General features: G+C 71.7%; 99 protein-coding genes and 2 pseudogenes (2 of these 101 cut by a window edge). 52 read left to right on the top strand and 49 right to left on the bottom strand.

The features are described 5' to 3' along the window. A protein-coding gene (locus AC07DS_RS02430; RefSeq protein WP_479141903.1) for an MFS transporter crosses the window boundary here: on the top strand, positions 1–1,146 show its 3' portion. The gene continues 102 nt to the left of window position 1, outside the view; only the last 1,146 of its 1,248 coding nucleotides appear in the window; the start codon falls outside the window, past its left edge; the stop codon is at positions 1,144–1,146. Here the strand turns inward: AC07DS_RS02430 and AC07DS_RS02425 are convergent. Beyond that, entirely contained in the window at positions 1,082–1,552 is a 471-nt protein-coding gene (locus tag AC07DS_RS02425) for a universal stress protein (protein WP_479141901.1), read from the bottom strand. The two genes, AC07DS_RS02430 and AC07DS_RS02425, sit on opposite strands and share 65 nt — an antisense overlap. 89 nt (positions 1,553–1,641) lie before the next feature. Here AC07DS_RS02425 and lysX point away from each other — a divergent pair, with 89 nt between their 5' ends. Then, positions 1,642–4,920: a bifunctional lysylphosphatidylglycerol synthetase/lysine--tRNA ligase LysX gene (gene lysX / locus AC07DS_RS02420; protein ID WP_479141899.1), complete on the top strand. Its 3,279-nt coding sequence runs from the start codon at positions 1,642–1,644 to the stop codon at positions 4,918–4,920. Here lysX and AC07DS_RS02415 read toward each other — a convergent pair. Further along, complete coding sequence (locus AC07DS_RS02415) at positions 4,865–6,322, bottom strand: MFS transporter (protein ID WP_479141896.1); 1,458 nt, start codon at positions 6,320–6,322, stop codon at positions 4,865–4,867. The two genes, lysX and AC07DS_RS02415, sit on opposite strands and share 56 nt — an antisense overlap. Positions 6,323–6,522: 200 nt before the next feature. On the opposite strand from AC07DS_RS02415, the gene AC07DS_RS02410 reads away from it, so the two are divergent. After that, positions 6,523–7,359, top strand: a complete 837-nt coding sequence (locus tag AC07DS_RS02410) for a polysaccharide deacetylase family protein (RefSeq protein WP_479141894.1) — start codon at positions 6,523–6,525, stop codon at positions 7,357–7,359. Positions 7,360–7,389: 30 nt separating this feature from the next. On the opposite strand, the gene AC07DS_RS02405 is transcribed toward AC07DS_RS02410, so the two are convergent. Further along, complete coding sequence (locus AC07DS_RS02405; protein ID WP_479142144.1) at positions 7,390–8,067, bottom strand: class F sortase; 678 nt, start codon at positions 8,065–8,067, stop codon at positions 7,390–7,392. Positions 8,068–8,715: 648 nt separating this feature from the next. Here AC07DS_RS02405 and AC07DS_RS02400 point away from each other — a divergent pair. Next, a pseudogene (locus AC07DS_RS02400) lies at positions 8,716–9,117 on the top strand (hypothetical protein); the annotation flags it as partial. A gap of 91 nt (positions 9,118–9,208) precedes the next feature. Here AC07DS_RS02400 and AC07DS_RS02395 read toward each other — a convergent pair. Together AC07DS_RS02395 and AC07DS_RS02390 are read right to left on the bottom strand one after the other, a co-directional pair. Further along, positions 9,209–9,973, bottom strand: a complete 765-nt coding sequence (locus AC07DS_RS02395) for a bestrophin-like domain (protein ID WP_479141892.1) — start codon at positions 9,971–9,973, stop codon at positions 9,209–9,211. A 31-nt stretch (positions 9,974–10,004) separates the two neighbouring features. Beyond that, the gene (locus AC07DS_RS02390) at positions 10,005–10,133 is read right to left on the bottom strand and encodes a hypothetical protein (RefSeq protein WP_479141890.1); all 129 of its coding nucleotides are present in this window, start codon (positions 10,131–10,133) and stop codon (positions 10,005–10,007) included. Positions 10,134–10,161: 28 nt separating this feature from the next. Here AC07DS_RS02390 and AC07DS_RS02385 point away from each other — a divergent pair, with 28 nt between their 5' ends. The 4 genes from AC07DS_RS02385 (at position 10,162) to AC07DS_RS02370 (ending at position 15,053) form a co-directional block, all read left to right on the top strand. Beyond that, positions 10,162–10,650 carry a hypothetical protein gene (locus tag AC07DS_RS02385; RefSeq protein WP_479141888.1) on the top strand — a complete coding sequence of 163 codons (489 nt, stop codon included), beginning with the start codon at positions 10,162–10,164 and terminating at the stop codon, positions 10,648–10,650. Between the two features lie 221 nt (positions 10,651–10,871). Further along, on the top strand, positions 10,872–11,843 hold the full coding sequence (locus AC07DS_RS02380; RefSeq protein WP_479141886.1) for an SCO0930 family lipoprotein: 972 nt from the start codon (positions 10,872–10,874) through the stop codon (positions 11,841–11,843). A 256-nt stretch (positions 11,844–12,099) separates the two neighbouring features. Beyond that, positions 12,100–12,912 carry an SAM-dependent methyltransferase gene (locus AC07DS_RS02375; protein WP_479141884.1) on the top strand — a complete coding sequence of 271 codons (813 nt, stop codon included), beginning with the start codon at positions 12,100–12,102 and terminating at the stop codon, positions 12,910–12,912. Further along, positions 12,909–15,053 carry a putative bifunctional diguanylate cyclase/phosphodiesterase gene (locus AC07DS_RS02370; protein WP_479141882.1) on the top strand — a complete coding sequence of 715 codons (2,145 nt, stop codon included), beginning with the start codon at positions 12,909–12,911 and terminating at the stop codon, positions 15,051–15,053. Before AC07DS_RS02375 ends, AC07DS_RS02370 begins: the two co-directional genes overlap by 4 nt. Positions 15,054–15,096: 43 nt before the next feature. Here the strand turns inward: AC07DS_RS02370 and AC07DS_RS02365 are convergent, their stop codons facing one another. Next, entirely contained in the window at positions 15,097–15,990 is an 894-nt protein-coding gene (locus tag AC07DS_RS02365; RefSeq protein WP_479141880.1) for a LysR family transcriptional regulator, read from the bottom strand. A 120-nt stretch (positions 15,991–16,110) separates the two neighbouring features. Between AC07DS_RS02365 and AC07DS_RS02360 the strand changes: the two genes are divergently transcribed. From AC07DS_RS02360 to AC07DS_RS02340, 5 genes are all read left to right on the top strand, one after another. Next, positions 16,111–16,782 (top strand): succinate dehydrogenase, encoded by a 672-nt coding sequence (locus AC07DS_RS02360; RefSeq protein WP_479142142.1) that lies wholly within the window; start codon positions 16,111–16,113, stop codon positions 16,780–16,782. 1 nt (position 16,783) lies between these two features. Beyond that, positions 16,784–18,730 (top strand): fumarate reductase/succinate dehydrogenase flavoprotein subunit, encoded by a 1,947-nt coding sequence (locus tag AC07DS_RS02355; protein WP_479141877.1) that lies wholly within the window; start codon positions 16,784–16,786, stop codon positions 18,728–18,730. Continuing rightward, positions 18,727–19,476 carry a succinate dehydrogenase/fumarate reductase iron-sulfur subunit gene (locus tag AC07DS_RS02350; protein WP_479141875.1) on the top strand — a complete coding sequence of 250 codons (750 nt, stop codon included), beginning with the start codon at positions 18,727–18,729 and terminating at the stop codon, positions 19,474–19,476. The genes AC07DS_RS02355 and AC07DS_RS02350 overlap by 4 nt, the downstream gene beginning before the upstream one ends. 237 nt (positions 19,477–19,713) lie before the next feature. Beyond that, positions 19,714–20,484 (top strand): GNAT family N-acetyltransferase, encoded by a 771-nt coding sequence (locus tag AC07DS_RS02345; protein ID WP_479141873.1) that lies wholly within the window; start codon positions 19,714–19,716, stop codon positions 20,482–20,484. Next, on the top strand, positions 20,484–21,353 hold the full coding sequence (locus tag AC07DS_RS02340) for a lysophospholipid acyltransferase family protein (RefSeq protein ID WP_479141870.1): 870 nt from the start codon (positions 20,484–20,486) through the stop codon (positions 21,351–21,353). The genes AC07DS_RS02345 and AC07DS_RS02340 overlap by 1 nt, the downstream gene beginning before the upstream one ends. Here AC07DS_RS02340 and AC07DS_RS02335 read toward each other — a convergent pair. Beyond that, a complete protein-coding gene (locus AC07DS_RS02335) occupies positions 21,329–23,668 on the bottom strand; it encodes an ATP-binding cassette domain-containing protein (protein WP_479141868.1) in 2,340 nt (779 codons plus the stop codon). The genes AC07DS_RS02340 and AC07DS_RS02335 overlap by 25 nt on opposite strands. A 70-nt stretch (positions 23,669–23,738) precedes the next feature. Then, the gene (locus AC07DS_RS02330) at positions 23,739–23,930 is read right to left on the bottom strand and encodes an antitoxin (protein ID WP_479141866.1); all 192 of its coding nucleotides are present in this window, start codon (positions 23,928–23,930) and stop codon (positions 23,739–23,741) included. A 195-nt stretch (positions 23,931–24,125) separates the two neighbouring features. Here AC07DS_RS02330 and AC07DS_RS02325 point away from each other — a divergent pair, with 195 nt between their 5' ends. Then, positions 24,126–26,603: an ATP-dependent Clp protease ATP-binding subunit gene (locus AC07DS_RS02325; protein ID WP_479141864.1), complete on the top strand. Its 2,478-nt coding sequence runs from the start codon at positions 24,126–24,128 to the stop codon at positions 26,601–26,603. Between the two features lie 5 nt (positions 26,604–26,608). On the opposite strand, the gene AC07DS_RS02320 is transcribed toward AC07DS_RS02325, so the two are convergent. Next, entirely contained in the window at positions 26,609–27,613 is a 1,005-nt protein-coding gene (locus AC07DS_RS02320) for an MsnO8 family LLM class oxidoreductase (protein WP_479141862.1), read from the bottom strand. Positions 27,614–27,728: 115 nt separating this feature from the next. Here AC07DS_RS02320 and AC07DS_RS02315 point away from each other — a divergent pair, with 115 nt between their 5' ends. Next, complete coding sequence (locus AC07DS_RS02315; protein ID WP_479141860.1) at positions 27,729–28,220, top strand: phosphatase domain-containing protein; 492 nt, start codon at positions 27,729–27,731, stop codon at positions 28,218–28,220. Positions 28,221–28,224: 4 nt separating this feature from the next. On the opposite strand, the gene AC07DS_RS02310 is transcribed toward AC07DS_RS02315, so the two are convergent. Next, a complete protein-coding gene (locus tag AC07DS_RS02310; RefSeq protein WP_145877092.1) occupies positions 28,225–28,440 on the bottom strand; it encodes a dodecin in 216 nt (71 codons plus the stop codon). A gap of 215 nt (positions 28,441–28,655) precedes the next feature. Here AC07DS_RS02310 and AC07DS_RS02305 point away from each other — a divergent pair, with 215 nt between their 5' ends. Next, entirely contained in the window at positions 28,656–29,915 is a 1,260-nt protein-coding gene (locus AC07DS_RS02305; protein WP_479141857.1) for an extracellular solute-binding protein, read from the top strand. 1 nt (position 29,916) lies between these two features. On the opposite strand, the gene egtD is transcribed toward AC07DS_RS02305, so the two are convergent. Genes egtD through egtA form a run of 4 tightly spaced genes read right to left on the bottom strand, consistent with a single transcriptional unit; the run spans position 29,917 to position 34,305 of the window. After that, positions 29,917–30,879: an L-histidine N(alpha)-methyltransferase gene (gene egtD / locus AC07DS_RS02300; protein WP_479141855.1), complete on the bottom strand. Its 963-nt coding sequence runs from the start codon at positions 30,877–30,879 to the stop codon at positions 29,917–29,919. Continuing rightward, entirely contained in the window at positions 30,876–31,655 is a 780-nt protein-coding gene (gene egtC / locus AC07DS_RS02295) for an ergothioneine biosynthesis protein EgtC (RefSeq protein WP_479141853.1), read from the bottom strand. The genes egtD and egtC overlap by 4 nt, the downstream gene beginning before the upstream one ends. Beyond that, the gene (gene egtB, locus AC07DS_RS02290; protein WP_479141851.1) at positions 31,655–32,992 is read right to left on the bottom strand and encodes an ergothioneine biosynthesis protein EgtB; all 1,338 of its coding nucleotides are present in this window, start codon (positions 32,990–32,992) and stop codon (positions 31,655–31,657) included. The genes egtC and egtB overlap by 1 nt, the downstream gene beginning before the upstream one ends. Further along, positions 32,989–34,305, bottom strand: coding sequence for an ergothioneine biosynthesis glutamate--cysteine ligase EgtA (gene egtA / locus AC07DS_RS02285; protein WP_479141849.1), 1,317 nt, complete (start codon positions 34,303–34,305; stop codon positions 32,989–32,991). Before egtA ends, egtB begins: the two co-directional genes overlap by 4 nt. Before the next feature lie 275 nt (positions 34,306–34,580). Between egtA and AC07DS_RS02280 the strand changes: the two genes are divergently transcribed. Then, positions 34,581–35,408 (top strand): TIGR02452 family protein, encoded by an 828-nt coding sequence (locus AC07DS_RS02280; protein WP_479141847.1) that lies wholly within the window; start codon positions 34,581–34,583, stop codon positions 35,406–35,408. A gap of 6 nt (positions 35,409–35,414) precedes the next feature. Here the strand turns inward: AC07DS_RS02280 and AC07DS_RS02275 are convergent, their stop codons facing one another. The 7 genes from AC07DS_RS02275 to AC07DS_RS02245 form a co-directional block, all read right to left on the bottom strand. Next, positions 35,415–35,861: a type II toxin-antitoxin system PemK/MazF family toxin gene (locus tag AC07DS_RS02275; protein ID WP_145877079.1), complete on the bottom strand. Its 447-nt coding sequence runs from the start codon at positions 35,859–35,861 to the stop codon at positions 35,415–35,417. A gap of 80 nt (positions 35,862–35,941) precedes the next feature. Further along, the gene (locus AC07DS_RS02270) at positions 35,942–37,183 is read right to left on the bottom strand and encodes a M48 family metalloprotease (protein WP_479141844.1); all 1,242 of its coding nucleotides are present in this window, start codon (positions 37,181–37,183) and stop codon (positions 35,942–35,944) included. Beyond that, positions 37,180–37,668, bottom strand: coding sequence for a hypothetical protein (locus AC07DS_RS02265; protein ID WP_479141842.1), 489 nt, complete (start codon positions 37,666–37,668; stop codon positions 37,180–37,182). The genes AC07DS_RS02270 and AC07DS_RS02265 overlap by 4 nt, the downstream gene beginning before the upstream one ends. A gap of 64 nt (positions 37,669–37,732) precedes the next feature. Continuing rightward, positions 37,733–38,617 (bottom strand): polysaccharide deacetylase family protein, encoded by an 885-nt coding sequence (locus AC07DS_RS02260; protein WP_479141840.1) that lies wholly within the window; start codon positions 38,615–38,617, stop codon positions 37,733–37,735. Positions 38,618–38,831: 214 nt separating this feature from the next. Then, positions 38,832–40,322, bottom strand: coding sequence for a flotillin family protein (locus AC07DS_RS02255; protein ID WP_479141838.1), 1,491 nt, complete (start codon positions 40,320–40,322; stop codon positions 38,832–38,834). A gap of 133 nt (positions 40,323–40,455) precedes the next feature. Continuing rightward, positions 40,456–40,674, bottom strand: a complete 219-nt coding sequence (locus tag AC07DS_RS02250) for a hypothetical protein (protein ID WP_186581386.1) — start codon at positions 40,672–40,674, stop codon at positions 40,456–40,458. A gap of 26 nt (positions 40,675–40,700) precedes the next feature. Next, positions 40,701–42,122 (bottom strand): amidase, encoded by a 1,422-nt coding sequence (locus AC07DS_RS02245; protein ID WP_479141835.1) that lies wholly within the window; start codon positions 42,120–42,122, stop codon positions 40,701–40,703. A 348-nt stretch (positions 42,123–42,470) separates the two neighbouring features. Between AC07DS_RS02245 and AC07DS_RS02240 the strand changes: the two genes are divergently transcribed. Next, positions 42,471–44,549, top strand: coding sequence for a xanthine dehydrogenase family protein molybdopterin-binding subunit (locus AC07DS_RS02240; protein ID WP_479142140.1), 2,079 nt, complete (start codon positions 42,471–42,473; stop codon positions 44,547–44,549). A gap of 26 nt (positions 44,550–44,575) precedes the next feature. Continuing rightward, complete coding sequence (locus tag AC07DS_RS02235) at positions 44,576–45,034, top strand: (2Fe-2S)-binding protein (RefSeq protein WP_479141833.1); 459 nt, start codon at positions 44,576–44,578, stop codon at positions 45,032–45,034. 3 nt (positions 45,035–45,037) lie between these two features. On the opposite strand, the gene AC07DS_RS02230 is transcribed toward AC07DS_RS02235, so the two are convergent. Together AC07DS_RS02230 and AC07DS_RS02225 are read right to left on the bottom strand one after the other, a co-directional pair. Continuing rightward, complete coding sequence (locus tag AC07DS_RS02230) at positions 45,038–46,018, bottom strand: alpha/beta hydrolase (protein WP_479141831.1); 981 nt, start codon at positions 46,016–46,018, stop codon at positions 45,038–45,040. Then, positions 45,958–47,361, bottom strand: coding sequence for an MFS transporter (locus AC07DS_RS02225; RefSeq protein ID WP_479141829.1), 1,404 nt, complete (start codon positions 47,359–47,361; stop codon positions 45,958–45,960). Before AC07DS_RS02225 ends, AC07DS_RS02230 begins: the two co-directional genes overlap by 61 nt. A gap of 56 nt (positions 47,362–47,417) precedes the next feature. Here AC07DS_RS02225 and AC07DS_RS02220 point away from each other — a divergent pair, with 56 nt between their 5' ends. Further along, positions 47,418–48,395 (top strand): ArsR/SmtB family transcription factor, encoded by a 978-nt coding sequence (locus AC07DS_RS02220; protein WP_479141827.1) that lies wholly within the window; start codon positions 47,418–47,420, stop codon positions 48,393–48,395. Between the two features lie 60 nt (positions 48,396–48,455). Here the strand turns inward: AC07DS_RS02220 and AC07DS_RS02215 are convergent, their stop codons facing one another. Next, on the bottom strand, positions 48,456–49,013 hold the full coding sequence (locus AC07DS_RS02215) for an NAD(P)H-dependent oxidoreductase (RefSeq protein WP_336109565.1): 558 nt from the start codon (positions 49,011–49,013) through the stop codon (positions 48,456–48,458). Between the two features lie 102 nt (positions 49,014–49,115). Here AC07DS_RS02215 and AC07DS_RS02210 point away from each other — a divergent pair, with 102 nt between their 5' ends. Continuing rightward, a complete protein-coding gene (locus AC07DS_RS02210; RefSeq protein WP_479141824.1) occupies positions 49,116–49,796 on the top strand; it encodes a TetR/AcrR family transcriptional regulator in 681 nt (226 codons plus the stop codon). 7 nt (positions 49,797–49,803) lie between these two features. Here AC07DS_RS02210 and AC07DS_RS02205 read toward each other — a convergent pair whose 3' ends face one another. Further along, the gene (locus AC07DS_RS02205; RefSeq protein WP_479141822.1) at positions 49,804–50,958 is read right to left on the bottom strand and encodes an FAD-dependent oxidoreductase; all 1,155 of its coding nucleotides are present in this window, start codon (positions 50,956–50,958) and stop codon (positions 49,804–49,806) included. Between the two features lie 43 nt (positions 50,959–51,001). Further along, the gene (locus AC07DS_RS02200) at positions 51,002–51,664 is read right to left on the bottom strand and encodes a TetR/AcrR family transcriptional regulator (RefSeq protein ID WP_479141820.1); all 663 of its coding nucleotides are present in this window, start codon (positions 51,662–51,664) and stop codon (positions 51,002–51,004) included. A 171-nt stretch (positions 51,665–51,835) separates the two neighbouring features. Between AC07DS_RS02200 and AC07DS_RS02195 the strand changes: the two genes are divergently transcribed. After that, positions 51,836–52,882, top strand: coding sequence for a LacI family DNA-binding transcriptional regulator (locus AC07DS_RS02195; RefSeq protein ID WP_479141817.1), 1,047 nt, complete (start codon positions 51,836–51,838; stop codon positions 52,880–52,882). 85 nt (positions 52,883–52,967) lie between these two features. Here AC07DS_RS02195 and trxA read toward each other — a convergent pair whose 3' ends face one another. Next, positions 52,968–53,342, bottom strand: a complete 375-nt coding sequence (trxA, locus tag AC07DS_RS02190) for a thioredoxin (protein WP_145877053.1) — start codon at positions 53,340–53,342, stop codon at positions 52,968–52,970. Positions 53,343–53,539: 197 nt separating this feature from the next. On the opposite strand from trxA, the gene AC07DS_RS02185 reads away from it, so the two are divergent. Next, entirely contained in the window at positions 53,540–54,970 is a 1,431-nt protein-coding gene (locus tag AC07DS_RS02185; protein WP_479141814.1) for a dihydrolipoyl dehydrogenase family protein, read from the top strand. Between the two features lie 8 nt (positions 54,971–54,978). On the opposite strand, the gene AC07DS_RS02180 is transcribed toward AC07DS_RS02185, so the two are convergent. Continuing rightward, positions 54,979–55,623: a peptide deformylase gene (locus AC07DS_RS02180; protein ID WP_145877049.1), complete on the bottom strand. Its 645-nt coding sequence runs from the start codon at positions 55,621–55,623 to the stop codon at positions 54,979–54,981. 133 nt (positions 55,624–55,756) lie between these two features. On the opposite strand from AC07DS_RS02180, the gene AC07DS_RS02175 reads away from it, so the two are divergent. The 3 genes from AC07DS_RS02175 (at position 55,757) to AC07DS_RS02165 (ending at position 58,641) form a co-directional block, all read left to right on the top strand. Then, on the top strand, positions 55,757–57,163 hold the full coding sequence (locus tag AC07DS_RS02175; protein ID WP_479141811.1) for a PepSY-associated TM helix domain-containing protein: 1,407 nt from the start codon (positions 55,757–55,759) through the stop codon (positions 57,161–57,163). A 110-nt stretch (positions 57,164–57,273) separates the two neighbouring features. Then, on the top strand, positions 57,274–57,705 hold the full coding sequence (locus AC07DS_RS02170) for a BlaI/MecI/CopY family transcriptional regulator (protein ID WP_479141809.1): 432 nt from the start codon (positions 57,274–57,276) through the stop codon (positions 57,703–57,705). 6 nt (positions 57,706–57,711) lie between these two features. Beyond that, positions 57,712–58,641, top strand: coding sequence for a M48 family metalloprotease (locus tag AC07DS_RS02165; RefSeq protein WP_479141806.1), 930 nt, complete (start codon positions 57,712–57,714; stop codon positions 58,639–58,641). 98 nt (positions 58,642–58,739) lie between these two features. Here AC07DS_RS02165 and AC07DS_RS02160 read toward each other — a convergent pair whose 3' ends face one another. From AC07DS_RS02160 to iolC, 7 genes are all read right to left on the bottom strand, one after another. Then, the gene (locus tag AC07DS_RS02160; protein ID WP_145877864.1) at positions 58,740–59,087 is read right to left on the bottom strand and encodes a tetratricopeptide repeat protein; all 348 of its coding nucleotides are present in this window, start codon (positions 59,085–59,087) and stop codon (positions 58,740–58,742) included. A 62-nt stretch (positions 59,088–59,149) separates the two neighbouring features. Further along, the gene (locus AC07DS_RS02155; protein ID WP_479141804.1) at positions 59,150–59,623 is read right to left on the bottom strand and encodes a MarR family winged helix-turn-helix transcriptional regulator; all 474 of its coding nucleotides are present in this window, start codon (positions 59,621–59,623) and stop codon (positions 59,150–59,152) included. Between the two features lie 74 nt (positions 59,624–59,697). Beyond that, positions 59,698–61,194, bottom strand: a complete 1,497-nt coding sequence (locus tag AC07DS_RS02150) for a CoA-acylating methylmalonate-semialdehyde dehydrogenase (protein ID WP_479141802.1) — start codon at positions 61,192–61,194, stop codon at positions 59,698–59,700. 13 nt (positions 61,195–61,207) lie between these two features. Continuing rightward, a complete protein-coding gene (gene iolD / locus AC07DS_RS02145) occupies positions 61,208–63,091 on the bottom strand; it encodes a 3D-(3,5/4)-trihydroxycyclohexane-1,2-dione acylhydrolase (decyclizing) (RefSeq protein WP_479141800.1) in 1,884 nt (627 codons plus the stop codon). After that, positions 63,088–63,576, bottom strand: a complete 489-nt coding sequence (locus tag AC07DS_RS02140; protein ID WP_479141798.1) for a 5-deoxy-glucuronate isomerase — start codon at positions 63,574–63,576, stop codon at positions 63,088–63,090. The genes iolD and AC07DS_RS02140 overlap by 4 nt, the downstream gene beginning before the upstream one ends. Then, positions 63,573–64,445 (bottom strand): Cgl0159 family (beta/alpha)8-fold protein, encoded by an 873-nt coding sequence (locus tag AC07DS_RS02135; protein WP_479141796.1) that lies wholly within the window; start codon positions 64,443–64,445, stop codon positions 63,573–63,575. Before AC07DS_RS02135 ends, AC07DS_RS02140 begins: the two co-directional genes overlap by 4 nt. Positions 64,446–64,449: 4 nt before the next feature. Continuing rightward, entirely contained in the window at positions 64,450–65,424 is a 975-nt protein-coding gene (gene iolC / locus AC07DS_RS02130) for a 5-dehydro-2-deoxygluconokinase (RefSeq protein WP_479141794.1), read from the bottom strand. Between the two features lie 272 nt (positions 65,425–65,696). Between iolC and AC07DS_RS02125 the strand changes: the two genes are divergently transcribed. After that, positions 65,697–66,464 (top strand): NADPH-dependent FMN reductase, encoded by a 768-nt coding sequence (locus AC07DS_RS02125; protein ID WP_479141791.1) that lies wholly within the window; start codon positions 65,697–65,699, stop codon positions 66,462–66,464. A gap of 258 nt (positions 66,465–66,722) precedes the next feature. Further along, entirely contained in the window at positions 66,723–66,845 is a 123-nt protein-coding gene (locus tag AC07DS_RS02120; protein WP_479141789.1) for a hypothetical protein, read from the top strand. Between the two features lie 171 nt (positions 66,846–67,016). Here AC07DS_RS02120 and AC07DS_RS02115 read toward each other — a convergent pair whose 3' ends face one another. After that, the gene (locus AC07DS_RS02115; RefSeq protein WP_479141787.1) at positions 67,017–68,597 is read right to left on the bottom strand and encodes an alpha/beta hydrolase; all 1,581 of its coding nucleotides are present in this window, start codon (positions 68,595–68,597) and stop codon (positions 67,017–67,019) included. Between the two features lie 286 nt (positions 68,598–68,883). Here AC07DS_RS02115 and AC07DS_RS02110 point away from each other — a divergent pair. The 5 genes and pseudogenes from AC07DS_RS02110 to AC07DS_RS02090 form a co-directional block, all read left to right on the top strand. Next, a pseudogene (locus AC07DS_RS02110) lies at positions 68,884–69,274 on the top strand (ferredoxin reductase domain-containing protein); the annotation flags it as partial. A gap of 492 nt (positions 69,275–69,766) precedes the next feature. Further along, the gene (locus AC07DS_RS02105; protein ID WP_479141785.1) at positions 69,767–70,747 is read left to right on the top strand and encodes a LysR family transcriptional regulator; all 981 of its coding nucleotides are present in this window, start codon (positions 69,767–69,769) and stop codon (positions 70,745–70,747) included. Between the two features lie 180 nt (positions 70,748–70,927). Then, on the top strand, positions 70,928–72,529 hold the full coding sequence (locus tag AC07DS_RS02100; protein ID WP_479141783.1) for a M4 family metallopeptidase: 1,602 nt from the start codon (positions 70,928–70,930) through the stop codon (positions 72,527–72,529). Positions 72,530–72,789: 260 nt separating this feature from the next. Next, positions 72,790–73,620 carry a TIGR04222 domain-containing membrane protein gene (locus tag AC07DS_RS02095; protein ID WP_479141781.1) on the top strand — a complete coding sequence of 277 codons (831 nt, stop codon included), beginning with the start codon at positions 72,790–72,792 and terminating at the stop codon, positions 73,618–73,620. A gap of 311 nt (positions 73,621–73,931) precedes the next feature. Continuing rightward, on the top strand, positions 73,932–75,227 hold the full coding sequence (locus AC07DS_RS02090; RefSeq protein WP_479141779.1) for a phosphatase PAP2 family protein: 1,296 nt from the start codon (positions 73,932–73,934) through the stop codon (positions 75,225–75,227). A 2-nt stretch (positions 75,228–75,229) separates the two neighbouring features. Here AC07DS_RS02090 and AC07DS_RS02085 read toward each other — a convergent pair whose 3' ends face one another. Next, a complete protein-coding gene (locus AC07DS_RS02085) occupies positions 75,230–75,463 on the bottom strand; it encodes a hypothetical protein (protein ID WP_479141777.1) in 234 nt (77 codons plus the stop codon). Positions 75,464–75,545: 82 nt separating this feature from the next. Here AC07DS_RS02085 and AC07DS_RS02080 point away from each other — a divergent pair, with 82 nt between their 5' ends. The 3 genes from AC07DS_RS02080 (at position 75,546) to AC07DS_RS02070 (ending at position 77,306) form a co-directional block, all read left to right on the top strand. Further along, positions 75,546–75,746: a hypothetical protein gene (locus AC07DS_RS02080; RefSeq protein ID WP_479141775.1), complete on the top strand. Its 201-nt coding sequence runs from the start codon at positions 75,546–75,548 to the stop codon at positions 75,744–75,746. Beyond that, a complete protein-coding gene (narI, locus tag AC07DS_RS02075) occupies positions 75,746–76,444 on the top strand; it encodes a respiratory nitrate reductase subunit gamma (RefSeq protein WP_479141773.1) in 699 nt (232 codons plus the stop codon). Before AC07DS_RS02080 ends, narI begins: the two co-directional genes overlap by 1 nt. A gap of 187 nt (positions 76,445–76,631) precedes the next feature. After that, positions 76,632–77,306 (top strand): hypothetical protein, encoded by a 675-nt coding sequence (locus AC07DS_RS02070; protein WP_479141771.1) that lies wholly within the window; start codon positions 76,632–76,634, stop codon positions 77,304–77,306. A gap of 62 nt (positions 77,307–77,368) precedes the next feature. Here the strand turns inward: AC07DS_RS02070 and AC07DS_RS02065 are convergent, their stop codons facing one another. The 5 genes from AC07DS_RS02065 to AC07DS_RS02045 form a co-directional block, all read right to left on the bottom strand. Continuing rightward, positions 77,369–79,063, bottom strand: a complete 1,695-nt coding sequence (locus tag AC07DS_RS02065) for a DEAD/DEAH box helicase (protein WP_479141769.1) — start codon at positions 79,061–79,063, stop codon at positions 77,369–77,371. Positions 79,064–79,150: 87 nt separating this feature from the next. Next, the gene (locus AC07DS_RS02060; RefSeq protein WP_020943502.1) at positions 79,151–79,354 is read right to left on the bottom strand and encodes a cold-shock protein; all 204 of its coding nucleotides are present in this window, start codon (positions 79,352–79,354) and stop codon (positions 79,151–79,153) included. Between the two features lie 192 nt (positions 79,355–79,546). After that, a complete protein-coding gene (ppk2, locus tag AC07DS_RS02055) occupies positions 79,547–80,350 on the bottom strand; it encodes a polyphosphate kinase 2 (protein ID WP_479141766.1) in 804 nt (267 codons plus the stop codon). Between the two features lie 155 nt (positions 80,351–80,505). Further along, a complete protein-coding gene (locus AC07DS_RS02050) occupies positions 80,506–82,392 on the bottom strand; it encodes an SMI1/KNR4 family protein (protein ID WP_479141764.1) in 1,887 nt (628 codons plus the stop codon). A 59-nt stretch (positions 82,393–82,451) separates the two neighbouring features. Then, a complete protein-coding gene (locus tag AC07DS_RS02045; RefSeq protein WP_479141762.1) occupies positions 82,452–83,057 on the bottom strand; it encodes a hypothetical protein in 606 nt (201 codons plus the stop codon). Between the two features lie 319 nt (positions 83,058–83,376). Between AC07DS_RS02045 and AC07DS_RS02040 the strand changes: the two genes are divergently transcribed. The 14 genes from AC07DS_RS02040 (at position 83,377) to AC07DS_RS01975 (ending at position 103,729) form a co-directional block, all read left to right on the top strand. Further along, positions 83,377–84,597 carry a sensor histidine kinase gene (locus AC07DS_RS02040; RefSeq protein WP_479141760.1) on the top strand — a complete coding sequence of 407 codons (1,221 nt, stop codon included), beginning with the start codon at positions 83,377–83,379 and terminating at the stop codon, positions 84,595–84,597. Then, the gene (locus AC07DS_RS02035; RefSeq protein WP_479141757.1) at positions 84,594–85,289 is read left to right on the top strand and encodes a response regulator; all 696 of its coding nucleotides are present in this window, start codon (positions 84,594–84,596) and stop codon (positions 85,287–85,289) included. The genes AC07DS_RS02040 and AC07DS_RS02035 overlap by 4 nt, the downstream gene beginning before the upstream one ends. A 250-nt stretch (positions 85,290–85,539) precedes the next feature. Continuing rightward, complete coding sequence (locus tag AC07DS_RS02030) at positions 85,540–85,836, top strand: zf-HC2 domain-containing protein (RefSeq protein WP_479141755.1); 297 nt, start codon at positions 85,540–85,542, stop codon at positions 85,834–85,836. 290 nt (positions 85,837–86,126) lie between these two features. Beyond that, positions 86,127–86,900: a polyphosphate--glucose phosphotransferase gene (ppgK, locus tag AC07DS_RS02025; protein ID WP_479141753.1), complete on the top strand. Its 774-nt coding sequence runs from the start codon at positions 86,127–86,129 to the stop codon at positions 86,898–86,900. A 52-nt stretch (positions 86,901–86,952) separates the two neighbouring features. After that, positions 86,953–89,019: a transketolase gene (tkt, locus tag AC07DS_RS02020; protein WP_479141751.1), complete on the top strand. Its 2,067-nt coding sequence runs from the start codon at positions 86,953–86,955 to the stop codon at positions 89,017–89,019. Next, the gene (gene tal / locus AC07DS_RS02015) at positions 89,016–90,089 is read left to right on the top strand and encodes a transaldolase (RefSeq protein WP_479141749.1); all 1,074 of its coding nucleotides are present in this window, start codon (positions 89,016–89,018) and stop codon (positions 90,087–90,089) included. The genes tkt and tal overlap by 4 nt, the downstream gene beginning before the upstream one ends. Before the next feature lie 50 nt (positions 90,090–90,139). Continuing rightward, the gene (pgi, locus tag AC07DS_RS02010; RefSeq protein WP_479141747.1) at positions 90,140–91,768 is read left to right on the top strand and encodes a glucose-6-phosphate isomerase; all 1,629 of its coding nucleotides are present in this window, start codon (positions 90,140–90,142) and stop codon (positions 91,766–91,768) included. Positions 91,769–91,778: 10 nt separating this feature from the next. Further along, a complete protein-coding gene (gnd, locus tag AC07DS_RS02005) occupies positions 91,779–92,810 on the top strand; it encodes a phosphogluconate dehydrogenase (NAD(+)-dependent, decarboxylating) (protein ID WP_403948884.1) in 1,032 nt (343 codons plus the stop codon). Positions 92,811–92,815: 5 nt separating this feature from the next. After that, positions 92,816–93,517, top strand: coding sequence for a 6-phosphogluconolactonase (gene pgl / locus AC07DS_RS02000; RefSeq protein WP_479141744.1), 702 nt, complete (start codon positions 92,816–92,818; stop codon positions 93,515–93,517). 42 nt (positions 93,518–93,559) lie between these two features. Then, positions 93,560–94,969, top strand: coding sequence for a glucose-6-phosphate dehydrogenase (gene zwf, locus AC07DS_RS01995; RefSeq protein ID WP_479141742.1), 1,410 nt, complete (start codon positions 93,560–93,562; stop codon positions 94,967–94,969). 164 nt (positions 94,970–95,133) lie between these two features. After that, positions 95,134–96,660 carry an acyl-CoA carboxylase subunit beta gene (locus AC07DS_RS01990; protein ID WP_479141740.1) on the top strand — a complete coding sequence of 509 codons (1,527 nt, stop codon included), beginning with the start codon at positions 95,134–95,136 and terminating at the stop codon, positions 96,658–96,660. Between the two features lie 61 nt (positions 96,661–96,721). Beyond that, on the top strand, positions 96,722–98,470 hold the full coding sequence (locus AC07DS_RS01985) for a fatty acyl-AMP ligase (RefSeq protein ID WP_479141738.1): 1,749 nt from the start codon (positions 96,722–96,724) through the stop codon (positions 98,468–98,470). Then, positions 98,463–102,728: a beta-ketoacyl synthase N-terminal-like domain-containing protein gene (locus AC07DS_RS01980; RefSeq protein WP_479141736.1), complete on the top strand. Its 4,266-nt coding sequence runs from the start codon at positions 98,463–98,465 to the stop codon at positions 102,726–102,728. The genes AC07DS_RS01985 and AC07DS_RS01980 overlap by 8 nt, the downstream gene beginning before the upstream one ends. Further along, complete coding sequence (locus AC07DS_RS01975; RefSeq protein WP_479141734.1) at positions 102,728–103,729, top strand: alpha/beta hydrolase; 1,002 nt, start codon at positions 102,728–102,730, stop codon at positions 103,727–103,729. The genes AC07DS_RS01980 and AC07DS_RS01975 overlap by 1 nt, the downstream gene beginning before the upstream one ends. Before the next feature lie 32 nt (positions 103,730–103,761). Here the strand turns inward: AC07DS_RS01975 and AC07DS_RS01970 are convergent, their stop codons facing one another. Further along, positions 103,762–104,790: a LysR family transcriptional regulator gene (locus tag AC07DS_RS01970; RefSeq protein WP_479141732.1), complete on the bottom strand. Its 1,029-nt coding sequence runs from the start codon at positions 104,788–104,790 to the stop codon at positions 103,762–103,764. Between the two features lie 105 nt (positions 104,791–104,895). Here AC07DS_RS01970 and AC07DS_RS01965 point away from each other — a divergent pair, with 105 nt between their 5' ends. Both AC07DS_RS01965 and AC07DS_RS01960 read left to right on the top strand, forming a co-directional pair. Next, complete coding sequence (locus tag AC07DS_RS01965; RefSeq protein WP_479141730.1) at positions 104,896–105,771, top strand: EamA family transporter; 876 nt, start codon at positions 104,896–104,898, stop codon at positions 105,769–105,771. A gap of 319 nt (positions 105,772–106,090) precedes the next feature. Further along, complete coding sequence (locus AC07DS_RS01960) at positions 106,091–106,606, top strand: N-acetyltransferase family protein (protein ID WP_479141729.1); 516 nt, start codon at positions 106,091–106,093, stop codon at positions 106,604–106,606. A 17-nt stretch (positions 106,607–106,623) separates the two neighbouring features. On the opposite strand, the gene AC07DS_RS01955 is transcribed toward AC07DS_RS01960, so the two are convergent. The 6 genes from AC07DS_RS01955 to AC07DS_RS01930 form a co-directional block, all read right to left on the bottom strand. After that, positions 106,624–107,868, bottom strand: coding sequence for a PucR family transcriptional regulator (locus AC07DS_RS01955; RefSeq protein ID WP_479141728.1), 1,245 nt, complete (start codon positions 107,866–107,868; stop codon positions 106,624–106,626). Positions 107,869–108,019: 151 nt separating this feature from the next. Next, positions 108,020–109,579 carry a GMC family oxidoreductase gene (locus AC07DS_RS01950; RefSeq protein ID WP_479141727.1) on the bottom strand — a complete coding sequence of 520 codons (1,560 nt, stop codon included), beginning with the start codon at positions 109,577–109,579 and terminating at the stop codon, positions 108,020–108,022. Between the two features lie 34 nt (positions 109,580–109,613). After that, positions 109,614–111,032 carry an aldehyde dehydrogenase family protein gene (locus AC07DS_RS01945; protein ID WP_479141726.1) on the bottom strand — a complete coding sequence of 473 codons (1,419 nt, stop codon included), beginning with the start codon at positions 111,030–111,032 and terminating at the stop codon, positions 109,614–109,616. 225 nt (positions 111,033–111,257) lie between these two features. Further along, positions 111,258–112,244 carry an LGFP repeat-containing protein gene (locus AC07DS_RS01940; RefSeq protein WP_479142138.1) on the bottom strand — a complete coding sequence of 329 codons (987 nt, stop codon included), beginning with the start codon at positions 112,242–112,244 and terminating at the stop codon, positions 111,258–111,260. A 35-nt stretch (positions 112,245–112,279) separates the two neighbouring features. Then, positions 112,280–113,320, bottom strand: a complete 1,041-nt coding sequence (locus AC07DS_RS01935; RefSeq protein WP_479141724.1) for an LGFP repeat-containing protein — start codon at positions 113,318–113,320, stop codon at positions 112,280–112,282. 49 nt (positions 113,321–113,369) lie between these two features. Then, positions 113,370–114,160 carry the 3' portion of a DUF4185 domain-containing protein gene (locus tag AC07DS_RS01930; RefSeq protein ID WP_479141723.1) on the bottom strand. The gene runs 400 nt beyond the window's last position, so only the last 791 of its 1,191 coding nucleotides appear in the window; its start codon lies beyond the right edge, outside the window; its stop codon occupies positions 113,370–113,372.

Below are 114,160 nucleotides of genomic sequence, written 5' to 3'. Positions count from 1 at the left end.
CACGCCGGACCGGCCGAGGTGGCACTGCTCGCCGCGACCGGGCCCGCCGTGGGAGCCGTGGCGGCGGTGCCGCTCGGGCCGTGGGTGGAGTTCCGGCGCAAGCGGCCGGTGATGATGGCGATGGACCTGGCCAGGTCCGCCGCGCTGCTCACCATCCCCGCCGCCTACGCGCTCGGCGGCCTCGGCCTGGGGCAGCTGCTGCTGGTGTCGGTGATCGTCGCGGCGGCCGACATCACCTTCAACGCGGCCTCCGGCGCCTTTCTGAAGTCGCTCGTCCCGGCCGACCGGCTGCTCACGGCGAACTCCCGGTTCGAGTCCACGAACTGGACCGCCCTCGTCCTCGGACCGCCCCTCGGCGGTGCCGCGATCGGCCTGTTCGGCCCGGTCGCGACGGTCGTGGCGAACGCGGTCAGCTTTCTGCTGTCGGCACTGGGCATCCGGGCCGTGGGCGGCGGCGAGCCCCGCCCCGAGCGCACCGGCGTGGAGCGCCTGCGGGCCACCGACCTGCTCGACGGCTGGCGGTACATCCTCACCAGTCCGGCCCTGCGGCCGCTGTTCTTCAACAACCTCGCGGTCAACGCCCTGATCATGGTCGCCGTACCACCGCTGGCCGTCCTCATGCTCGGCCCGCTCGGCTTCGCCCCCTGGCAGTACGGCCTCGCGTTCGCCGTGCCCTGCCTCGGCGGACTCCTCGGCTCCCGGCTGGCCCGCCCGCTGGTCGCCCGCTACGGCCGGCGGCGGGTGCTGCGCACCGCGGGCGCCCTCCGCGCCGTCTGGCCCCTCGGGCTGGCCTTCGTCGGGCCCGGCCTGCCGGGACTGCTCCTGGTGATGGCCGTCGAGTTCGGGGTGATCACCAGCTCGGGCGTCTACAACCCCGTGTACGCCACCCGCCGCCTGGAATGCACCCCGAACGACCGGGTCGCCCGCACCCTGTCCGCCTGGTCCATCACCGGGAAGGCCACCACGGCCGCGCTGACCGCCCTGTGGGGCCTGCTGGCGAGCCTCACCGGCCCGCGCACCGCCATCGCCCTGGCCGGCGTCCTGCTCCTCGCGACCCTGCCGCTGCTCCGGAAGGAGACGACTACGGTACGACCGTCACCGGCCACCGTCCCGCCTTCACCAGCCGGACCGCCACCGAGCCGATGATCCGGTGCCCCGCCTGCTCGGAGGCGCCCACCACGACGGCGTCCGCCTTCAGCTCGTCCGCCGCCTTCACCAGGCCGTTGTAGGGGTCGCCGCGGAAGGTGTGGAACTCCCAGCGCACGTCGAATATCCCCTTGACGCGCTCCGTCGCCTCCCGGATCTGGGCGATCAGGTCCTCGGCGATCTCGTCGGTCGTCTCCGCCACCGGAGCCCCGAGCGCCGCCCCCGCGGCGAGCACCGGCTGCACGTACACCACCGCCAGCAGCGCGTGCTGCCGCCGGGCCAGACCGCCGGCGTAGGCCGCGGCCCGCATCGAGGAGTCGGAGCCGTCCACCCCGACCACGATGACCTTGGGCCCGTCCGTGCCCCGCTCGAACTGGTGCGCGTGCTCTGCGTGCTGCTCCGTCACATTCCGAGGTTATCGGAACCGGTGCTTCCCGCCGACGCCCGGCCCCGCTCGACGGGCGCGCCGCGCCGCCCCTTCCTAGAGTCGGAACCATGACTGCCACCGCCGGGCCGGCCGCACGGAGGGACGCCACGGGCCCGATACGCCCGCCCGCCGCCGGACGCCTCGGCCGGGTGCCCGAGGCCTTCGCCGCCCTCTTCGCCGCCCTCGGCCTGCTGTGCGCCCTGCTCGCGATCTTCGCCCCGCTGCGCCGCCTGCTGCGCCCGGTCGTGCTCACCGTCGACCTGCTCCTGGTCCCCATCAGCGCCAACCTCGCCTACGCCGTCTTCCTGTTCCTGCTGGCCGCCGCCACCGGCGCCCGCAAGAAGGTCGCCTGGTGGCTGGTCGTCGTCTATCTGGGCCTGGTCGTGGCCGGCGACATCCTCGGGGTGGCCCTCGGCCAGTACGTCGAGTCGGTGCCGTCCCTCGTGCTGTGCGGCCTGCTGCTGATCCTGCTGGTGACGGCCCGCAAGGAGTTCTACGCCGCCTCCCGCCGCGGTGCCGTGTGGCGGGCCCTCGGCGTGCTGGTGGCCGGTCTCGCCGTGGCGATCCTGGCCGGCTGGGGCCTGGTCGCGCTGTTCCCGGGCACCCTCCCGCAGAGCCAGCACCTGGCCTGGGCGGCCGACCGGGTGTGCGGCGGACTGGTGTCCAACAGCGCCTTCGACGGCCGCCCGCCCCGCCGGGTCACGTTCCTGCTCGGCCTGTTCGGCGCGCTCGCCCTGCTGAACGCAGCCGCCGCGCTGTTCCGTTCACAGCGCCTGGAAGCGGCCCTGCACGACGACGAGGAGGCCCGCATCCGCGCCCTGCTCGGGGTCTACGGCAACCGGGACTCGCTCGGCTACTTCGCCACCCGGCGCGACAAGGCCGTCGTCTTCTCCTCCAGCGGCAAGGCCGCCGTCACCTACCGCGTCGAGGCCGGTGTCTGCCTTGCCAGCGGCGACCCCGTCGGCGACCCGGAAGCCTGGCCGCACGCCATCGAGGCCTGGCTGGCCGTGGCCCGCCGGCACGCCTGGGCACCCGCCGTGATGGGCGCCTCCGAGGACGGCGCCCGCGCCTACGCCCGGGCCGGACTCGGCGCCCTCCAGCTCGGCGACGAGGCCATCCTGCACGTGCCCGGATTCGATCTGGACGGCCGGGACATGCGTGTCACCCGCCAGGCCGTGCACCGCGTCCGCCGCACCGGCGCCACCTGCCGCATCCGCCGCCACGCCACTCTCAGCGACCAGGAGATGGAGGAGATCGTCGACAAGGCCGACGCCTGGCGGGACACCGAGACCGAACGCGGCTTCTCCATGGCCCTGGACCGGCTGGGCGACCCCGCCGACGGCGACTGCCTCCTCGCCGAGGCCCTCAGTGACGACGGCCGGCTCCTCGCGCTGCTCTCCTTCGTGCCCTGGGGCCGCGACGGCGTCTCCCTCGACCTGATGCGCCGTGACCGGGCCGCCCCCAACGGGGTCATGGAGTTCATGGTCGCCGAAGTGTGCGCGGCCGCCCCGAAACTCGGCGTGCACCGGATCTCGCTGAACTTCGCCGTCTTCCGGTCCGTCTTCGAGGAGGGTGCCCGCATCGGCGCCGGCCCCGTCCTCAGACTCTGGCGCCGGATGCTGCTGTTCTTCTCCCGCTGGTGGCAGCTGGAGGCCCTCTACCGCTCCAACGCCAAGTACCAGCCGGAGTGGTACCCGCGCTTCATCTGCTACGGCGAGACCGCCTCCCTCGCCCGGATCGGCCTCGCCTCCGGCATCGCCGAGGGATTCGTCTCCGTACCGTCCCTGCGCAAACTCTGGGGAAAGGGGCACCCGAAGGCGGGACAGCGGCCCGCCACCACCGAGGGCCTGCCGTCCCTGACGGTGCTCGGCCTCGAAGGAGGGGACGAGGCCGGGCCCGCCGCCCCGGACGCGGGCCTGCCCGACCAGGTCCGCGTCCGGCACCGCACGCTCGACCGCCTGCGCGCCGCCGGGACCGACCCGTACCCGGTCGGCGTGCCCGCCCCCACCCACGCCCTGGCCGACGTCCCGCAGGGCCAGGACGTCACCGTGGCAGGCCGTGTCATGCTGGTCCGCGACTTCGGCGGCATCGTCTTCGTCGTCCTGCGCGACTGGTCGGGGGACCACCAGCTCGCCCTCACCCGCGACCGTTGCGCCGCCGCCCTGGACCGCTTCCGGTCCGACACCGACATCGGCGACCACATCACCGCCACCGGCCGCGCGGGCCGCAGCGACAAGGGCGAGCCCACCGTCTTCGTCACCTCCTGGCAGCTGACCGGCAAGTGCCTGCGCCCGCTGCCCGACAAGCGCCGCGGGCTCGCCGCCCCCGAGGCCAAGGTCCGCCGCCGCTACCTCGACCTGGTCACCAGCCCCGACGCCCGCCAGGTGATCCGCGCCCGCTCCACCGCCCTACAGGCCCTGCGCCAGGGCCTGCTGGACCGCGGGTTCATCGAGGTCGAGACCCCGATGCTGCAGCAGATCCACGGCGGCGCCAACGCCCGTCCCTTCACCACCCACATCAACGCCTACGACCTCGACCTCTACCTGCGCATCGCCCCCGAGCTGTATCTGAAGCGGCTGTGCGTCGGCGGACTGGAGAAGGTCTTCGAGCTGGGCCGCACCTTCCGCAACGAGGGCGTCTCCTACAAGCACAACCCCGAGTTCACGATGCTGGAGGCCTACCAGGCGCACGCCGACTACGACGTGATGCTCGACCTGACCCGCGAGCTGATCCAGGGTGCCGCCACCGCCGCCCTCGGCTCCCCCGTCGCCCGCAAGGACGGCCGGGAGTACGACATCTCGGGACCGTGGCCGGTGAAGACCGTGTACGGGGCGCTGTCCGAGGTGCTGGACGAGGAGATCGGCCCCGGCACCGAACTGCTCAGACTGCACCGGCTGTGCGACCGGACCGGTGTGCCGTACACCGCCGACGACGGGCCCGGTGACGTGGTCCTGGAGATGTACGAGCGGCTGATCGAGGAACGCACCCAGCTGCCGACCTTCTACAAGGACTTCCCGACCGAGGTCTCCCCGCTCACCCGGCAGCACCGCGCCGACCCGCGGCTCGCCGAACGCTGGGACCTCGTCGCCTTCGGTACCGAACTCGGCACCGCCTACTCCGAGCTGACCGACCCCGTCGAACAGCGCCGCCGGCTCACCGCACAGTCCCTGCTGGCCGCGGGCGGGGACCCCGAGGCGATGGAACTGGACGAGGACTTCCTCGACGCCCTCGACTACGCGATGCCGCCGACCGGCGGGCTGGGCATCGGCGTCGACCGGATCGTCATGTTCCTCACGGGCCTGACGATCCGGGAGACCCTGCCGTTCCCGCTGGTGCGCCGTCGCTAGCGTCCGGATCGGGAGCGGCGGTCCGCAGGCCCTGCCAGGGCAGGGTCAGCAGCGCGACCACCGCGGCGGTGAGGGCCAGCGCGACGCCGAGTTCGAAGCACTCGGGAACACGGTCCGCCAGGGCGGCGCTGTATTCCTTGGCACTGTGGAACGTCATGGAGCGCAGGTCCATCAGGACGACCGTGACGACCCCGCTGAACAGCGATGCCCCCAGCCCGGCGCCCAACTGCCGGGAGGAGTTCAGCCCCCGGGGCAGCGCCCCGCTCCCGGACCGGGCGAAGCTCACCGGCAGAGCGAGCACACCGCAGCCGTAGGCGATGAGCAGCAGCGGCGGCAGGACGTCGGCGACCTGGTAACCGGCGCCCTCCCGGCTCAGCAGGACGAACCCGGCCGCCGTCACAGCACAGGCCACGGCCACCGTGACGGCGAGGCCGGCGCGTGCCGCGAACACGGGCAGGGTCAGCCAGCCCAGCACCAGCCCTACGACGGCGGGCAACAGGGCCCAGCCCACCGACTCGGGGGAGAGCCCGCCCACCGTCTGCAGGGCGATCGTGAGGACCAGCCCGGCACCGGTCAGACAGGCGGCCAGCAGCGCCACCACGGTGTACGCGCCGAGTGCGGCCCGCTCCCGGTACAGCCGGGTGAGCAGGGACGGGTCCTGCCCGCGCCGGCCGAGCCAGCTCAGCGACGACGGCGTCAGTGCACCGGCCGCCGCGAGGGCGATGATCGTGGTCGGGGACACGCTGTGGTCCCCGAGCCAGCCGGCGAACCAGGCGAGGAAGCCCAGCGGGACGACGGCCGCCGCGGCGCGGCCCACCCGGGACCGGGCCTCCGGGCCGGGTGCGGACTCGGTGAGCGCCACCGGGACCAGCACCAGGAGCAGTACGCCCACGACGGCCTGGGCCCAGAAGACCCCGGCACCCGACTCCATCGTCTCCAGCAGCACGGTGGACGGCAGCACCACCACCGGTGCGGCAGCCGCGACGACCACGAAGTGCACGCTCAGCGCCCGGTCACGGCCCCGGCCCTGCGGATGCGTGGACTCGATCAGCGCCACCGCACCGGCCGTGATCGCCGCCGCGGCCACCCCCTGTACCGCCCGTGAGGTCAGCAGCACCCCGGCGTCCTGTGTCACCCCGGACGCCGCGGCGGCGGCACTCGACAGCACAAGTCCGCCCATCAGCACCCGCCGCTGCCCGAACGCCTCGCCGAGAGCCAACGCGAGCACCGGCAGCGCGGCGAAACACACGCTGTACACGGTGATCAGCCACGTCAGCCCGTCGACGGACAGGTGCGACCGGGCCGAAATCCACGGCAGTGCGATCGCGAAGGCCGTCGTGTCGAAGACGACCAGTACCTGGGCGGCGCCCAGCAGCACCACCGCCAGCCGCCTGCGGGCCATTCCACTCGTTCCCCCGTGCACGACCAACCCGGTTCGACCTCCCTCTGCAACACCGTTCACTTCCCGACGGACTGAGCGATTATCAGAAACCCGGTCGGCGGTTCACAAGTCCGGCCGATGCTGCGCCGACCGGGTGGATTCCCGCCGCCGCAACGGTGTCGCTGTGGTGCGCCGGAGGCCTGCGGGGCGAGTGATGAGTCATGCAGAAGGATCAGTTGTTCACTCGGCGCCGGATGCTTCTCGCCTCGGCCGTCGCTCTGGGAGCCGCGGGCACCGCCGGAATCGTCATGGCGGAGGGCGACGACGAGGTGGCCCGCATCGCCGCACCGGTCGCCGGCGCACCGGCTCTCCAGGCGCTCAAACCCTCCGCCTTCCGTCTCCAGCCGCTCACCGGATACGGCCCGCCGCGCGCCGCGCCGCGCAAGCTCAAGGAACGCCACGAGCCCATCCTGCAGATCTCCGGACGCAGCCGGCACATGATGCTGACCTTCGACGACGGACCCGACCCCCGCTACACCCCGCACATTCTCGACACCCTCGCCAAGTACGACGTGCGGGCCATGTTCTTCGTGTGCGGGGAGATGGCCGTCGACAACAAGGAACTGCTGGCCCGGATGGCCGAGGAGGGGCATGTCGTCGGCAACCACACCTACACGCACCCGCTGCTGACCACCCTCAGCCGCCGGGAGATCCGCTCTGAGATGGAGCGGACCACCGACGTCATCGAGGACGCCTACGGGGAGCGGCCCCAGTGGTTCCGCGCACCCTACGGAGCCTGGAACCGCGCGGCCTTCCAACTGGGCGCCGACATGGGCATGGAGCCGATGGCCTGGACCGTCGACACCACCGACTGGGAGACGCCCGGCACGGGCACCATCGTCGGCCGGGTGGAGAGCGGCGCCGCTCCCGGCGTCGTGGTGCTCTCCCACGACGCCGGGGGCGACCGGTCGCAGAGCGTCCACGCGATCCGCGAGTACCTGCCCTATCTGCTGGACTCCGGCTACCACCTCACCGTGCCGCCCCGCCGCCCTTCGTGACCGGGCACTCGCCCGCCCGGCCACCACGGCTCACTCGACCGAGGCCAGGCGGGCGAACACGACGACGTTCCCGTCGTAGCCGTTCTGCTTCGAGAAGCCGCCGCCGCAGGTGATCACCCGCAGTTCCGCCGTGCCCTTGGAGCCGTACACCCGGTCGCTCGGGAAGCTGTTCTTCGCGAACACCTCGACTCCGTAGACGTCGAACACCGCGGTCCTCCCGTCCTTGCGCACGACGTCGACCCGGCTTCCCTTCTGCAGGGCTCCGAGGCCGTAGAACACGGCGGGGCCCTGCTTGTTGTCGACGTGCCCGACGACGACCGAGGTGCCCTTCTCGCCGGGCGAGACCGAACCGGTGAACCAGCCCGCCAGGTTGGGGTCCTCCGGCGGCGGAGCGCCGACCCAGCCCTGGGCGTCCAGGCCGACGGGCGTGACGGGCGCGTCGATCCGGATCGAGGGGATCCGGATCCGGTCGGCGGCGGCGAACGGCAGGGCGGCGGGGCCGCTCGCGAACGGGCTCGGGGCGGTACCGCCCTCGGCCGTCGCAGCCGCCGCCGACGCCGGTTGCGGTGGCCCGACGTCGAATTCTCCGGAACCATTCCGAATGAGCGCCAGGCCGGACAGCAGGACGAGCGCGATCACGCCCCAGGGGGCGCGCTTCCGCCGCAGCTCCTCCTCCTCGGCCAGCTCGGCCAGCACGGACGCAGACATTCGCATGGGAAAAAGCTAAGTCCCGTACGAGCGGGCGATGACGGGGCAGCGGGCGAACGGGTGGTCCGTCACCCTGTTGGTCCGCCATACGAGTTGCAGCCGAAAGGATTTTTCTGACGGTCTGTGACCTGCGGCAATATCCGATTGTGTGGTTATCCCGTGGCGTGTCCGCTCACCAGGACGGACCATTCTCGACGTGCGGGCGTGTTCCGGGCGTCGGAGGGTTCTGCCGGGAGGTGCCTTCTCGCCGATAGTCCGGGTACGGGACCCGGAGTGCCTCCCGCGGAGGTTCACATGCGAAACCAACGTGCCCTGGCGGCCGCGTGCGCAGCGATCGCCGTACTGGGGCCGGCCGCCCCCGTGGCCGTAGCGGACGGCATGGGCGGCGGAGGCGGCTCGAACACCGTCATCACCATCCCGGGCAACGGCAACATCGGGAACGGCTTCGGCAACGGGTTCGGGAACAACAACGGCAACTTCTGCCAGGGGAACAACAACGGACGGGGCGACAACTCCGGTCGGGGTGGCAACGGCCGGTGCGACAACTTCGACAGGGGCAACAACGGACGGGGCGGGAACAACGGAAGAGGTGACGACTTCGGCGGCCGCGGTGACGACTTCGGCCATGGGGACAACCACGGGGGCCGGGGCGACGGCAACCCCCGCAACATCCTCGCCACGCCCAGCATGATCGCCGCGGGCGGCCGGATCGCCGTCACCGTGGACGGCTGCCGCGGCGGTACGGCGTCCTCGGACGCCTTCCGCACGACCCAGCTGACAGCGATCAGTGACGACACCTCGCGCGGCATCGCCACCGTCGACCGCAACGCCCGTCCCGGCCGCTACGACATCACGGTGAACTGCAACGGCCGCACCCTGACCCGCCCCAACGCCTTCACCGTGCTCGGCGCCGTCCAGGGCGGACTCGGCGGCAGCGTCACCAGCGGTGCCACGCCGGCCGACATGGCCATCGGCGGCGGTCTGGTGGCCTCGGCGGTACTCGGAGGCGGCATGTCCTTGATGCGCCGCCGCCCGGAGAGGTGGGTCTGACCGGGGCCCCGGACCCCGTTCCGCGGAGCGCGCGCAAGACACGCCTTCGTCCCGGCTCCCTCAGGGGACCGGGGCGAAGGCCTGTCCGTGGTCAACCCCTGACGTGCGGGAACAGGTTCAGGAACGGCTCGGCGCTCGCCGCGATGCCCCGGCTGTAGGGCGCGTCGAAGTCCCAGATGAGGAAGAGCATGAAGGCGATGGTCGCGGAGAAGACCCCGGCCAGGATCAACTCGCGCCGGCTGCGCCGGATCTGCAGCGCGAAGACCATGCAGACGGTGACGACCGCCCCGGTGATCAGCCCGAACCACACCACGCCCGGCATCGTCGCCCCGGTCGAGTCGGCGCGCGCGTTGCGCGCCTGGTCCGCGGCGGCCATCTGGTCCAGCAGCGGCTGGTAGGCCTGCGCCTCGAAGTCGTTCTTCGGCTGATAGTCCGTCACGTCGTGGCGGAGCGTCGCCAGCAGCTCCGTACCGTGCCCGGTGACGCGACCGTGGTCGGTCATCGACTTCCACTCGGTGGTCACCACGTACTGGACATAGGTGTCCGCATCGCCGCGGATGCGGTCACGGACGTCCGGCGGATAGACCCGCACCCGCTCCGAGATCTCGTGCAGCGCCTGGGCCTCGGCCTGCACATGGTCCTCGGCGGCGCTGCGTGCCTCCCACACGCCCGCGATGGCGAGACCGAGGACGATGGCGTACACGACGCCGATCCACATCGTCATGTACTCGATGACGTCGGGGGTCTCGCTGGGGTCCTCGTCGTCGGGAGCCCTCTTGTGCCGTACGAGCGTGATGACGACCACCACGGCACAGGCCCCCAGCATCGCGAGGACGAGAACAAGCCAATCCGACAACAGGTGCCTCCAGAAGTGAGCGGCCGGCGCGTCAGCGCGGGCGCAACGCCGCCACGGCGACGATCGCGGGAACGGTGATGAGCAGGACGTAGGTGACCGGCGACGTGTGGTCGGGCGCCTGGTGGCTGGTCGACCGGGGGTGGTACGCCGGGTAGCTCACCGGGGTCACGGAGGGCCGCGGACGGGCCTTGGGCGACAGCTTGGGCCGCGGCTTCGGGTCGGGCCGGGGCGTCGGGGGCGGGGTCGGCGTCGGCCGGGGTGCGGGTGGCGCCGGGGCGGGGGGCTTCGGCCTCGGTTTCGGCGGGGCTTTCGGAGTGGGCGCAGGCCGGGGCGTGGGCTTCGGCGACGGGGTCGGCTTCGGCGTGGGCGTCGGCGTGGGGGTGGGCGTCGGTGTGGGCGGGCACGGCGGCGGCGTGGGCTTCGGGCACGGCGGCGGCGTCGGCCAGTGGTCGCCGCCGCCCGCCACGGCCACGGCCACCGTGCCGTCCGGGCCCGTCGAGGCGGACGCGCAGGCGTCGGCCGACGCGGTCCCGACCGGGCAGCCCACCAGGGTCCAGGTCAGTGCCAGAAGGGCCAACACCCGGGTGGCGGGCGCACATCGGGTCACTTCGGGTCCATGCACGACGGAGATCATGGGGCGCGGAGCGCCGTCGTACTCCGGAGTGCGTCCGGATTGATCCGAAGGGGTGACAAATGGCGATCAATGGTTTGAAGATCCGAAGCTGACCAACTGGCCGATATGTGCGCCTGCGCGACTCCCCGCGAACGGTGCTCGTCACAGGATCCCGAAAGAATTTCGCGTCCCCGTTGAACACTCCGACCCCTTCGCCGCGTACCCATGGCCGTGCGGCGGCGCAGCAGGGCGCTGCAATATCCAGGCGAATTTTGGGAGTTGGCGATGAAGACCTCCTGGCGGACCGCCTCACTGGTGGCCACGGCCGCTTCGGTGCTGGCGCTGACGACGGCGTGCGGTCAGGACAACAGCACCACGCCGGCATCGGCGGCCCAGAATGTCGGGGCCACGGCCGCGGCGGGTGACTACGGCAACCCGGGAGGCGGAGCCGCCACCGGCACCGGTGCCGGCAACGGGTACGGCGCCGACGGCAACCAGAGCTCCAGCTCCCCGAGCCCGGCGGCGCCCGCGGGCAAGCTGAGCGTGGTCGGCAACCCCGAACTGGGCAATGTGCTGACCGACGGCTCCGGCCTGACCCTCTACCGGTTCGACAAGGACACCGCCAATCCGCCCAAGTCGAACTGTGACGGCGACTGCGCCACCACCTGGCCGCCGGTGCCCGCCGACGACGCCACCGCCGGTCAGGGCATCGACAAGGCGCTGCTCGGCGAGGTCACCCGCGCCGACGGCACCAAGCAGCTGACCATCGGCGGCTGGCCCGCCTACCGCTACGCCAAGGACGTCAACTCCGGTGACGTCAACGGCCAGGGCGTGGGCGGCAAGTGGTTCGCGCTCGCGCCCAACGGCAAGAAGGCCTCGCTGGCCTCCCTGCCCGGTCTGTCCGTCCGCAAGGACCCCAAGCTGGGCGACGTCATCGTGGACAAGAACGGCATGACGGTCTACCGCTTCCTGAAGGACAAGGCGTGGCCGAAGGTCATCTCGAACTGCACCGGCGCCTGCCTGGAGAAGTGGCCCGCGGTCGCCCCGGTCAAGCCCGAGGACACCAAGGGCGTCCAGAAGAAGGGCCTGATGGGCTTCACCCGCCCCGACGGTGAGAAGCAGATGACCGTCAACTGCTGGCCCATCTACACCTTCTCCGGTGACAAGGCTCCCGGTGACACCAACGGTCAGGGTGTGGGCGGCACTTGGTACGCCGTCTCGCCCGACGGCAAGCCGATCGGCGCGCCGGGCAAGTAGAGATCACCTCCCCAGGGTCGATCGCCCCGCCCCCGGCGCCCGATCGAAGGTCCGCCCCCTCCGCACCGCACGGAGGGGGCGGACCGCTGTTTTCGTGGGGCCGTGACACGGCGGGGCCGGCTGCGCACTTGCCGCAGGCAGTGACCGGGAACGGACGGTCAATTTCCGGTTCGGGTCGCTCCTTTGGCGGGCGATCAGTAGCCTCAGCTCGAACACCGGATCGCCTCGACCTGTCGCCTACGCCTTGGAGAGATACATGGAGCGTCCCGCCTGGGCCCCACGGAGCATCGACATCTCGGTGCCGAGCGTTTCGCGTATCTACGACTTCTACCTGGGCGGTTCGCACAACTTCGAGGTCGACCGCGAGGCGGCCCGCAAGGCGATGGAGTTCATGCCGGGCCTGCCGAAGATCATGCAGGCCAACCGGGCCTTCATGCGCCGGGCCGTGCGTTTCGCGGCCGACGAGGGCATCACCCAGTTCCTCGACATCGGCTCCGGTATCCCCACCTTCGGCAACGTCCACGAGGTGGCTCAGGCGGCCGCACCGGGCGCCCGTGTCGTCTACGTGGACCACGATCCGGTGGCGGTGGCGCACAGCCAGGCGGTGCTGGCGGGCAACGCCGACGCCGACGTGATCGCCGCCGACCTGCGCAAGCCCCAGGAGATCCTCTCCAGCCCCCAACTGGAGAGCCTGATCGACCTGAATCGGCCAGTAGCCCTCCTTCTCGTTGCCATACTGCACTTCGTGGAAGACGTGGACGACCCGTACGGTGCCGTGGCCGAGCTGCGCGAGGCGCTCGCGCCCGGCAGCCTGCTGATCCTCACCCATGCCTCGTACGAGGGAATCCCGTTGCCCGCGGAGCGGGCCGAGGGTGCGGTGGACGTGTACAAGGACATTCGCAACCCGCTGATCATGCGCTCGCGCGAGGAGATCGCGCGGTTCTTCGAGGGGTACGACATGGTGGAACCCGGACTGGTGCCGATGCCGCACTGGCGCTCGGAGTCGGCACCGGAGGACGAGGATCCGTACGCCTTCTCCGGATTCGCCGGCGTGGGGCGCACGGCGTGAGCGGGGAACCGGACGGGCCGGAGGACAGACTGCGCCGGCTGACGACGATCTGGAGCCGGGCGGTCTTCCCGGTCACCTCGACGTCGCTGACCCGCGCGGAGTTCGCGGAACAACTCCTTCCGCTCGCACGCCGGTTGAGCGGCCTGCTGCGGGCCCGCAGCTTCGACTCGGAGGAGGCCAAGGCGGTCGGCGCCGCGCTGGTCGAGGCGCACTGCACCGACCCCGAGACGCTCACCCGCACCCTGGACTGCGTCGACGCCTACCTGGTCCTCTACTGCGGCGAGGACGGCCCCCAGGACGAACTGCGCATGCGCTCCTCGCGGTTGCAGCACGCGATGGCGGCCGGGTACGCGCAGGCCCTGCGCGAGCGCACCCTCGCCGAGCAGGAGGCCATCGCCCAGGCCGCGTTGCAGGCCCAGGGCATCGTGGCCCAGGCGCTGCACGCCAGCGAGGCCCGCTTCCGGGCGGTCTTCGAGGGCGCGGCCATAGGTATCGGCATCGCCGACCTGGAGGGCAACGTGCTCCAGGTCAACGAGGCGCTGCTGCGCATGTTCGGCGGCTCCGGGACGAACGTGCGGGGCCGCAACGTCATGGAGTGGACGCACCCCGAGGACGCGCCCCAGACCTGGAAGCTGTACGACGAACTCGTCCGCGGCGAGCGCGAGCACTACCACGTCGAGAAGGCGTTCAACCGCCCCGACGGCACGGTCCTGTGGACCAACCTCACGGTCTCCCTGCTGCGCGACGCCGACGGCGACCCGCAGTACCAGCTGGCCCTCATGGAGGACACCACCGAGCGCCGCCTGCTCAACCTCCGGCTGCGCTACGAGGCCACGCACGACGCGCTCACCGGACTGCCCAACCGCACCCTGTTCTTCGAGCGCCTGGAGAAGGCGCTGGGCGCCGGCGAGGGCCAGCGCTTCGGCCTGTGCTACCTCGACCTGGACGGCTTCAAGACCGTCAACGACAGCCTCGGCCACGCGGCCGGCGACCGGCTGCTGGTGGAGGTCGCCGATCGGCTGCAGTCCTGCGCGACCGCGCCCGGCGAGATGGTCGCCCGGCTCGGCGGCGACGAGTTCGTGGCGCTGACCACCGGCCCCGGCACCGAGCGGGGGGTCGACGAACTCGCCGAGCGCATCATGAACGCGCTCGTCACACCCATCAGCATCGACGGCCGTGACCTGCTGGTACGCGGCAGCCTCGGCATCGTGGAGGGCCCGGCGGGCGAGCGCACCGCGGCGGAGATCCTGCGCAGCGCGGACATCACCATGTACCGGGCGAAGTCGGCGGGCGGCAACCGCTCCGAGCTGGCCGACCCCGAGGCGGACGCCCGGGCGATCACCCGTCACGGCCTGACCACGGCTCTGCCCACGGCACTGGAACGCGGCGAGTTCTTCATCGAGTACCAGCCCCTGGTCCACCTCGGCGACGGCAGCGTCCGCGGCGCCGAGGCGCTGGTCCGCTGGCTGCACCCGCAGCACGGCGTCCTCGGCCCCGACCGCTTCATCCCGCTCGCCGAGCACACGGGCCTGATCGTGCCGCTCGGCCGCTGGGTCCTGGAGGAGTCCATCCGGCAGGCCCGCGAATGGCGCGAACGATACGGCGATCAGACGGCCGCCGGGCCTCTGCGCATCAACGTCAACCTCTCTCCGTGCCAGCTGAGCCATCCCGGCCTGGTCCAGGACACGGTGGAGATCCTCGAGCGCGCGGGCGTCGCCCCGGACGCCCTCTGCCTGGAGGTCACCGAGTCGGCTCTGATCGGCGCCGACGACGACCTCCTCAAACCTCTGCGCAGACTCGCCGAGATGGGCGTCGACATCGCCCTCGACGACTTCGGCACCGGTTACTCCAACCTCGCCAACCTGCGCCGCCTCCCGGTGAGCATCCTCAAACTGGACCGCTCCTTCACCCAGGGCATGCAGCAGTTCCCGGCCGACCCCGTCGACCTCAAGATCGTCGAGGGCATCGTCTCCCTGGCCCACAGCCTCGACCTGGCGGTCACGGTGGAGGGCGTGGAGACAGGCGCACAGGCCGAACAACTCCGCATACTGGGCTGCGACACGGCCCAGGGCTGGTACTACGCGAGGCCGGGCCCACCGGAGAGGCTGCACGACCTGGCGTTGGTGGACGCGACGGGCTGAGCCGGTGGTGGGGGGGCGCACCCCCCACAAGCCGAACCGACAGTCACCGCTCGAGCAACATCCGCTGCAACTCCCGAGCGGCCCGGGGCGGAGCCACATCGCTGCGGTGGGCCAGCGCAATGGTCCGATGCAATCCCGGCCGGGCCAGCGGAGTCACCCGCAGCCCACGCCCGGTCCGCGCCGCGACCATGCGCGGAACGACCGCGACACCCAGCCCGGACCGCACGAACCCCAGCACCGCGTCCATCTCGCCCCCCTCCACGGCGAAATCCGGTTCGAACCCTTCGGCCCGGCACGCCGCGACGGTCAGCTCCCTGAGGTCGTAGCCGTGCCGGAACATCACCAGACGCTCGCTCTCCAGGTCGGCGATGCGCACGACCCGGCCGCCCTCACCGGAGGTGCCCGGCGCCCGCACCTCCGGTGAGGACACCACCACCAGGTCCTCCCGCAGCAGCTCCACCGTGGTCAGCGCGGGCGCGGGCGTCGGCAGCGGCAGGACGACCAGGGCGAGGTCGAGGGCGCCGCGGGCCAGCTCCCGCACCAGGTCGTGCGAGCCGCCCTCCTCGATCAGCAGCTGGATGCCGGGGTAGCGGTCGTGGAAGGCGCGCAGGACGTCCGGCAGCAGGCCGGTGCACAGGCTCGGCGTCGCACCGAGGCGCACCCGGCCCCGCCGCAGCTGCACCAGCTCCTGCACCTCGTACCGTGCCGTGTCCGCGTCCGCGAGGATCCGCCGGGCCAGCGGCAGCAGCGCCTCGCCCGCGTCGGTGAGCGTGATGTTGCCCCGGGCCCGCAGGAACAGGTCCGCGCCCAGCTCCCGCTCCAGTGCCTTGATCTGCTGCGACAGGGACGGCTGGGCGACATGGACCAGCTCGGCGGCCCGGGTGAAGTGCCGGGTCTCGGCCACGGCCACGAAGTACTGAAGCTGCTGGAACTGCACGGTTACAGGATAGTCCTTGTCTATGGAAACAAGCTGGACCATGTCTTGGACCGATCAGGTCCCTCGCCCCTAGCGTGCTGTTCCATGGCTCTGGCAACGCGGACGGACCGACGGCCGTCCATGGCACGCACCGTGTGGGACAGCACCGTCGGCAAGAAGACGGTGATGGCCGTCAGCGGTGTGATCATGCTGCTGTACCTGGTCGCGCACATGATCGGGAACCTGAAAATCTACTTCGGGGCGGGCGAGTTCAACCACTACGCCCACTGGCTGCGCACCGTCGGCGAACCGTTCATGCACTACGAGTGGACGCTCTGGCTCATCCGGATCGTCCTCGTCGTCGCCGTGGTCGCCCACGCCACGTCCGCCTACCAGCTCAGCCGCCGTGACATCAGGGCACGGCCCAGCAAGTACGTGCACAGAAAGCCGCGGGCCGGCTACGCCACGCGGACCATGCGCTGGGGCGGGATCATCCTCGGCCTGTTCATCGTCTGGCACCTCCTGGACCTGACCACCGGCACCGTGCACTCCGGCGGCTTCCAGGAGGGCCACCCGTACCAGAACGTGGTGGACACCTTCTCCACCTGGTACGGCAACGTCATCTACATCGTCGCGATGCTCGCGCTCGGCCTGCACATCCGGCACGGCTTCTGGAGCGCCGCCCAGACCCTCGGCGTCGGCAGCCGGGCCCGCGACCGCGCCCTGAAGACCGTCGCCGACGTCCTCGCGCTGCTGCTCACGGCCGGCTTCATCGCCGTACCCGTGGGCGTCATGACCGGAGTGGTGAGCTGACATGACCTACACCGAATACGCCACCGGTGAGCCCGTGGCGGACGACAAGGCCCCCTCCGGCCCGATCCGTGAGCGCTGGGACAAGCGCCGCTTCGAGGCCAAGCTGGTCAACCCCGCCAACCGCCGCAAGCACACCGTCATCGTGGTCGGCACCGGCCTGGCCGGCGGCTCGGCGGGCGCCACCCTCGCCGAACAGGGCTACCACGTCGTCCAGTTCTGCTACCAGGACTCGCCGCGCCGCGCCCACTCGATCGCCGCGCAGGGCGGCATCAACGCGGCGAAGAACTACCGCAACGACGGAGACTCGATCCACCGGCTGTTCTACGACACCGTCAAGGGCGGCGACTTCCGGGCCCGGGAGTCCAACGTGCACCGGCTCGCGCAGATCTCCGTGGAGATCATCGACCAGTGCGTGGCGCAGGGCGTGCCCTTCGCCCGCGAGTACGGCGGCCTGCTCGACACCCGCTCCTTCGGCGGCGTCCAGGTGTCCCGTACGTTCTACGCCCGCGGCCAGACGGGTCAGCAGCTCCTGCTGGGCGCCTACCAGGCGCTGTCCCGGCAGATCGCCGCGGGGAACGTGGAGATGCACCCGCGCACCGAGATGCTGGACCTGATCGTCGTGGACGGGCGGGCGCGCGGCATCGTGGCGCGGGACCTCGTCACCGGGAAGATCGACACGTACTTCGCCGACGCCGTCGTACTCGCGAGCGGCGGCTACGGCAACGTCTTCTACCTGTCGACGAACGCCATGAACTCCAACGCGACCGCGGTCTGGCGGGCGCACCGGCGCGGCGCCTACTTCGCCAACCCCTGCTTCACACAGATCCACCCCACCTGCATCCCGCGCACCGGCGACCAACAGTCCAAGCTCACCCTGATGAGCGAGTCGCTGCGCAACGACGGCCGGATCTGGGTGCCCAGGGCCAAGGGCGACGACCGGCCGGCGAACCGGATCCCCGAGGACGAGCGCGACTACTACCTGGAGCGCATCTACCCCTCCTTCGGCAACCTGGTCCCGCGCGACATCGCCTCCCGCGCCGCGAAGAACGTCTGCGACGAGGGCAGGGGAGTCGGCCCCGGCGGCCAGGGCGTCTACCTCGACTTCGCGGACGCGATCAAGCGGATGGGCCGCGAGGCGGTCGAGGCGAAGTACGGCAACCTCTTCGACATGTACCAGCGGATCACCGACGAGGATCCGTACGAGGTGCCGATGCGGATCTACCCCGCCGTGCACTACACGATGGGCGGCCTGTGGGTCGACTACGACCTGCAGACGACCGTCCCCGGCCTGTTCGCGATCGGCGAGGCCAACTTCTCCGACCACGGCGCGAACCGCCTCGGCGCCTCCGCCCTGATGCAGGGTCTCGCCGACGGCTACTTCGTCCTGCCGTCGACGATCAACGACTACCTCGCCCGCAACCCGCACCAGGAGGCGGTGACGGCCGAACACCCGGTCGTCCAGGAGGTGCTGGCCGAGACCGAGGACCGGATCGACCTGCTCCTGTCCGTCGACGGCGACCGCACCCCCGACTCCTTCCACCGCGAGGTCGGCGAACTCATGTGGGAGTTCTGCGGCATGGCCCGCACGGACGCGGGCCTGCGCAAGGCTTTGGAGCGGATCCCGCAGATCCGTGCCGAGTTCTGGCGGCGCATCAAGGTCCCGGGCACCGGCGAGGAGTTCAACCAGTCGCTGGAGAAGGCCAACCGCATCGTCGACTACCTGGAGCTCGCCGAACTGATGTGCCTCGACGCGCTGCACCGCGGCGAGTCCTGCGGCGGCCACTTCCGCGAGGAGTCGCAGACACCGGACGGCGAGGCCGCGCGCCGGGACGAGGAGTTCTCGTACGCGGCCGCCTGGGAGTTCACCGGCACCGGCGAGGCGCCCACCCTGCACAAGGAAGACCTGGTCTTCGAGTACGTCCACCCCACCCAGCGGAGCTACGCATGAAGCTCACCCTGCGCGTCTGGCGGCAGAAGAACGCCGACGCCGAAGGCACCATGTCCACGTACGAGGTGGACGGCATCTCCTCCGACATGTCCTTCCTGGAGATGCTCGACACCCTCAACGAGGAACTCATCCTCAAGGGCGAGGACCCGGTCGCCTTCGACCACGACTGCCGCGAGGGCATCTGCGGCGCCTGCTCGCTCGTCATCAACGGCGACGCGCACGGCCCCGAGCGCACCACCACCTGCCAGCTGCACATGCGGTCCTTCGAGGACGGCGACACGATCGACATCGAGCCGTGGCGCGCCTCGGCCTTCCCGGTGATCAAGGACCTGGTCGTGGACCGGTCGGCGTTCGACCGGATCATCCAGGCCGGCGGCTACGTCACCGCCCCCACCGGCTCCGCGCCCGAGGCCCACGCCACCCCGGTACCCAAGGCGGACGCCGACTTCGCGTTCGAGCACGCCGAGTGCATCGGCTGCGGAGCGTGCGTGGCGGCCTGCCCGAACGGTGCGGCAATGCTGTTCACCTCCGCAAAGGTCAACCACCTCAACGTGCTGCCCCAGGGGGCGCCCGAGCGGGAGACGCGGGTGCTGGACATGGTTGCGCAGATGGACGCGGAGGGGTTCGGCGGCTGCACGCTGACGGGTGAGTGTGCGACCGCCTGTCCCAAGGGGATTCCGCTGGTGTCCATCACGAGCATGAACAAGGAGTGGCTGCGGGCCACCCGCAAGGTGGCCAAGCGCTAGCCACCGGAGAAGACGTTCGCCGACCAGCAGGCGGACGGGCGGGGTCGGGAGAGGTGCTCCTTCCGGCCCCGTCTGGTTTTCCGCCGGCACCGTCGCCCACGCCGTTCAACAAGCCCACACCCGCTCTCCGGCCGGCTGTCACGTGTACGCCAACCGGCGTCGGAAGAACAGGACCGGCAGCGCGGACCGCCGCTCTGCCGCTCCCGCCGACCCCGGCCCGTGACCATGGAGAGAGCCATGACCGGCGTCACCACGCTCGACCGTCCTCCGCAGCCCGCGGCACCCACCCGCTACACCGTCACCCTCGCCCGTGACGAGGCCGACGTCCGTGCCGCGCAGCGGCTGCGGCACGACGTCTTCGCCGGAGAGATGGGCGCCCTGCTGGCCACCTCGCAGCCGGGCCTCGACGTCGACCCGTTCGACGCGTACTGCGACCACCTGCTCGTGCGCGACACCGTGACCGGGCAGGTCGTCGGCACCTACCGGCTGCTGCCGCCGGAGCGTGCCGCGGTCGCCGGCCGGCTCTACTCGGAGGGCGAGTTCGACCTCGCCCCGCTCGACGGGATCCGGCCCGGCCTGGTAGAGGTCGGCCGCTCCTGCGTGCACCCCGACCACCGCGACGGCACCGTCATCGGCCTGATCTGGGCCGGGATAGCCCGGTACATGGTCGACCGGGGCCACGAGTGGCTGGCGGGCTGCTGCTCCGTGCCGCTCGCCGACGGCGGCGTGCTGGCCACCGCCACCTGGGACCGGGTGCGCGCCAAGCACCTGGCGCCCGAGGAGTTCCGGGTACGGCCGCTGCTGCCGTGGGTCCCGGGCGCCGAGGTTCCGGCCGACCGCATGGAACTGCCGGCCCTGCTGCGCGGCTACGTCCGCCTCGGTGCCTGGGTGTGCGGGGAGCCCGCGCACGACCCGGACTTCGGGGTCGCCGACCTGTACGTGCTGCTGTCGATGCGCCGGGTCAACCCGCGCTATCTGAAGCACTTCCTCTCCCTCGTGCCGGCCTGATGAGCGTCTGGCTGCCCAGCGCGCCCTGCACCCCGGGCGCCTGCGTGGAGCCGGCCGCACCCGCCGCGGCCGTACCCCGTGCCGTGCTGCGGCTCGTCGCGGTCACGGTCCTGGTGCTGGCCGGGATCGTGCTGGCCCTGCTCGGCTGGGCGTTCCCCCGCCTGCGGCGGAGGATCCCCGCCGAGTGGGTCAGGTGGTGGTGCCGGTCGATCGTGCGGGCCATCGGGGTCCGGGTCCGCTTCACCGGCACCACCGCACCGGCCGGCGGTCTGCTGCTCGTCGCCAACCACGTCTCGTGGCTGGACATCCCGCTGCTGGCCGCCGTACGCCCGGCCCGGATGCTCGCCAAGACCGAGATCCGCGGCTGGCCCGTGGCGGGGGCGCTGGCCGCGCACGGTGGGGCGGTCTTCATCGAACGCGACCGGCTGCGCGCGCTGCCCGACACGGTCGCCCGGATCGCGCACGCCATGCGGGAGGGCGCGGCCGTGGTCGCCTTCCCCGAGGGCAGCACCTGGTGCGGGCGGGCGCACGGCCGCTTCCACCGGGCCGTCTTCCAGGCCGCGCTGGACGCGGGCGTGCCCGTGCAGCCGGTCCGGCTGCGCTACCGCCAGGACGGGGAAGGGGCCGCGAGCACCGCGGCCGCGTTCGTCGGCGAGGACACCCTGCTGGCCTCCCTGTGGCGGGTGGCCCGCGCGCGGGGCCTGGTGGCCGAGGTGGACGTCCGGCCGGTGATACCGCCCGGTGCCCAGCCCGACCGCCGGTCCCTCGCGCGTGCCGCCCAGCCGGTCGCCTCCGAGGCCGCCTGGACCCATGTGGTCCTGCTGGAGCCGCAGGCCGCGCCGCGTCAGGGCATGACCCGGGCCAGATAGGGCGCCGTGGCGCTGCCCGCCGCCCGCGCCACCCGCTGCGGCGGCCCGGCCGCCACGACGTGGCCGCCCCGGTCGCCGCCGCCCGGCCCGAGGTCGATCACCCAGTCCGCCTCGGCGACCACGGTCATGTCGTGCTCGACCACGACCACCGTGTGCCCGGTGTCCACCAGCCCGTGCAGCCGGTCCATCAGCACCTCGACGTCGGCCGGGTGCAGACCGGTCGTCGGCTCGTCCAGCAGGTAGAGGGTGTGGGCGCGGCGGCCGCGCTGCAGCTCGCTCGCCAGCTTGATCCGCTGGGCCTCCCCGCCCGACAGCTCGGTGGCGGGCTGGCCCAGACGCAGATAGCCGAGGCCCACGTCGAGCAGCGTGCCCAGGCTGCGGGCCGCACCCGGGGTGTCCGCGAAGAACCCGGCCGCGTCCTCGACGGTGAGGTCCAGGACCTCGGCGATGTTCCGTCCCCGGTACGTCACCCGCAGGGTCTCGGGGTTGTAGCGGGCACCCGCGCAGTCCGGGCAGGGCGCGTACGTGCTCGGCAGGAACAGCAGCTCGACGCTGACGAACCCCTCGCCCTGACAGGTCTCGCAGCGCCCTCCGGCCACGTTGAAGGAGAACCGCCCGACGCCGTAGCCGCGCTCTTGCGCCGCGTCGGTGGCGGCGAACACCTTCCGTACGACGTCGAACAGGCCGGTGTAGGTGGCCAGGTTGGAGCGCGGAGTGCGCCCGATCGGCCGCTGGTCCACCCGGACCAGACGGCCGACCCCGGCCAGGTCCTCCGTCAGCTCGCCGATGAGCGTGGACTTCCCCGAGCCGGACACACCGGTCACGGCGGTGAACGCGCCCAGCGGGAACTCGGCCGTCACCCCGCGCAGATTGTGCCGGGTCACGGGACCCACCTTCAGCCAGCCGTGCGGCTCGCGGACCTCACGCGCCGGGCCCGGGGCCTCGTCGAACAGGTAGCGGGCCGTGGCCGACTCCTCGACCGAGGCCAGCTCGGCCACCGGGCCGCTGTACAGCACCCGTCCGCCGTGCTCGCCCGCGCCGGGACCCACGTCCACCAGCCAGTCCGCGCCGCGCACCACCTCCAGGTGGTGTTCGACCACGAACACCGAGTTGCCGGCCGTCTTGAGCCGGTCCAGCACCGCGAGCAGGGCCTCGGTGTCCGCCGGGTGCAGTCCCGCCGAGGGCTCGTCCAGCACGTAGACCACGCCGAACAGCCCGGAGCGCAACTGGGTGGCGAGCCGCAGCCGTTGCAGTTCTCCCGCGGACAGGGTGGGGGTGGCCCGGTCCAGGCTGAGATAGCCGAGGCCCAGTTCGGCCACCGGCACGATCCGGGACTTCAGGTCGTCGGTGAGGACCCGGGCCGTCTCGGTTCCCCCGTCGAGCAGTCCGGCCAGGTCGGTCAGGGGCAGCGCGGCCAGTTCGGCGATGGTCCGGCCGCCGAAGGTGACCGCCAGAGCCTCGGGCCGCAGCCTGCTGCCCCCGCACACCGGGCACGGCGCGCCGGTCAGGAAGCGCTCCGCCTTCGCCCGCAGGGTCGGTGACCTGGTGTCGGAGAACGTCTTCATGACGTACCGTCGCGCGCTCATGTACGTGCCCTGGTACGGCCGTTGGATCCGGTCGGCGTCCCGCACCGGGTGGACCGTGACGACGGGCTGCTCGTCGGTGAAGAGGATCCACTCCCGCTGCTCGGCCGGGAGTTCGCGCCAGGGCCGGTCCACGTCGTACCCGAGCGTGTCGAGGATGTCGCGCAGGTTCTTGCCCTGCCAGGCTCCGGGCCACGCGGCGATCGCGCCCTCGCGGATCGACAGCGAGGGGTCGGGGACCAGCAACTCCTCGGTGGTGCGGTGCACCCGGCCGAGGCCGTGGCACTCCGGGCAGGCGCCGGCCGCCGTGTTCGGGGAGAACGCGTCCGAGTCGAGCCGCTCGGCGCCGGGCGGGTAGTCACCGGCGCGCGAGAACAGCATGCGCAGGGAGTTGGAGAGGTTGGTGACCGTGCCCACGGAGGAGCGGGAGGTGGGTGCCGAGCGGCGCTGCTGGAGGGAGACGGCCGGCGGCAGCCCGGTGATCTCGCCGACCCTGGGCGCCCCGACCTGGTGGATCAGCCGACGCGCGTACGGCGCGACCGACTCGAAGTAGCGTCGCTGTGCCTCGGCGTACACGGTGCCGAACGCCAGTGACGACTTCCCCGAGCCGGACACGCCGGTGAACACGGCCAGTACGTCCCGCGGGATGTCCACGTCGACACCCTTGAGGTTGTGCTCGCGGGCACCGCGGACACGGACGTAGGGGTCGTACGGATCATGGGGGCTCTGCATCGGGGGGACACTCCGTACGGGCCTGCCGGGGCGGGGACAAACCCCGCGATTCTAGCCCGACGGGTCCCGGCTACGGGTGCGGAGGGGTGTCCCGCTCCTGGCTTCCCAGCTCGTCCTTCAGCTTCTGCTGGGCCGTGTCGACCTGGGGCTGGTACTTGCCCTGGGTCTTCTCGTCGACGTAGTCGCCGCCCTTGTCGATGCCCTTGTTCGCCACGTCCTCGTGGCCCTTGAGCATGCCCTTGATCTTGTCCAGCATGGACATGGCATCCCTCCTGAGGGATAGACGCTCCGTCTTCCAGGGTCTCCGGCCGGGGCGTGGCCCGCATCTCGGCGGGCGGGGGCGCGCGGGGCGAGAGCGCGGCGCATGGGCCCGCCGTGGAGGCGCGAGTGCACGGGTGACCCTTATGTGCGAGTTTGGGGGATACGGACGCCTGCCGCCGCAGAAAGGCCTGCCCTCATGAGCACTCCCGGTTTCGGATTCGGACGCAGCCCGTTCGAGGAGTTCGACGAGCTGATGTCCCGGTTCTTCGGCAGCGGCGGCCCGGCCGCGTCCGCCCGCCGGCCGCAGCGCGTCGACATCGGAAGTCTGCTGTCCGAACGTGCCCGGGACCTGGTGGCCGAGGCCAGGGACATCGCCGCGATCGAGGGCAGCGAGGAACTCGACGCCCGGCATCTGCTGGCCGCCGCCACCCGGGGCGAGTCCACCCGGCGCCTGCTCACCGAGGCCGGCGCCGACCCCGACCGCATCCGCGAGCAGCTCGGCACCGGCGCGAACGGAGGCGAGAAGACGGAGCCGAACACCCTCACCCCGTCCGCCAAGCGCGCCCTGCTCGACGCCTACCAGATCTCCCGCGCCGAGGGCGACTCCTACATCGGCCCCGGTCACATCCTGCGCGCGCTCGCCGCGAACCCGGAGTCGGCGGCCGGGCAGGCGCTCGGCGAGGGCGGCTGGGAGCCGGCCAGGCTGCCCTCCGAGGGCTCCGCCGAGCGGAAGAAGCCCAGCAGCACGCCGACCGTCGACGAGTACGGCCGCGACCTCACCGAGGACGCCCGTCAGGGCCGCCTCGACCCGGTGATCGGGCGTGACGAGGAGGTCGAACAGACCATCGAGGTCCTCTCCCGGCGCAGCAAGAACAACCCCGTCCTGATCGGTGACCCCGGCGTCGGCAAGACGGCCGTGGTCGAGGGTATTGCCCAGCGCATCGTCGCCGGGGACGTGCCGAAGACCCTCGAGGGCAAGCGGCTGGTCTCGCTGGACCTGGCCGGGATGGTGGCCGGCACCAAGTACCGGGGCGAGTTCGAGGAGCGGCTGAAGAAGCTGCTGGAGGAAGTCCGCGAGCACGCCGACGAACTGGTGCTGTTCCTCGACGAGCTGCACACCGTCGTCGGTGCCGGAGGCGGCGGCGAGGGCGCCATGGACGCGGGCAACATGCTCAAACCCGCCCTGGCCCGAGGCGAGTTGCACCTGATCGGCGCGACGACCGTGGACGAGTACCGCAGGCACATCGAGAAGGACGCCGCCCTGGAGCGCCGCTTCGCACCCATCCTGGTCGGCGAGCCCAGCGTGGACGACACCATCGAGATCCTGCGCGGCCTGCGCGACCGGTACGAGGCCCACCACCAGGTCCGCATCACCGACGAGGCGGTCGTCGCCGCGGCCGAGCTGTCCGACCGCTACATCACCTCCCGCTTCCTGCCCGACAAGGCCATCGACCTGATGGACCAGGCCGCCGCCCGGGTCCGGCTGCGCGCCCGGACCCCGCCGGCCGACACCCGCGACGTCGAGGACCGCATCGCCGCCCTGAACCGGGAGAAGGACCAGGCGGTCGCCGACGAGGAGTACGAGCGCGCCAAGGACCTGCGTGACCGGATCAAGGAGGCCGAGGCCGAGCTGGCCGCCGCCGGCAAGGCTGAGGAACAGGTCCCGAAGGTCACCGCCGAGGACATCGCCCAGGTCGTCTCCCGCACCACCGGCATCCCCGTCTCCCAGCTCACCGAGGAGGAGCGGGAACGGCTGATGAAGCTGGAGGAGCACCTGCACGAGCGGGTCGTCGGCCAGGACGAGGCGATCACGGCCGTCGCCCGCGCGGTGCGCCGCGCCCGCGCCGGCATGAGCGACCCCGATCGGCCCATCGGCAGTTTCCTGTTCCTCGGCCCGACCGGAGTCGGCAAGACCGAGCTGGCCCGCGCCCTGGCCACCGCCCTCTTCGGCGACGAGAGCCGCATGATCCGGCTCGACATGAGCGAGTTCCAGGAGCGGCACACGGTCTCCCGCCTGGTCGGGGCGCCTCCCGGATACGTCGGCCACGAGGAGGCCGGCCAGCTCACCGAGGCGGTGCGCAGGCAGCCGTACACCGTGCTGCTGCTGGACGAGGTGGAGAAGGCGCACCCGGACGTCTTCAACACCCTGCTGCAGCTCCTGGACGACGGCCGGCTCACCGACTCCCAGGGCCGCACGGTCGACTTCAAGCACACCGTGGTCATCATGACGTCGAACATCGGTGCCGACCGCATCCTGGCCGCCGGCACCGAGGACTACGCCAAGGTCCGCGACGCCGTCATGCCCGCCCTCCAGCAGCACTTCCGGCCCGAGTTCCTCAACCGCATCGACGAGATCATCGTCTTCCGCGGCCTGGACCGCACCCAGCTGCGCCAGATCGTCGACCTGCTGCTGGAGCACACCCGGCGCCGCCTGCACGCCCAGGACGTTGCGATGGAGGTCACCGACACGGCCGCCGAACTCCTCTCGAACATCGGCTACCAGCCCGACTTCGGCGCCCGCCCGCTGCGCCGCACCATCCAGCGCGAGGTGGACGACCGCCTGGCCGACATGCTGCTGTCCGGGCAACTCGTAGCGGGCGACCGTGCCGTGGTGGACGCGGCGGACGGCGCCATCGTGATGCGCGCGGACCGGCCGGCCGACGTGCAGGGCTGAGCCGCTCAGCCGCGGGGTGCGAAGAGGGCGGCCAGGCGGCGGTAGGAGTCCAGCAGCGCCGTACGGTCGTACGAGCTGGTCGTGACCAGGACCTCGTCCGCGCCCGTCTCCTTCAGCACCGTCTCCAGCTCGTGCCCGACCTGGTCCCCGGTGCCGGCGAGGTGACCGGCCAGACCGGCCTCGTAGAAGTCCCGCTCCTTCGCGGTCATCGCCCGGGCCTCGATCTCCTCGGCCGGGGCCAGGGGCGGGAAGGTGCCGTGGGTCCGGGCGTGCGCCATGGCCCAGGCCTCCGGGACGAGCAGCCGCCGCGCGGCCTCCGGGGTGCCGGCCACCGCGATCGTGCCGGAGATCATCACGTACGGCTCGGACGCCCACGGGGAGGGGCGGAACTCGGAGCGGTACTGGTCGATGCCGCGCAGCATCTTCTCGCGGCCCCGCAGGTCGCCGATGACCATCGGCAGGCCGGCGCGGGCCGCGATCCGCGCGCCCTCGCCCATGGCCAGCACGAACGGCGGCACCCGCAGGCCCTCCGCCGGGCGGGCGTGCACCCCGGTCGGCGAGGTGCCCTCGAACCAGCCGAGCAGTTCGCCCAGTTGCGCCGCGAAGTCCTCGGCGTCGTCCTTGTCCCGCCCGAGTGCCTTGCGGACACCGTCCGTGAAGCCCACGGAACGGCCGAGCCCCATGTCGATCCGGCCCGGGAAGAGCGACTCCAGCACGCCGAACTGCTCGGCCACGACCAGGGGCCGGTGGTTGGGCAGCATCACCCCGCCGGTGCCGACCCGGACCGTGCGGGTCGCCGCGGCCACGGCGGCGGCGAGCACCGTCGGCGCCGACCCGGCGACCCCGGGCACACCGTGGTGCTCCGACACCCAGAACCGGTGGTAGCCGAGCGCCTCCGCCTCCCGCGCCAGCGCGAGCGTGTCCCGCAGCGCCTCGCCGGGCGGCCTGCCCGCACGGGTGCGGGAACGGTCGAGGACGGAGAAGCGGGTCGCGGCGGTCATGGAACTCATACGAGGTTCAACACCCCAGAGCCCGCAGGATTCCTCGTACGGCTTCTGATGCGGCTCCGGTGCGAGCGGCGGCCCGGCCCCGGGGAGCTGACGCAGGGGTGGCTAGGGTGGCCCCGTGACAGACAGCAGTGCGCGTCCGGTTGCCGTGTTCGACCTCGACAACACCCTTGCCGACACCGCCCATCGGCAGCACTTCCTGGAGGGCCGGCCGCGGAACTGGGCCGGGTTCTTCGCGGCCGCGCCCCAGGATCCGCCGCTCGCCGAGGGCGTGACGCTCGTCCTGGAACAGGCCCGCGAGTGCGAGATCGTGTACCTCACCGGGCGGCCCGAACGATGCCGGCGCGACACGCTCGACTGGCTCGCCGGCCAGGGGCTGCCCGAGGGGCGCCTCCACATGCGGAGCAACGCCGACCGCAGGCCCGCCCGGTTCACCAAGCTGGAGATCCTGCGCCGGCTCGCCCGTGACCGCGAGATCCGGTTCCTGGCCGATGACGACGAGCTCGTGTGCGACGACGCCGAGCGCGCCGGATTCGCCGTCGTACGGGCCCGCTGGGCTGCGAAGTCCGCCGCGCTCGAGGACGCACAGGAGCGTGAGGGCCGGACCTGAGGGCCTACTCCCCGTCCTCGATGCGGAAGCCCACCTTCAGACCGACCTGCCAGTGCGCGATCTGCCCGTCCTCGATCTGCCCCCTGACCTGTGTCACCTCGAACCAGTCCAGGTTGCGCACGGTCTGGGACGCCCGGGCGATGCCGTTGCGGATCGCCTTGTCGACGCCGTCGGGGGAGGTGCCGACGATCTCCGAGACCCGGTAGGTGTGGTTGGTCATGTGGTGCTCCTCGCTGTGCCGCCGTGACGGGTGTGTCACGCGTCACTCCACGGTGCCGTATGCGGAGTCGGAGCGCGAGGCGTCGCGGCCGTACCCCCGGGTAGGTCTTGACCTCAGCATTGGTCCATACCAAAATTCAGACACCCGTGCGAGCCATGGCTCGTCCCCCCACGCCGGGCCCCTTCCCCTGTCCGTCAGACAGAACAGGACCCCTCGTGAGACGTCGTCGTCTGCTCGCCCTCCTCTGCGTCACCGGCTCCCTCGCCAGTGGCTGTGGCCTCCTCCCGGGCGGCCAGGACCGGCACACCGTCACCGTGTGGCTGATGAAGGACAGCGCCTCGAAGGAGTTCCTGCGGCGCTTCACCGAGGAGTTCGAACGCACCCACACGGACCTGCGGCTCGACATCCGCATCCAGGAGTGGACCGGCATCGTCGAGAAGGTCCGGAAGGCGCTCAGGAGCGACGCGAAGGACGGCCCCGACGTCATCGAGGTGGGCAACACCCAGGTCCCGCTGTACATCGACGACGGCCGGCTCGCCGACCTGACGCTGGAGTCCATGCGCGACTGGGGCAAGGAGCGCTGGCTGCCGGGCCTCGCCGAACCGGGCAAGGACGGCAACAAGCAGTACGGCGTGCCCTGGTACGCGGCCAACCGGGTCGTCGTCTACCGCAAGGACCTCTTCGCGCAGGCCGGCATCACTGCCCCGCCGAAGACCCGTGACGAGTGGCTCACCGACACACAGAAGCTCGACTCGGGTGGCAACCAGGGCATCTACCTGGCCGGACAGGACTGGTACACCCTGTCCGGCTTCATCTGGGACGAGGGGGGCGAGCTGGCCGAGCAGAAGGACTACGAGTGGCGGGGCGCCCTGGACACCCCGGCAGCCCTGCGCGGGATGGACTTCTACCGGCGGCTCCAGGCGCTCGGCGAGGGCCCGGTGGACGCGGACGAGGAACACCCGCCCCAGGCAGGGGTGTTCGCCGGCGGCAAGGTCGCGCAGATCATCGCCGTGCCGGGGCTCGCCCAGTCCATCGTGCAGCAGAATCCCGGACTCAAGGACAAGCTCGGCTTCTTCCCGGTGCCCGGCAGGACCGCCGCCCGGCCCGGCACGGTCTTCACCGGCGGCTCCGACCTCGTCGTCCCGCGAAACACCGACGACCAGTTCGCGGCGACCGCCGTCGTCGGGGCACTCACCGGTGCCAAGTGGGACACCGAACTCGCCCGCACCATGAACTACGTGCCCAACAAGACCACCCTGGCGGGTGCCGTCGCGGGTGAGGAGGGGGTCGCCGCCATGGCGGCGGGTGCCGCACACGGCCGGGCAACCCCCGCCAGCCCGCAGTGGGCCGCGGTCGAGGCGGACAACCCGATCAAGGGCTACATGACCGAGGTGCTCGGCGGGGCCGACCCGGCGGCCGAGGCACGCCGGGCCGACCGGAAGATCACCGAGGCCCTCGCTCCGAACCTGGGCTGACCTACCGCGCCACGCTGAGCGACAGCGCGAAGCGGCTCTCGGTGTCCGTCCACCAGTGGGTCAACTCCAGGCCCACCGCATCGAGTTCAGCGCTCACCCCGTCCTTGCGGAACTTCGCCGACACCTCGGTGCGCAGCTCCTCGCCCGCCGCGAAGTCCACGGCGAGGTCCAGCGCGGGCACCTTCACGGTCTGCGCGGTGCGCGAGCGCAGCCGCATCTCGATCCACTCCTGCTCGGTGTCCCACAGCGCCAGATGGTCGAAGGCGTCCGGGTCGAAGTCGGCGCCCAGCTCCCGGTTCATGACGGCCAGGACGTTCTTGTTGAACGCGGCCGTCACCCCGGCCGCGTCGTCGTACGCCCGGACCAGCACCTGTTCGTCCTTGACCAGGTCCGTGCCGAGCAGCAGTGCGTCGCCCGGTGCGAGCAGGGCGCGCACCGAGGCCAGGAACTTCGCCCGCTCGGCGGGCAGCAGGTTGCCGATCGTGCCGCCGAGGAACGCCACCAGCCGGGGTCCGGGAGTCTCGGGCAGCGCCAGCGGGGCGGTGAAGTCGGCGATCAGCGCGTGCACGTCGAGTCCGGGACGCTCCTCGATGAGCGCCTGCCCGGCCTGGGTGAGGGCGCTCTCGCTGACGTCGACGGGTACGTACGCCGCCAGTGAGGTGAGCGCGTCGAGCAGATGACGGGTCTTCTCCGAGGAGCCGGAGCCCAGTTCGACCAGGGTGCGCGCGCCGCTCGCGGCGGCTATCTCGCCGGACCGGGCGACGAGGATCTCGCGCTCGGCCCGGGTCGGGTAGTACTCGAGCAGTTCCGTGATCTGTTCGAACAGCTCGCTGCCCCGGGCGTCGTAGAACCACTTGGGCGGCAGCGTCTTGGGGTTGACCGTCAGGCCGGCGAGGACGTCCGCGCGCAGCGCGGCGTCCGTCGCGTCCTCGGGGAGGGTGCGGGTCACGTGCAGGGGACTCACGTACAGGGCTCCTTCGGTGGTACTGACGCCGGATCCTCGAGCGGGGCGAGCAGCACGCCGGTGCGGTTCGCCGTGAGCACGGTGTGGTCGGGGACCTCCTGCCAGAGCGGGTCGTCGTCATACGGTTCGGAGGCGACGACCGTGCCGGTGCCGGGCTCCGTGCGGTACCAGAGGCTGTCGCCCCAGGTGGTGGCGGTGATGGTGGTGCCGTCGGTGAGCAGCAGGTTCAGCCGGGAGGCGGGGGCCGCCTCGGCCAGCTCACGAACCGCCCCGCCGAGGGCGCCGGCGGGGTCGTCACCGAGCCGCAGCCGGTGCAGCACCAGCGCCCAGACGAACGCCGAGTCGGTGCGCGCCTCCAGCGACAGCAGCTCGACCGGCGGCAGGGCGGACACCAGCGGTGCCGCCGAGTCCGGCCAGCCGGCGATCGCGCCGTTGTGGCTGAACAGCCACCGGCCGGCGGCGAAGGGCGCCGCCGCTGCCTCGCCGTCCGCGCCCGCCCGGGTCGCGTCGCGTACGGCGGCCAGCACGGCCCCGGCGCGCACGACCCGGGCCAGGTCGGTGAAGGACGCATCTGCCCAGATCGGCCCGAACCGCCGGTAGCGGGCCGGAACCGGATCACCCGGGGCGTACCAACCCACCCCGAAACCATCGGCGTTGACCGTCCCGTACCGCTGCCGCCGGGGTGCCCACGACTGCCGGAACAGGCTGTGCGCGGGCTCCACGAGAAGGCGGCCGAGCGGCTCTTCGGGCCCCAGGTAGGCCAGATGACGGCACATCAGACGGCCTCCGAGCGGGCGGTGCGGAACCCGGAGAAGATCTGCCGCCGGATCGGGTAGTCCCAGTTGCGGAACGTGCCACGGCAGGCCACCCGGTCCACGGCGAACGAGCCGCCGCGCAGCACCTTGTGGTCGGAGCCGAAGAACACCTCCGAGTACTCCTTGTACGGGAACGCCCGGAAGCCCGGGTACGGCAGGAAGTCGCTCGCCGTCCACTCCCACACGTCCCCGATCAGCTGCCGGACGCCAAGCGGGGACTCACCGGCCGGGTAGCTGCCGGCGGGAGCGGGCCTGAGGTGCCGCTGGCCCAGGTTGGCGTGCTCGGGCGCTGGGTCGGCATCGCCCCACGGGTAGCGGGTGGAGCGGCCGGTGGCCGGGTCGTACCGGGCTGCCTTCTCCCACTCCGCCTCGGTGGGCAGCCGGCGGCCGGCCCAGCGGGCGTAGGCGTCCGCCTCGTACCAGCACACGTGCAGTACCGGTTCGTCCGGCGGCACGACCTCGGTGACCCCGAAGTGGCGTCTGAGCCACTGGCCGCCGTCGCGGCGCCAGAACAGCGGGGCGGTGAGGGAGTGCTGCCGGACGTGCGCCCAGCCCTCGGGCGTCCACCAGCGCTCGGTGTCGTAGCCGCCGTCCTCGATGAACGCCCGGTACGCCGCGTTCGTCACCGGGGTCGTGTCGATCCAGTACGGCGCCAGGTCCACCGGGTGCGCCGGGCGTTCGTTGTCCAGCGCCCACGGCTCGGTGGAGGTGCCCATGGTGAACGGACCGCCGGGGACGAGGACTTCGGCCGGGCCGGTGAACAGCGGAGCCGGCTCGGGGTCGGGGGCGGTCAGGGCCTGCGGGCCCCTGCGGAGCTGATGGGTGATCAGCATCGTCTCGTCGTGCTGCTGTTCGTGCTGCGCGATCATCCCGAAGGCGAACCCGGCCTCGGTCAGCCGGCTGCCGTGGAAGTCCGCGGCGCCCAGCAGGTCCAGGACCCGGCCGCGCACCTCGGCCGCGTAGCCGCGGGCCTCGGCGGGCGGCAGCAGCGGCAGCGAGGGCCGCTCGGAGCGCGGGTGTTCGAACGCGTCGTACAGGCCGTCGATCTCGGGCCGCATCGCCTCCCGGCCGCCGACCGCCCGCAGCAGCCACAGCTCCTCCTGGTTGCCGATGTGGGCGAGGTCCCACACCAGCGGCGACATCAGCGGGGAGTGCTGCGCGGTGAGGTCGGGGTCCTCGACACAGCTGGTCAGCAGCGTCGTGCGGGCGCGGGCGGTGGTGAGCGAGGCGAGCGCACGCTCGCGCAGCGCCTCGCTGTCGTGCTCGGTGTCCGTGACCTCGGTCTCCGGGGCGGTCATGTGCGGATGTCCTTCCTCCCGTGGGCACGACGGTCCGTGTCGCGCAGACGGTCCAGCAGGTCGTCGGCCGGGCAGCGGCCCCGGACGACGTAGCGGTGGAGATGGGCCGCCACGGCGTCCATGACCGCGGGTGTGGCACCGAGCCGGGGCAGGGCCTCCAGCGCCGCTGCGAAACAGGTGACGGCGGCCTCGCGCAGCTCGGGGTCGGCGAGCCCGTACCGGGCCGCGTCGGTCCACAGCGGATTGTGCGGGGCGGGCAGGTTCAGCGTCCGCTCCGCCAGGGGTTTCACCGCCCGGTGCGCGGACTCGGTGGCTTCCGGGTCGTCGAACAGCGCCGCCGCCACCGCGAGCGGCACGATCCAGCCGTCCTCGCCGGGCTGCGCGTCGATCATGCGCAGCTCCAGGTGGCCGCGTGGCCGGACCGGCGGGAACAGGGTGGTGAGGTGGTAGTCGAGATCCGTCCGGGTGGGCGGCCGGGGTGTCCCCGAGCGGGTCCACTCGCGGAAGGTCAGGCCCTCGGGCAACTCCCACGGACCGCCGTCGTTGCGGACGCACATCACCGGGGCGTCCAGCACATGCCGGGTCCAGGCGTCCCGCGGCTCGCCGTCCGGCGGGGGGCCGCCCGCCCGGCCTGCGACGCCGATCTCCATCCACAGCAGCTGCCGGGTGGACCGCCAGCCCGTGGGCTGCCGGCCGATCAGCGGGGAATTCGCGAACGCTGCCACCAGTACCGCGCCCAGCAGGTGCGCCAGCTGCCAGCGCCGCTCGTGTCCGAGCGGCCCGGGCTCCTCGTAGCCGGCGTCCACGCACACCTGGACGGAGGCCGAGGTGCACATCATGTGCCGGCCGGCCGTGCCGGTGCGGTCGAGGCAGGCCTCCATGGCGTCATAGCGCGGTTCGTGCAGGAAGCGACGGGGTGGATGCCAGGGGTCGTGGCCGACGCCGACGAGTCCCAGGCCGTCCTCGGCGAGGACCGTGCGGACCGTGTCCAGGTCGGCCGAGACGGTGTCTATGCACTCCATCAAGGAGGTGGCGGGCGGGGAGCTCAGCTCCAGTTGGCCGCCGGGTTCGATCGTCAGCGGCGACTTCAGCGGCACGGTCCGCAGGGTGGCGTAGGCCGCTTCGAGTCGTTCGGGTGTCACCGGGAGCTGCGGCTGCCGCAGCTCGTGGACGAGCCATTCCACTTCGACGCCGAGCGTGCGGGGCGGGCCCGTCTTGAAACAGATGCCTCGGACGAGGGCTTCGACCTCGGCTTCGGTGAGGGCTGTGCGGTGCTCCGTACAGTCGCCACCATCGGTCATTGAGTCGGACATGTCGGGATCCTCCTGAGATTCCACCATGCCACCGGCCCGGTGTTCGGTGAGCCGGACATGCACTCGTCCCACCCAAGACCCTCGCAACGATTCGCACAAGGGTGCCCATCGGGACGTCCGGGATCGGTAATCTCCCTTTTCTTGGGCGTTTCCAGGCCGTTCCGGGACCCGGAAATTCCGTTGCACCGCATCACCAGCATCACCCAGGATGCCTGTATGAGCACGACGGGGGAGGCTGCGCGGGCCGCGGTCATGGCGCCCACGGGGGTGGCGCCGTGAGCGCGCGCCTGCGCGGCATCGCCACGGAGACCGAGCAGATCGTGGCGTCAGGGGGATACCGCCTGCCGGACGGCCGGGAGGTCTCCACAGCGGCGGCGACCGAGGCCGCCCGGGCGGGTACGCGGATGTACGGCCCCGGGCCGGTGCCGGTGTCCGTGACGGCGGATGCGAAGACGTTGTTCCAGGTCACGGGCGAGAGCAGTCTGGAAGCCGCCCGTCGGCTCGCGGGCGCCCCGGTCGCGGTGCTGAACTTCGCCTCGGCCCGCAACCCCGGCGGCGGCTATCTGAACGGCGCCCAGGCCCAGGAAGAGGCCCTGTGCCGCGCCTCCGCGCTGTACACCTGCCTGCTGGAGGCCCGGGAGTACTACGACCACCACCGCGCCCACCGCGATCCGCTCTACACGGACCGGGTGATCCACACCCCGGCCGTCCCGGTGTTCCGCGACGACCGGGGCCGCCTGCTGCCGGAGCCCTGGCTGGCGGGCTTCCTGACCGCCGCCGCCCCCAACGCGGGCGTACTGCGGCGCACGGCACCGGAGCGCGCCGGTGAACTGCCGGCCGCCCTGGCCCGGCGGGCCGAGCGGGTCCTGGAGACCGCGGCCGCGCACGGATACCGGCGGCTGGTGCTGGGCGCCTGGGGGTGCGGTGTCTTCCAGAACGATCCGGCACAGGTCGCGGGCGCCTTCCGTGCACTGCTCGGGCCCGGCGGTCGGTTCGCTCAGGCGTTCGAGCACGTGGTGTTCGGCGTCCTGGACCGTACGCCGGGAGCGACGGTCCGGGAGGCCTTCGTACGGGCGTTTCCGCAGGACCTGCCGCAGCCCTAGAGGGTGTCAGGTCCAGCCGTACCGCTCGTGGAGCCGCTGGCGGACGAGGTTGAACCGCATCCGGTCGATCGCGCACGCCTCCCGCCGCATGCCCTTCTCGTGCAGCCTCAGCACCCGGTCCACGTCCACCCACGAGTCGCGGCCCGACCGGTCCCAGGGCCCGCTGCCGATGGCCACCCACTCCCGGTCGCCGTCGTGCCGCTTGCTGGACAGCTGGACGGCGAGGAAGGTGCCCGCCGCCTCCCGGGCCACGACCAGCACCGGGCGGTCCTTGCCCCGGCCGTCGTTCTCCTCGAACGGCACCCAGGTCCACACGATCTCGCCCGGGTCGGGGTCGCCGTCGTGGGCGGGGGAGTACTCGGTGCGCACCCTGCCGACCTCGCGCGGGTCGGCCTCGGTGGTGGCGGAGGGGCCGTGGCGGCCGGGGATGTCTTCGTCGGTAAAGGCAGTCACGGGGGCACCTTAGGGCGTGCGCCCAGCAGTTGGGCAACCGCCCTCCGGTTGTGGCCCGCGACCGCCACGGGCCGGAGCTCTCAGGCCGGCGGCGCGGCCGGCGCGGGCCCCGGGTCCCCGGTCTCCTTCGGGATGGTCCGCCAGGTCCGGGCCGTCGGCACACCGCGCCGGTGCATACTCAGCAGGGCCGGGCGGGCGCGCGCCCACAGTTCGCGGATGACCTGCCCCTGGATGTCGGCCAGTTCGAGCGCCATCCGCACCCTGCCGGCATCGGCCATCTGCGGCAGGACCGCGCTCAGGCGCTGCTTGCGCAGGTCGGACGGCGGGTGGGAGCCCAGTTGGCGGGCGTTCTCGTCGCCCGTCTGCAGCAGGGCGACGGCGCGGTCCATCACGTCCAGGGCGTCGAAGAACAGACTGACGCCCACGAACCCCACCCACAGGTCGCGGTTGTCGTACTCGATCCCGGCGTTGAGGGACAGGACCATGCCGATCAGGTCGGCGTCGAACTCCTGCCTCCACGAGTACGCCAGCACCTCCGCCTCCTCGACCGGCAGCACACCCCTGCGCCGGACCGCGGAGTTCAGGTGGCCGCTGAGGATGTGGGCGTACTCGTGGCCCATCACGAAGTACTCGAGGGCGTCACGCAGCATCCCGGCGAGGTTGAACGGGCCCGGCGGCAGCAGGTGGTGGCCGGCGTCACCCACCCGGCCCGAGACGGCGTAGGCCACGACGATGTCCGTGAAGCGCTCGGCGACCTCGGGCACGGTCTCGATCCGCTCGACCGCGGCGGCCAGGTTCCACTGGACGTCGATCAGGCCCTCGGCGGCGGCCGGTCCGTAGGGGAACGCCCAGGCGACCGCCTTGCTGAGTTTGGAGGAGAAGAGCGGCATCTGGTCCTCGACGAGCACCAGATGGGCACCGTGGCGGCCCGGCACCCGCATGCTCACCGCGTTGAGCTGCCCGGTGCGCAGATGGCCGATGAGCGGGCGCATCGCCGTGAGGTCCAGGCCGTCGCCCTGGATCCGGGCCTTGGCCGTCCGCTCGATGTGGTCCTGCATCCCCGCGTACATCTCGGTCAGGACGTCGTCCTGGCTGCGCAGGTTGCGGGCTGCCTCCTGCTCCACCTGCGCCCGTACCCGAGGGTCCTTGCCCTGCTCGGCGTTGAAGCTGTCGCGCAGGAGCCGTTCGGTCAGATCCCGCACGGCGGCCCCGGTCACCGGCGACCGGTCGGACCCGCCCTGCCCGGCCTGCGCCTGTGCCCTGAGCAGGTCGAGGAAGTCCTGCGCCTCCTGCTGGCGCTCCCGGCCCGTTTCCCCGCTCATGCGTCACCGCCCTGCGTCGCCCGCACGGCCGCGGGCCGGACCTCCACGTCCGCGCCGAACCTCGCCGTGACGGTTGCCGTGACCTGCTCGGTGCCGCTCCCGCCGGCGGAGAGGAGGTTCGGCAGCGCGGAGATCACCTTGCCGAACATGCCGTCCGGCTCCTTGACCTCCACGGTCACCGTGCCGTCGGCCGCGAGGACCACCACCGTTCCGTAGACCACGTCCGGGGTGCGGTAGATCGCCCGTGGCGCGCCCGGTCTGAGGTCGATCACCTGGCCGCCCCTGCGCTGTTCCAGGGCGTGCTGCAGGGCGCCGACGGCGGTCGCCGCGCCCATCAGGACCAGGGTGACGGTGGTGACGGGTTCGATGCCTCGCCGTGGCACCTGCTGCAGCTCGACGCCGTGGGCGGCCGCCAGCTCATGTACGGCGGGCAGTTCCACCGGGTCGAGAACGACGAGGGCCTGCGTCCGAGCTGGCTCCGGCACCTGAACTCCCCTTTGTCCGACGGTCCTTCACGTCAGAAGCATGTCATCCCGGTGGGGCGGCCGGTCAGTGCAGTCCGTCCGAGAGGCGGACGAAGTGGTGGCCCGCCGCGAGGAGACGGGGGACGGCCGCGGTGATGCCCCGGGCGGTGCCGCCCTCGGGGTGGTTCATGTGGCAGATGACGATCGAACCGGCCTGGGCGGAGGAGACGGTGGCGCGGACCTGTTCGGGCGTGAAGGTCGCGCCGCCGTCCCCGTTCACGGAGAAACTGACGAAGCGCTCGCCGAGGTCGCCGACGATCCGTGCCGCGACGTCGTCGCAGTAGGCCGTGCCGGAGCGGAAGAAGCGAGGAGGGGTGCCCAGCAGGTGGGTGAGCTTGGCGCGGTTGCCGGCGATCTCGTCGTACACCTCGCCGGCGCCGCGGGTGCCGGGGATGCCGTAGGCGGAGCGTCCGGTGACGGACAGCGGGCGGTGCCGGGTGCCGTGGTTGGCGATCTCGAACAGCCGCTCGGCGGCCAGCCTGCGGAAGACGGCCGGGTTGGCGTCGATCCAGCGTGAGTTGATGAAGAGGGTCGCCGGTATCTCCCGCCTGCGGAGGAAGTCGATCAGCGCCCGGTCGTAGCCACTGCCGCCCGGGCCGCCGCAGGCGTCGAAGGTCAGCGCGATCGCGCGCTTCGTGGCCGGCAGCGCGTGCGTCACCCCGGGCGCGTCGAACCCCCAGGTGTGCGGCACGGAGCGCCCGTAGCGGGCGACGATCTCGGCGCGGGTGACCTCGGGCGCGGTGGCGGGTGCCGTGGCCGAGGGGGCGACGGTGGCGGGGGCTCCGGTGGCGGTCGCCGAGGGTGTGGGCGACGCCGGCACGCGGATGTTCGTCGAGCTCTTCGGGCCCGCGCAACCGGCGAGCACGCCGCCCGCCAAGCCGGTCAGCACAGCACGGCGACTGGCAGCCATCCACGCCCCCACCTGGTCGAAGTTCCTCAAGCCGGGGCTTGCGACACCCGTCACGCAAACCGTACGGGGTGGCGATGCCGCAACCGGAAAGGGGGCGGTAAGGGTTCGGTTGGGGTTGCCCCGGGCGTCGTCCGCCGCTCTCGCGGTGCCCGGGGACGGCCCGCCGGGGCCCCCGGAAAGCCGAGGACCCCGGAAGGGACGGACGGGTCGGTTTTCAGTCCTCGTCCTGCTCCACCGGCACCTTCTGCACCGGCGGTGCCGTGTGCCCGTCGAGGGACGGCACGGTGCCGTTCTGCGCCTGCCCGTTCTGGTTCATCGAGGAGAGGAGCTGACGGGCGAGCCCGAGGCCCGTGCCGCCCATCGTGAGCGCCTTGGCGAACATCTCGGCCATGCCGTCGGCACCGTTGAGCAGCACCATGTTGTCCACGTTGCCGAAGGCCGACGCGCCGGCCCGGACGATCTCCGGCCAGTTCTCGGCGAGCTGCTGGGCGACGACCGCCTCCTGGTTCTCGGCGAGGGCGGCGGCCCGGGCCTTGATGGTCTCCGCCTCCGCGAGACCCTTGGCCCGGGTCGCCTCGGCGTCGGCCAGACCCCTGGCCTGCGCGGCCGCGGCCTCCGCCTCACCGGTGGCCCGGGTCGCCGCGGCCGTGGCCGTACCCCGGGTCTGGGTGGCCTCCGCCTCGGCGCCCGCGGCCGCCTTGACCCGGGTCGCCTCGGCCGCGGCCGCCAGTTCCGTCTCCTTCGCCTTGGCCTGCGCCGCCGAGATCCGCGCGTCACGTTCGGCCTCGGCCAGCGTGCGCTTCTCGTAGGCCTTGGCGTCGGCCGGCTTTCGGACGTCCGCCTGGAGCTGCTGCTCCCGCCGGTGCGCCTCCAGCTCGGCGACCCGCGTCTCCTGGACCACGACCTCCTGCCGGGCACCCGCATCGGCGAGCGGACCGGCCTGGCGGGCGCGTGCCGCCGCCTTGTCGCGCTCGGCCTGGTAGCCGGCCTGCAGGATCTCGCTGTCCCGGGTGGCCTCCGCCATCCGGGCGAACGACTGCTGCTCGGCCTCGGTGGCGAGACGGTTCGCCTCCGCCTGCGCGATGCGCGCGTCCCGCTGGACGGCTGCGGCGTGCGGGGAAGCCAGGTTCTGGATGTACCCCGTCGGGTCCTCGATCTCGTGGATCTGCAGGGAGTCGACGATCAGGCCGAGCTTCTCCATCTCCGTACCGCAGGCGGCCCGGGTCTGCCCGGTCAGCTTCTCCCGGTCGCGGATCATGTCCTCGACCGTCAACCCGCCCACGATGGAACGGAGATGACCGGCGAAGACGTTGTGCACCCGCTCCGACATCATCCGCTGCTGGTCGAGGAAACGGCGGGCCGCGTTGGCGATCGACACGAAGTCGTCGCCCACCTTGAAGATGACCACGCCCCGGACCTTCAGCGGAATGCCCTGGTGCGTCACGCAGTCCACGTGCAGCTCGGTCTCGTTCAGGTCCAGGGAGAGCTTGCGCACCGCCTGCACCCCGGGCAGCACCAGCGTGCCGCGCCCGGTGACGATGCGGAAGCCCATGCCCTCCTCGAGGCCCTCGGTGCGGTGCTTGGACCCGGAGATGATGAGCGCCTCGTTCGGTTCGGCGACCCGCCACATCATCTTGAACAGACCGATCAGAACGAGGACGGCAACGACGACCGCCCCCGCAACGACGCCGACAACCATCGGCATTCGCCCCCTTTGCATGGTGCCCTTTCGGCACCGAACGAAGGGAGTGTGCGCCTGCGTGGACACGCCGAGAAGACGCTGACGAATCCTTGTTGCAATCTTGACGCACACCCCCCTCACCTGGGGCTGAGCGCGCTCAACTGTCGTACGCGGCAGTGACGTAGACCGTCCTCGGCGGCAGGTGCTCCACCACCATCACCACCGTGCCGCGCTCGATCCGGCCGGTGCCGTCGGCCGCGTAGGCGAGGAAGTGCTCCGCGCCGCCGCGCACCCGGACGATCACCTCGCCGACCAGCCCCGGCCCGATCGTCCCCGTCACCCGTCCAACGAGCCCGACCATCGACGCATCGTCCATGTTCACAGGGTACGGGCGGAGCGCGGTCACGCCGCCGTGCCGGCGGCGTCCTTCTTCTGCGGCGGCCAGCGTTCGTGCCAGCGCAGCTCCGCCTCCAGCTGGGCGGCCAGGGAGACCAGCAGGAGTTCGCTGTTGGCCGGGCCGAGCAGCTGGGCGCCCACGGGCAGCGCGCCGACGAAGCCGGCGGGCACGTTCACACCGGGCCAGCCGAGCACGTTCCAGGGCCAGGCGTAGGGGCAGGCGGCGATCATCGCGCGGTCCGTGGCGAGCCCGCCGAGCCGGTACAGGGCGCCGATCGCGGGCGGGGGAGCGGCCGTCGTCGGGGCGAGGACGACGTCGTACGACCCGAAGAACGCGCCGATCCGCCGGTGCAGGACCGCCTCGGCGCGGCGGGCCGCCCGCAGCGGGGCCCCGCCGAGCAGCCGGCCCAGCCGGGCCGCGTCCCGGGTGCGCGGGTCGAGCAGGGCGGGGTCGGGAGTCTCGCGGACGTGGTCGGCGATGCCGGCGGTGGCGCGGGGCACGAAGGTCAGCCCGATCTGGCCGTAGGGCGGGTCGGCCTCCTCGACCGTGTGTCCCGACGCGCTCAGTTTCTCTGCGAGTTCGAGGATCCGGGCCCGGACCTCCGGGCGCAGCCGCGCGGGCACCGCCGTGAACGGCGGCTTCAGCGCCAGGGCGATGCGCAGACGGCCCGGGTCGCGGCCGACCGCGTCCGACACCGTGAGCGCGGGCGGCCGGTGCGGGTCCCGGTCGTGGTTGCCGCTCGCCGCGTCGAGCAGCAGGGCCGCGTCGGCGACCGTACGGGCCAGGGTGCCGTTGACGGTGATGCCGTGGAAGGCCTCGCCGCGCGGCCAGGTCGAGATGCGCCCGCGCTGCGGCTTGATACCGATCAGATGGGTCCAGGAGGCCGGGATCCGCACCGAACCGGCACCGTCCGAGCCGAGCGCGGCCGGGACCAGCCCGGCGGCGACCGCGGCCGCCGAACCGCCCGACGAGCCGCCCGGGGTGTGCCAGGTGTGCCAGGGATTGCGGGTCTCCCCGAACGCCGGGCCCTCCGTGAACGGCCACTGTCCCAGCTCGCAGGTGTTCGTCTTGCCGACGATCACCGCACCGGCCGCCCGCAGCCGGCGTACCGCCTCCCCGTCCCGCGCGACCGGCGGGAAGTCGCCGGGGCAGCCGAACGCGGTCGGCTCGCCTGCCACGTCCGTGTCGTCCTTCACCGCGACCGGGACCCCGAGCAGCGGTCGCCGCACTCCGGCGGCCAACTCCCGGTCGGCCGCGTCCGCTTCGGCGAGCGCGGCCTCGGTGCGCACGATCCGAAAGGCGTTCAGGGTCGGCTGGGTGGCCTCGATCCGGGCCAGGGCCCGCTCCACCAGCGTGCGGGAGCTCACCTCCCCGGCGGCGAGCGCACGGGCGGACTCCGCAAGGCCTGCGGCACGGTCGGGCGTCATTGTGGGAGCACCTCCGGGAGCCTCCTGACACGATGTCTACTGAACGGTAACCGCAGAGTGGCCGGTGCCGTACAGGTTTCGCACAGGTGACATCGAGTCAAGTTCCCCGAACCGGTGTGAACCTGCCCGCGTTCGGTCTCCGGGCGACCTGCCGAGAGGCGGCGGACCGGATCGGGATCCGTCAGGCAACCGGCGCGGGGCCAGGGCCCTCCTACCTCTCGAGTGAGCCGACCCGAGGACAGGTGCCGCCCCGCGTGCCGCGTCCCGACCGCCCCACGTGCCGACAGGAGCCCTCGTTTGGACCGCACCGAGCCCCTGCCCTCCGCAGGCCCGTCCCGCCGCGGATTCATGGTGTACACGGTTGCCGCGGCCACTCTCACGGTCGCCGCCCCGCTCGCCTGCACCCCTTCGCGAGCGGAGGGCGCCGAGTCCGGCCGGGCCGGCTCCGGCTCCCACGTCCTGGTGACCGGTACCGACGAGGAGATGCTGGTCCTGGAGGTCACGGAGACCAACCACGTCGTCGTACGGCTGCCCCGCGCCGAGGTCGGACAGGGCATCACCACCGCGGTCGCCATGATGATCGCCGAGGAGCTGGACGCCCGCCTCACCGATGTGCGCATCCCGCTCGCCGACGCCCGCACCAAGGGCAACCAGTACACCGGCGGTTCCAGTTCGGTGAGTTCGCTGTACGGCCCGGCCCGGCAGCTCGCCGCCACCGCCCGGGCGAAGCTGGTGACCGCAGCCGCCCGGCGCTGGCACCTGCCCGCCCGGACCCTGCGCACCCGCGACACCATGGTCGTCGCCCCGGACGGGCGCACGGCCACCTTCGGCTCGCTGACCGCGAGCGCGGCCCGTATCCACCACCCCGCCGTCCCGGACAAGCCCAAACCCGCGTCCCGGCACCGGGTGATCGGACGGCCGACGACCAGGATCGACGCGCGGGACATCGTCACCGGCCGGGCGAAGTACGCCGGGGACGTGGCGGTGGCCGGGGCGAAGCCCACGGTGGTGGCCCGGCCGCCGACGATCCGGGGCAAGCTCCTCTCGGTCGACGACCGGGCCGCCCGCGCCCTGCCGGGCGTCCATGCGGTCGTCCGGCTGCCCGGCGGTGTCGCCGTCGTCGCGGACACCTTCCACCACGCCTTCGCCGCCCGGGACGCCCTTCGCCTCACCTGGGCGCCCGGCCCGCTGCACGCCCTGTCGGACGCGCAGATACGCTCCCGGCTCAAGGCCGCCGTGCCCCGGCTCGGCACCCCGCCGCACGGATCGACCCCCGTGGAGGCCGAGTTCGCGTTCGCCTTCGTCGGCCACGCCCCGATGGAGGTGCTCACGGCGGTGGCGGACGTCCGCGCCGACCGCGCGGAGCTGTGGTTCTCCTGCCAGACACCCATGGACGCGCGGGACGCGATAGCCCAGGCGGTCGGTCTGCGCCCGTCGAAGGTCAAGGTCCATGTGGTGCGCGCCGGTGGCTCGTTCGGCCGCCGGCTGAACTACGACGCGGCGATCGAGGCGGCGCTGGTCTCCAAGGCGGCCCGCCGCCCGGTGAAGCTGATGTGGAGCCGTGGCGACGACATCAAGCACGGCCGTATGCGCCCGGCCAGCCGGCACCGGATCCGGGCCAGTGTGGCCGGCGGCCGGGTGGTGGCCTTCGAACAGGTGATGGCGTCGGTGTCGGAGTCGTACGACGACGCCGGCCTGTCCGCGCAGGGGGGTGTGCGGGCCGCGTCCGGCCCCCTGCCCAGCCGGACGGGTCTGTACAACTTCGGCCGGGTGTCCGGTGATTCGGGCGGCATCGAGCTGGCCGTGCCGCTCGGCGCCTGGCGGTCGGTGGACTCCGGGACCGTCCGGACCGCCGAGGAGATCGTCGTGGACGAGATCGCCCGCAAACTCGGCGTGGATCCCGTGGCCTTCCGCCGGACCACCTTGCGGAACAAGGCGGTCAGGGCCGTCCTCGACAAGGCGGCGGCCGCCGGCCACTGGGGCCGCGCCATGCCCGCGGGATGCGCGCAGGGCATGGCCGTGCACGAGGAGTACGGCTCCTGCGTGGCCTGCCTCGCCGAGATCGACGCGACCGACCCGAAGAACCCTCGCGTGACCAAGGTGGTGATGGCGGCCGACGTGGGCACCGCGGTCAACCCACGTGGCCTGGAAGCCCAGTTGATGGGCACCGCGATCGACGGCATCTCCGTGGTCCTGCAGGCGGGCCTGCACATCGACCGGGGCGCCGTACGAGAGGGCAGCTTCGCCGACTTCCGCTACGCCCGCCAGCGCCACGCCCCGCTCGTCTTCGAGGCCCACGTCCTGCCCTCGACCGGGGAGCCGGGCGGCGCCGGCGAACTCGGGGTCCCCGCGGCGTCCGGCGCGGTCGCCAACGCCTACGCCCGTGCGACCGGCACCGCACCGCGCAGCTTCCCGCTCACCTTCTGACCGCCGACACACCCTCCGAGGCACCCATGCGTTCGTACTCCTTCACCCTCAACGGCAGACAGGTGACCGTTCAGGCCCCCGCCGACATGCCCCTGCTGTGGGTCCTGCGCGACCTGCTCGGCGTCACCGGCCCCAAGTACGGCTGCGGAGTGGGCGTCTGCCGCGCCTGCACCAGCCACCTCGACGGCGCCGAGATCCAGCCCTGCGTGGTGCCGGTCGCCGACTGCGCGAACCGCACCGTGACCACCATCGAGGGCCTGGCCGACGGCGACAGGCTGCACCCGGTCCAACAGGCCTGGATGGACTGCGACGTGGCCCAGTGCGGCTTCTGCCAGCCGGGCCAGATCATGGCCGCCACCGCCCTGCTGAAGCGGACGCCCCACCCCACGGACGCCGACATCGACGCCATCGAGAACATCTGCCGCTGCGGCACGTACGCCCGCATCCGGGAGGCGATCAAGAAGGCGGCGGAGAGCGGCGGCTGACCCTCAGTCGGCCAACAGGCGGCGCAGCCAGTCCAGTCGGGCCGCCCGGGCCGCCCGGGACACGGCCGCCTGCGGGGCGAGGCCGTCGAAGCCGTGGCAGCCGCCCGGCCAGACGTGGAGTTCGGCCGTGCCGCCGGACTGCCAGATGCGGGAGGCGTAGTCGACGACCTCGTCCCGGAAGGTCTCCGCGGAGCCGACGTCGAGGAAGGCCGGTGGCAGGCCGGACAGGTCGGTCGCGCGGGCGGGGGCGGCGTGGGGCGGGACGCCGGGGCCGCCCCGGCGCTCGCCCAGCAGCGCGGTCCAGCCGGTCTCGTTGGCAGTGCGGTCCCAGAGACCGAGGCCCGCCATCTGGTGGCTGGAGACGGTCTCGTTGCGGTCGTCGAGCATCGGGCCCATCAGCAACTGGCCGATGACCGGCGGGCCCTGGCGGTCGCGCAGCAGGAGGGCGAGTGCGGCGGTCAGGCCACCGCCGGCGCTCGCGCCCGCGATGACGATCCGGTCCGGGTCGCCCCCGATCTCCCCGGCGTGGCCGGCCGTCCACAGCAGGCCCGCGTGGACGTCCTCGATCGGCGCCGGGTGCGGGTGCTCGGGCGCGAGGCGGTACTCGACCGACACGACGACCGCGCCGAGCTCGCGCGCCCAGGCCAGCGGGCCGTCCACGCCGGCCCGGTTGTCGCCGACGACCATGCCGCCGCCGTGCACGTGGTAGATCACCGGCAGCGGGGTTGCCGGATCGGCGGACGTGGGGCGGCAGATGAGCAGGGGGACCGCCGGTGCCCCCTCCGGGCCGGGCACCGTGCGGTCCTCCGCCTCGAAGGCCCCGCCCAGCGTGAGGTCGAGCTGTGCCGACAACTCGATGCCCGCGCTCTGCCGGACGGCGGGGATCTCCTCCATGGTGAGCCCGGGCGAGATCTGATCCTTGATCAGCTCCAGCGCGGCGGCGAGTTCCGGGTCGAACGGGGGCGGGGGCGGGACCTGGGGCATGGCTTCTCCTCACCTGACTCATACGGCTCGGGCCACCCGTGGCGCGACTCGTCCGCCCGGCGGTGGCTCCTGCGGTCATGATCCGCGTACCCCGAGGAGCCCGGAGGCCGCCGTCCGGCGGAACCTGTCCGCCGGACGGCGGGTGCCCGGAACCGGCCCAGGTGCCGTAGCAGCCCCAGCGCGGTGAGCAGGGCGACCAGGGCGCACACCCCGGCCCAGCCGAACCGGGCGTAGGCTCGCGTGCCCAGCCACGACCCCAGGCTGCCACCCAGGTAGGCGCACGTCATGTACGCGGTGTTGAGGCGGCTGCGGACCTCCCCGGCGAGGGCGTAGATCCGGACCTGGTTGGCGACCATCCCGGACTGCATGCCGACGTCCAGCAGGAGCGTGCCCGCCACCAGGGCGACCAGGCCGGAGGTGCCGCCGAGCGAGCCCAGGGCCAGCACTCCCGCCGAGCAGGCGACGATCACGAAGCACACCAGGTTCACCCCGTCGGGTCCCCGCCGGTCCACCAGGCGTCCCGCGAACGGCGTGACGACCATGGTCGCCGCGTTGACCAGCGCCAGCAGCCCGACCGCTGCCGTGCCCAGGCCGTACACCGGGCCCGTGAGGAGCAGCGCGACACCGGTCCAGGCGGCGGAGAATCCGGCGAACACCGTCGCCTGGTAGAAGGAGGAGCGGCGCAGGGCCGGTTCCGTGCGCAGCAGGCGCAGCGGCTCGGCGAGCAGCCGGGGATACCGCTGCCGGGAGGGCGGGGCGGAGTCGGGGAGTGCGCGGGCGAGGAGCAGGGCGACCACGAGGGTGAGCAGGGCCGCGAGCACGTACGGCACACGCCAGCCCAGCCGCTCGGCCAGGGCTCCGCCTGCCGTGCGGGAGAGCAGCATGCCCGCGATCGAGCCGCTCAGCAGCGTGCCGCCGACCACGCCCCGGCGTTCCCCGGGCACCATCCCGGCCGCCAGCGCCCCGGCGAGCGGGGCGATCACCGTCGTCGCCCCGACCAGCACGCTCGCCGCGAGCAGCGGCGCCGGCGCGGGCGCCCCGGCCGCGGCGCACAGGCCGAGGCCGGTCAGGGTGAGCAGGGTGACCAGCAGCGGGCGGGGCGGAAGCCGGTCGCCGAGCGGGACGAGCAGGAAGATGCCGGCCGCGTAGCCGAACTGGGTCGCGGTGACCACGCCGGCCGCGGTGCCGGGTGAGACACCGAGGCCCGCCGCCATGAGCGGGGCGATCGCCTGCGGGAAGTAGACGTTGCCGACCCCGACGCCGCAGGCGACGGCCAGCAGCGCAATGACCCGGGAGGAGCGGGGAACGGGCGCGGTACGCTGCGGTGCGTTGTGATCCGACATGTGCCGAAGTCCACGGCATGCACGGGCGGTTGCCAAAGGATGTAGGCCGGGGCTACATGATCAGCTTCCTGCTCGGTGTCGACGACCTCGTCGACACCCGGTTCGCGATCTCCCCGCTGTCCGAGGTGATGGGCAGCCTGCGCGCGCTGCGCGCCCCCGCCCTCTACCCGCTCCACGTGCGATGGCGCACGTCGGTCCTGCGCACGCTCGACCCGGCCGACCAGCGGCTGCTGTCCGCCCTGGTGGGCGACACCCTGGCGCTGCCCGACTTCCTGACACCGAGGCCCACGTCGTTCGCGCCCACGATCGAGGACGAGCTGGCCGTCGTACGGGCCACACCCGTGGAGGTCGTACGACGCGACCTGCACGCCGCCCACGCACCGAGGCTCCTCCCCGACGCGCTGCGGCAGGCCGCGGCCCCCGGCGACCCGGACGTTCTCGAACTGGTCGACGGGATCTGCTCGTCGCTGCGGCGCTACTGGGAGTCGGCGCTGCTGCCGCACTGGCCGCGGATACGGCTCGTACTGGAGGCGGACATCACCCACCGGGCCCGGCAGCTGGCCACGGGCGGTGCACGGCTGCTCTTCGCCGAGCTGCATCCGAACCTGCGCTGGCAGGACGGCGTCCTGACCATCGACCAGATGATCGGTCATCACCAGGTGGACGGATCGGGGCGCGGTCTGCGGCTGGTCCCGTCGCTGTTCGCGCACAAGCCGGCACCGCCGATCAGCGCCGAGGAGCCCCCGATGCTGGACTATCCGGGCCGGGGCGCCGCCACCCTGTGGGAGCCGGAGCCCGCCGCCGACGCCACGGCGCTCGGCTCGCTGCTCGGCGCACCCAGGACCACCCTGCTGCGCCTGCTCGCGGAACCCCTCCCGACCGTGGAGCTCGCCCGCCGCCTCGGCGTGACGCCGAGCGCCGTCTCCCAGCACCTGCGGGTGCTGCACGCCACGGGCCTGGTCACCCGCGCCCGGGACGGCCGCCGGGTGCTGTACCGGCGCAGCCCGCTGGGGGAGCGGCTCGCGTCGGCCTGACTCCGGTGGCGCGCGAAAAGGGCCGGAGCACGGCTCCGGCCCCTCGCTGGTGCCTGCGGGTCAGGCAGCCACGCCCACGTTGCCGTGCAGGCGGGCGACGACCTCGGTCAGCTGGGCGGCGACCTCGGCGTCGTCGACCGGGTGGGTCTCGGCGAAGCGGGTCACGGAGCCCGGGATGGAGAGCTTGATGTCCTCGATCACCTTGCCGCCGGCGATGCCCACGGCCTTGCGGGCCTCGTCCTGCGCCCACACGCCGCCGTACTGGCCGAAGGCGGTGCCGATGACGGCGACGGGCTTGCCGCCGAAGGCGCCGGCGCCGTAGGGGCGGGACAGCCAGTCGATGGCGTTCTTCAGGACGGCCGGGATGGTGCCGTTGTACTCGGGGGAGAAGAGCAGGAAGGCGTCGGCGGCCCGGGCGGCCTCGCGCAGCTTGGCGGCGGCGGCCGGGACGCTGCCCTCGACGTCGATGTCCTCGTTGTAGAAGGGGATCTCGGCCAGGCCCTCGAACAGGTCGACCTCGGCACCCTCCGGAGCGAGCTTGACGGCCGCCTCGGCGAGCTGGCGGTTGTGCGAACCGGCGCGAAGGCTGCCGACGAGCGCGAGGATACGAACAGACATGGCGGTTCTCCAAGGGGGGTGAAACATAGCTGTCACGATCCGGACCGGGGTCCGCTTAAGTTTCTATCAGGCTAACCGGACCGCGGTCCAGTTTCATTCCCGATGCTTTACGCTGGCTTCATGTCCAGCGCCCTGCCGCCCTACTCGAAGTCCCAGGAGCCCCTCGGAACCCCTCAGCTGCTGGAGGTCGAGCCGGCCCCCGAGGAGCCGTGCCTGCGTGCCGACGCGGCTCGCAACCGCGCCCGGCTGCTGGAGGCCGCCGCCAGCCTGATCGCGGAGCACGGAGTGGCCGGTGTGACGATGGAGGCGGTGGCCGCCGCGGCCCAGGTGGGCAAGGGGACGGTCTTCCGCCGCTTCGGCGACCGCAACGGGCTGCTGATGGCGCTGCTCGACCACTCGGCGCGGCAGCTGCAGGCCGACTTCCTCGGCGGGCCGGCGCCGCTGGGCCCCGGCGCGCCGCCCCTGGAACGGCTGCGGGCCTTCGGCGTCGCCGTGCTCTACCGGTCGGCCGAGCAGCTGGACCTGCAGCTGGCCGCCCAGCCGGAACCGGACCGCCGGTTCTCGCACCCCTCGTTCCAGGCCCTGCGCACGCACATCGCGATGCTGCTGAGGCAGATCGTGCCCACCGCCGACTGCGAACTCCTCTCCCAGACGCTGATGGCCCATCTCGACCCCGCGCTGATCCACCATCTGACCCGGCAGTGCGGGATGCCGATGCGGCGCCTGGAGTCCGGCTGGCACGACCTCGTGGCGCGGGTGACGTGCACGGAGCGCTCCGGCTGAGCCGTGCTCAGCCGAGGTCGGCGGTGAACATGTCGAGCAGCCCCTGCGGCGCGTCGGCGCGGAACAGCATCGCGGCGCTGCGTGCGGACTCCGACGCGGAGAACTCGGCGCGCGGGAACATCCTCTCCTCGTAGGCGGCCAGCGCCGCCTCGGTGTCGCCGGGGTGCGCGGCGAGCGCGAGGCCCAGTTCGGCGCCGTCGAGCAGCGCGAGGTTGGCGCCCTCGCCCGCGAACGGCGACATCAGGTGCGCGGCGTCGCCGAGCAGGGTGACCCCGGGGACCCGGTCCCAGCGGTGACCGACGGGCAGGGCGTGGATCCGCCGCGGCGCCAGCGCACCGTCCGCGTCCCCGACCAGCGCCTTCAGGCTGTCGTCCCAGCCGTCGAACTCCTTGAGCACCGCCGCCTTGGCCGCCTCGTCGTCGGTGAAGTCGATGCCGTCCGGCCAGTCCTCCGGCGCCTCGACGGCGGCGTAGACGTGCAGGCTGCCGTCGGACTCGCGGTGCGCGAGGAAGCCCCGGCCCGCGCCGAGCGCGAACAGCATGCCGCCGCCGACCACCCGGGCGCTTCGGGGGTGGCGCGCATCCGCCTCCAGCAGGTCCGCCTCGACGAACGACACACCGGTGTAGGCGGGCTGCGCGGACGAGAGCAGCGGGCGGATGCGGGACCAGGCGCCGTCCGCGCCGACCAGCAGGTCCGTGGTGAAGGCGCTGCCGTCCGCGAGCGTCACCTCGTGCCGGCCGGCGCCGAGCGGGCGTGCGCCGGTCACCTTCACGCCCCAGCGGACCGTGCCCTCCGGCAGGGAGCGCAGCAGCAGGTCGCGCAGGTCGCCGCGGTCGATCTCGGGGCGCCCGCGAGTGCCGTCGTCGGGCTCCTCCAGGCGGACGGTCCCGTCCTGGTCGAGCACCCGCATGGCCTCGCCGCCGACGTGGACGCGGGCCAGGAACTCCTCGTGCAGCCGGGCCGCGCGCAGCGCCTCCTGGCCGGAGTCGTCGTGGATGTCGAGCATGCCGCCCTGCGTCCGCGCGGCCGGCGAGGGGTCCAGGTCGAACGCGGCGGCCTCGATGCCGTGCACGTGCAGCACCCGGGCGAGCGCGAGCCCGCCGAGTCCGGCGCCGACTATGGCGACGGGGTGGTGGGGGAGGAGGTGGGCAGGGGTGGTCATGGTGGCCTCCTGGCAGGTGAGGGGATCACGGGAGGTGAGGGGATCAGCCGCATACGGCGGTGCGTTCGATGCCGTTGACCAGCGCCTGGAGGGCCCAGGACAGCCGGGCCTCCGGGGCGCCTGACAGCAGGGCGTCGCCGGTCGCGGCGATGTGCGGGTGGGTGTCCGGCGACGCCCCGCGCAAGGCGCTGTCCAGCGCCTGCCAGTCGCCCGGGGACTCCTCACCGGCGTGCTCGGCGGCGGTCGCGGTGGCGTGCTGCAGCAGCAGGTCGACGCCCCAGGCCGCCCGGTCGCGCGGCACCCCGCCCTCGTCGAGCAGGGCGAGCAGCGTCTCGATCAGATTCAGGTAGTGCGGGCCGCTCGGCCGGGCGGTCAGAGCCGACCGGGCGAGGCTCGGATGCTCCAGCAGCATCCGCGTGCAGGCGGTGAGCACGCCTTCCAGCCGCTCGCGCCAGGTGCCCTCTTCCGGAGCGGGCCCGACCGTGCCGAGCAGCTCGTCCAGGACGGCCGCGTGCAGCTCGTCGGTGTTGCGGACGTAGACGTACAGCGAGGCGGGGCCGGTGTCGAGCTCCTGCGCCAGCCGCCGCATGGTCACCTTCCGCAGCCCTTCGGCGCGCAGGACGGCCACCGCCGCGGCGACGATGCCCTCCCGGGTGAGGGCGGGCTTGGCGGGACGCTCGCGACGGGAGCGGGAGGAAGGTGTCATGCGCCCACGGTAACGAACATGTTCGTCACGAACAAGTTCGTAGCGAACGTGTTCGTAGTCTGCGTGGTGAGCGTGTTCATGGCCGGTCGACCTGCGATTGCTCGACGGGGCTTTCGTTCAGCGGTGAACCACCTTCCCCCGCCCGCCCCCGCCCGCCGCTCCTCTGCCAAGATGCGGTCTGTCATGGTGCAGATACCGAACACGTCCCCGTCCGCTGCGCCCGCACCGCACTCCGTCCCCACGAGTGCCGATGTGGCCCGGCTGGCCGGCGTCTCGCGCGCGACCGTCTCCTACGTCCTCAACAACACCAGCGCCGTACGGATCAGCGAGCCGACGCGCCGCCGCGTCCGCGAGGCCGCGCGGGAGCTGGGGTACGTGCCCCACGCCGCCGCCCGCAGCCTGCGCGCCGGACACAGCCGTATGGTCCTGATGCCCGCCCCGGCGATCCCGGTGGGCCCCCTCTACAGCCGCTTCCTCAATGATCTCCAGTCGGCCCTCGGCCGCCTCGACTACACGGTCGTGCAGTACGGCACGGTCGGCCTCCAGGGCGACGAAGCCGCCCGCGCCTGGGCCGAGTTGCGTCCCGTCGCCGTTCTGGTGCCGGGCGCGGGGCTCGGTCCGCAGGGTGTCGAGGTGCTCAAGAGGTCCGGCGCCCGTGCCGTGGTGACCCTCGGCCCCGAACGTGTCGAGGGCGCGCACGCCCTGCTCATGGACCACGATGCCGTCGGCCACTGCGCCGGCACGCATCTGTACGCCCGCGGCCGGCGCCGTATCGGTGTGATCGTCCCCGAGGAGCCGGGCCTGGAGTCCTTCTCCCGGCCCCGGCTCGCCGGTGTGCACCAGGCCCTGTACGGCACGGATGCGACCGTGACCGCGCTGCCGCTCGCCTACACGGAACAGGCCGCCGCCGAACTCGCCGCGCGCTGGCCCGAGTTGGGGCTGGACGCGGTGTTCGCCTACAACGACGAGTACGCCATGCTCCTGATGTGCGCCCTGCAGGACCGGGGCGTGCGCATCCCCGAGGACATCGCTGTCGTCGGCGCCGACGACCTGATGCTCGGCCGGCTGCTGCGGCCCCGGCTCAGCACCGTCCGCATCGAGCTGCCCTCCGGCCGTGAACTCGCGGAACTGGTCGACCGCGCGGTGCGCGACCCCGGCGGCGAGCCCGAGGTGCGCAGGGTGCTGGGTGCCTCGCTCGTCCAGCGCGCGTCCAGCTGAGCCGGACACCGGCTGCGGTCGGGGTCTCGGAGAGGCGTGACCGCGATGCCTGCTCGCGGTCAACGGCAGAGCGACCGCCGGGGCGTCACTCGCCCTGCGCCTGCTGGGCGGCGATGGTCTTGCGGACCTCGTCCATGTCCACCTTCCGGGCCTGTCCGATGACGTCCGTGAGGGCGGCCTCGGGCAGGGCGCCCGGCTGGGCGAAGATCGCGACCTGGTCCCGGACGATCATCAGCGTCGGGATCGACTGGATGCCGAAGGCCTGGGCGAGCTCGGGCTGGGCCTCGGTGTCGACCTTGCCGAACACCAGGTCGGGGTTGTCCTCGGCGGCCTTCTCGTAGACGGGCGCGAACTGACGGCACGGCCCGCACCAGGAGGCCCAGAAGTCGATGAGGACGAACTCGTTCTCGGTGACGGTCTGGTCGAAGTTCTCCTTGGTCAGCTCCACAGTGCTGCTCATGGCGTGATTCCCTCTTCCTGGTGTGGGGGCTTGTGCCGACGGCGGAAACACGGCGATGGGGTTGCCTATTCCATGCCTGTTCCGCGCAAGTTCCATGCCTGGTACGTGCGTGCACGGCTGTGTCCCGTGCGTGCACTGCCGTCTCCCGTGCGCCTACCCGTGTGGCCCCCGAGCCGACCACGCACCAGACTGACCCCATGACGGAAACGGAATCCATCGCGTACGACGTCGTGGTGCTCGGGGCCGGGCCCGTGGGGGAGAACGTCGCCGACCGCACCCGTGCGGCCGGCCTCACCACCGCGGTCGTGGAGAGCGAGCTGGTCGGCGGCGAGTGCTCGTACTGGGCCTGCATGCCCAGCAAGGCGCTGCTCAGGCCGGTCATCGCCCAGGCGGACGCCCGCCGCCTGCCCGGCCTGGCCGAGGCGGTCCAGGGTCCCCTCGGCACACCCGCAGTCCTGGCCCGTCGGGACGAGTACACCTCGCACTGGAAGGACGACGGTCAGGTCCGCTGGCTGGACGGCATCGGCGCCGACCTGTACCGCGGCCAGGGCCGCCTCGCCGGCCCCCGCACGGTCACCGTGACCGGACCCGACGGCACCGTCACGACCCTCACCGCACGGCACGCCGTGGCCGTCAGCACCGGCACCCGTGCCCAGTTGCCCGACCTGCCGGGACTGGCCGAGGTCAAGCCCTGGACCAGCCGCGAGGCCACCAGCGCCGAGGCCGCCCCCGGCCGGCTGATCGTGGTCGGCGGCGGTGTCGTCGCCACCGAGATGGCCACCGCCTGGCAGGCGCTCGGCTCACAGGTCACGCTCCTGGTCCGCGGCAAGGGCCTGCTCAACCGGATGGAGCCGTTCGCCGGGGAACTGGTCGCCGAGGCCCTCGCCGAGGCCGGCGTCGACGTCCGCACCGGCACCTCGGTCGAGTCCGTCGCCCGCGAGAACGGCACCGTCGTGGCCGTCACCCACGCGGGCGACCGCCTCGAGGCCGACGAGATCCTCTTCGCCACCGGCCGGGTCCCGCACACCGACGACATCGGCCTCGACACCGTCGGCCTGCAGCCGGGCTCCTGGCTGGACGTCGACGACAGCCTTCGCGTCGACGGCACCGACTGGCTGTACGCGGTCGGCGACGTCAACCACCGTGCCCTGCTCACCCACCAGGGCAAGTACCAGGCCCGCATCGCGGGTGCCGCCATCGCCGCCCGGGCCGCGGGCCACGCCCTGCTGGACGAGCCCTGGGGCGCGCACGCCGCGACCGCCGACCACTACGCCGTGCCCCAGGTCGTCTTCACCGAACCGGAGGCCGCCGCCGTCGGCCTCTCCCTCGCCGAGGCGGAACAGGCCGGCCACCGCGTCCGCGCCGTCGACGTCGAGTTCTCCTCCGTCGCCGGGGCCGGCCTGTACGCCGACGGCTACAAGGGCCGCGCCCGCATGGTGGTCGACCTGGAGGAGGAGATCCTGCGCGGTGTCACCTTCGTCGGCCCCGGCGTCGGCGAACTGATCCACTCGGCGACCGTCGCGGTGGCGGGCCGGGTCCCGGTCGGCCGGCTGTGGCACGCGGTGGCGTCGTATCCGACGCTGAGCGAGGTGTGGCTGCGGCTGCTGGAGGCCTACCGGGACAACTGACGGCCGGCTCAGGGCAGTTCGAAGCCCAGCGCCTCGGCCGCCGGATGCGGGGTCGGCTGTCCCCAGCGGGCAGCCACCGCCTCGTTCGTGGACAGGGAACGCAGTTCGGCACGGTCGAGATAGAGCAGGCCGTCGAGGTGGTCCGTCTCGTGCTGGACGATACGCGCGGGCCAGCCCGTGAACACCTCGTCCAGTTCGCGGCCGTGCTCGTCCTGGCCCCGCAGCCGCACCTCGGCGTGCCGGGCCACCACGGCCTGCCAGCCCGGCACGCTCAGACAGCCTTCGAAGAACGCGGCACGGGCGGTGCCGGCCGGCTCGTACGACGGGTTGACCAGGACCCGGAACGGCTGCGGCACCCGGCCCCGGGCCAGCGCCACCTCCTCCGGCACCGGTGCGGGGTCCTCGATCACCGCGATCCGCAGCGGTACGCCGACCTGCGGCGCGGCCAGGCCCACGCCCGGGGCCGCGTGCATGGTGACGCGCAGGGCCTCCACGAAGCGGTCCAGCAGAGCGGGACCGAGCTGACCGTCGTACGGTTCGGTGCCCTGGCGCAGGACCGGCAGTCCGGCCGCGACGATGGGCAAGGGGCCGCCGGCCGCGAGGAGTTCCTCGACCCGCTCGGCGAGAAGGGCGCGATCACTGGGAGGTGCCATCGCGTCAGGATGCCATGCCCACCTGCCGCACCCTGTGGCACAGGTCACCAACACTCCGGGGAACTCGGGCCCTTCGCGATCCGACTACTGGACCGCCCCGCTTCCGACCCGAGTCCCCCGGAGAAGCCAGCCGATGTCCACCGCCGCCTCGCCCGCCACCGACGAGACACCCAGACCGCCCGCCCCGGCCCCCTCCCCGGGTCACTGGGCCCCGCTGCGCCCCCTCGTACTGCGCCTGCACTTCTACGCCGGCCTGCTCGTCGCCCCGTTCCTGCTGGTCGCCGCCGTCACCGGCCTGCTCTACGCGGGCTCGTTCCAGGCCGAGAAGTTCGTGTACGACCATGAACTGACCGTTCCCGCCGGAGACCGCGAACTCCCCCTCTCCGCCCAGGTCGCCGCCGCCCGCAAGGCCCACCCCGAGGGCACCGTCTCGGCGGTACGACCGGCGCCCGAGCCCGGCACGACCACCCGGGTGCTGCTCTCCGGCGTCAAGGGCGTCGACCCCGACCACACCCTCGCCGTGTTCGTGGACCCCGCCACCGGGAAGGTCCGCGGTGCTCTCGAACAGTACGGCTCGACCGGCGCGCTGCCGCTGCGCACCTGGATCGACGAACTCCACCGCGACCTGCACCTCGGCGACACCGGCCGGCTCTACAGCGAGCTCGCGGCCAGCTGGCTGTGGCTGATCGCGGGCGGCGGCCTGGTGCTCTGGTTCTCCCGGCGCCGCGCCCTGCGCAAGGTGCGCGGGACCAGCGGACGGCGCCGCACCCTCGGCCTGCACGGCACGGTCGGCGTGTGGACCGCCGCCGGGTTCCTGTTCCTGTCGGCCACCGGCCTGACCTGGTCGACATACGCCGGCGCCCACATCGACGAACTGCGCACCTCGCTCGGCCAGGCCACCCCGTCCGTCTCCGCGGCCGGCGGAGAACACGCGGGCCACGGTACGGCGGCCGGCACCGGCGCGGACGCCGGGCACGGGGTCGGCCTCGACAAGGTGCTCGCGGCGGCCCGGGCCGAGGGGCTCGGCGACCCCGTGGAGATCGTGCCGCCCGCCGACGCGAGCAGCGCCTACGTCGTCAGGCAGGTCCAGCGCAGCTGGCCGGAGAAGCAGGACTCCGTCGCCGTCGACCCGGCGACCGGCAAGGTGACCGACGAACTGCGGTTCGCCGACTACCCGGTGCTCGCCAAGCTCACCCGCTGGGGCATCGACCTGCACACCGGCGTCCTCTTCGGCATCGCCAACCAGATCGCCCTCGCCCTGCTCGCGCTCGCCCTGATCCTGCTCATCGTGTGGGGCTACCGCATGTGGTGGCAGCGCGGCCGCGGTTCCGCCTTCGGCCGGCCCGTCCCGCGCGGCGCCTGGGCACAGGTGCCGCCGTACCTCCTCGTACCGGCCCTCGCCGTGATCGCCGTACTCGGCTACTTCGTGCCGCTGCTCGGCATTCCGCTGGCCGGATTCATCGCCGTCGACATCGTCCTCGGCGAGATCGCGCACCGCCGCGGTCGCCGCACGTACGGGGGCACGGCCGGCGTGAAGTAGCGTGGTCCGACACGCCGATGCCGGTGCGGGGACCGAGCACCTTCGGGCTCTCGGCACCGACTCCGGTGCCCCGGAGGCGAACCGGGCGACGAAACAGGGGAGTGCGGGACATGGTGCGGGACGGCGGCCGGGTCCGGCGGCGCGGCCAGGGCGAACTGGAGGGCCAGGTCCTCGGCGCGCTGCGCGAGGCGGACGGGCCGGTCGGCGCCGCATGGGTGCAGGAGCGCCTCGGCGGCGACCTCGCCTACACCACCGTCGTCACCATCCTCACCCGGCTGCTCGCCAAGGACGTCGTCGCCCGCGAACGGCAGGGCCGCTCCTTCCTGTGGACGCCCACCGCCGACGTGGCCCGGCTCGCCGCGCTGCGCATGCGTCGTCTGCTGGACGGCGAACAGGACCGCGAGGCGGTCCTGGCGAGCTTCGTCACCGTCCTGCCGCCCGGCGACGAACAGGTGCTGCGGGCGCTGCTGGAGTCCGCCGAGCCGGGCCCGGTGAACAACGGGAACACCCCGCGCACCGGCGACGGCGGTACGGAAGACTGACCGCCCATGGGGGTCTTCGTCTTCCTGCCGCTGGTGCTGCCGCTGTCCGCCTGGCCGGTCGCCCGGCTCGCCGAGGTGCACCTGCACCCGCGCACCGCCACCCGGCTGCTCACCACGGTCGCCGTGGTGATGGCCGTGTGCAGCACGCTCTGTCTGGCCCTGCTGATGGTCGTGGGCACCGCCCAACTGCCCGGCAACCCCCTCCCGGACGGCTGGTCCGACCCCGAGGTACGGGCCGCCGTCCCGCACGACGGGGTCGCGGGCCGCGCCGCCATCCCCGCCCTCGCGGTGGTCGCCACCGCCTGCGCCCGCACCCTGTGGCGCCATCACCGGGTCACCCGCCGGGCCCACCGCGCCCTGGCCGCCCTGCCCGGAACGACGGTGGCCGTCCTGCCCGACGGCGCGCCGTACGCCTACGCCCTGCCCGGCGGCCGGGGACGAGTCGTCGTCACCACCGCGCTGCTGGACGGGCTCGCCCCCGCTGAACGGCGCGCCCTGTTCGCCCACGAACGCGCCCACCTCGCCGCCCGCCACCACCGCCATCTGCTCGCCGCCCGGCTGGCCGCCCGGGCCAACCCCTTTCTGCGCCCGCTGCGCACCGCCGTCGTCTACACGGCCGAGCGCTGGGCGGACGAGGAGGCGGCCCGCGCGGTCGGCGACCGGCGTACGGTCGCCCGGGCGATCGGCAGGGCGGCGCTGCTGTCCCACGGCACCCCGGCGCCCACCCTCGCCGCGCTCGCCGCGACCGGTCCCGTGCCGCGCCGGGTGGCCGCCCTGCTGGCCCCCGCCCCCGTGGCCCGCTGCTGGCCCTCGGCGTTCACCTCGGTCGGCCTGGCCGCCTGGGGCGCCGCCGCAGGCACCCTGGTGTCGGCGATGTCCTCGGCGGACTCGGCCGTCACCCTGTTCCTGATCCTGCACGCGGCGGCTCCGCTGTGACCTCGCGAGAGCACCGGTGACGTGCAGGGCAGGGCGGCCGGCCCGAGACGTGCGAAGGGCCCGGTTCCCTCGGGGAACCGGGCCCTTCGCACGTCGTGTCACTCCTGCGGGAAGTCTCCCGCGAGCGCCGAGGCGATCCGCAGGTGCTGGTCCGCCTCGTCGTGCCGGGCCTGCCGCTGGAGCGTGCGGCCCAGCATCAGCCGGGCGTAGTGCTCCACCGGGTCGCGCTCCACGATGAGCCGCAACTCGGCCTCCGCCCGACGCAGTTGGGCCGAGTGGTAGTAGGCGCGGGCCAGCAGCAGCCGGGGGCCGGTCTGCTCCGGCACCTCCTCGACCAGGCCGGCCAGCACCCGTGCGGCGCCCGCGTAGTCCTGGGCGGCGAAGAACTGCTGCGCGCGCTCCCAGCGCTCGGCGGGGGTGCCGTGGTCGTAGTACGTGGTCTCCACTTGCGTCTCCACTCGTGACCTCCTTCGACGGCCACAACGGAACCCATTAGTTCAATATTCCACTACTGTGGAGTGATGGCAGCCGGGTCCAGCGGGACGTCCAGCAGGGAGGTCAGGTCGCGGGCCAGTTCCCGGGTCCGGGCGCTGTCCGGACCGCCGAGCGGCTGCAGCAGCTGGGTCAGCAGGCCGTGGACGACATCGATCGCCCGCCTGGTGGTCTCCAGCCCCTGCTCGGTGAGCGCGAGCTGCACCGCCCGCGGGTCGCGCGGGTCCTTGGCGCGCTCCAGCAGCCCGGCCGACTCCAGGCTGCGGGCCAGCTTGGAGACGTACAGTGCCTCCAGGCCGGTGTGGTCGGCGAGTCGTCGCTGGCTGGGCCGCTCGCCGGAGCGCCGCATGCCGTACAGCGACGCCACCAGCGAGTACTGGGCGTGGGTGAGGCCCAGCGGGGCCACCGCCCGGTCGACGGCGACCCGCCACTTCATCGACAGCCGCCACACCAGGAAACCGGGGGTGGCCCCTTCGGATGTCTCGCTCATGGCGGATACTGTACATGGCTACTATGGCGGTCCCGTGTCCGCGCGGTCCTTCCAGGAGCGGCTGATGCGGGGACTCAGCCGGCGGTGGGGAAGGTGAAGCCGGCGGTGATGTGCTGTGCCGCCTGGGGCCAGCGGGTGGTGACGACCTTGGGGCGGGTGTAGAAGCGGATGCCTTCCGGGCCGTGTACGGGTGAGTCGCCGATGAGGGAGTCCTTCCAGCCGCCGAAGGAGTAGTAGGACATCGGGACCGGGACGGGGACGTTGATGCCGATCATGCCGATCCTGACGGCGCGCTGGAATCGGCGGGCGGCCTCGCCGGAGGCCGTGAAGAGGGCGGTGCCGTTGCCGTAGGGGTTGGCGTTGATCAGCGCGATGGCCTCGTCCAGCGTGTCGACGCGGACGACGGCGAGGACGGGGCCGAAGAGTTCTTCCCGGTAGGCGTCCATCTCCGCGGTGACGTGGTCGAGGAGGGAGGGGCCCGTGAAGAAGCCCTCCTCGTACCCGTCGATCTTCAGACCGCGGCCGTCGACGACGACCGTTGCGCCCTGTGCGGCAGCGATGCCGACGGCGTTCTCGACGCGTTCCTGGGCGGCCCTGGTGACCAGCGGGCCCATGTCGGTGCCGGGCGCGTCGCCGGGGCCGACCTTGACCTCGCGGGCCTTGCGTTCCAGTGCCGCCACCAGTCCGTCGGCGGCGTCACCCACGGCCACCGCCACGGAGACCGCCATGCAGCGCTCGCCGGCCGAACCGTAGGCGCCCGCGGTGATGTGGTTCGCGGCGAACTCCAGGTCGGCGTCGGGGAGGACCACGGCGTGGTTCTTGGCGCCGCCGAGGGCCTGGACGCGCTTGCCCGCCGAAGTCCCCTTCTCATGGACGTACTTGGCGATCGGTGTGGAACCGACGAAGGAGACCGCTTCGATGCCGGCGTGGGTGAGGATCGCGTCCACGGCTTCCTTGCCGCCGTGGACGACGTTGAAGACGCCGTCCGGCAGCCCGGCCCTCGTGTACAGGCTGGCGACGAAGTTGGCGGCGGAGGGGTCGCGTTCGCTGGGCTTGAGGACGAAGGTGTTGCCCGTCGCGATCGCGATGGGGTGCATCCACAGCGGCACCATGGCGGGGAAGTTGAAGGGCGTGATGCCCGCGACGACGCCGAGGGGCCGGCGGAAACTGTGCACGTCCACGCCGCGCGACACCTGGTCCGAGAAGGATCCCTTGAGGATGTCGCCGAGGCCGCAGGCGAACTCGACGACCTCGCGGCCGCGGATGATTTCGCCGCGTGCGTCGTCGACGGTCTTGCCGTGTTCGGCGGAGATGATTCTGGCCAGTTCTTCCTCGTGTTCGACGAGGAGCCGGCGGAAGCCGAACATCACCTGGGTGCGCTGGGTCAGCGAGGATTCCGACCAGCTCTCGAAGGCGGCGGTGGCGGCCTGGACGGCGGTGTCCACGTCGGGTGCGCCCCCGAGCACCACCCGGGCCTGTTCCTGCCCGGTGGCGGGGTTGAAGACCGGCTGCGCGGCGATGGCGGAGCCCTGGGTGGGGGAGCCGTTGATCCAGTGGGGAACGGTGTTCACGGGAGCGGGTTCCTTACAGGTGGTGGCGCTGGGTCCGCTTGTGGACGGCGTACGTCTCGTAGGCGGCGCGGGTGGAGTCGAGGGCGGAGACTTCGCTGACGGGGACGTCCCACCAGCCGTGCGCGGGCGGGTTGGGTCCATGAAGGTCGGTCTCGACGTGGACGACGGTGGTGCGGTCGGCGGCCTTGGCCTTCTCCATCGCCGAGCGGAACTCCTCGACGCTGGTGGCGTGCAGGACGTCCGCACCCAGGCTGGAGGCGTTGGCGGCGAGGTCGACGGGCAGGACGCCGCCGTCGAGGAGGCCCGAGTCGTCGTTGCGGTAGCGGTATCCGGTGCCGAATCGCTGGGAACCGAGTGATTCGGAGAGGGCGCCGATGGAGGCGAAGCCGTGATTCTGGACGAGGACGATGATGACCTTGAGCCCTTCGGAGACCATGGTGACGATCTCCTGGGCCATCATGAGGTAGGAGCCGTCGCCGACCAGGACGACCACCTCGCGGGAGGGGTCGGCCATCTTGGCGCCGACACCGGCGGCCACCTCGTAGCCCATGCAGGAGTAGGCGTATTCGACGTGGTAGGCCTTCGGGTCGCGGGCCCGCCACAGTTGTTGCAGATCGCCGGGCATGGAGCCGGCCGCGTTGACGACCACGTCGCGGTCGCCCAGGACGTCGTTGAGCGCGCCCAGGATCTGGGTCTGAGCGGGCAGTTCACCGGTGTTGCGGTCCGGAGCGAAGCACTCTTCCTCGATCTCCCTCGTGCGGCGGACGAGCCGGCGGGTGTGAGCCCGGTAGTCCGCGGACACCTCCCAGTCCGCCAGCGCTCCCGCGAGTGCCTGGATACCGAGGCGGGCATCGGCGACCAGCGGTTCGGCGGAGTGCTTGACGGCGTCGAGGCGGGCGACGTTGAGGTTGACGAAGGTGACGTCGGGGTCGGCGAAGACGGTGTGGCTGGCGGTGGTGAAGTCGCTGTAGCGGGTGCCGATGCCGAGGACGACGTCGGCCTCACGGGCCAGCTCGTTGGCCGCGTAGGAGCCGGTGGAACCGATGCCTCCGACGGCGCAGGGGTGATCCCAGGGCACGGCGCCCTTGCCGGCGTGCGTGTCGGCGACCGGAATGCCCGTTGCCTCGGCGAACGCCCGCAGTTCGGTCTCGGCACCGGAGTACACGGCGCCGCCGCCCACGACGATGAGCGGCTTCTCGGCGTTGCGCAGCAGCCGCGCGGCCCGCTCGACGGCGCTGGGTTCCGGCACCGGGCGGCCTGCGTGCCAGACCCGGCGCCGGAAGAAGGAGAGCGGCCAGTCGTGGGCCTCGGCCTGCACGTCCTGCGGCAGTGCCAACGTCACCGCGCCGGTCTCGACCGGGTCGGTGAGGACGCGCATCGCGGCCAGCGCGGCCGGGACGAGCTGCTCGGGCCGGGAGATGCGGTCGAAGTACTTGGACACGGCACGGAAGGCGTCGTTGACGGTGACGTCCCCGCCGCGGGTGTCCTCCAGTTGCTGCAGGACCGGTTCGGCGGCGCGGGTGGCGAACATGTCGGACGGCAGCAGCAGCACCGGAATGCGGTTGGTCGTCGCCAGGGCCGCACCGGTGATCATGTTCGTGGAACCGGGGCCGGTGGAGGCGGTGCAGGCGAAGGTCGCCAGCCGGTCGCGCATCTTGGCGTACGCCACCGAGGCGTGCACCATGCCCTGCTCGTTGCGCGCCAGGTAGTAGGGAAGGTCCGCTTCCTGCGTGACGGCCGCCTGAAGAAGCGCCTGCCCGATCCCGGCGACGTTGCCGTGCCCGAAGATCCCCCACACACCGGGGATCAGCCGCTGCTCCTGCCCGTCCCGCTCGCTGTACTGGTTGGCCAGGAAACGGACGAGAGCCTGGGCCGTGGTCAGTCGTACGGTGTTCATTCGTTCTCTCCGAAGGGCAGCCGGTCGTCGGTGTCCTGGGAGTCCCAGGTCGAACGCACCCAGCCGCGGGCGGGGTCGTCGCAGGTCGGCCAGGCGCGGTCCTGGCCGGGGCCGGCCATGACGTCGAGGTGGTGGAGGTCGTGGCCGGGTGCGGCGGTCGAGGGGCCGTGCCGGCCGTGCGGGATCAGCACGGCGTCCCCGGAACGCACCTCGGCGAGCATGTCGATCGGGCGTTCCCGGGTGCCGTGGACGCGCTGGTGGCCGAAGCCGTTCTCGCCCGGTACGGGCCGAGGGCACGAGCCCGTCAGCGGCAGCACCAGGAACTCCGGGTCGCCGGTGGACAGGGTGTGCGCCTCGCCCGGCCTCGGCGTGCGGATCCTGAGGCCGGAGTGTCCCCAGCCCACCGACTCGGGCGTGACCAGGAGGTCGTAGGGTCCGTCGGCCGAAGTTCCCTTCGGCAGGCGGTACTTGCTCGTGGCCGTCACAGCAGGCTCACCGCCCGGTCGACGGCACCGGCGACATCGCCGTCCGAGGGGTAGAGCAGGGAGCGGCCGACGACCAGGCCCTGCGCGGTGGGGAGCTTGAGGGCCCGCCCCCAGGAGGCGAAGGCCGCGGCGGGGTCGGTGACCTCGCCGCCGAGGAGCAGCGTGGGCAGCGTGGAGGAGGCGAGTACGCGCTCCATGTCGTCGACGACGGGCAGCTTCAGCCAGGTGTAGGCGGTACGCCGGCCAAGCCCCGACGCGATCGTGATCGACTTGATGACGGCGTCCGGGGAGAGGTCGTTGCGGATCTCCCCGCCCTGCCAGGACGAGACGAACGGCTCGACCATGGCGATGAGTTGCTGGTCGTTCAGCTCGTTCATGGCGCGGGCGGTGTCCATCAGGGCGGACGGAGTGGCCGGATCGTCCAGGGCGATGCGCGTGAGCATCTTGCCGCCGTCGAAGCCCATGGCGGCGATGGTCTCGGCGTCGTAGCCGGTGAACCGGTCGTCGATCTCGAACACCGACCCCGCAAGGCCGGCCCGGTTCATCGAGCCGAACACGCTCTTGCCGTCGAGGACGCCGAGGAGCAGCAGGTCCTCCAGGATGTCGGCAGTGCCCAGCACCCCCGTCACGCCTGGGCGCTCCAGGGCGGCGCACAGCCGTTCCAGCAGCTCGAAGCGGTCCGCCATGGCGGTGGGGTCACCGCCCACGCCGTTGGCGCCGCGCGCCGGATGGTCCGCGGCGATGATCATCGCCTTGCCGTGCTCACCCAGCGGCGAGGTCGCCCGGACGCGGCGAACGGCCGCTGCCGCTATGGCACCGGGATCGCCGACCCGGGCGGACACGATCCGGCTCACGTCGTGGGACGACACGTGCTCACGCCTTTCGTTCGGTGGAGGTGGGGACGAGGGATGCCTCGCGGAGCCTGGCGTCGACCTCGGCCTCGGTCGGCATGGCGTCGGAGCAGGACAGCCGGCCCGCGACGACGGCGCCGGCGGCATTGGCGAAGGAGACCGTGCGCCGGGTGTCCCAGCCGGACAGCAGTCCGTGACACAGCGCGCCGCCGAACGCGTCACCCGCGCCCAGGCCGTTCACCACGTCCACCGGCACCGGCGCGATCTCGACCGCCGTGCCGTCCCGGTCCATCGCGAGGACACCCTTCGGGCCCTGCTTGACCACGGCCAGCTCCACGCCTGCCGAGAGCAGTGCCTTCGCGGCCGCGTACGGCTCGCGCTCGCCGGTCGCCACCTCGCACTCGTCGAGATTGCCGACGGCGACGGTGGTGTGCCGCAGGGCCTCCGCGTAGTGCGAACGGGCCTCGGCCGGGTCCTTCCAGAACATCGGCCGCCAGTCGAGGTCGAAGACCGTCGTCCCGGCCTCGGCCCGATGCGCGAGCGCGGCCAGGGTGGCCGAACGACTCGGCTCCTCGCTCAGGCCCGTCCCGGTGATCCAGAAGATCCCCGCGCCCCGCACCGCCTCCAGATCCAGCTCACCCGGCCGAATGTCCAGGTCGGGCGCCTTGGGCAGCCGATAGAAGTACAGCGGAAAGTCGTCCGGGGGGAAGATCTCGCAGAACGTCACCGGCGTCGGTGCGACCTCCGACGTACCGACGAACCGGCCGTCCACGCCGTACCCCTCCAGCGCCGACCGCACGAACGCACCGAACGGATCCCGCCCCGTCTTCGTGATCACAGCCGAGCTGCGCCCGTACCGCGCGGCGGCCACGGCCACGTTCGTCGGGCTGCCGCCCAGGTACTTCCCGAACGACGTGACCTCCGCCAACCCCACACCTGTCTGGAGCGGATACACATCCACTCCCACGCGGCCCATGGTCAGCACTTCGAATGACATCAGGCTGGTTTCCCTTCGCTCCGACCGTCCCGGAGGCGGTGGGGGCGGACGAGTGCTTGAAGCGCTTTGAACGCACGCTCTGAGGCCAGTACGATGCCGCCCCTCAAATGTCATGTCAATAGGATGTTGCTACGTGACCCTGTGTGAGACGGGTTGCGGAGCGTCGGCGCCCGAAGCGCGACCGTAAGGAGACCCGAAGCGTTCCCGAAGGCATATGCCGCACAGTGGTCGAGGTGCTTGAGGAACGGACGACCGGGGCTGGAGGAGCGGGCATGGGCGGCGACGACCGGCTGCGGCCGGTGATCCTCGTCGGGGCGGCCAGAGAGGGCCGCTTCGGCCTGGCGGCCGCCGAATGGCTCGCGACCCGCGCCCGGCTGCGCAGCGACTTCGAGGTCGACGTCATCGACCTGGCCACGGCCTGGCTGCCGGATCTGATGACCGCCGACCCCGCGGTGCCACGGCCGTCGGCCGTCCGGGACCTGTCTCCGCGGCTCGCCGCCGCCGACGCGTTCGCCGTGGTGACGCGCTGTGCGGGGCCCCGTTCCCCGGGCGCCCGGCACTGGTCGTCCGGCTCGATCTCGCCGAACGGCAGTCCGATCCCCTCGCACCAGGTGACCGCCTCGACCGCGGTGGCGCATCCGGCACCGGGCCGGACATCTCCAGGGCGGAGGCGAGGGAGGGCCGGCCGTCGGCGAGCCTGCCCATCAGGATCCAGTACCAGGCCGGCGCGTTGCCCAGACGCGGCGTCAGCTCGGGCGATCCGGCGTCGGCGGACTCCCGCACGGCGTGCCGCAAGTCGGCGGTCTCCGCCGATGGAGCCTGGGAGCACGGCCGCACCGACTCCAGCAGCGGGTAGCGGGCGCCGACGGGTCCGTCGCTGCGGATCACCAGCGACCGGTCGACGAGCCGCGACAGGATGCCGACGACGTCACCCGTGGCCACCTTGCTGCCGGCACACGGTCGCCCCCGACTTCGGGAAAGCATCGAAATGGCGGGCCGCACCTTTGCGGCGGCCCCCCAGGAAGGCCTCAGCCGGGTGACGCCGCCGTGGACGGCTCCGGGACCCGGCGGGCGGGCAGGGCGACCGCCCGCGCACCAGATCCTGCTGCGCGACCACCGCGAGGCGGTCCTGGCCCGCCTGGCCGACGCCCTGCCCGCCGTGCTCCACGCGGCCGGACACCCCGACGGGCGGCAGATGACGGCCGCCCTCGTCGACTGGGCGCGCACCCGGCTCGCCATGGTCTGCACCGGCCCGCGCCCCGGCACACGGGCTGCCCAGCCTCCATCTGCAACCGACCGTGGCGACACTGCTGTTGGAGTGCGCCTCCCGTGCCCTGCCCGACGTGGCGTCCCGCGACCTCGCTCTGGAGGTGGTCGGCCGTGCCCTGCGCACCGGTTCGCCCGCGGGCCGGGCGGCCTGAACTCAGTACGGCCACCGGCAGCCGGGCCGTACGGCACACCCACCACCGGCTGCGCGCCGGGCCCTGCTGCACGCGGATCCCGGCGCCGGGCCGGCAGTCACAGTGCGCCACTCGGGCCGGTGTCCACCAGGCGCCGTACGGCGCCTGGTGGACACGCCTCGGCGAGGTGCGTCAGAAACGGGGTCCCTGCGGTGTGCTCCGCGGCATCGGGACGATGCGCCGGTTCACGCCGGGGCTCTTGCGGCCGGACGGCTTGCAGCTGACGTCCTGCGCCGGCAGCTTTCCGTTGCTCAGGTAGGCGTTGACGGTGCGCTCGGCACAGGAGCCCGGGTCGCTTCCGTAGACACCGTGGCCCTCGCCGCCCCTGACGTACACCATGCGCGAGCCCTTGAGTGCGCGGTGCATGCCGAGACCGCTGACCAGAGGCGTCTGGGAGTCCCACTGGTTCTGCACGGTGAGTATGCCGACACTGTTGTCCACCGCCGTGACGGGCTCGACCGGCTTGTCCCAGAACGCGCAGGGCGTGATGTTGGAGCCGAAGTCGCCGTAGAGCGGGTACTTGGCCTTGTCCTGGACCGCGTCGTGCCGGTACTGCTCGGGGTCGCGCGGCCAGGCCGAGGTGTCGCCGCAGACCACGGTCCAGAAGGCGGCGGCGCCGTTGTCGGCCGGCGGCTGCGCGGCGGCGGCCGCGGACCGGCGCGGTACCCGCTGCTCGTCCGGCGCGGGGGAGTGGTGGGAGACCGCGTGGCCGCCGGCGGCCCTCTTGAGGTCGACGACCGCCTCGGCCGCGTACTTGGGGGTGAAGAACGCGGAGCGCAGAGTGGACCGGATGTCGTCCCCGGTGACCTTCTCGCCACCGTTGTCGATGGGCGTGCGGTCGGCCCGGGCGACCAGGTCCCAGAAGCTCTTCTTCACCTTGGCCGGGGTGTCGCCGAGCCGGTAGGTGCGGTTGCGCTGCGCGGTCCACTTCGTCCAGCGGGTGAACGCCGGCTCGGTGCCCTCCGCCCAGACCTGGATCATGCCGCGCCAGACCCGTGCGGGGTCGACCGCGCTGTCCAGCACGAAGCGATCGGTCCGCTCGGGGAACATCTGCGCGTAGACGGCGCCCAGGTACGTGCCGTAGGAGTAGCCGAGGTAGGAGACCTTCTTCTCGCCCAGAACGCCTCGGATGACGTCCATGTCGCGGGCGGTGTTGCGGGTGGTGATGTACGGAAGCCGGTCGCCGTTCCTGGCGCGGCACTTGTCGGCGACGGACCGGGCCCACTTGACGTCATTGCCGAACGTCTCCGGATGGTACGGGTGTTCCGTGTTCTGCTCCTTGTTCGTGAGGCCGCAGGTGACCGGGCTGCTGTGACCCACGCCGCGCGGGTCGAACCCGATGAGGTCGTACTGCTCGCGGACCTTCCTCGGCATCACGTCCTTCATCATGACCGGCATGTCCAGACCCTCGCCGCCCGGTCCACCGGGGTTGAGGAGGAGCGCGCCGTGCCGCTTGCCCGGGACGCTTGTCTTCAGGCGTGAGACGGCCAGCTTGATCGTCTCGCCGCCGGGGCGGCTGTAGTCCAGCGGGACCTTGATCGTCGCGCACTGGTACGCGGCAGGAAACGACGTGTCGCATCTGTGCCACGCGGGCCGCTGGCTCTCGAATCTCTTCAGCGGTTCCGCCGCGGATGCCTGAGCCGGGGCGAGGGCGGGGACCAGCGTTGCCGTGACCCCCACGGCGAGCAAGGGCGCAATGCGTCCTATCCGCACGATGGTCGTTCCTTTCCGTCAACTTCCGGGAAGGTACGACCATTTCGTATCCACGGAGACCGCGAATCCATCTGCGGGGCGGTCTTGCTACGACTCGCGGAGTACACGGAACAAGACGTGCGGAGGAGAACCCGAACGGGCTGATCACCGTCCGCCCTGCGCGGGGTCGGCCGTGCTGCTGCACCCTCGTCGACGACACCGGTGCGTGCCGCCGCACCGCCGCACCGCCGCGTCATCGGGCCGCTCTCCGGTCACGACGGGGCCGGTGGACCCTCACCGCCCGGCCGCCTCCGCCGGCATCGGCTGCACGCCGATGGCCGCCATGCTCGGACACCTCGTGGCCACCGGTTCGTCCCGGCCGGTCCGCGCCCTGCACGCGGACCGCGCCGGTCGACCACGCCCTGCGGGCGCGGACGCGACCCCTGGTGGAGCAACTGCCCGACGCCAGTGCCGAGTTCTGGTACAAAGAGGACGCGGCCGAGGAACCGGGGTCCCGCACGGGCCTGATGGACCTCGACGGCCTGGGGCTGCCCGTCGACGCCGACGTCCACCTGTGCGGCCCGCTGCCCTTCAGGCGTGCCGTCCGCGCCCAGCTGCTGCGGGCCGGCATTCCGGCCCGCAGCATCCGCTACGAGGTCTTCGGCCCGGACCTGTGGCCGGCCCACGCCGAGGACTGAGACCGTCGCCCCTCGATGCCACCGGACGGGGCGGGCAGCAGGGTCAGCAGCATGATGGTGGGTTCGGTGACGCGGACGGTGTGCGGCGGCCGGGCGGGCAGGTGAACTCAGCTGAAGTTCCCCGCGCCGAGAGGCCGTTCGGCCATGTCCGGAGCCGTCATCAGGGGCCGATGGGCTGTGATCGGAGGGCCGCTCGGCCCAGGCGTCGCCGGCTGCGGCACCGTGCTGCTGTCCTGTGACCGGCCAGGAGCGGCCACGGACCATCGGGTCCCGCCGCCCGCGGCCACGTCTCCTCCCGGTGAATCATGTCGACATATGCGGACCGGCACGGTGAATGCCGGTGCAGCGCCGTGACGTTCGCACGGATGTTTTACCAACCCATGGTTGCCGCCCTCGCCGGCCCGTCGGACTCTTGGTCACCATGCCGTCGGGCAGCTGGTTCTGCTGGTCACGGGGGGTGCATGGGTCCCCCGCGCTGAGCGGGGAATGTTCATGCACCTCGAGTTCCGGCACCTCCGTATCCTGCTCACCGTCGCCGAGGCCGGCAGCATTCGCAGGGCCGCCGCACGGCTGCAGCTCTCCCAGCCGGCCACGAGTGCTCAGCTGAAACGGATCGAACAGGAGCTGGGCGGCCCGCTCTTCATCCGCAGCGCCGACGGCGTGAAGCCGACCGAGAACGGACAGTACGTCCTGCGCTGTGCCCGGGACCTCGTCGTCGGTTTCGACCGGCTGCGCGAGTACGCGCGATCGGCGGCCGAGGCGGACCGAAAGGCCGCCGCGCCGCTGAGGGCCGGCGGAACCGCCGGCCCCCTGGTGTCCCTGCTGGTCTCCGCCCTCTTCGAACTCGTACCGGAACGCCGGCTCACCATAGATGCCCGCCGCTCCGTGCACACCCTGGTGAAGTCGCTGAGCCAGTCGAAATGCGACATCGCGGTGTTCGGCGAGTTCCCGGGCTTCCCCCTGCCGGTCGGCGAGTCGGTGGCGACGCGCACACTGCTGCGCGAGCCGGTCTTCGTCCTGCTCGCCGAGGACCACCCGCTGGCACGCCAGGAGAGGGTGAGTCTCCATGAGCTGGCGGGCGAGGAATGGGTCATGCCGGAGGCCGACGAGAGCGGCGTGCACGCGTACCTTCATCTCACCTGCCGGTCGGCGGGGTTCACGCCGCGCATCGCCCATGTGACGCCGGATCTCTCCGTGGCGCAGATCCTGGTCGCCGGCCGCCGTGCCGTCTGCGGGGTGTGGCCGACCGCCGACGTCCCCGCCCAGGGCACCGTGCAACGGCCGCTCGTGGACGTCCCGTTCCACCGTCGGCTGCTGCTGGCCTGGAACACGGAGTCGGTTCCGCCGGAACTCACCGACGCGGCCGGCGAGCGTGTTCTGGCCGCCTATCTGTCGCTGGTGCGGCAGCGGCCGCAGTACCTGGCCTGGTGGCAGGACGGGGGCGAGGAGTTCGCCCTCGGCGAGGGCACCTGACCGGCCGGGCCACGATTGCCCGTGCCCTATAGCTCCGGGGCTATATCCCAGATGAAGTCACGTCAGGAACATGTCACCTGGTGAACACTTCGCGTCAACGTCCGAGGACGTCGTCACCCCACGACGAACCCACTTCCGAGGACGTCGTCACCCCACGACGAGCGAAGGAATCACCCCGTCATGCCCCGTCCTCTGCTTGCCCTTTCCGCGATGGTCGCAGCCGGCGTCATCACCACCGGCGCGACGGCCGTACCTGCGTACTCGCAGACCGACGCCGTGCGGGGCGGAACATCCGTCCGCGACACGGCGATATCCCAGGCCAAGGCGAACGTGACCCGGCACGCCGACACCTTCGGTTTCGGCGCGGGCCAGAGACTCCACGTCAAGGACGTCGTGATCGACGCCGACGGCACCCAGCACGTCCGCTTCGAACGGACCTACCACGGCCTCCCCGTCGTCGGCGGCGACTTCGTCGTCCACCAGAAGGCCGACGGCTCGCTCAAGGGGGCCAGCCGCGCCAAGGCCCACAAGGTGGCGCTCAAGTCCCTCACTCCCGCTGTCGACGCCAGGGGCACCGCGGCCCGCGCCCTGAAGCGTTCGCACGGGCTGGTGCGCAACGCCAGGACGACGCCGGAGCTGATCGTGTGGGCCGCCGACGGCACCCCCCGCCTGGCCTGGCGCACCACCGTGCAGGGCCTGGGCGACAAGGGCCAGCCGCACGGCGAGGTCTTCGTCACCGACGCCGCCACCGGCGCGGCGATCGAGAACTACGACGTCGAGCACGAGGCCACCGGCACCGGCCACTCCGAGTACACCGGCGACGTCGGCATCGACACCACCCAGCAGGCCGACGGCACCTTCGCCCTCATCGACCCGGTGCGCGGCCACATCACCAAGGACGCGCACAACATCTCGTCCTCGTCCCTGAAGAGCACCTCCGGCACCCTGTTCACCGACGCCGACAACATCTGGGGCGACGGCAGGAAGTTCTCCACCGACCGTGCCACCGCCGCCGTCGACGCGCACGTCAACACCGCGGAGACCTTCGACTACTACAAGGCGACCTTCGGCCGCAACGGCATCAAGAACGACGGCCGCGGCGCCACCGTCTTCGTCCACGTCGGCACCAACTGGGACAACGCCCAGTGGTCGGACACCTGCTTCTGCATGATGACCGGCGACGGCGACGGCACCACCGACCCCGAGCAGGTCGACCTCGACACCATGGGCCACGAGATGACCCACGGCGTCACCTCGGCCACCGCCAACCTGCGCTACAGCGGTGAGTCCGGCGGCCTGAACGAGGCCACCAGCGACATCCTCGGCACCATGGTCGAGTGGTACGCCAACAACCCGGTCGACACCCCCGACTACCTCTTCAGCGACCAGTCCACCCCGCCGTGGCTGCGCCGCTTCGACAAGCCGTCCCTGGACGGCCGCTCCGCCGACTACTGGTCGAAGTCGGTCGGCCGGCTCGACGTGCACAACTCCTCGGGCGTCGGCAACCACTGGTTCTACCTCGCCAGTGAGGGCAGCGGCACCAAGACGATCAACGGCATCACCTACAACAGCCCGACGTACAACGGCTCCACCGTCACCGGCATCGGCAACAAGAAGGCCTCCGCCATCTGGTACCGGGCGCTGACCGTCTACATGACCTCCACCACGGACTACAAGGGCGCCCGCACCGCGACCCTGAACGCGGCGAAGGACCTCTACGGCGCCACCAGCCCCGAGTACGCCACCGTGGCCGCCGCCTGGAGCGCGGTCAACGTCGGCTGACACTGAAGCACACCACCCGATCCGCGGGAGCCGGCCCGGACGACGAGGACCTGGTGCATGCCGACCGGGCATGCACGGTCGTCCGGGCTCGCGGAGCGCCCGCGTCACCGGCGCTCGGGGCCGAGGGGATGAGGAGTCCTGCAAGGTTCGGGAGCCCGCGGCCGGGATGAGGAGTGCGGCGCGCGGGCAGGTAAGGAGCACGCCCGTCCGGGCAGGCGCCGGAGCCTGGCCGGGGGCCGGCGACGCGTGCTGGAGGCCCCGTGTGGTGGATCGTCCCGCTGACTGCCGCGTACGCGCTCGTCGCCGCCTTCTCCGTACGCTTCCGCCGCAGGTACCGACGCATCGTGAACGCGCCGGTCACACCCCGCCCGCCCGATGAGGAACCGACCCTCTACGAGGTGGCATACCTCGGCTTCCGGCACAGGCAGGTCGCACGGACGGCGCTGGCCGCCATGGCGCTGTCCGGCCGTCTGGAGGCGAAGGACGAGGTCCTCACCATCACCGACCCCGTCCCGCGCGACGACATCGAGGCCGAGGCCATCAAAGTGATGGGCCTCGCGCCGCGCCGTGAGTCCTGGAAGCGGATGCACCGGTTCGACAGAAGCGCCGCCATCAACGCCGTCGGCGACCGCCTGGCCGCCCAAGGTCTGATCGGCAGCCCCACCCTGCACGGCGCGGCCGAGCGGGCCCGCGGTCACCTCGTCGGCATCCTGAACCTCGCCTGGATCCTCGGCGCAGTCGCCACCGGCCTCGCCGTACCGGAACCCGGCAACTGTCTGATCCCGATCGGGGCCACTGTGCTGCTCCTGGTGGTCGGTATGTGGCTGCTGAACCCGGAGCCGTACCGCTCCAGCTCGCTGACCGACGAGGGACTGGCCGCCCTGAAGGACCACGAAGCCCGCCACCCCTCCTGGGCTCCCCGCTCCCACGACGACCTGTCCGACGAGGATGCCGCCCTGCTCGGAGTCGTCGCCCGCCGCGGCTCCTTCCGGGACAGGCTCGTTCCCCTGGGCAGAGCCGTCGAGGGGCCCGTGTCCCACCGCATGACCGAGGACATCAGGGAGGCCCCGGGCCTCGGCGGCGGCATCTGACCTCGGCGTGCGATCCCGGCCCGACCCCGCGCCCCGGAAGTGCCGCCCCGCCCTCGGCCTTCGGACCACCTGTGAAACCGCTCACGCCCCCACGCCCGTCGGCCGTCGGCCGTCGGGGGCAACGTTTCGGCTGACCTTCGCTCTGCCCGGGACCGCCGCAGCCGCGGGCACCGCTCCGATGGCATGATCGGCTCTCGACCTCTATTACCAACATCTAACAATCGGCCGAACAATTGATACCTAGATCCTCGCGGGTCTCCTCGCGAATAGACGGCAGAACCCTGTTCGCCGCGTGGCGTCAACCGCGGGCGATGCTGTGGGCCGCGGCGGGTGTGGCGGCCCTCGGACTCCTGGTCGCACTGGAGATCGCCGCGCGCCACTACGGCCTGCCGGGGCCGATCACCAACCAGGTCAAAGGGGTCGTGACAGCCCCCAAGTCGGGGCCGCTGTACGCCGGTCTCGTGTTGATGATGGTGGTGCTCACCTGGCGGCAGCGGTTCATCGCGGCCGGTGCCGCGATCGGCATCGACGTCGTCTTCGTACTGGTGCGGTGGGCGGTCGGCGCCAGGACGCCCGATGGCCAGTCGTTCGGCAGTGGCGCGTTGTGGGTGATGTTGGGCTGCGCGGTCATCGCAGTCACCCGCCGCACCGGCCGGGAACGTGTCCTGCTGCTGCAGGGTGTCGGGCTGGGCCTGCTGCTGGTGGCCGCCCGCAAGACCGGCGACACCTGGCTGCTCATCACGGCGAAGACCCGCCCCCTGGTGCTCGACCCGTACGTGGCGACCGCCGACCACGCGCTGGGCAACCCGTCATGGCTGGTGGGCCGGATGGTCAAGGCCACCGACCCGATCGGCACCCATCTCCTCGACTGGGTCTACGCCCAGCTCGCGGTGGCCGCGGTCGTCGTCGCGCTGTACCAGCTGCGCAACGTGGCGGCCGAGCGCCGCTTTCCGCGTCACCATCTGTTGCGCACCTTTCTGGTGATCGGCCTCCTCGGCCCGGCCGTCTACATGCTCTTTCCCGTGGTCGGACCGGTCTTCGCCTACGGCCCGGGCGCCTCCGGCACCGGCGGCGTGCAGTGGGCGGTGGCCAACCTGTGGCCGAATACGCCGCCGGCGATCGGTACCCCGCACCCGGTGCCGTACGACTCGATCACCCCTCGCAACTGCATGCCCAGCCTGCACACGGCGTGGGCCACCGCGATCTTCATCCATTCCCGCAAGGGCCCAAGGGTGCTGCGCTTCGCCGGTGCGTTCTGGCTCATTGCCACGCTCACCGCGACGCTGGGCTTCGGCTACCACTACGGCGCCGACCTCATCGCCGGTGTGGTGTTCACGCTCACGATCGAGGCGGCTCTGCGCATGCTCGACCAGGGCTGGGACCGGTCGGGAATCCGGCTGGTCGTGTATGGCACGACCGTCTTCGTCGTGCTCCTGCTGTCCTATCGGTACCTGCCGGCGGACATGGCCGAGCACCCGTACCTGTCCGGACCGCTTCTCGTTCTGGCGATGGGCTCGGTGATCTACGGCTACGTACGAACCACCAGAGCGTGGGAACCGAAGGCCGCGCCGGTGCCGCAACCGGAACCACAACCCGAACTGGTCTGAATCTATGGCGCGGGGTTGATCGGATCGTCGACCACGCCGCCCAGGCGCCCGGCTTCGCCGACCGGGTCCACTCCGAGGTCCAGTTCGGCGGCGGCTGCGGTCAGCGCCCTGAGCGCGGGTACGAGACCGGCGCGCTCCTGCGCGGGCAGGCGTTCGACCAGTGAGCGGATTTCGGTTCGACGGTGACCGAGGACGCTCTCGACCAGTTCCTGGCCCGCGTCGGTGAGGCGCAGCACGACCTCGCGGCGGTTGTCCGGGTTGGTGCGGCGGTCGATGAGGTCCAGAGTCTCGAGCCGGTGCCCGGACGCCGGTCGTGCGATGCTCCGCGAGCACCGCGGCGCCCTCGACCTTCTGGCCCGGGGCCTGACCGCCCACGACAGCCCCTACGCCGACGTGATCGACGCCGTCCGGGCCACCCTGCCCGCCGCACCGCAGGTCACCGTTCCCCCGCAAGAGAGCTCCGGCCCGGTTCCGTACCCGCTGGGGCACACGTCGGCCGACGAAGGAGTCCGCCGCTGATGACGCACCTGCAGATCGCGCTGTGGGGCGTACTGCCCTACCTCGCCCTGGCCACCCTGGTCACCGGAACCGCCTGGCGCTACCGCTACGACCGCTTCGGCTTCACCACCCGCTCCAGCCAGCTGCACGAGTCCCGGCTGCTGAGCATCGGCGGCCCGCTCTTCCACTACGCGCTGTTCCTCGTCATCGGCGGCCACGTCATGGGCCTGCTCGTCCCCGAGGCACTCACCCGGCTCCTCGGGATCGGCGAGGAGCAGTACCACGACGTGGCCCTGACCATGGGCGGCACGGCAGGCGTCGCCGCCGTCACCGGCCTCGGCGTGCTGCTGTACCGCCGACTGCGCGTGCCCGCCGTGCGCCGTGCGACCAGCCGCAGCGACCGCGTGACCCACCCGCTCCTGGCCCTCGTCCTGCTCGCCGGGCTCACCGCCACCGTCTCGTCCGCGACCAATCCCTACGACTACCGGCTCGGGGTCGCCGTCTGGTTCCGCAGCCTGTTCGCCCTCGACCCCGACGTCACCGCGATGGCGCACGCACCGCTCGTCTACCAGGTGCACGCGCTGCTCGCCCTGGCCCTCTTCGCCCTGTGGCCGTTCGGTCGCCTCGTCCACGCCTTCGCGCTGCCCCTCGGCTATGCGGCCCGGCCTTACGTCGTCTACCGCTCCCGCTCCCGCGGCCGTGCCACTGCCCGCCGCTGACCGCGGCTCCCGGCAGCTTCCGGGTCGGCCCTCCGATCGCGACGACGAATTTTCCGATCGGGCAACTGGTGCTGTAGACAAGTCAGTTGTCGCGTCCTTCTGGATCGCGGCAGGCGGTGATCGCGGCAACTTCAGTCGCTCTGCGTGCGATTGCCGACCCCCCTCATGCACGAAGAAAGGCACATGTATGGCGAACAACCGCAGGACGCGCCGCGGCGGACACATGCTGGCGCTCTCGGCGGCTGCCCTGGGCATGGTCGCGGCGATGGCCGCCCCGGCCTCGGCCGACGACCAGCCCACCCGGGCACAGCTCATAGCCGACTGCGGCTCGGGGGAGGGGAAGTGCACCTTCAACGAACCGCAGTTGGGCGACGCGTATCTCGGAGACTTCCACCGGGTCTCCGACTCGCTCTACAACTGCAGCACCTCGGCCGCCACCCAGTCGATGACGTGGTCCGACACGGTCGGTTCCACGGACTCGGCGGGCGTGTCCGTGACCGCGGGCGGCAAGATAGCGGGAATCATCGACCTCAGCGTGACGGCGACCTACAGCCACACCTGGTCGAGCACGCACTCGGAGAGCAGCTCCGTCAACATGACGGTGAAGCCGGGTGAAGTCGGCTGGATCTCCCGCGCACAGGTGATGCAGACCGTCTCCGGCACATGGCAGACCCACTACGACGACCGGAAGTGGGGCCACTACTTCTGGTTCGTCCCCGACGTCGTCACCGGGCCCGCCCCGAACGGAACGGACGGCCAGAGCAACGCGGTGGTCGTCAAGTCCCGGAAGATGACCGCGAAGGAGAAGCAGTCCTGCTCCAGCCGCTCCGGTAAGGCCAGGACGTTCGTCGTCCAGGGCTGATCCACCGGTCGTGCACGTGGCTGCCTCGCGGTCCGCGGACTCGCGAGGCAGCTCACGAACACTTACGAGAAGTCGTCACCCGAGCCGACGTTGCCCGACGCGGCACGGGTGGCAGAGGTGCGGCGGCCGCCTCGGCGGTCCGAGCTGCGGCCTCCGGTCCCTGCCGTGCCGCCCGTGGCTCCGCCGCCCGTCGCACGCCGGCCGGATCCGCGGGCGGCCTTGCCGGAGGCGGCACCGGTCGCCGCACCGGCCGCGGACCGGCGGTCGGAGCCGCGACCGCCCGCGCCGGCGGCACCGCCCGATCCCGCCCGGCGCTCGGCGCCCCGGCCCCCGGCCCCGGTGGCAGCACCCGTCGCGGCCTTGGCCCCGCCGCCGCTTCGGCGTCGGCGGCCGGATCGCGCGCCCGGCTTGGCGTCGGCCCCGCGGTCCGGGCGGGACGCCGCCGGTGTCGCCGGCTGGGGGACCTCGATGGTGACGGCCACGCCGGACGGCTCACGGGCGCCGGTGATGGTCGCCAGCTCCGTGTCGCTCGACGTGATGCGGGCCGTCCGGGGACGGATGCCCGCGTCCGACATGAGCCGGGTGACGTCCCGCTTCTGGTCGGGCAGCACCAGCGTGACCACGCTTCCGGAACCGCCCGCGCGGGCCGTGCGGCCGCCCCGGTGGAGGTAGTCCTTGTGGTCGGTCGGGGGATCGACGTTCACGACGAGATCGAGGTCGTCGACGTGTATGCCCCGGGCCGCGACGTTCGTCGCCACCAGGGCGGTGACCTGGCCGTTCTTGAACTGTTCCAGGGTGCGGTTGCGCTGCGGCTGGGAGCGGCCGCCGTGCAGTGCCGCCGCGCGGACACCGACGGCCAGCAGCCGCTTGGCGAGCCGGTCGGCGGACCTCTTGGTGTCGAGGAAGAGGATGACCCGGCCGTCACGGGCCGCGATGCGCGTGGTGACGGCCTTCTTGTCGGTCTCGTCCTGGACGTGGAGCACGTGGTGCTCCATGGTCGTCACCGCTCCCGCGGACGGGTCCACGGAATGCACCACGGGGTCGGTCAGGAACCGCTGCACCAGGCGGTCGATGTTGCGGTCCAGGGTGGCCGAGAACAGCATGCGCTGTCCGTCGGGCCGCACCTGCTGGATCAGCTTGGTGATCTGCGGCAGGAAGCCCATGTCGGTCATCTGGTCGGCTTCGTCCAGCACCGTGATGCGTACGTGGCCGAGCACACAGTCCCCGCGTTCCACGAGGTCGTTGAGCCTGCCCGGCGTCGCCACGAGCACCTCGGCACCGCGCCGGAGCGCCCCGGCCTGCTTGGTGATGGACAGCCCGCCGACCACGGTGGCCAGCCGCAGGTTCACCGCCGTCGCATAGGGCGTCAGCGCGTCCGCCACCTGCTGGGCGAGTTCACGGGTGGGTACCAGCACGAGGGCGAGAGGTGCCTTGGGCTCCGCGCGCAGTCCGGCCGTGCGGGCCAGCAGGGCCAGGCCGAACGCGAGGGTCTTGCCGGAGCCGGTGCGTCCCCGCCCCAGCAGGTCACGGCCGGCGAGCGAGTTGGGCAGCGTGGCGGCCTGGATGGGGAAAGGGGCGGTCACGCCCTGCGCGGTGAGGGTCTTCAGCAGCGCCGCGGGCATGTCCAGACCGGCGAAGTCCTCGACTGCGGGAAGCGCGGGTGTGGTGCTTTCCGGCAGCCGGAATTCCTTCGGCGACGACGCGGACGGCCGGGGCGACGAGTCGCGTCGGTTCGGCTTCTGGGACCTGCGGGACATGCGGTTATCTGCCTTCCTGGAAACAGCACAAACCGCGGTCCGCACCATGACGGTGCGGACCGCGGTGAGCGGATACGCGTCCGGCGATCAGGCGGGGACGATGTTCTCCGCCTGCGGGCCCTTCTGGCCCTGCGTGACGTCGAACGAGACCCGCTGGCCCTCCTGGAGCTCACGGAAACCCTGGGTCGCGATGTTCGAGTAGTGGGCGAAGACGTCCGGACCGCCGCCGTCCTGGGCGATGAAGCCGAAACCCTTTTCAGAGTTGAACCACTTCACGGTTCCCTGTGCCATGACCTTCTCCTTCAATAGGCAGAGGCCCCATCCGGAGATGCCGGAAAACAAATTAGCGCCTGAACAGAAACATTCCCGTCAGGCGCACATAGGTTCATGGGTACCACAACTGCAACTCGGAAACCGTAGCACAGCTCGGCGGCCCGTGTTGCCTCACCGAAGCGCGCCGGCGCAGGCCGTGCGAGCGGCCGCTCAGAGGCTTGCCGCGTGGTCGGGGACGTAGGTCTGCAGATCGCGCGGCGGTCGCTCGTAGCCGGTGGACGGCGGCCGGTCCGGGAGCTCCAGTACCGGTGGCGGGACCTCGTGGTACGGCAGGGAGTCCAGCAGATGGGCGATCATGTTCAGCCGCGCCCGCCGCTTGTCGTCGCTCTCCACGACGTGCCACGGCGCCTCGCGGATGTCGGTGTGCACCAGCATCTCGTCCTTGGCCCGCGAGTACGCCTCCCAGCGGGAGATCGATTCCAGGTCCATCGGCGACAGCTTCCAGCGCCGCAGAGGATCGTCCAGCCGGCGCCGGAAACGCTCCTGCTGCTCGGTGTCGCTCACCGAGAACCAGTACTTGCGGAGCAGGATCCCGTCCTCCACCAGCATCCGCTCGAAGATCGGGCACTGGCGCAGGAAGAGCTGGTGCTCCTCCTTGGTGCAGAAACCCATCACGTGCTCGACCCCGGCCCGGTTGTACCAGCTGCGGTCGAACAGCACGATCTCCCCGGCTGCGGGAAGGTGCTCTACGTACCGCTGGAAGTACCACTGGGTGCGCTGGCGCTCGGTCGGCTTGGGCAGAGCCGCGATCCGCGCCACCCGCGGATTGAGGTACTCGGTGACCCGTTTGATGGTGCTGCCCTTGCCCGCCGCGTCCCGCCCCTCGAAGACCACGACCAGGCGGGCGCCCTCCGTCCGCACCCACTCCTGGAGCTTGACCAGCTCCGTCTGCAGGCGCAGCAGTTCCTTCTCGTACATCGCGCGCGGCAGCTTCGCCGCTTTCTTACCGGCCATGCCGCCTGCGTACCCCTCGGCGCGGCGGAACTCAACACCATGACCGTACGTGTCGGCACCGACGCCCTCGCCCACCGGCAGCACGCCCCCGCGCCACAGGGCCCTCGAGAGGCGGCCGGCTCGCCTTCCACGGGCGGGGGCGGGCCCGCCCCCGTTCAGTGCCGGTGCCGCACGACGCTGGCGTAGGCGAACCCCTCGCCCGCGCGTGGTGCACGGGTCCAGGACCGTGTGGTGAGGGTGCGGAGTCTGCCTCGGGTCAGCGCGAAGCGGGGGAGCGAGAGTCCGAGCTCGGTGTGCAGGGCCTCCAACAGGCTGAGCTCGCTGTCCGGTTCAGGCTTTCCCGGGCGGAACAGCCGTGCGGGGTCGAGAGCCTCGGGTATCGCGCCGGAGCGCCGGATCTCCGTACCCCGCACGGTGAACGCGTAGAGCTCCGTGCCCTGTTCGGCCACCGACAGGTGGAACGCTGCCGGGTGACCCCCCGGGGACCAGAGCCCGGGGTCGCGCCACACCACCACCGCGCGGCCGGACGGGGAGGCGGCCGGAGCGGGAGACAGGAACAGCTTGCCCAGGCGGCGGTGGGAGTGGCCGTCGAAGGCGTAGGCCCACCCTTCGGCGGTCCGGCCGACGGCCACCACGGCACGGTCCTCCCACAGTTCCACGCCCTCCCGCTCATGGGGCTGGGGTGCCTGCCAGGACGCCGTGCGCGGATCCGTGGGCGCGCTCAGTTCGGCACCTTCCTCGCCGATCAGGGCGGGCAGGCGGCCGGGATCGATCCCCTCGACCCAGACACAGCGGTAGCCGTCGAGGGGCTGCCGGTTCGCGGCGGGTTCCGCCAGCCAGGTGAGGCCCGGCGGGTCGAGATCGGGCACCGGCTCGGGAGCGGGTCCCCTCTCCCCGGCCCGCGGTGTCGCGAGGATCTCCCGCCCGCGTTCCGGGGTGATCAGCGGACCCAGGACCGGATCGGCGAGCAGGCCGATCGGGGCGATCAGCAGGGGACCGGGCGCCTCCCACAGCGGGAGCGCGTCCCGCAGCACCCGCCACGCGGCGTCGGTCGGCCCCCAGCGGGCCGACTCCCGGGCCGCGGCGACGGCCCGGCCCCACGGACCGGGAGGCGCGTAGCTGTGGGTGCCGTCCCGCATACCGCCCAGTACGGACTCGGCGTCCTCGCGCGCGACCCCGCGGGCGGCCATCATCCCGAGCCAGTGGTCGTCCCCGCCCAGCCGCCATTCGCCGCTCGCCGGCGCCATGGCCTGCACGGGCAGGAGCTCGGGCAGGTAGAGCGGATCGGCCGCCAGGTTGCCGTAGTCCCGGGAGGTGTACGGAGCCGGCAGATGCCGGAGCTGGTTCAGCAGGACGGCACTCCGCGGCCGCCCGAAGGACAGCGCCTCCTCGAACAGGGCCAGGGCCTCCTCGTACCGTCCGCGCAGGGCCAGCAGGCGGGCCTCCTCCACATGGGCGTCCTGGGCACGCGTGGTCGCGTTCACGAAGCCGGGCACCTGCGCCCGATCGGAGTGGAAGCCGCGGTACCTGGCCTCCATGTACGCGCGGAACGAGGGATAGCGGTCCGGAAAATCACCGCTCCAGCCCTTGTAGACGTAGAGCGCCCATTCGCCGTCCTGGTCGCTGTCGCCCGGGTCGAGCAGGGCGGACGACATGTCGGAGTCCGTCTCCAGCCGCAGCGCCCGTTGCCACATGCCGGCCAGCAGGACGTCCTCGTCGCGCGGGTGGTCGCCCAGGTTCTGCTCGTACAGCGGGGTCATGTCGTAGGGGTCCCGGAACCAGTCGATGTCCGCGGCGCCGCCGAGCTGATAGACCCCGGCCGTCTCGTCCACGTGCCACCCGTCGCTCACGGCCAGGAACTCCCGGTACGAGGGCGGCAGCCGCCGCCCCAGCCGCTCCTCGGCCGCGGCGATCGCCGCCTCGTCCGCCCCGGGCCTGCCCAGGGGGGCGGGGGTCTGCCCGTCGTCCGCGTCCGCGCGCGGGACCCACTCCGCCTGCCAACGTCCGAGGAACTCATGCCAGTTGAAAGACTCGCCACTCATGGTCGGATGGTGTCAGCCGGCACTGACAACGGCGCCCCTGCTCTTCCCCGGTCCGCCTGTCAGGGCCGCAGGCCCGCCCGCCTGAGGGCGACCTCGGACAAGTCGGAGATGGCCTGCCGGTCCCCGCGGCGCCAGGCGTCGGCGAGGCCGCCCGGTGGGGTGGGGACCGCGGCGAGGTGGCTCTGCGGTCCGGTGAGGGCGCGCAGGGCGAGCAGGTCGGCGCCTCCGGGGCTGTCGAGGAGGCGCCGGGTGGCGGCGCTGCGCCGGATCCAGAGCAGGCGCGGGGGAAGCCACAGCACCAGTACGAAGGCCACAGGCAGGACGATGAGCGCGAGTGCGGTCAGGTCGGCCACCTGGCCCACGACGTGCTGCAGTGACTGTCCGGCGTCGGAGAGACCGGTGCCGGCGCCGGCCGCGGACTGGAGAGGCTTCTTCAGGGCGCCCCCGACGAACGGCACTCTCGAAGCCGCTTCGGCGGCGTCGTCGAGGCCGGTGGCGAGGCTGTGACCTGCCCTCTGCGCCTCCAGCCCCGGCTCGGCCAGCCGGCTGATCGCGTCGTGGACGGTCAGGGCGAATTTCACCGCTGCCGCGATCAGAGCCACGGCGATCAGGTCCGCGAGCACCTGTCGGCTCAGACGTGCCGGGGTCTGGGCGTAAAGGCGCATGGGCGTGCTCCTGCTCCGGCGACAGCATCGGAGACGGCCGGCTCCAGCCAGGTCGGACCTTACGTCGTGGCGCGGGGCTCGGCCGGTCGCTCGACGGTACGCGGGACCCGGCTCTCCCGCTGGACTCCACCGGCGCACGTCCTCGATAAGGTGCCGGGTTGGCGTAGTGGCGCGCGCGGTGCGGGACCGTACGACGGCTCGTCACTCGAAGAGATCAGTTCCCTCGAGGGGTCGACTGGGCTGCTGGGGCCCGGGATTCAGGGTGCGGACCTCGTCCGCCGGCTCGGCGTCGCGCGAGCGGCATCCCTACGGTGATGCCATGGCAGTGATCAGCAGCCGCGCTCGTGGACCCCGGAGTGTGACCCGTGACGTGCTGGCGGCGTCGGGGCTGTTCGTGCTGTCCGTCATGGCCGCCTCGATCAACCCGCACGAGCACCGCTTCGCACTGCGGTGGCCCGCTGTCATGCTGGCCGCTGTCGGCTGCTTCGCGCTGCTGTGGCGCCGCCGCTACCCCTTCGCCGTGGTGGCCTGTGCGGTCGGATGCGGGGCGGCGTTCCAGTTGCTCGGGTTCCGGGAGAGCCCACTGGTGACGAGCCCGGTCATCGTGTCCGTGTACTCGGTGGCCGCGTCGACGGACCGCCGCACGGCCCTGAGCGTGGCATCGGCTTCGGCCGCCGTACTGGTCGGCGCCGCTGTCGTGCACTCGCCACGTTCCTGGCTGCAACCGGACAACGCCGCGATGCTGGCCTGGACGGCCCTGCCGGCGGCGATCGGGGACGGAGTGCGCTCGCGTCGCGCCTATGTCACGGCCGTGGAGGAGCGGGCGGAGCACGCGGAGCGGACCCGTGAGCAGGAGGCGCGGCAGCGGGTGGCGGCCGAGCGCGTCCGGATCGCCCGTGAGCTGCACGACGTCGTCGCCCATCACATCGCGTTGATCAACGCCCAGGCCGGTGTGGCGGCCCATGTGGGGAAGCATCGGCCCGAGCAGGTCCTCGCCGCGCTCAAGGACATCCGGGAGACCAGCCGGTCGGCGCTGGACGAGCTGCGTGTCACGGTGGGCCTGCTGCGGCAGTCCGACGACTGCGACGTACCGCGCGACCCCGTCCCGGGCCTGGCCCGGATACCAGCCCTGCTCGCCTCACTCGAACGCGTCGGCCTGGATGTCCTCTGCACCCGCCAGGGGACGCCCCGGCCGCTGACTCCAGCGGTCGACCTGGCCGCCTACCGCATCGTCCAGGAGGCGCTGACCAATGTGCGCAAGCACGGCAGTGCGGACAAGGCCCGGCTGTGCCTGAGCTACACCCCTCGGTGGCTGACCATCACCATCGAGGACGACGGTCGCGCGTTCCCGCAGGGACCGCGGCAGGGTACCGGCCATGGGCTGATCGGCATGCGGGAGCGGGCGGCCAGCGTGGACGGGACACTCAGCGCAGAAGCGCGGCCCGAGGGCGGATTCACCGTGATCGCCGAACTGCCCCTGCGCTCTGCCGCGGCGACGGACGGCGTGGCATCACCTGCACTACCGGAAGGCCGGACATGACGATCCGCGTTCTGCTCGCCGACGACCAGGCGTTGCTGCGGGGCACCTTCAAGATCCTTTTTGACTCCACGGAGGACATGGAGGTAGTGGGCGAGGCGTCCGACGGCCACGAAGCCGTGGAGCTGGCGCACGCGCAGCGCCCCGACGTGGTCCTGATGGACATCAGGATGCCCGGCATGGACGGCCTGGACGCCACACGGGCCATCAGCGAGGCCGAAGACCTCGCTGCCGTGAAGGTGCTCATCCTGACCACCTTCGAGAACGACGAGTACGTGGCAGAGGCCCTGCGGGGCGGGGCGAGCGGCTTTCTGGGCAAGGGGGCGCGGCCGGACGAGCTCCTCGACGCCGTCCGTACGGTGGCCGCCGGTGAGTCGCTGCTGTCACCGGCGGCCACGCGTGCTCTGATCACACGCTTCCTGGCGCAGCCCGAGCCCTGCGCGGGCGTGCCGCACGAGCAGTTGGCCTGCCTCACCCCGCGGGAACGGGACGTGACAGGGCTCGTCGCGCTCGGATTGTCGAACGACGAGATTTCCGAACACCTGTTCGTCAGCCCGTTGACCGTCAAAACGCACGTCAACCGCGCCATGAGCAAGCTCGCCGTTCGCGACCGGGCCCAGCTCGTCGTCATCGCCTATCAGTGCGGCCTGGTCAACGCGACCACGGATCGCAGCCCGTCGTCCCTCTCTGTGTGAGTCTCTCTCTGTGCGACAAGGGCCTGGTCAAGCGCCCCCTTCCGGCCGTGCGGAGCAGCCCTGCCCGCCGGGTACTGCGGCGGCCGTACCCGGAAATCACTGCGGGGGGACGACGCGCCCGGGGGCGGTCTTCGGTCATCGTGGATCTGCGCCACAAGGGCTGAATCCATGCTTCGCGCGGCCCCCTGAACTGTCTGGACCTTGTGGAATGCCTCGGCGGCCGGGCGTGGCAGTACGGAGAGGATCCGACATGGCCACCGCCAGTTACACCGACGAGTGCCGCACATTCCGTGACGCGCTGGCCGAGCACGCGCTCGAACTCCTTCCCTCCGAGCGGGCCGCCGCGGTCATCGAGCACCTGGGCATCTGCACCGCCTGCAGGGACGAGTACCACTGTCACGCCGCAGTCGCCGCGCACCTGTCCTCGCTGCGCGAGGCCCTGGCCCCTCGGTTGTGCCCGGAGCGCCGCTCGCACCCGCCCAGTGCCGTCCGCCCCACCCCCCTCACCCTGTCCCAGTGGGTCGACCGCATGGCGTACGTCAGGTGACCCCGAGAACCGGCACACTCCTGCTCCGTCACCGAGTGACCCGCGCAACCCACTGCGCGGGTCACTCGGACGCGGTGTGCACGCGCGTCGAATGCACCCGGAATTCGCGCCCTTGAGGGCATGCAATTCATGGATATACCCCTCAAGCTTAGATATAACCGGATATTGGCGATGTAGCGAATATGGTGGATATGTGATATTCTTAAGAATTGTGTCGGATAATCCTTGCGGGGTTTGACGTCCAAAATTCGCGCAACACATTTTGGGCCGGCCCCTGAGGGGAGCGGGCAGTGGCGCAGGAAAGTCTGGACAGGACGGCCCAGGTGCTGGGGGTCGACATCGGCGGAACCGGTATCAAGGGAGCGCCGGTCGACCTCGAGCTCGGCAGCCTCATCGGTGAGCGGGTCCGGATACCGACCCCGCATCCGGCGACCCCGGAGGCAGTCGCGGACGTGGTCGTGCAGGTGATCTCCCAGATCGGCGTACCAGGACCGGTCGGACTGACGCTCCCGGCGGTCATCCGGGGCGGCAAGGTCCAGACGACGGCCAATATCGATCCGGCCTGGATGGAGACGGACGCGGCCCAGCTCTTCGCACGAGCGACCGGCCGCGACGTGCGGGTGGTGAACGACGCCGACGCGGCCGGGATCGCCGAGATGCGTTTCGGCGCCGGCAAGGGACGCAAGGGCGTCGTCGTGATGGTGACGCTCGGCACCGGTATCGGCAGCGCCGTCTTCTCCGACGGATGCCTCGTGCCCAACAGCGAGTTGGGACACCTGCCGCTGCACCACGGGGATGCCGAGGACTGGGCCGCGGAGTCGGTGCGCGAGCAGGACGACCTGTCCTGGAAGAAATGGGCGCACCGCCTGGAGACGTATCTCGATCTCGTCCAGCGGCTGCTGTGGCCCGACCTGATCGTCATCGGCGGCGGCGTCAGCAAGAAGGCCGACAAGTTCCTGCCGCACATCCGGCTCAGGACCGAGATCGTGCCGGCGCAGCTGTTGAACGATGCGGGCATTGTCGGCGCGGCGCTCTTCGCCCCGGCCGGGAAAGCTCGACCCTAGTCTGCCGCGCTCGGGTGCGAGCGCAGGGGAAGCACCTTCAGGGAGGCTCGCATTGAGCGGCAACGACCTGGAAACCCTCTCCGTCAACACGATCCGCACACTGTGCATGGACGCCATCCAGGCGGCCGACTCCGGCCATCCGGGGACACCGATGGGCATCGCCCCGGTCGCGTACACGCTCTGGCAACGCTTTCTGCGCTTCGACCCGGCCAACCCGATCTGGCCCAACCGCGACCGCTTCGTGCTGTCGGAAGGACACGCCTCCGCGCTGCTCTGGTCGCTGCTCCACCTCACCGGCGTGCAGGCCGTCGACCCCGACTACGAGGTCCTCGGCCGGCCCGCCGTGAGTCTCGACGACCTCAGGACGTTCCGCCAGCTCGGCTCGCACTGCCCCGGCCACCCGGAGTACCGGTGGACCAGCGGCGTGGAGACCACGACCGGCCCGCTCGGCCAGGGTGTCGCGACCTCGGTCGGGATGGCGATCGCCGGGCAGTGGCTCGCCGCCCGGTACAACCGCGACGACTTCACCGTCTTCGACTTCGACGTGTACGCGATGGGAGGTGACGGCTGCATGATGGAGGGGGTCTCCTCGGAGGCTGCCTCGCTCGCGGCCCACCAGCGGCTGTCGAACCTCTGCTGGATCTACGACTCCAACCGGGTGACGATCGAGGGCCACACCGACATCGCGTTCACCGAGGATGTGGCGGCCCGGTTCATCGGCTACGGCTGGAACGTCACCACCGTGGCCGACGCCAACGACCTGGAGGCCGTGGCCCGCGCGCTGCACACCTTCAAGTCCGAGCACGAGCGCCCGACGCTCATCGTGGTGCACAGTCACATCGGCTACGGGTCACCGGTCGAGGACACCCCGAAGGCGCACGGCGCGCCGTTCGGCGTGGAGGGCGTCAAGTCGACCAAGCGATTCCTCGGGATGCCGGAGGACAAGGACTTCTTCGTTCCCGACGGTGTCTACGAGCACTTCGCCGCAGGGATCGGCGCGCGCGGTCGCGAAGCCCGGACGAGCTGGGAGGCTCGGATCGAGGCCTACCGAACCAGCCATCCCGAGCTCGCCGACGAGCTGGACCGTATCCAGCGGCGTGAACTGCCGGAGGGCTGGGAGTCGGCGCTGCCGACCTTCCCGGCCGACCCGAAGGGAATCGCCGGCCGTGACTCCAGCGGCCAGGTGCTCAACGCGCTTGCCCAAGCCGTGCCGTGGGTGCTCGGCGGGTCGGCGGACCTGTCGCCGTCGACCAAGACCGACCTCAAGTTCCCCGGCGCCGGCGACTTCCAGGCCGATGACCGCTCGGGGCGCAACCTCCACTACGGGATCCGCGAGCACGCCGCCACCGCGATCACGAACGGGATGGCGCTGACCAAGCTGCGCTCGTACTGGTCGGGGTTCCTGATCTTCTCGGACTACGCACGCGGCGCGATCAGGCTTTCGGCGCTGATGGAGATCCCGGTCGTGCACATCTTCACCCACGACTCGATCGGGGTCGGCGAGGACGGTCCCACCCATCAGCCGGTCGAGCAACTCGCGTCGCTGCGCGCGATGCCGGGGCTGCTGGTGTTCCGCCCGGCCGACGCGAACGAGGTCGTCGAGACCTGGCGGGTCGTCGCCGCGCTGAAGCACGAGCCGGCGGTGCTGGTCCTTTCCCGTCAGGCACTGCCGACCCTCGACCGCTCCGAGACGGGGGCCGCATCCGGCGTGGCCAGGGGGGCCTATGTTCTGGTCGACGCGGGGGACGGCAAGCCCGACGTCGTCCTGCTGGCCACCGGGTCGGAGGTGCAACTCGCGCTCGCGGCCCGTGACGAACTCGCCGCCGAAGGCCTGTCGGCTCGTGTGGTCAGCATGCCCTGCTGGGAACTGTTCGACCGCCAGCCCAAGGAGTACCGCGACTCGGTCATCCCGCCCGGGGTCAGGGCCCGGGTCGCTGTCGAGCAGGCGGCGACGCTCGGCTGGGACCGTTACGTCGGCGACGGCGGCGCGGTCGTCGGCATGCACACCTTCGGGGCATCGGCGCCGCTCAAGATGCTGCTGACCAAATTCGGCTTCACTCCCGAGAAGGTCACCCAAGTCGCCCGCGAGTGCGTGGCCGCCGGCAGGGAGCAGGCATGAACGTGACCCAGGCGCTCCATGAGCAGGGCCAGAGCATCTGGCTGGACAACATCACCCGTTCGATGCTCGATACGGGCCAGATCCAGCACTACATCGACCAGTACTCGGTGACAGGGCTCACCTCCAACCCCTCGATCTTCGACAAGGCGATCGGCTCCGGCGACTACGACGACGCGATCCGCACGAAGGCGGCGGGCGGGCTCAGGGGCGAGGAGCTGTTCTTCGAACTGGCCATCGAGGACCTGCAGCGGGCCGCCGACCTGTTCCTGCCCATCCACGAACGCACCGACGGCGTCGACGGCTGGGTCTCGCTGGAGGTCTCGCCACTGCTCGCCTACGACACGCAGCGAACCGTGGCGGCTGCCAAGGCGCTGCACGCCAGGGCCGACCGGCGCAACCTCTTCATCAAGATCCCCGGGACGCCCGAGGGGCTGCCGGCGATCGAGGAAGCCATCGCCTCGGGCGTTCCGGTCAACGTGACGCTGCTGTTCTCGGCAGACCACTACCGGGCCGCGGCCGATGCCTACCTGCGTGGCGTCGAGCGCCGGGTGCAGGCCGGCCACGACCCCGCTGTCGGCTCGGTCGCGTCGGTGTTCATGTCACGCTGGGACGTGGCGGTCAAGGACACCGCACCGGCCGGCCTCACCGACTCCCTCGCCCTCGCCGTCGGCCTCGACGTGTACCGCACGTACCGCGAAGTGATGAGCTCGCAGCACTTCCAGCGGCTGGAGAATGCCGGCGCGCGCATGCAGCGGCTGCTCTGGGCCAGCACGAGGACGAAGGACCCGGCCGCCTCCGACACGCTGTACGTCCACGGTCTGGCCGCGCCGTTCACGGTCAACACGATGCCCGACGACACCCTGAAAGCCTTCTTCGACCATGGCGAGATCGGAGAGACGCTGCCGTCGGACGGGGGCGAATCCGAGGAAATGCTGGCCCGCTTCGCGGACGCGGGCGTCGACGTCAAGGCGCTTGCCGCCCAGTTGCAGAGCGAAGGCGCCAAGTCCTTTGTCGCGGCCTGGAACGACCTCATGGAGCGAATCGACGTGCAGAGCAAGGCCGTGGCCTGACGTCGGCGCTGAGCGGCCGGACGGAACCCATCAGATCAGAGGAGCGAGCCATGCCATCGACAGTGCTGCGCCAGCGTTCTGCGTGGAAGGCGCTCGCGGACCATTACTCCGAGATCGCCGGGCGCCACCTGCGCGAGCTGTTCGCCGCCGATCCGGGACGCGGCGAGCGGATGACGGCCGAGGCCACCGGCCTGTACCTGGACTATTCGAAGAACCGGATCACCGACGACACCTTGCGGCTGCTGCTCCGACTCGCCGAGGAATCGGGACTGCGCGAGCACATCGACCAGATGTTCGCCGGCGATCGGATCAACGTCTCGGAGCACCGGCCGGTGCTGCACGTGGCGCTGCGGATGCCGAAGGAGTCCTCGCTCGTCGTCGGCGGAGTGGATGTCGTCGCGCAGGTGCACGAGGTGCTCGACCGGATGGAGGCGTTCGCGGACCAGATCCGCTCGGGCGCCTGGAGAGGCGCCACCGGCAAGCCGATCCGCAACATCGTCAACGTCGGCATCGGCGGCTCCGACCTTGGGCCCGTCATGGCCTACGAGGCGCTGCGCCATTACAGCCGGCGCGATCTCACGTTCAGGTTCGTGTCCAACGTCGATTCGACGGACATCGTCGAGGCGACCCGTGATCTGGCCGCCGAAGAGACGCTGTTCATCATTTCCTCGAAGACGTTCGGGACGCTGGAGACGATGACCAATGCCCGCTCCGCGCGTGACTGGGTCCTGGCGCAGCTCGGCGACGAGGCGGCGGTCGCCCGGCACTTCGTGGCGGTGTCCACGAACGCGCAACGGGTCACCGAGTTCGGCATCGACACCGCGAACATGTTCGGCTTCTGGGACTGGGTCGGCGGGCGCTACTCGATGGACTCCGCGATCGGTCTCTCGACGATGCTCGCTGTCGGTCCCGACAAATACCGTGATCTCCTCGCCGGATTCCACGCGATGGACACGCACTTCCGCACCGCGCCGTTCGAACAGAACCTGCCGGTCCTGATGGGACTGCTCACCGTCTGGTACAGCGACTTCTTCGGCGCCCAGAGCATCGGCGTGATGCCCTACGACCAGTACCTGAAGCGCTTCCCGGCCTACCTGCAGCAGCTCACCATGGAGTCCAACGGCAAGCACGTGACGCTTGAGGGCGTGCCGGTGGACTACCAGACCGGCGCGGTGTACTGGGGGGAGCCTGGGACCAATGGGCAGCACAGCTTCTACCAGCTGATCCACCAGGGCACCAAGCTGATCCCGGTGGACCTGATCGGCTTCGGCAAGTCGCTCAACCCGCTCGGCAGCCACCACGACATCCTCACGTCGAACGTCTTCGCCCAGGCGCAGGCGCTCGGCTTCGGCAAGACCGAGGACGAGGTGCGCGCCGAGGGGACGGCGGAGGATGTGGCGCCGCACCGGGTGATGGAGGGCAACCGCCCGACGAACGTGCTGCTGGCCGAGGTGCTCACCCCGTACCGGCTCGGCACGCTGGTCGCGCTCTACGAGCACAGCGTGTTCACCCAGGGGACGATCTGGGGGATCGACTCCTTCGACCAGTGGGGCGTCGAGCTCGGCAAGGTGCTTGCTGTCGCGATCATCCCGGAACTCGAGAGCGCGACCGAGCCTGAGCTCGGCCACGACTCGTCCACGAACGCGCTGATCCGGCACTACCGCACGCTCAAGGACTAGGAGGCACCACATGGCGACAGACAAGCCCATGCAGCTCGGGATGATCGGGCTCGGCCGGATGGGGGCGAACCTGGTGCGCCGGCTGATGCGAGACGGCCACCATTGCGTCGTGTCCGACGTCAACGCGGACGCAGTCGCCGAACTGGTCGGCGAGGGTGCGACGGGCGCAGACTCACTCCAGGATCTGGTGGCGAAACTGGACAAGCCACGGGCTGTGTGGCTCATGCTTCCGGCCGCGATCGTCGACTCCATCCTCGACCAGCTCGGGCCGTTGCTGGAGCCCGGCGACATCCTCATCGACGGCGGCAATTCCTACTACCGCGACGACATCACGCGCGCCAGGCGCCTTGCCGACAAATCGCTGCATTACGTCGACTGCGGGACCAGTGGTGGGGTCTGGGGACTGGAGCGCGGCTACTGCCTGATGATCGGCGGCGAGGACGAGGTCGTGGCCCATCTCGACCCGATCTTCAAGACGATCGCTCCCGGCGAGGGCAGCGCCGAGCCGACGCCGAGCCGGTCCCGGACCGACGGCACCGCCCCGCTCGGGTACCTGCACTGCGGGCCGAACGGTGCCGGGCACTTCGTGAAGATGGTCCACAACGGGGTCGAGTACGGGATGATGGCCGCGATCGCCGAGGGCCTCGCCATCATCAGGCGCGCGAACGCAGGCCAGAGCCGGCAGGAGGTCGACGCGGAGACGACACCTCTGCGCGATCCGTGGGCCTACCAGTACGACATCGACGTCGGTGAGGTGGCCGAGGTCTGGCGGCGCGGCTCGGTCGTCGGCTCATGGCTGGTCGACCTGATCGCCGACGCCTTCGCCAGGTCGCCCTCCCTCGACGACTTCGCCGGGCGGGTCTCCGACTCCGGGGAAGGCCGCTGGACCGTCCTCGCCGCGGTGGACGAAGGCGTCCCGGTACCGGTCATCACCACCTCGCTCTACGAGCGCTTCGAGTCCAGGCAGGCCGGGGAGTTCACCGACAAGATCCTCTCGGCGATGCGCTCCGAGTTCGGCGGGCACGCCGAAAAGAAGGGCTGACCGCCGTGCATCACGAACTCGAGGTCGTCGCCGACCCCGACACGGTCGCCGGCACCGCGGCGGCCTTCGTGGCGCGGCTGGCCCGGGCCCGCGTACAAGCCCACGGCCGATTCACGTTCGCCGTCAGCGGGGGACACACACCCTGGGCGATGTTCGCGCGGCTCGCACATGAGGACGTCCCCTGGGAGCACGTGGCGGTGTTCCAGGTCGACGAGCGGGTCGCGCCCGACGGCGACCCGGACCGTAACCTCACCCACCTGCGGGAGAGCCTCGGTGCGGCTCCCGCCGAGGTCATCGCGATGCCCGTGAACGACACCGACCTCGACGCGGCGGCCGCCGCCTACGGGCGGTCACTGCCCGAGCGATTCGACCTCGTTCACCTGGGTCTCGGCCCGGACGGGCACACCGCCTCCCTGGTGCCACGGGACCCGGTGCTCGAAGTCTCGGACCGGGAGGTGGCCCTGACGGCGACCTACATGGGCCACCGGCGCATGACTCTCACCTATCCTGCGCTGACTCGCGCCCAGCAGGTGCTCTGGCTCGTCACCGGAGCGGACAAGCGCGAACCGCTCTCGAGGCTCGTTGCGGGAGACCGGTCGATTCCCGCCGGCCGGGTCGAGGCGGCGGCGTCTCTCGTCCTCGCGGACGAGGCGGCGGCCGGCCGGGGTCCTGCTCGCGTCGGCGCCCTGCCGCCGGCAGGACCTTGATGCCCGACCCTCTAGCCCTGCCGGCTCCGTAAGGAGGATGAGGTGGCTTCGAACTCGTCGAACATTCCCGCAGACGTGCTGGTCGTTTTCGGGATCAGTGGCGACCTCGCTCGCAAGATGACGTTCCGCTCGCTCTATCGGCTTGAGCGGCGCAAGCTGCTGACCTGCCCGATCGTCGGAGTGGCGCGCGACGGCTGGTCGGACGACGCGCTGCGTGACCACGCCTGCACGGCGATCAAGGCAGCGGGCGAGCCGCTGGACGAAAGCGTCCTGGCCCGGTTCGCGGCCCGACTCAGCTATGTGCAGGGCGACTACGCCGACCCGGAGACGTTCCATCGCCTCGCCCGGGCGGTCGACGGCAAACGGCACCCGGTCTTCTATCTGGAGATCCCGCCGTCGCTGTTCGCCCGGGTGGCTGAAGGCCTGGCAGGCGTCGGGCTGACCAAGGGCGCCCGGGTTGTCGTGGAGAAACCATTCGGGCATGACCTCGCGTCGGCTCGCGCGCTCAACGCCGAGCTGCGTCAGCTCCTCGATGAGGATCAGCTGCTGAGGATCGACCACTTCCTCGGCAAGGAGCCGGCGATGGACATTCAGTTCCTGCGGTTCGCCAACTCCGTGTTCGAGCCGGTGTGGAACCGCGATCACATCTCCTGTGTGCAGATCACCATGGCCGAGGACTTCGGGGTCGAGGACCGTGGCCATTTCTACGACCCGGTCGGCGCGCTCCGCGACGTCGTGCAGAACCATCTGCTGCAGCTGCTCGCCCTGGTGGCGTCCGAGCCGCCGTCAGCCGCCGACGCGGACGCGCTCCGGGACCGCCGCGTCGATGTGTTCCGGGCGATCCCCGACGCCGACCCGGCCCACTACGTCCGTGGACAGTACGAGGGGTACCTGCAGGTACCCGGCGTGCAGCCGCACTCGCGCACCGAGACCTTTGTTGGGTTGCGGCTGGAGGTCGAGAACTGGCGCTGGTCCGGGGTGCCGTTCTTCATCCGCGCCGGCAAGTCGCTCCCCGAGCGAGTGACCGAGATCCGGATCGTGTTCAAGCGCCCGCCGCGGCTTGCGTTCGCGGAGCGGTTCGCGCCCGAGCCCGGCCAGTGGATCCTGCGGATCGATCCGAGCCCTGGCGTGAACTTCCGCATCCAGGCCAAGCAGCCGGGCAAGCAGGACACACAGCTGGTGGACCTTGACCTCCTCTTCGAGGCCGCGCTCGGTGAGGCGCCCGAGCCGTACGAACGCCTGCTCAGTGATGCGATGCAAGGCAACGCGAGCCTGTTCACCCGGGAGGACTCGGTGGAGGAGACGTGGCGAATCGTCCAGCCACTGCTGGAGGCGCCCGGCGACCCCGAGCCGTACCGGCAGGGGACCTGGGGACCGGCCGGAGCCGGCAAGCTCGTCTCCGGATATTCGCGATGGCACGAACCATGGCTGCCGCCGAGGTCTCCCGGCTGACGCAGCCGAGCCCCCGGATCCGGTGAACCGCCGGTTGTGTCCCTGGAGATGGCGGGCCAACCACCGCACCGCCTGATTTATTGCGTCGATGACAATGAGGCCGTCGAGCCTTGTCAGATCGGTAACTAGGCCTGCTACCAGGTTCCCTTGATAGTGGGCCGACCATGACACCTCATCACACCTTCTCGACGGTTCTCGGGGGCACCGCGTCCGCTCAGACGGAGACAACCCCACCGACTCGCGCCCGGGAGCGGCTCGCGCTGTTGCTCGACCCGGGCTCGTTCACCGAGCTGGATGCCCTGGTGCGGCACCGCTGCACCGATTTCGGCACGGCTGCTCGGCGACCGGAAGGCGATGGCGTGGTCACCGGATACGGCACGGTGGACGGACGACCGGTCGCTGTCTTCGCCCAGGACGCCACCGTCTTCGGCGGGAGCATGGGCGAAGCGTTCGGCCGGAAGGTCCTCAAGGTGATGGACCACGCGCTGCGCACCGGATGTCCCGTCATCGGCCTCAACGACGGCGGCGGGGCGCGGATCCAGGAGGGAGTCGCGTCGCTGGCGCTCTACGCGGAGGTGGTGCGGCGCAATGTCAGCGCCTCCGGTGTGGTGCCCCAGCTCTCGCTGATCCTCGGCCCCTGCGCCGGCGGGGCGGCCTATTCCCCGGCACTCACCGACTTCACGGTGGTCGTGGACGGCGTCTCTCGCATGTTCGTCACCGGACCGGAGGTGGTCCGGGCAGTGACCGGTGAGGCGACGACCGCCGAGGAACTCGGCGGCGGCCGGACCAGCGCGAGCGTCAGCGGTACCGCCCACTACCTGGCCCCCGACGAGGCGGACGCCATCGATTTCGTCCGGGTTCTGCTGTCCTACCTGCCCAGCAACAACTGCCAGCCCCCACCCCGGTATCCCACCGAGGACGAAACTGGCATCACCGGCCGGGACCGGGAGTTGGACAGCATCCTGCCCGACGCGGACCACCAGGCGTACGACATGCGGGAGGTCCTGTACCGGGTGCTCGACGACGGTGAACTGCTGGAGATCCAGGAGCTGTTCGCCCCCAACCTGATCTGCGGGTTCGGCCGGATGGCAGGGGAGAGCGTCGGAGTCGTCGCGAACCAGCCGCTGCACGGCGCCGGGGCGCTGGACATCGACGCCTCCGAGAAGGGGGCGCGCTTCGTACAGTTCTGTGACGCCTTCGGCATCCCCGTGCTCACGTTCGTGGATGTGCCCGGCTATCTCTCCGGGATCCGCCAGGAGCACGCCGGCATCGTACGGCGCGGGGCCAAGCTGCTCTATGCCTACGCCGAGGCCCAGGTGCCGCGGATCACTGTGGTGGTCCGCAAGGCGTACGGGGGTGGGTATGCGGTCATGGGCTCCAAGCATCTCGGTGCGGACCTCAACCTGGCCTGGCCGACGGCCCGGATCGCCGTCATGGGCGCCCAGGGCGCGGTAACTGTCCTGCACCGGCCCGCCCTTCGCGCGGCGGACGAGCCCGACGCGCTGCGCACGGCGCTTGCCGAGGAGTACGAGACCACCGTCGCCACCCCCTACCTGGCCGCCGAGCGCGGCTACCTGGACAGCGTGATCCTCCCGCACGAGACCCGGCGCCACATCGTCCAGGCCCTGCGCGCGCTGCGCGGCAAGCGGCCCGATCCACCGCGGCGCCGCCACGGCAACATCCCGCTCTGACCCGCTTCACCGGCCCCTGCGGCGCCACCTCCCGTGATCGCCTCTACACATCGGAGCAGCGATGGACTCTCCCCTCACCACCCGGTCCGGAGCGGAGCCGCTCAGCGCGTGCCTGAGCCGCTGGGCCGCGCAACGCGGATCGCAGCGCGCCTTCACCTACGTCGACTTCTCCTTACCGGGCTCGCCCGGACGCCACCGCACCCTGACCTGGCGGCAGTTGGCGGAGCGGGTGGAGTCGGTCGTCGAACAGTTGCGCGGGACGGCAGCGGACGGCGACCGGGTCGCACTGCTGCTGCCACAGGGCCTGAACTACGTCACCGCCTTCCTGGGCTGCCTCACCGCGCGGGTCATCGCGGTGCCGCTCTTCTCGCCGGAACTGCCCGGGCACGCCGAGAGGCTGGCCGCCGTGCTCGTGGATGCCGAACCTTCCTGCATCCTCACCGACAGTGCCACCGCGCCCGCCGTCGACGACTTCACCGCCCGGCACCGCATCCCGCACACCCCGGTGCTGCAGGTGGACCGGACGAGAGGCGGAGGCGCCACCACCCAGAGCGCGCTCGCCGAGCCAGCCCCGGACGAGATCGCCTATCTGCAGTACACCTCGGGTTCGACGCGCAGCCCGGCAGGGGTGATGATCAGCCATGGCAACGTGGTCGCCAATGCCCGCCAGGCACTGGACGCCTTCGACGCCGGCACGGTCGGCACCACCTCGGTGAGCTGGCTGCCGCTGTTCCACGACATGGGACTGGTGCTGGGGGTGGCGGCCCCGCTGGTGGGAGGCTTCCCCTCGGTGCTGATGGATCCGGTGGCGTTCCTGGAGGAGCCTGCGCGTTGGCTGCGGCTTCTCGCCGGATACCAGGGCACGGTCAGCGCGGCGCCCAACTTCGCGTACGACTACTGCACCGAACGTGTCGACCCCGCGGACGTCGCGCACCTTCGGCTCGACCGGGTGCGGGGGCTGATCAACGGCAGCGAGCCGGTCCGGGCCGGCACCCTGGAACGCTTCCATACAGCCTTCGCGCCCACCGGTCTGCGTGCTGAGGCGATGTGTCCGTCCTACGGCCTGGCGGAAGCCACGGTGCTGGTGACGACCCATCCCCACCGCGAGGCCCCGCAGGTCATCCACTGCGAGGCCGAGGTGCTCGCCGCCCGCGCGCTCAGGACCCGGACGGGACCCGGGCCGGGCACGGTGGCCCTCGTCGACTGCGGACCTCCGGCGGGGCAAGCGTTACGGATCACCGACCCGGAGACCGGCCACCATCTGCCGGAAGGCCATGTCGGTGAGATCCGTGTGCGGGGCCCGAACGTCGGTGCCGGCTACTGGAGGCAGAAGGGCCGCTCGGACGAGCTCTTCGCGGCCCGCATCCGCGGTGAGGAGGGGACCTGGCTGCACACCGGTGACCTCGGAGCGCTGCACCAGGGACGGCTGCTGGTCACCGGCCGGCTCAAGGACCTGCTCGTCATCGACGGCCGCAACCACTACCCGCAGGACCTGGAGGAGACCATCCAGTCGGGTCTGCCTTGCGTGCGCCGTGACCGGCTGGCCGTCGTCGCCGCCGAGGAGCCCGGCCGGGTGGCGGCGGTCGCGGAGCACCGGCACGGCATCGAACCGGACGCGGCACTGTGCGCCGAGGCCGAGCGCACGGCGCGTGCCCTGCTCTCGGCACGCCACGGCGTGCGTCTGGAAAGGCTGTTGCTCGTCCCGCCGGGCGCGGTGGCCCGCACCTCAAGCGGCAAGGTCTCCCGCTCGGCCTGCCGGGAGCACTACCTGGCGGGCGACTACGACGGAACGGAGGCGGGCGATGCCTGACGACGTGCTGCGCGAGAACATCCGCCGTACTGTTCGCGAACTGCTCGCCGCCTGGTACGGAGCCGACCCCGCCGAGGTGCGCGACGACAGGCCGTTCGCCGAGCTCGGACTCACTTCCCGGGACGCGGTCCGGCTCACGGCCGAACTGGGGTCCCTCACGGGGCAACAGTTGCCCGCCACGCTGCTCTGGGAGGCGCATACGCTGGACCTGCTGATGCGGCGGCTGGAGGATCCGTCGCACCACAGGCCGCCCGTAACGGGGCACCCGCGCCGGATGGCGATGCCCACCGCGGTGGAGGTGGCAGTGGTCGGCGTCGGCTGCCGGTTGCCCGGCGGGGTGCACGGCCCGGCGGCGTTCTGGCGTCTGCTGTGCGAGGGCGCGGATGCGGTGGGCGCTGTGCCGCACGGGCGCTGGGAACCCTTTCTGCCGGAGGGCACCGACGCGTCCGAGATCCCTCCGCACGGCGGCTTCCTGGACGACATCGCCGGTTTCGACGCCGCGTTCTTCGGCATCCCGCCGAGCGAAGCGGTCCTGATGGACCCTCAGCAGCGCATGCTGCTGGAGGTGACCCGGGAGGCACTGGACCACGCGGCGATCCCTGCGCCGAGCCTGGCGGGAAGTCGCACCGGGGTCTTCGTCGGCATCAGCGGCAACGAGTACGCCAGGCTCACGGCCGCCACACCGTGGGACGTGGACCCGCTGGGCCCGGCCGGATCCGCACTGAGCATCGCCGCGAACCGCCTCTCGTACACCCTGGACCTGCACGGCCCGAGCCTGGCGGTCGACACCGCCTGCTCCTCCTCGCTGGTGGCCGTGCACCACGCCGTGCGGAGCCTGGTGACGGGCGAGAGCGACACGGCGCTGGCAGGCGGAGCGAACCTGCTGCTCTCACCCGCTGTCACCCTGGCGTTCCAGCGCGCCGGCGCGCTGGCGGCCGACGGCCGCTGCAAGCCCTTCGCGGCCGAGGCAGACGGGATGGTCCGGAGCGAGGGCTGCGGCATGGTGGTGCTCAAACGGCTCGCCGACGCCGAACGGGACGGCAACCGCATCCTGGCGGTGATCCGCTCCACCGCCGTCAATTCCGACGGCCGGTCCAACGGCCTGCTCGCGCCCAACCCGGAGGCACAGCGCGCGTTGCTCGCCGAGGCGCACCCCGTCGCGCGGACCGGCCGGGAGCTCGACTACGTCGAGGCGCACGGCACCGGCACGGCGCTGGGGGACCCGATCGAGGCGCGAGCGCTCGGCGAAACGCTCGGGCGGCCGGCCGGCCGCGACCCCGAGCAGCCGCTGCTGCTGGGCTCCGTGAAGAGCAACGTGGGCCATCTGGAGGCCGCAGCGGGCATCACGGGCCTGATCAAGACGGTGCTGGCGCTCCACCACGGCGAGATCCCGCCGCAGCTGCCCTTCCGTAGCCCCAGCGAGCACATCGACTTCGACGACCTGGGCCTGCGCGTGGTCACCTCCGCCGAGCCGTGGCCACGGTATTCTGGCCGGGCGACCGCGGGGGTGTCCGCGTTCGGCTTCGGCGGTACCAACGCCCACGCCGTCCTGGCCGAACATGGGCCGAGCGGCACCGTCCTGTCCAAGCCGAGTGGAGCGCCGGCCGTCCTGCGGCTGGATGCTCCGGACCCCGACCGGCTGCGCGCCTGGGCAGCACAACTGGCCGCCTGGCTCGACTCACCGGACGGCCGCCGGCCCGGCCTGGAGGACGCCGCCCGCACGCTCGCCGGACGCACCGGACGCGGGCCGTGCCGGGCCGCCGTCGTGACGGGGGACGGCGCAGAGGCGTCGGCCGCGCTGTCCGCGCTCGCCGCGCAGCGCCCGCACCCGGCCCTGGTGCTGCCCACCTCGGAGTGCGCCGCGCCACCGGACCGAGCCGTGTGGGTCTTCTCCGGGTACGGCTCCCAGTGGCCGGGCATGGGGCGGCGGCTGTTCGAGGCGGAGCCCGTGTTCGCGGCGGCGGTCGAGCGGCTGGAACCGCTGCTGCTGCACGAGGCGGATCTCTCGCTGCGCCGACATCTCGCGGCCGACATGGAGCTGAGCCGCCCTGCGGTCGTGCAGCCGGTGCTGTTCGGCGTGCAGGTGGCGTTGGCGGAGTTGTGGCGCTCGTACGGGGTGGCACCGGCCGCTGTGATCGGGCATTCCATGGGCGAGGTGGCCGCGGCCGTGGTGGCCGGGGCGCTCAGCGAGGAGGACGGCGCGCGGGTGATCGCGGTGCGGTCCCGGCTCCTCGACAGCCTTTCCGGCGGGGCGATGGCCGTGGTCGGTTGCTCGGCCGCCGACGTGCCGAGCCTTGCCCGGGAGCTCACGACTGTTCAGGTGGCCGTCCACGCCTCGCCGGAGCAGAGCGTGGTCACCGGCAGCGCGGCGGAGATCGAGGAACTCATCCGACGGGTCTCGGCCGGAGGCGGCCTGGCTCGCTCCCTGGGGGTCGCGGGCGCGGGCCACTCGTCCCACGTCGACCCGCTGCTCGCCCCGCTCACCGAGGAACTCACGGGGCTGTCCCCGGGCGAGCCGTCCATCCCCTGCTACGGCACCGTCCTGGACGACCCACGGCAGCTCCCGGCGTTCGACGCGGCCTACTGGGCGGTCAACCTGCGCCGCCCGGTCCGCTTCCACCAGGCTGTCCGGGCCGCTGCGGACGACGGCCACCGCTTCTTCCTGGAGGTCTCGCCCCACCCCACCCAACTGCACCCGCTCGCGGAGACGCTGCGTACCTGCGACTGCCTGGATCCGGTGCTCGTGCCCACGCTCCGCCGGGACATCGACGACGCCGTGGCCTTCCGCCGCAGCCTCGCCACGCTCCTCGTACAGGGCTTCGCGCTCGACAGCACCGCGCTGCACCGGGGCAGCCGGATCATCGACCTCCCCCTGACCCGCTGGGAACACCGGCCGTACTGGATCGGAGCCGGACCCTCCATGCTCCCCGTGCAACGGATCCAGGCCGAGCCCCCGCCCTCGGCGCCGGCCGACACGCTCGGCCGTCTGCGAGCCCTCGTCGCCGAGGTCGCGGGTTGCCCTCCCGAACTCGTCGACCCGTCCGCGCCCCTCACCGACCTCGGCCTGGACTCCCTGATGGCCGCCCGCGTACTGGCGCGGGTGCGGCACGAGTTCGGCGTCGTGGTGCCGCCCGGCGACCTCTTGCGAGGCGGCACGCTGGCCGCGCTCCTCACCCGCCTCGACGCACCGCCGTCCGGCGCGGATCCGCGTGTCCCCGGCGTGACACCACGGGACGCGTCCGAACGCCGCGTCGCGCAGACCTGGCAGGCCGTCAGCGGTGAACGGGCGCCGGGTGTCGAGCATCCCCTGCCCGTCGCGCAGTTGACCCGCGTCGCCGAGGAACTCGGCCTCGACCCGGAGCCGGTCCGGTCCGGCCCGCCCACCCTCGCCGCACTGGCCTGCCTGCTCCGCCCCCGACTGGAGACTTCGGCGCGCGGCCCCGTCCGTGCCTTCCGCGAGTTCGGAGAGCGCCCGCCGCTGTTCCTGATACACCCGGCGGGAGGCTCCTCCGCCGTCTACCGGATGCTGGCCGAACGGCTCGGCCCCGACCAGCCCTGCTACGGCCTCGAACGCCTCTCCGACCTGCGCGAGGTGAGCGAACGCGCCGAGGCGTACGCGGAGATGATCCGCAGCATCAGGCCGGAGGGGCCCTGGGTGGTGGGCGGATGGTCGTACGGCGGACTGGTCGCCCAGGAGACCGCCTGCCTGCTGGCACAGCAGGGCACGGTCACGTCGCTCGTGCTCATCGACAGCGTTCTTCCGCTGCCGGTACCGGACCTGACGTGGCAACAGGAGACCCGCCGACGCCTCGCCGGATTCGCCGCCCATGTCGAGCGGACGTACGGCCGGCCGCTGCCGCTGCCCCACGACCGGCTTGCCGCCCTGGACGAGGAGGCGCAGATCGACCTGGTGGTCAAGGAACTCGCACAGGCCGTGGACCTCCCGCCCGCTGTGCTGGAGCACCAGCGCACCTCCTACCTCGACCTGCGCAGCGGCGAACGCCACAGCCCGCGCCGCTACAAGGGCCGGACGCTGCTCTACCGGGCGACCGAGCCCGCCCCGCACACCGTGGCGGATCCCCGCTACCACCGCACCGACCCGTCCCTGGGCTGGGACACCCACTGCACCGACCTCACCGTCACCCCGCTCCCCGGGCACCACCTGGAACTCCTCGACCCGCCGTTGGTCGACATGCTCGCCGCGACGCTCGGCCGCGACCTCGCCCCGCACCTTCACTCCGCACCGGAGCCGTCCTGATGCCACGTCACCGCAGACGCGCGCACGCCGCGCTGATCGCCGCGATGGTCGGAGCCCTCGGCGTCGCCTCCGCCGCCACACCCGCCGCGACCGCCCGAGCGGCGTCCCCGTCCTTCGCGGCGGCAGCCGACGACGGCGCGAAGGTGGTCTCCGCCACCTGGATGGACAGCCGCCTGATCGACCTGACGATTTTCTCCCCCTCCGTCGGCGGCCTCGTCGACACCCGTCTGCTGCTGCCCGCCGACTGGTCCGCCACCGCCACTCGCACCTGGCCGGTGCTGTACCTGCTCCACGGGGCGCACGACGACGACACCTCGTGGACCCGTGAGACCGACATCGAGAGGTTCACCGCCGCGCAACACGTGATCGTCGCGATGCCCTCGTCCGGTCCCACCGGCATCCCGACCGCTTGGTGGAACGGTGGCACCGACCACCCGGACTACGAGACCTTCCAGGTCACCGAGCTGATGCAACTGCTGCGGCGCGGCTTCCGGGCGAGCAGCACCCGCGCCGTCGCGGGCGTTTCCACGGGTGGCTGGGCAGCCCTCGCGTTCGCCGCACGTCACCCCGGCGCCTTCGTCGCCGCGGCCTCCTTCAGCGGCATACTCGACACCACCTCGCCGGGCATGCCCTCCGTCGTCAAGGCCATCGTCGCCCGGGAGCGCCTCAACCCCCTCTCCCTATGGGGTGACCCTGTCCTGCAGTTCCCGGTCTGGGCGGCCAACGACCCGTACTGGCAGGCCGAGAAGCTGCGCGGCACCCGGCTCTACCTCTCCTGCGGAACCGGCCTCGGCAGCAAGGACAACCCCACCGGCGGCATCCTGGAGAGCGCGCTCCGGCCGGCCGCTCAGGAGTTCGCCCTTCGGCTGAAGCTGCTGGGGATCCCGGCCGAGAAGCACTTCTACACCGGTGGGACACACAGCTGGACGTACTGGCGGGCGGAGTACAAGCGCTCCTGGGCGGTGCTGGCCGCCGCACTAGGGCTCTCGGGCACTTCCTGACGGCCCAAGGTGAGCGGTGCGTGCCTGCGTGTTCAGAGATCAGAGTCGGCGGCGGTGACGTCGGCGTCCTCGGCCGCTGGACGACACCGGCCGAGACCGGCGGCGGGATTCGACCCCGCGTCACCCACGCGCGCTGACGCCGGCTCCTGATGAGTCCGCCGTTCCGACCTCGCCCAGTGCTCCTGCAGCGTGCGGACCGTCTCCGCGATCGCTGGGCGGCGGGCGGCCCCGGAGCGCCACAGAGCGTACAGCCGCCGTACCGGCGTAGGTTCGAGCGCCACCTCAACCACCCCGGCGGGTAGCGGGCCCCGCCCCAGGCGCGGGATGAGGCAGAGGCCGAGACCGGCGGCAACGAGCGCAACCAAGGTCGGGTTCTCGTCCGCCTGGTGGACGATTTCCGGCTCGTACCCCTCCATCCGCAGGGTCCGCACCAGCCATTCGTGGCACACCCGGCCCGGCGGCTGGCACACCCACCGCTCACCGCCGAGGTCCTCACGCCGCACCGCATCGCGCCCCGCGAAGGGATGCCCCTGCGGCACCAGCAGCGTGCACCGGTCCTCGCCGATCTCCGCCTGCTCCACCCCCGGTGGCAGCGGCAGAGGTGCGACGTCCCAGTCGTGCACCACGGCCAGGTGGATCGCGCCCTTGGCGACCATGCCGATGGACAGATGCGGGTCGACCTCGCTGAGCCGTGCGTCCAGCTCCGGATGGCGTACGGCCAGGTCGGCGAGGACGCCGGGCAGCAGCCCGCGGGCTGCCGACGCGAAGGCGGCGACGGTGAGCCGCCCGGCCGGTATCCCGCGTCGGTGCTCCAGCTCGGTCTCCGCCTGCTCCACGATGGCCAGCAACTCCTGTGCCGCGGTGACGAGTGGATGCGCCTCGGCGGTCAGCCGGACACCGCGCCCGACGCGCTCGAGCAGCACGGTCCTGGTCTCCCGCTCCAGTTTGGCGATCTGCTGGGACACCGCGGACGGCGTGAAGCCGAGTGCGGAGGCGGCGGCGCCGACACTGCCGTGCACGGAGACGGCGTGCAGCGCGCGCAGGCGCTGGAGGTCGAGCATGGGAGGCTCCCGTCACGAGCGGAACAGCCGATTCAGCATTGCTTCATCCAACCATGCAGCAATCATCGCTGGTGCTTCATGGTTCCCGTGCAAGATCCTCAACGCATGCGCCCCGCACATCTCGCTCTCGCCGTCGTCGTCACCGCCGTCTGGGGGGTCAACTTCACCGTCATCGAGATCGGCCTCGGTCACTTCCCGCCCCTGCTCTTCTCCGCACTGCGCTTCCTCGCGGCCGCGCTTCCCGCGGTGTTCCTGGTGGGTCGCCCCCGAGTTGCGTGGAAGTGGATCGTGCGGGTCGGGCTGATCCTGGGCGTGGCCAAGTTCGGGCTGCTGTTCGTGGCGATGGACGCGGGGATGCCGGCCGGGCTGTCCTCCCTGGTCCTCCAGATACAGGCTGTGTTCACAGCGCTGTTCGCCTTTGCCGCCCTTGGGGAGCGGACTTCGCCGCTGGGTGCGCTGGGCATGGTGGTGGCCCTGTCCGGAATCGCCGTTGCGGCGGTGGACGAGGGCACGTCCGGCCCACTCGGCGCGTTCGCGCTGTGCGTCACCGCCGCGGCCTGCTGGGGCGTCTCCAACGTCCTGACCCGCAAGGCGGCCCCGCCGGACGCGCTGAACTTCATGGTCTGGGTGAGCACGGTCCCGGTACTGCCGCTGCTGGCCCTGTCCCTGTTGATGGAGGGCCCGTCCCGCGACATGGCGGCGCTGCACACCCTCGACTGGCAGGGCGCGGGCACGGTCCTCTACGTCGCCTGGATCACGACCGTCTTCGGCTTCGGTGCCTGGGGCTGGCTGCTGCGCCGCCACCCGGCGTCGACAGTGGCCCCCTTCTCCCTCCTGGTCCCGGTCTTCGGGATGTCGTCCGCGGCCCTCTTCTTGGGTGAGCGAGTGAGCGGACTGCGCTGGTGCGCGACGATCCTGCTGGTCGGCGGCGTGGCCCTGACCTCGCTCACACCCCGACGCAGCCGGGCCCAGGCCATTTGAAACGATCAGTCAGAAGCAGGTCGCTTACGCGAAGTGCGGGCGTTCATCGGCCTGTCCTGGTGCCGAAGGGCGGGCGGCCCTTTACGTAAATCCTTGAGCGATGACGTGAGCAACGCACAGCATCGGCGCCTGCGACGACCACTACTCCTCAGATTTTCGTCTCTCTCCGTGATTGAGCGCGGACACAGCGCAGTCAAGATGACGCGAAGTCCTCTTGAGTCGGCCCAGAGCTGGCAAAAGACTGTGCGGTAGCGATGCCGCGCCTGCGTCCTCGGACCCGCGGCACAGCAGTCACGATTGCAATGTGAGGAGAACGTCGATGCCCGACACGAGCCGTCGAGACGCCACACACTCGGTCACGCTGACCGACGGCACCGCCACCCGTACCCGGGAGGCGGCCCCCGTCGACCTGGTGCCGGTCCAGGAACTGCACCGCCGTTGCTCGCCGGGAAGCCGTGCCCTGCGATACCACGCGGGCAAGTCCGGGCTTTCACCTGCCGAATGGCGCCAGTTGTCCAGCCCGGAGTGCGGCACCACGCTGGTGACAACTCCGGCCGGGCGTACGGACCACATCATCGCCATGACCAACGTCATGCGTACCGATCAGCAAGGAGTGGGGGAACTCGCGATCCTGGTCGAGGACGCGTGGCAGGCCAGGGGACTCGGCACCGCGCTGGCCGAACACGCGGCAACTGTGGCCCGCCGCGAGGGACACCACACGCTGGCCGCCGCGGTGGCGGCGAGCAACAAGCCGATGCTCCATGTCCTGGGGAAACTGGACACGACGCCGGTCGACGCCACCGGCCCCGTGCTCGACCTCCGCATCCTGCTGTAGGTTCGGCCTCGGAGATCTCAGGAACCGGCCGGGCCGGTGGGCGGGGGGCCCGTCAGCAGGCGGTGTGCCTCCAGAGCGAGGTGGATCTCGCTCGCCCCCACCGGGTCGGTGGGTGAGCGCCCCGTAAGTTCCTGCACGCGCCGCAGACGGTACGTCACGGTGTTGCGGTGGCAGTACATCCGGGCGGCGGTCTCGGTGGCGGATCCGCCCGATGCGAACCACCGGCTCAGCGTCTCCAGCAGCAGCTCCCTTTCGTGCTGCGGGAGTTCGAGAACAGGGCGGAGTACCTTGCGCACCGCGTGCCGGGCCGAGTCGGGGGCGCTCACCACCATCAGGCGGACCGGTGAGTCACCGTAGGAGGCCACCTCGCGGGCGCCCGGCTCGACGCAGGCACAGGCCAGCCGCGCCTGGCGGAAGGCGCCGGGCGCCTGCTCCAGACCGTGGAAGAGCGTGCTCACGCCCACCCGCCCGACGCTCCGCCCGCGAAGGAGTTCCACGGCCTGGGCAAGGCTCCCGGGCGACCGGAGCGAGAGCAGCCCCACCTGCACGTCGTCCTCCTGGCGCCAGACCGACCAGACGCCGAGGGCACGCAGGGCGCCCTCCACGTCGTGCAGGGCGCCCTCGTCCGCCGGACGGCCCACGGCCGCGGTCTCGGCGCTGACCACGGCGAAGACTCCGCGCTGCGGCAGCCGCAGAGCGTCGGCGCACTCCCACAGGTGGGTGCCCTCGTCCAGCCTGCCGTCGAGCAGCGCGGCCAGCAGCAGGCTCTTGACCTGCCGGTCACGGTGGGCCCTTTCGGACATGGTCTCGCGGTAGGCCACGGCCACCGCGTCGGTGAAGGCGTCACTGACCGACCAGACCGCGGTGGCGACGTGCGGCATCTCCCGGGTGACAGTGTCCCCCGCCTCGGTCAGGACGCACTCCCACAGGAACCGTCCGGCCACCCGGTAGGCGTGTGTCACCGCGGACAGCGGCACTCCGTGCTCGGCCTTGAAACGACCGGTGTCGTGCGGCACGCGCAGGTCATGAGCGTCCCGGCCCAGCTGGCTGACCATGGAGTGCAGGTTGTCCGCGCAGGAGGTGCGCAGCTGGTCGTGCTTCACGTGGCCGTGGTCGCGATAGGCGTCCTCCTCCTCGGTGATCCGGTCCGTGAGCAGGTCGGCGAACCGGTCGATCCCGGGCAGCAGCACGTCGACCAGCCTGCGCAGGCCGTCGTCCACGCCGCTGTCGTCTACACCGTTGTACCGATGGGTGACAGTCATTCGGGCTCCCCGCAGCGAGGTCGGCGGGAGCGCCGCACCGGCTGTCCCACCACGACGTACCAGTGGCCCGGAGCCGGCCGGGCCACTGGCAGAGTAACCACACGACGTGGTTGTGGCGACAGTCCGCCCACGTCAACAATCCGCCCCTGCGTCAGACATCGGCGGGCACTGTGCCGCGGATGAGGTCCGCCGCCCGTTCCGCGATCATGATCGTCGGTGCGTTGGTGTTGCCCCGGACCACGGTCGGCATGACCGAGGCGTCGACCACCCGTAGTCCCGCCACACCGTGCACACGCAGCTCGTCGTCGACCACCGGGCCGATCGCGCAGGTACTCGTCGGGTGGTACAGGGTCTGCAGTTCGCGCCGCGCGTAGGCCAGGAGGTCGGCGTCGCCGTCGGACGACGGCGTCAGGAAGTCCGACCGGCGGTGCGTGCGCAGGGCGGGCTGTCCGACGATGTTCAGTACCAGCCGCAGCGCCCGGATCGCTGTGGCCCGGTCCTCCGCGGTGGACAGGTAGTTGTGCAGGATGCGCGGCTTTGCGCTGGGCAGCGTCGAGCGCAGCGTGACCTTTCCGCGGCTCGTGGGTGCGAGCAGCACCGCGCCGATGTGGAAGGCGTGGTCGGTGGCTGCTCCCAGCCCCTCCTGGTGGAACATTGCCGGCACGGCGTGGATCTGCACGTCCGGGGCGTCGAGACCGCCGGCGGTGCGGAAGAACCCGCCGCCCTCACCGACGTTCGAGGTGAGGGGCCCGCGGCCGTCGGTTTCCAGCAGCTGCAGGTTCTCGGAGGTCTCGGCGGTGAGCAGGGATTCGGTGTCGGTGAGATGGACGACGGCCAGGTGCGGGTGGTCCTGGAGGTTCTCGCCGACCGGCAGGTTCGCCTTGGGGGTGATGCCGAGGGCCGCGAGCTCGTCGGCGACACCGATGCCCGAGAGCATGAGCAACTGGGGCGAGTTGTAGGCGCCCGCCGAGAGAACGACCTCCCGTTCGCAGCGAAGTTCCTGCGGCGCTCCGTCCCGGTCCACCTCGACACCGACGGCGCGTTCCCCGTCGAGGAGGATGCGGGTGCACTGCACCCCGGTGAGCACGGACAGGTTGGGCCGTTCGACGGCGGGTCGCAGGTAGGCGGCGGCCGTGCTGCAGCGCAGGCCGCCGCGCTGGGTGAGCTCGTAGTACCCGACGCCGTCCTGCTCAGGGCCGTTGAAGTCGGGGTTGAACGGGTGCCCCGCCTGCTGAGCCGCTGCCAGGAAGGCGTCGACGAGGGGGTTGCGGGAGCGTCCGGGGTTGACCGGGAGCGGGCCGTCGGCGCCGTGCCATGGGGAGGCGCCGGCGTGGTGGTCCTCCGACCGCAGGAAGTACGGCAGGACCTCGTTCCAGCCCCAGCCCTTGGCGCCGGCGGCGGCCCATGAGTCGTAGTCGCGCCGGTTGCCGCGGATGTAGATCATGGCGTTCATCGACGAGGAGCCGCCGAGCATACGGCCGCGCGGCAGATAGCGCCGTCGGCCTTCGAGGCCGGGCTCGGGTTCGCTGAGGTAGTCCCAGTCGTACTTGGTCCGGAACAGCTTCGAGAACGCGGCCGGAACGTGGATCTCCTGGGCGTCGTCGGCCGGGCCGGCCTCCACGAGCAGGACGCGCACGTCGGGGTCCTCGCTGAGTCGGGCGGCAAGCACACAGCCCGCGGATCCCGCACCCACGATGATGTAGTCGTACATGGTGTGCCCTCTCTCTCGGCGGCCGGCCAGGCGGTCAGTACTGGATGGCCTTGGTCTCCAGGAACTCCTCGAAGCCCAGGCGCCCGGCCTCCCTGCCCACACCCGACTGCTTGTAACCTCCGAACGGGGCAAGGGGGTTGAAGGCGCCGCCGTTCACGTCGACCATCCCGGCCCGGATCCGGCCGGCAACCGCGCGCGCCCGTTCGGGATCGCCCGACCACACGGCGCCGGCGAGGCCGTAGGGCGTGTCGTTGGCGATGGCCACGGCCTCCTCCTCGGTGTCGTAGGGCAGGATCGACAGCACGGGTCCGAAGATCTCCTCGCGGGCGATGGTCATGTCGTTGGTGACGTCGGTGAAGACGGTCGGAGCGACGAAGTAGCCGGGCCCGTCCTGCAGCGCGTCGGGACCGCCGGTGAGCAGGGTGGCGCCCTCGGCGATCCCGGCCGCGATGTAGTCGCGCACGCGCTTGAGCTGGACGTCGGAGACCAGGGGACCGATCCGCGTCTCCTCGTCCTGCGGGTCGCCGACGCGGTAGCCGCGCGCCGCACCGGCGGCGATCCGGCCGGCCTCCTCGAGCTTGTCACGGGGGACGAGCATGCGAGTCAGAGCGATGCAGGTCTGGCCGGCATTGAGGTAGCACTTGGCCACTCCGTCGGTGACCGCGGCCTCCAGGTCGGCGTCGTCCAGAATGATGTTGGGCGACTTGCCGCCGAGTTCCAGCGCCACCTTCTTGACGGTCTCCGCCGCCAGCGCCGCCACCCGCCGGCCGGCCCGGGTCGATCCGGTGAACGAGACCATCGCCACGTCGGCGTGGCTCACCAACGCCTCACCCACCACCGGCCCGTATCCGGTCACCACGTTGAGCACTCCGGCGGGCAGCCCCACGGACTCGGCGATCTCCGCAAGCAGCATTGCGGACAGGGGAGCGACCTCGGAGGGCTTGAGCACGACGGTGCACCCCGCGGCCAGCGCCAGCGCCACCTTCAGCGAGACCTGGTGCAGCGGGAAGTTCCACGGCGTGATGCAGCCGACGACTCCGACGGGCTCGCGGACGACATGCGAGTTGCCGACCTCCTCCGGCCCGAAGTCGAAACCGGCCGCCAGTTCGGCGGCCTGGCCGAAGGTGAACACGGGCAGTCCCGACTGCAGGACCCGACTCTCCTGGACAGGAGTACCGACCTCGCTCGCCACCAGGCGCGCGATCTCCTCCGCGCGCTCCTCCAGCGCACGGTGGACACGCCGCAGATGGTCCGCACGGACCTCGGGGGAGGACTGGGACCACCCCTCGAACGCCCGGGCGGCTGCACGCACCGCCCGGTCGATGTCCTCGGGCGTACCGGCCGGAACCGAGCCGATCACACGTTCGTCCACAGGGTTGATGATTTCGATCACTTCGGCGTTCGGCGCCTGAGTCCATTCCCCGTCGATGAAGTGCCCGCTGTATGTCTTCATGGCTGTGCTCCTTGCTCGGCCCGGTTCCCCGGCAGTGTGCGCGAGCCGTTACGACGGGGTCGATGGAGCGGTGAAGCCGGATCGGCTCAGCCGATTGTGCATCTGCACAAGCGCGGATGTTCCCCGACTCTCGGAATGGAGGACTGCTCGGTGATGGGGCAGGAGATGTTCCAGGCCTGCCGACTCGACTTGGAGCTGTTCGGCCCAAGGCTGGTCCCATGAGCGTCAGTTGTTGGTGATCCAGGTGCCTTTGTCCGGGTGCCAGTGGATGGTGGCCTTCTGGAAGCGTTGTGCTCTGCCGCCGCCGGCCTCGTCCGTCTCGTCGGTGGTCGGGTAGCCCAGGACGCTCTCGTGGCCTGCGGCGTGGAAGGCGTCGTAGATCGCGCCATGCACGACATGGGTGCCGGTGGAGGGGGACCAGAGGAACAGTCCCCGCTCGAAGAACTGGTAGCGTCCTCGGGTTCCGTCCGGGGCCCGTGAGGCATCGGCCTCGTCCATGGTCGGGAAACCCCAGCGTCGCTCCGCGTCCGTCGCCCAGAACGTGTTCAGGATGTCGCCGTAGACCGCGTAGGCCGCATCCGGATGCCACAAGATGATCCCGTGCTCGAACTGCTGGAAGCGCCCGTCCAGCGAGGCGTCGCGTTCGCCCCGGATCGGCCGTCCCAGTACGCTGCCCGGGCCGCCCATGCTGTCGTACTTGATCGCGATGGAGCCGTACGGCACGAGGTCGTCCAGGTTGTTGTAGCGGCGGGGTGAGAACCCGCGCAGCCCGTCGGGCCACACGTGTTCCTCGGCCACGTGTCCGAAGTCGTACTCCTCGCGGACCACCGGTCGGGTGTGGGCCCCGTCCGCCCAGCGGGCGAACAGTGCCACGTGGTCGGTGCCGTCCGAGTCCCGCAGCAGGGCGTCACCGGGTTGCAGGTCGTCGGCCGAGATGTCGAACGTGACGTTCCACAGGCTCCAGGTGGTGAGGGAGCTGCTCAGATGCCAGGCCATGGACACATAGCCCGAGCAGTCCGGGCGGTAGCAGCCGAACTGGTTTTCATGGCAGCCGGTCTGGTCGTACGGCACCTGCTCGTCGATCCACGACCGTGCGCGTTCCATCACTTCGCCCCGCCCGATCGGCTCGTCGGGGGGTGACGCGCTCGCGGCCGGTGCGGCGCAGAAGGCGGCTGCGAGGGTCGCCAGGGCCAATGCCGTCAAGCGACGCACCGTACGGTGAAAGAACCTCAAGGGAGCTCTCCTGTTCAGTTGTTGGTGATCCAGGTGCCTTTGTCCGGGTGCCAGTGGATGGTGGCCTTCTGGAAGCGTTGTGCTCTGCCGCCGCCGGCCTCGTCCGTCTCGTCGGTGGTCGGGTAGCCCAGGACGCTCTCGTGGCCTGCGGCGTGGAAGGCGTCGTAGATCGCGCCATGCACGACATGGGTGCCGGTGGAGGGGGACCAGAGGAACAGTCCCCGCTCGAAGAACTGGTAGCGTCCTCGGGTTCCGTCCGGGGCCCGTGAGGCATCGGCCTCGTCCATGGTCGGGAAACCCCAGCGTCGCTCCGCGTCCGTCGCCCAGAACGTGTTCAGGATGTCGCCGTAGACCGCGTAGGCCGCATCCGGATGCCACAGGATGATCCCGTGCTCGAACAGCTGGAAGCGCCCGTCCAGCGAGGCTGCCTCCTCGGCCCGGACCGGCCGGCCGAGGACGCTGCCCGGGCCGCCCATGCTGTCGTACTTCGCCCCGATCGTGCCGTAGGGCTGGAACGCCTCCTCCTGCAGCGTTCGGGCGATGTCCTCCGCCTGGTCGTACCGATCCGGATACGCGGAGCGCTGGACGGCTTGGGCGAGCTGCCCGGCGGTGCTGCCCGTCATGCCGGGCTCCATCTGCAGGGCCGCCTCGAAGAACTTCCCCGCCGCGTAGTCGACGTCCATGACCTGTTCGGGTGAGCCCCAGCCCTGCGAGGGGCGCTGCTGGAAGACGCCGAGCGAGTCCCGGTCCCCGCACGACAGGTTGTTCATCCGGGACTCGACCCAGCCTGTCTCGAACCCGGCGAGCATGACCTTCTCGGAGACGTTCATGCGCTGGCCGACCTCGTAGACCTTGCGGGTGACCGCGATGTCCCGCTCCTCAGGGACGTCGCAGTACAGCGGTGCGGGGGCGGCGTGGTTCAGGGGGCCGGGGATGCCCTTCGGGGGCTTTGCGCTCTGGGCGCCCGCCGGGCTGCCGCTCAGTGCGGTCAGAACCGTGAGGACGAGCAGGGCTGTCCTGGCTGGTCTTGCGCGTCGTAAGCCGATGCCTCTCATCTGTTCCTCCTGTGCCGGGGATGTGCCGAAGGGGGATACGGAACGCGGACTACGGGTTGATGCCGTCGTACTGAAGCGCTCGGTAGGGCGACTGGCCGGGCTGCCCGTTCCACTGCGACACGATCAAGGTCAGGGAGTTGGGGCCGGCGCTGCCCGGGTGGATGTATCCGCCGTAGAGGAAGGGGAGCTGGGGCTTGCCCCAGTGGTTCGGCGGCCAGGCGGCGTTGCCGACGATCTGCGGCTTCGGCGCGCTCCACACGGCATCGGGCCGGGGCGCGGTGCGGGTGCAGATCGAGTAGTCGGTGACGTCGAAGTAGCTCATGCAGTAGGTGCTGCCGATGCGCTTCACCGAGAACTCCCCGATGTTGTTCCCGGACAGGATGATCGAAGGCTGGACCGCCTGCGTCCACTGCCAACGGCCGTCCAGGTAGGCCCAGTTCTCCTGGGCTCCGAAGTTGCCTTCGCGGAACTCTTCCGGCCGGATGCGGAAGAGCTGGATCGCCCCTCCGTCACCGGTGTTGCGGTGGCTGCCGTTCCAGCGTTTGGAGAAGACGTACAGCCAGCCGTCGGGGTCGATGCCCGCGAAGGACCACATCCCGTACATGGACTGGTTCACCCCCTGGGTGTCACCCGCCCAGTGGTAGGGGTAGTCGTGCCAGGTCACGCCGTGGTCGTCGGAGTAGGCGATGCCGGACATCCGTGAGCCGTCGTAGCCCGCGGGGGGCTGCCAGACCTCCACGGAGGTGTACTGGATGTACGTGCGGCCGCCGAACTCGATGCAGTCGTTGGGGATACGGCTGACCTCGAAGCCGTGCCCGTTGTCGGCGTTGTGCTCGTAGT

This window comes from Streptomyces sp. NPDC044064 (assembly GCF_056434245.1).
This window is presented reverse-complemented; position numbering and strand designations above follow the sequence as displayed.

Excerpts from the sequence above, each read along its gene's own strand:
- AC07DS_RS02255 (WP_479141838.1), bottom strand. The coding sequence starts at position 40,322 with ATGCCGATGGTTGTCGGCGTCGTTGCGGGGGCGGTCGTCGTTGCCGTC.
- AC07DS_RS02165 (WP_479141806.1), top strand. The coding sequence starts at position 57,712 with ATGGGGGTCTTCGTCTTCCTGCCGCTGGTGCTGCCGCTGTCCGCCTGG.
- AC07DS_RS02235 (WP_479141833.1), top strand. The coding sequence starts at position 44,576 with ATGCGTTCGTACTCCTTCACCCTCAACGGCAGACAGGTGACCGTTCAG.
- AC07DS_RS02240 (WP_479142140.1), top strand. The coding sequence starts at position 42,471 with ATGGTGTACACGGTTGCCGCGGCCACTCTCACGGTCGCCGCCCCGCTC.
- AC07DS_RS02070 (WP_479141771.1), top strand. The coding sequence starts at position 76,632 with ATGGCGAACAACCGCAGGACGCGCCGCGGCGGACACATGCTGGCGCTC.
- AC07DS_RS02040 (WP_479141760.1), top strand. The coding sequence starts at position 83,377 with ATGGCAGTGATCAGCAGCCGCGCTCGTGGACCCCGGAGTGTGACCCGT.
- AC07DS_RS01945 (WP_479141726.1), bottom strand. The coding sequence starts at position 111,032 with ATGAAGACATACAGCGGGCACTTCATCGACGGGGAATGGACTCAGGCG.
- AC07DS_RS01990 (WP_479141740.1), top strand. The coding sequence starts at position 95,134 with ATGACACCTCATCACACCTTCTCGACGGTTCTCGGGGGCACCGCGTCC.
- AC07DS_RS02220 (WP_479141827.1), top strand. The coding sequence starts at position 47,418 with ATGATCAGCTTCCTGCTCGGTGTCGACGACCTCGTCGACACCCGGTTC.
- AC07DS_RS02320 (WP_479141862.1), bottom strand. The coding sequence starts at position 27,613 with ATGAGTTCCATGACCGCCGCGACCCGCTTCTCCGTCCTCGACCGTTCC.
- AC07DS_RS02325 (WP_479141864.1), top strand. The coding sequence starts at position 24,126 with ATGAGCACTCCCGGTTTCGGATTCGGACGCAGCCCGTTCGAGGAGTTC.
- AC07DS_RS02045 (WP_479141762.1), bottom strand. The coding sequence starts at position 83,057 with ATGCGCCTTTACGCCCAGACCCCGGCACGTCTGAGCCGACAGGTGCTC.
- AC07DS_RS02230 (WP_479141831.1), bottom strand. The coding sequence starts at position 46,018 with ATGCCCCAGGTCCCGCCCCCGCCCCCGTTCGACCCGGAACTCGCCGCC.
- lysX (WP_479141899.1), top strand. The coding sequence starts at position 1,642 with ATGACTGCCACCGCCGGGCCGGCCGCACGGAGGGACGCCACGGGCCCG.
- AC07DS_RS01935 (WP_479141724.1), bottom strand. The coding sequence starts at position 113,320 with ATGAGAGGCATCGGCTTACGACGCGCAAGACCAGCCAGGACAGCCCTG.
- egtA (WP_479141849.1), bottom strand. The coding sequence starts at position 34,305 with ATGTCCGACTCAATGACCGATGGTGGCGACTGTACGGAGCACCGCACA.
- AC07DS_RS02410 (WP_479141894.1), top strand. The coding sequence starts at position 6,523 with ATGCAGAAGGATCAGTTGTTCACTCGGCGCCGGATGCTTCTCGCCTCG.
- AC07DS_RS01955 (WP_479141728.1), bottom strand. The coding sequence starts at position 107,868 with ATGACTGTCACCCATCGGTACAACGGTGTAGACGACAGCGGCGTGGAC.
- AC07DS_RS01965 (WP_479141730.1), top strand. The coding sequence starts at position 104,896 with ATGCGCCCCGCACATCTCGCTCTCGCCGTCGTCGTCACCGCCGTCTGG.
- AC07DS_RS02215 (WP_336109565.1), bottom strand. The coding sequence starts at position 49,013 with ATGTCTGTTCGTATCCTCGCGCTCGTCGGCAGCCTTCGCGCCGGTTCG.
- AC07DS_RS02375 (WP_479141884.1), top strand. The coding sequence starts at position 12,100 with ATGGAGCGTCCCGCCTGGGCCCCACGGAGCATCGACATCTCGGTGCCG.
- AC07DS_RS02090 (WP_479141779.1), top strand. The coding sequence starts at position 73,932 with ATGCTGTGGGCCGCGGCGGGTGTGGCGGCCCTCGGACTCCTGGTCGCA.
- pgi (WP_479141747.1), top strand. The coding sequence starts at position 90,140 with ATGCCATCGACAGTGCTGCGCCAGCGTTCTGCGTGGAAGGCGCTCGCG.
- AC07DS_RS02175 (WP_479141811.1), top strand. The coding sequence starts at position 55,757 with ATGTCCACCGCCGCCTCGCCCGCCACCGACGAGACACCCAGACCGCCC.
- trxA (WP_145877053.1), bottom strand. The coding sequence starts at position 53,342 with ATGAGCAGCACTGTGGAGCTGACCAAGGAGAACTTCGACCAGACCGTC.
- AC07DS_RS02100 (WP_479141783.1), top strand. The coding sequence starts at position 70,928 with ATGCCCCGTCCTCTGCTTGCCCTTTCCGCGATGGTCGCAGCCGGCGTC.
- AC07DS_RS02360 (WP_479142142.1), top strand. The coding sequence starts at position 16,111 with ATGGCACGCACCGTGTGGGACAGCACCGTCGGCAAGAAGACGGTGATG.
- AC07DS_RS02195 (WP_479141817.1), top strand. The coding sequence starts at position 51,836 with ATGCGGTCTGTCATGGTGCAGATACCGAACACGTCCCCGTCCGCTGCG.
- AC07DS_RS01985 (WP_479141738.1), top strand. The coding sequence starts at position 96,722 with ATGGACTCTCCCCTCACCACCCGGTCCGGAGCGGAGCCGCTCAGCGCG.
- AC07DS_RS02245 (WP_479141835.1), bottom strand. The coding sequence starts at position 42,122 with ATGACGCCCGACCGTGCCGCAGGCCTTGCGGAGTCCGCCCGTGCGCTC.
- AC07DS_RS02340 (WP_479141870.1), top strand. The coding sequence starts at position 20,484 with ATGAGCGTCTGGCTGCCCAGCGCGCCCTGCACCCCGGGCGCCTGCGTG.
- AC07DS_RS01960 (WP_479141729.1), top strand. The coding sequence starts at position 106,091 with ATGCCCGACACGAGCCGTCGAGACGCCACACACTCGGTCACGCTGACC.
- AC07DS_RS02310 (WP_145877092.1), bottom strand. The coding sequence starts at position 28,440 with ATGACCAACCACACCTACCGGGTCTCGGAGATCGTCGGCACCTCCCCC.
- narI (WP_479141773.1), top strand. The coding sequence starts at position 75,746 with ATGACGCACCTGCAGATCGCGCTGTGGGGCGTACTGCCCTACCTCGCC.
- iolD (WP_479141800.1), bottom strand. The coding sequence starts at position 63,091 with ATGAACACCGTACGACTGACCACGGCCCAGGCTCTCGTCCGTTTCCTG.
- AC07DS_RS02205 (WP_479141822.1), bottom strand. The coding sequence starts at position 50,958 with ATGACCACCCCTGCCCACCTCCTCCCCCACCACCCCGTCGCCATAGTC.
- iolC (WP_479141794.1), bottom strand. The coding sequence starts at position 65,424 with ATGTCATTCGAAGTGCTGACCATGGGCCGCGTGGGAGTGGATGTGTAT.
- AC07DS_RS02185 (WP_479141814.1), top strand. The coding sequence starts at position 53,540 with ATGACGGAAACGGAATCCATCGCGTACGACGTCGTGGTGCTCGGGGCC.
- AC07DS_RS02380 (WP_479141886.1), top strand. The coding sequence starts at position 10,872 with ATGAAGACCTCCTGGCGGACCGCCTCACTGGTGGCCACGGCCGCTTCG.
- AC07DS_RS02270 (WP_479141844.1), bottom strand. The coding sequence starts at position 37,183 with ATGAGCGGGGAAACGGGCCGGGAGCGCCAGCAGGAGGCGCAGGACTTC.
- AC07DS_RS02155 (WP_479141804.1), bottom strand. The coding sequence starts at position 59,623 with ATGAGCGAGACATCCGAAGGGGCCACCCCCGGTTTCCTGGTGTGGCGG.
- AC07DS_RS02250 (WP_186581386.1), bottom strand. The coding sequence starts at position 40,674 with ATGGACGATGCGTCGATGGTCGGGCTCGTTGGACGGGTGACGGGGACG.
- tal (WP_479141749.1), top strand. The coding sequence starts at position 89,016 with ATGAACGTGACCCAGGCGCTCCATGAGCAGGGCCAGAGCATCTGGCTG.
- AC07DS_RS02210 (WP_479141824.1), top strand. The coding sequence starts at position 49,116 with ATGCTTTACGCTGGCTTCATGTCCAGCGCCCTGCCGCCCTACTCGAAG.
- AC07DS_RS02180 (WP_145877049.1), bottom strand. The coding sequence starts at position 55,623 with ATGGCACCTCCCAGTGATCGCGCCCTTCTCGCCGAGCGGGTCGAGGAA.
- AC07DS_RS02035 (WP_479141757.1), top strand. The coding sequence starts at position 84,594 with ATGACGATCCGCGTTCTGCTCGCCGACGACCAGGCGTTGCTGCGGGGC.
- AC07DS_RS02170 (WP_479141809.1), top strand. The coding sequence starts at position 57,274 with ATGGTGCGGGACGGCGGCCGGGTCCGGCGGCGCGGCCAGGGCGAACTG.
- AC07DS_RS02050 (WP_479141764.1), bottom strand. The coding sequence starts at position 82,392 with ATGAGTGGCGAGTCTTTCAACTGGCATGAGTTCCTCGGACGTTGGCAG.
- egtC (WP_479141853.1), bottom strand. The coding sequence starts at position 31,655 with ATGTGCCGTCATCTGGCCTACCTGGGGCCCGAAGAGCCGCTCGGCCGC.
- egtB (WP_479141851.1), bottom strand. The coding sequence starts at position 32,992 with ATGACCGCCCCGGAGACCGAGGTCACGGACACCGAGCACGACAGCGAG.
- AC07DS_RS02350 (WP_479141875.1), top strand. The coding sequence starts at position 18,727 with ATGAAGCTCACCCTGCGCGTCTGGCGGCAGAAGAACGCCGACGCCGAA.
- AC07DS_RS02330 (WP_479141866.1), bottom strand. The coding sequence starts at position 23,930 with ATGTCCATGCTGGACAAGATCAAGGGCATGCTCAAGGGCCACGAGGAC.
- AC07DS_RS01975 (WP_479141734.1), top strand. The coding sequence starts at position 102,728 with ATGCCACGTCACCGCAGACGCGCGCACGCCGCGCTGATCGCCGCGATG.
- AC07DS_RS02260 (WP_479141840.1), bottom strand. The coding sequence starts at position 38,617 with ATGGCTGCCAGTCGCCGTGCTGTGCTGACCGGCTTGGCGGGCGGCGTG.
- AC07DS_RS02355 (WP_479141877.1), top strand. The coding sequence starts at position 16,784 with ATGACCTACACCGAATACGCCACCGGTGAGCCCGTGGCGGACGACAAG.
- ppk2 (WP_479141766.1), bottom strand. The coding sequence starts at position 80,350 with ATGGCCGGTAAGAAAGCGGCGAAGCTGCCGCGCGCGATGTACGAGAAG.
- AC07DS_RS02335 (WP_479141868.1), bottom strand. The coding sequence starts at position 23,668 with ATGCAGAGCCCCCATGATCCGTACGACCCCTACGTCCGTGTCCGCGGT.
- AC07DS_RS02060 (WP_020943502.1), bottom strand. The coding sequence starts at position 79,354 with ATGGCACAGGGAACCGTGAAGTGGTTCAACTCTGAAAAGGGTTTCGGC.
- AC07DS_RS02345 (WP_479141873.1), top strand. The coding sequence starts at position 19,714 with ATGACCGGCGTCACCACGCTCGACCGTCCTCCGCAGCCCGCGGCACCC.
- AC07DS_RS02415 (WP_479141896.1), bottom strand. The coding sequence starts at position 6,322 with ATGGCCCGCAGGCGGCTGGCGGTGGTGCTGCTGGGCGCCGCCCAGGTA.
- gnd (WP_403948884.1), top strand. The coding sequence starts at position 91,779 with ATGGCGACAGACAAGCCCATGCAGCTCGGGATGATCGGGCTCGGCCGG.
- AC07DS_RS02405 (WP_479142144.1), bottom strand. The coding sequence starts at position 8,067 with ATGTCTGCGTCCGTGCTGGCCGAGCTGGCCGAGGAGGAGGAGCTGCGG.
- AC07DS_RS02200 (WP_479141820.1), bottom strand. The coding sequence starts at position 51,664 with ATGACACCTTCCTCCCGCTCCCGTCGCGAGCGTCCCGCCAAGCCCGCC.
- AC07DS_RS02225 (WP_479141829.1), bottom strand. The coding sequence starts at position 47,361 with ATGTCGGATCACAACGCACCGCAGCGTACCGCGCCCGTTCCCCGCTCC.
- AC07DS_RS02030 (WP_479141755.1), top strand. The coding sequence starts at position 85,540 with ATGGCCACCGCCAGTTACACCGACGAGTGCCGCACATTCCGTGACGCG.
- AC07DS_RS02080 (WP_479141775.1), top strand. The coding sequence starts at position 75,546 with ATGCTCCGCGAGCACCGCGGCGCCCTCGACCTTCTGGCCCGGGGCCTG.
- AC07DS_RS01980 (WP_479141736.1), top strand. The coding sequence starts at position 98,463 with ATGCCTGACGACGTGCTGCGCGAGAACATCCGCCGTACTGTTCGCGAA.
- AC07DS_RS01970 (WP_479141732.1), bottom strand. The coding sequence starts at position 104,790 with ATGCTCGACCTCCAGCGCCTGCGCGCGCTGCACGCCGTCTCCGTGCAC.
- AC07DS_RS02105 (WP_479141785.1), top strand. The coding sequence starts at position 69,767 with ATGCACCTCGAGTTCCGGCACCTCCGTATCCTGCTCACCGTCGCCGAG.
- AC07DS_RS01950 (WP_479141727.1), bottom strand. The coding sequence starts at position 109,579 with ATGTACGACTACATCATCGTGGGTGCGGGATCCGCGGGCTGTGTGCTT.
- AC07DS_RS02065 (WP_479141769.1), bottom strand. The coding sequence starts at position 79,063 with ATGTCCCGCAGGTCCCAGAAGCCGAACCGACGCGACTCGTCGCCCCGG.
- AC07DS_RS02125 (WP_479141791.1), top strand. The coding sequence starts at position 65,697 with ATGGGCGGCGACGACCGGCTGCGGCCGGTGATCCTCGTCGGGGCGGCC.